Below are 86,349 nucleotides of genomic sequence, written 5' to 3'. Positions count from 1 at the left end.
TGCAAAGAGACCTACTACGACTTGCCCGGTAAAAAGCGTCATTTCAAGAAAGTGGATATGCACAATCCCAAAAGCCATTTGGGCCTATGGCTCGGTCAAGAGTTCATCGTCGTCAAATAACCCGTTTGTACTGGTACAGCCTGTACCACTCGGTCGAGTGGCGGTGTTGTCTTGCCGGAATCTGTAAACCATGGTGCTTGATATGTTGAAGAAAACCTGCCTGTTGCCGCTCTCCATGCTGATAGTTGTTTCTACCTCGGCCAACAGCGCGGCGCCACTCAAGATTGCCAATGTCATCATCCCGGCCAGCTTTGCAAAGGCACTGGAAGAGGGGCTGGCGGTTCCTGTTCGCCTGCAATATTCCGATGAAAACAACGGACTCGACACATTGACAGACAGTCCTATCGGTAATGCAACTCTGCTTCTACAGGGTGGACAGCTCCATTTGTTACGTATCGACTTCAGTGCTGGTGAACAACAGCAACTACTCAACGATACGCTTACCAACATGCTTGCCAATGAACAAAGGCGTACATTCTCTGCGGACGGGCGGTTGCAAATAGATAGCAACGCGAGCATGCAGCTTGACCTGGTGTCCATGTTGCTGACGATTCAAGTCTCACGCGAAGCATTTGGCCAAGCCAAACAGCAAGACAACCGGGTTGCATTGACACCAAGCGTTGACACCCTGACAGGAGTACATCGCTACAACATGGGTTACTCTTTCAACAATAACCAACAAAGTGGTCATAGCGACTCGAACTTCCTGCAACTGAACAGCACCGTCGGACTGGGTGCGCATCATATAGCCATGGATGCCTCTCTTTATAATCTCGGGGAACCGGAACAATCCGGAGACATCTATCGCGTCATGTACGAGCGAGATCTTGATGACCGTCGTATTGCTGCAGGGATGGTGTCGACATGGGACCTTCAGACGCTGAGCGGGGTAACCGCCCTAAGTGCCGGACGTATTTACGGTGCGTCGTATGGCAACCAGGCACAGTCACGCAAGCAGACAGTCAATGAGTCGACCACTCAGGTGCAAGTCTTCATGCCAGCCAATGGCGAGGCCAGGGTATACCGAGATGGACGACTGATTGCGTTGCAAAATTTGGCTATCGGCAACCAAAACATCGATACCTCGGCTTTTCCCAACGGGATTTATAACGTCACTGTTGAAGTGTATGTCGATGGGCGCCTTACCAGCACCACAAGCCAACGAGTGACCAAATTAGGTGGTACTCAGCACTTTACCCAAGAGTGGGGATGGCAATTGTGGGGAGGGATGATGGAAGGGACGCAGGAGAATGGCGATTCCCCATTGCTTGGTATGTCATTGGCTCGTTCGTTTAACACCATTGAGTTGGCCACGACATCGTATGCGTTCAAAGACGCCGCGGTAGGTGAAGCTCGCGCCAGCTGGCAAGTAAACGAACACCTCAATACCCAATTGCAAAGCATGGTGTCTTCCGATCAATCCTGGAGACTCGCATCCGGTCTATCCCTGCAGGCTTATGAAAATGCGTCCCTGTGGCTCAGCCAGGAAAAACTGAAAGTAGGTAATACCCTGACGGTAAGTGAAGCGGAACTTTACTCTGCCGGTATTACCTTGAATCTAGGTGGCTGGATTGATGGTCTTGGGCAACTGACATTTAATACCACGCATGACCGTGAAATAAACAGTGAACGTAGCTACGTTGATTACAGCCAGCACCTCTATTCTGGCCGCTATGGCAATCTGTCGATGCGAGCAAGCTTGCAAAGTGACGGCGGGACATTCAATAGTTTTGATAACAGAAGTATCACGCTCGACTACTCTATTCCATTCGACAATTTATTCAGCTTGGGTATGAGCAGCAACGAGCAAGGCCAGACAACTGCCAACTTGAATTATCAAAAACGTATGGATGGCGTCATTAACCTGGCCTCATTCAACGCTTCTCGAATGGTGCATGGTAGCGATGTTCATAATACAGCGCTCTCCGGAACCTTGGGTTTCGAGAACAAAGCGATTGGTGGTACGGTAACGATGGGACGTGGCCACAGCGGTGATATAAATGGCAATCTCATTGCTCGTGGTGCACTTGTCACAACTCTAGACTCAGTGATTACCTCAAGCCAAAATAGCTCCGGCTCCGGACTCATTATTAACACCGGGATAGATCGTGAAGGTCAGATGCTTGCCAAAATCAATGGTCAGGACTACCCCTTAAAAGGCGAGCAAACCTTTTTAGCTCTCTCACCTTATAGTGAATACGAAATCGAGCTGCTCAATAGCAAGCAAGGCAAAGACAGCTATGACATTAATACCGGAAAACAAAAGTACACTTTATTCCCCGGTAACGTAGCAACCCTGGATGCCAGCAATGCTATCAAAGAAATGGTCACTGTATTTGGCATACTAAGAGCCGAAGATGGCTCCCTGATAGTTAATGCACGAATTGATAACCATGTTGGCACCACTATCACCAATGATGTTGGAGAGTTTTCACTGGATGTGGATAAATCCAACCCAATATTGACATTCCGCAACGGCAGTGAGTTTTGTGAAGCGGAACTTGATCTTGAAAAACATTCAGGAGCAGCTTGGGTAGGAATGATAACCTGCCAAGGAATGCCGACCTATGCCATGTTGAGAGATTATTGATTATGAAATTTTCATATAAATTATTTTTTGTTATCGCGCTTGCAGCATGCTGGAATCAAAATGGCAATTCAGCTGTCACTAAGTATAATTTGGTGGATGCTGATCTTCGTCATTTTCTATTCATTGAAAATCAGGAGGACCACAACTTATTTATCACACCAACTGATTACCTTGACCCCCGTTTATCAGGGGGTAATGCTTGGACCTCTGATTCCAGACAGGTGAGTTTGGCATATGCGGATAATGGCCATAACTATAGTGTAACTAACGATAATATAGACATGTGGGAAAATGGGCCAATAAGACACCCATACATTAACCAGCGCTGCATAAAAAGCTGGTCTGGGTGTGATCCACAAACCGCAGAGGCCATTAATAAACCTGCTGAAGTTAACGAATCAGGTTTCTATGGGTTAATGAAAGCAGCTACTGGATATGCACATGCAAAGCTAAGTTCCAGCTTCTTTGACTACCTTAGAAGCATGCCTGTAGGTACGATATTAAATAGAGAAATGAACTTTTGCAGGACAACAAGAGTATATAACGCAGCAGCAGGAGAGCGCTGTATAAACCAAGATAGTGGATCTTGGTATGTAAAAAAAACACAGCACAAAAAAGCGGGGCACTTGCGTTTTATCCAAACCAATGCAATCAGCGAAGTTATTGTTGATAGCAATGGCATGCCATACATACTACCTGGCTCACAAGGTTGTGAAAATTATCGGCTAGGAACTAGAAATGGCGTTTTATGTCGTTTTCTTGACTATGAATTTAATCAAGATGGCAGCCAGTCATTTTCAGACCCCTATATTTACACCAACATAAAAAACTCAACGTTGAATAGTGCCATTGTCAGTGCAGATGTTCAAATGAGCACCAACTTGACCAACTGGGCTCTTAGGGGGGCAGACTACAATGTCAGCTATCTTAAAGGTCAATCATCTATCTATCTTTTTCTATCAAGCAATTTTTTCAAGCAAGTGGTTAGACTTGGATTGCAAGAACAGCTAACTAGAAACTTGATTAACTTTAATATGAGAAATATCAAAGCACCGGAGAGCGGTTTTTATGAGTTCAGTGGTACCACTGAAATAGTTATCAAGCCACGAGATTTTAGCGTCTCTATCCTGTCCTCTGAAGGGGTGAGCTCTCCATACCAGGAGGGTAGCGTAGGAAAAGACATTTTGAATTTCTCTTACAAAATATCGGATAGTGGCCCCATCAGTGCGGACATGTTGGAGATTGCTATTACCCAAGATATCGGGTCACCTTATCAGGGATTTTGCACCTTCTATCCTGCAGAGGACTCGGCCATCGAGCAGGCAGTGCCAATACCGACCAAGTTGGTATTTAATTCAACTACCAATGGGTTATTATCACAGCATAATATCCGTTGCGATGGCACCCCTTTAGACATTCGTGCATTAGGGATCCAGGATAGCACTACACCGCAAGAATGGAATGATCCCATCAGTGGGAAAGGGATTACCCGGTTTTATGAGCTGGCGCTAGAGTTTGATCTAACCGACCCCATGGTACAGCGTACCATTAATGATGAGTTATGGGAGGGAAGTGTACAACAAAGTGGTACTATAACTATAAAGGGAACTTGGCGCTAAATATGGAGAAAGTTATGTATCGTTTTTTTGGCTCCTTGCTAATATTTGCACTCTCTTCAAATGCCTTGGCGATTGACATTGGAGCCATGACAATCGCCATGGCTCCAAAGGAAGACTTTATAGTTCGAACTATCACCAACAATAGTAATGTAACAAAAGTGTATGAAGTCCAGATGGAAAAGATAAATAACCCAACAACTAAAGGTGTCACACTCCCAACCATACCAGGCGAACTGTTGTTTTCCCCCAAACGCTTCATGTTACATGCTAATAATGCACAAAATATTAAGCTATATTACAAAGGGCCCGCTGATAATAATGAGCGTTACTATCGAATCACCTTCACAGAGTCACCCGTAGCTCAAGTTGATAAAAACATGCGTAATAGTCTAAAGGGGGCATTAGAGATAAAACTGGCTGTGCAATCTATTTTGGTTGTTCGTCCGCGACAAATAGCCTTTGATTATCTATTTGATGAAAACCAACAGACAATCACTAATTCAGGAAACACTTATTTTGAATTCATGGTTAAGCAAGGCTGTGAACAGCCAGACAGTGAAGCCACAAGCAAGTATTTATTACCCGGTGAAAGATGGCACAACAATAATATTGGAAAAGCAGGAAATCAGCATGTGATCATATATAAAAATAAATTCATACCAGTCGGGAAAGAGTGCAAGTGATTGATTTTCATAAAGATGTTTGATGGTTGCTAAATAGTGTTAAATATAACTAAGCAATGTAGCAACACTATTTCATTATTATCCACCCATGAAACTACCTGGAACCATCACCAAAATCAACACCTATGTTTCATGAAGAAAATATTGGTATACCTGCATGCTATTTAGTTAAGATAAAATATCAAAAAAATCAGCTATAAAACGTTAGCAGCATTTTTTCTCGGCGCCTTAATTTTTATGTCTGCCGTATAAAACTTAACAGTCGCATTGATATACCTAGTCATATAAAATCCAACGGACAATATTTCCCGCTCGGTTCATAATGAAATAATAGATAATGTATTGTCGTTATTACATACGCCACTGCGATTGGTCGAGTATCGGGGCCAGATTGGAGAAATATTAATAAAAAAAACGCCCCAGGCTATCAAGCCCAGGACGTTGATGATGATGTGTCACTTTAGACGGCAATGCGGCTCAGCTTAGGTGAACAACATTACAGAACTGACATGGGTCGGGTCATGTTATTGCTTGGTGTAGCCAAGAGGCTATCAGGCCCGCTCCACCGCTATCGGAGCCGGCAGACGGATAGTGAGGGAGAGCACCAGCGCCACTACCAGCAATACCAGGATCAGGTGGAAGGTCGCCATAAAGCCGCCAAACAGGGAGGCCACGATGGAGCCGATGATGCTGCCCAGACCAAAGCCCAGATAGATGACGCCGTAGTTCTTGGTCAGGTTGTTGAGACCGAAGAAGTCGCTCACCAGCGAGGGGTAGACGGTGATGGTGCCGCCGAAGCTGAACGCCACACAGGCGACCGCCACGAAGAACAGGTTGGCATTGAGCGGCACGAAGAGCAGCAGCGCCATGCCCGCCAGGGTAATCAGCTGAGCGATGGTGATAACCCGGATGCGGGACATCTTGTCGGAGAGGATACCCAGCACCAGACGGCCACCCAGGTTGGCCATGGCGATGATGGCGACGGCATTGGCGGCGACTACAGCAGGCAGACCCACCATCTTCTCGCCGATATCCTTGGCCACGCCGATGACATAGAGGCCACTCATGCAGGCGGTGAGGAACATCAGCGCCAGCATCCAGTACTGCGGCTTGCGCATCGCCTCAGCCAGAGTGAAGTCACGGCTCTCGCTCTGCTGCACGGAAGCGGCCTGTTTGGGCGCATCCTTCATCAGCATGCCGCCCACCAGCACCATGGACATGGCGATCAGCCCCCACAGCTGGAAGGTGGTCTCAAGGCCGGAGCTGGAGAGCAGCAGCAGGTTGATGTATTTGAAACCGAGGCTACCGAGGCCATAGGCACCGATGGAACAGGCGGAGATGAGCCCCTTGCGCTCCGGGAACCACTTCACACAGTTGGAGAGAGTCATCAGGTAGCCGGTGCCGTCGGCAAAACCGACCAGAATGCCCGCGCAGAGGTAGAGCATCGCCAGATTGCTGGCATGGGCGGTGAGGAAGAAGCCGATGCCGAGCAGCACACCGGCGCCCAAGGTCACGTTGCGCACCCCGAATCGCTCCTGCAGCTTGCCCGCCATGGAGGAGGCGACTGCCAGCGAGAGGCTGAGCAGGCCGAAGGCGAAAGCGACCTGACTCACCGGCTCGTCCAGCTTGTCGGAGAGCTGGGCGTTGAACAGGCTCCAGGTGTAGACAGAACCCAGTGCGAACTGGGTGATGATGGTACCGATCAGTGTCAGGTACCGGGTGCGGTTCATCTCTTTGGTCATGATGCGTCTCGGTCGATGGCCTTAAGGAAATTGAGGCCACTATAGGCAAGACGCAGTTCGCGCCGATCGATTAAGGCATGAAATGCAGATCGGCGGGAATGAATGACAATCAGAGCCGCATCAGCTGACGGAACGCCTTGATGTTGCTGCGACTGACCGGCACCTCGAACGGCAGATCATGGAGCCGGATGAGATAGGTGCTGTTAAACCAGGGGACTATTTCGCGGATCTTGTTAATGTTGACGCAGTAGGAGCGGTGGCAACGGAAGAACCCCTCGGCAGGCAGCCGGCTGACAAACTCGCTGATGGTCATGGTCATCACGTAGCGGTCATCGCGGGTGTAGACATAGGTAAGCTTCTCGTCGGCTTCCGCGTAGTAGATCTGCTCGCAGGGGGTGACGATGATGCGCTCCCCCTTCACCAGATTGACGGTGCGATTCTGCGCAGCCCCCGGCTCGCTCCCCTGCCCCGCCTGCGACTTGCCTGCCTGCTCCAGCTTTTGCAGCAGGCTGATGAGGCGCGGCTCGTTGTAGGGCTTGAGGATGTAATCGAACGCCTCCAGCTCGAATGCCTCCACCGCGAACTCCTTGTAGGCGGTGACGAAGACGATGTGAGGCGGATGGCTCGACTTGTGCAGGTTCTTGGCCAGCAGCAAGCCGTCGATGGAGGGGATCTGGATATCCAGAAACACCACGTCCACCTCGTGATCCTGCAGGTATTTGAACGCCTCCAGCCCGTCCTCGAAACTCGCAACTATCTCGATCTGGCTGTGCTGATTCACCAGATAGATCAGCTCCTCGCGGGCCAGATACTCATCTTCGACAATAATGGCTTTCAGCATGACAACACCTCTCGCGGCACACACTTATCCTCAACCATGATGGCTCTCAGCATGGCATCGACTCCTGATCCGGCAGATAGAAACTCACTTCGGTACCCGGCTCCAGCCGCTTGAGGTGCAGGCCGTCGCCATAGAGCAGCTTGACCCGCTGATGCACGTTCATCAGGCCGATGCTGCGGCTCTCCACCCGACCGGCGGCCACCCCGTCGATTACAGCCTGACTGATGCCGTAACCTGTGTCTCGTACCGATACCCGGATGCCGCCCGCCAGCTGTTTCACCTCGATAGTGACCCGACCCGGCGCGCTGCGGGGCTGGATGCCGTGCAGGATGGCGTTTTCCACCAGCGGCTGCAACAACAGGCTCGGCACCTGGATGTGCACATCGTCCACCTCGAACACCACCTCCAGCTTGTCGCCAAAGCGGGCCTGCTCGATGGCCACGTAGTCGCGCACCTGCTGCAGCTCCTCCTGAATGTCGATAAGCTCATCCCCCTTGTTGAGGTTGTAGCGCAGGTAGTCCGCCAGATTGGCAATGAGCTGGCGCGCCTGCTGGGGCCGGATGCGGATCAGCGACGAGATGGCGTTGAGGGCATTGAACAGAAAGTGCGGGTTGATCTTGCTCTGCAGTGCGGTGAACTCCGCCTTGCGGGTCATCTCCTTGAGTTGCTCGATGCGCGACACCTCCATCTGGGTGGAGATGAGCTGGGAAAGGCCCACCGCCATCTCCCGCAGGGAGCTGGTGATGCTGTGGGTGCGGCGATAGTAGATCTTGAGGGTGCCGCTCACCGAGCCGTTTTCTCGCAGCGGAATAATGATGACCGAGTGGAAATCGGAGAGGTGATACTGGCGCAAATCGTTGTTGATGATGATCTGGTCGAGCAGCACCGCCTGCTGGGTCATGCCGCTGATGGCGTGGTGCTCATCCAGCTCGTAATAGTCCTTGCCCACCCCGACATAAGCCAGCACGTCATGGGTATCTGTGATGGCCACCGCATCGGCGCTGATGTCTCGCCGGATCACATCGCACACCTGACTGAGGGAGTGGCGATCGATGTTCTGGAAGAAAGGCAGCGTCTTGTTGGCGATATCGAGCGCCAACTTGGCCTGCTTGGCGGCAATCAGCTCCTTCTCGTCATCCAGATCCTGCACCAGCTTGATGATAAGGCCGATGCAGAGCGCCCCGGCGATCATCGGATAGGCGATGTGGTTGACGATCTCCACCCCCACTTCGTGGGGCTCAGTCAGCAGCCAGATCAGCAGCATGGTGAGCCCTTCACAGAGCATTCCCGCCAGAATGCCGTAGAGCCAGAGCCGCGACTTGCGGCAGCGCAGGTGCAGCCAGGTGGCGAGCAGACCGGCGATGATGCTGGCGATAAGGCAAGGGATGGAGGTGTGGCCATCCATGTCGATGAGATAGCGGTGCAGACCGGAGATGACCCCGGCCGGAATGCCGACCCAGGGGCCGAACAGGATGCCGCCGGAGATAATGGCAATGATCCGCACGTTGATCAGCGCCCCCTCTACCGGAATGCCGGTGTAGGTACTGAACACCGCAAACAGGCCGAAGATGGAGGCTACCAGCACCAGCTCCGCCGGGGTGTGATCCCGCTTCTGGAACAGCCGCTGGAACGGCCGGGTGCGGGTCAGGAAGAAGAGGGTCATCAGCATCAGCGCCGCCCGTTCGAACACCGCCAGCAGCATCATCTGATTTTCAAGCACAAATGTATTCCTGCATCAACCAAGAGTACTCCGGATCATATCCTATTTGCTGGCAATGTACTGATTTCGAAACAGGATGAAAGTGGCCTAACCGTACGAATAAAACGAAACCATGTCTATGGATAACGAGTCAGCACAAGTTACTGGCTACTAACTTGCCAGCTAAAAAAACAGCTCACGGTTAATGTAATGGCATCCGTCATCCAAGCTCCACGCACAACAAAATCCTCTATCAACCATACTTTTAGAGATAATCACCTGTACAGTGCAAAACTGAATATATTCAAAAGCCATCTCTGAATCCCAGCCTCAAAAACATCCTTTCAAAAATCATTGATGATTTATTTAACATAGGAAATAGTCTACTCAAGTAGACAATCTTAATTTCTCTACTCATCATTGAAAACTTGCCACTTTATTTTGCTATCTGTGAGATTGGTACCCTTGATACCAAGCTAACTTTTTGGAGCAAAAACATCATTTACCGCCTATAAAATGATAGGCGTGATGCACGCACCAGTAAAAATAAAACCCACTGAATTTTTAATCACCCTGATTGCTATACGCTTACTAAACACCACCAATTTAAATGAGTGACCGACTTCAGAAAGCAATTTAATATAAAAGATCTAAAAACAACATAAAATACATCAGTGCAAATAAGTTGTTATTTTCCTCGCTTTATCAAAAAAATCACAAGTTCAAACCAACATGCCAGTCACCATCATGAATCTCCAGGCACTTTGCATGCCAACCCTAAAGGGGTAGAAAGAATACAACAAAAAAACAAAATATATTAAATTACATAAAATACCATGACTTCCAACCCTCCTTTTCAACATCACAGGCAAAAGACAACACCATGTTTTTATTGATATTTTTTGTATTTTTAAATATTTTGAAAACCATCAACCCCGGTGATTAAATAACCACCAAAATCAGTCATCAACATGTCTCTGATGACGTGACACAACAATAAATCTTCTAATAAAAATTTATTTTTTTCTCAAAACTTGTTTCATTTCTGACAACCTTAGTCTTGTCAATAATGAAACTCTCAATTCAGATTAAAAAGGTAAAATATGAAAAAGGCAATTGTAGCTTCTGTATTGCTAGCTGTATTCTCTGGCGCCAGTTATGCTGAAAATAGTGCAACTCCAGCAGCAACTGATCAAGGCCATGGCGTGATCAAATTTATTGGTGCGATTGTAGATGCCCCCTGCTCTATCGCCCCGGAAAGCGTAGATCAAACAATTAATATGGGACAAATCTCCAACAGTGTACTCGAGCATCAAGGTGAGGGTCCTCTGCGTCCGTTCGATATTCATCTTGAAGGCTGCTCTCTTGATACCGCCAAAACTGCCGCGATTACCTTCAACGGCATTCCTGATGATACTGAGAAAAAACATTTAGCCATTAATGGTTTCGCAAAAGGTGCGGCTATCGCCATGATTAGCCAACTGGATGGCTCTGAAGTTGTTTTGGGCACCCCGACCAAGGCTGCCACTCTGGTTGAGGGTGACAACCACCTGAAATTTGGTGCCAAGTTGGTAAGCAATATCAAAGCGGGTGACGGCGGAAAAGCAATCCCGGGTGAATTTAGTGCAACCACTGACTTTATCATGACCTACCAGTAAATATTTAAATTTAATCAAACATTTATCCAGTAATTACGCGCAGGGAGGCGCGTTTCCTTTTGTTTACCTTATAAATTGAAATCTATGGAAAAATCTTTATTATCGTTGGCCATTTTTTTCATTTTTATGAGTGTGGCAAAAAGTTCTCACGCAGGTGATATTGAGTTCAATACTGACCTGTTGGATGTTAAAGATAAAGAAAGCATTGAATCAGGTGCTTTTAAACAGGCGGGTTATATTGTACCCGGTGAATACTCCATGCAAATGGTGGTAAACGATGCCTTTATTGGCGAGCGTAACGTCAAGTTTCAAGCAACCTCCAGCAACAGCTCACAGCTGTGTTTGACCGTTGCGCTGGCCAATGAATTGGGCCTTAAAAATCACGATCTGGAACGTCTGCTGACTAGTGGGAAGAGTGGCTCTTGCCTTAATCCTGACGTACTCGAAGGAATAGTGATCAAGGGCGATATCAGCAAAGACACGCTTCTCATTTCTGTCCCTCAAGCATATCGGGATTATGTGAGTGACTCCTGGGATCCCCCGTCACGTTGGGATGAAGGGGTCAATGGTGCCCTGCTCGATTATGGCATCAATCTGCAAGAGAACCATTCGACCCATGGTAATGGTGACACAACCAATGTCAGTGCCTATGGTGTGGCAGGTGTCAATATGGGGGCCTGGCGGCTGCGGGCTGACTGGCAGGGTCGTTATGAGCGTAACAAAGAGCAAGCAGGCTCCCAAAGTGAGCTGGATGTCAGTCGTGTGTATGCCTATCGCGCCTTACCCGAACTCAGCGCCAAGTTGACGATGGGCGAACTCGATCTGGGTAACTCCATGTTCGATAGCTTTCTGTATACAGGCGCCTCTGTAGTTAACGATGACAACATGTTGCCCCCCGACTTGCGTGGCTACGCCCCGGAAGTGGTAGGTATTGCCAAGACCAACGCCAAGGTGGTGATTAGTCAGCAAGGGCGCGTTATTTATGAAACGCAGGTGGCTTCCGGGCCATTTCGTATTCAGGATTTGAGCAGCGCAGTCAGCGGCACCCTGGATGTCAGAGTAGAGGAGCAGGATGGATCGGTGCAGACTTTTCAGGTCAACACCTCTCGCATCCCCTATCTCTCCCGACCAGGCTCGATACGCTACAAGTTCAATAGTGGCAAGATCAGCAGTCAACCCCATCGCTTGGATGGACCGGCCTTTGCCAGCAGTGAATTCTCTTGGGGCGTGAGCAATGGATGGTCACTGTTGGGAGGGGCTCTGCTCAGTGAGGGTTACGATGCACTCTCTGTCGGGGTTGGACGTGATTTGCTGCAATTAGGTGCTATCTCTTTCGATATCACTGAATCTCGTGCCCAGTTGGCAGAGGGCTCAAAAACTGGCAGCTCTTATCGAATCAACTATTCAAAGAACTTCGAAGAGTATGACAGCCAAGTGGCGTTTGCCGGTTACCGCTTCTCGGAGCGGGATTTTATGAACATGAATGACTTTATGGCCGCCCGCAAGATTGGCCAACCATACAGGGGCGGCTCCAGAGAACTTTATAACGTGAGGCTAAGCAAGCAATTCAAAGCAGCTCAGCTGGGAGCATATATCGATTACACCCATCAGTCTTACTGGTCCCAGACAGATAGTGAGCGTATCAGCCTCTCTCTGTCTCACTATTTTGATGTAATGGAGTGGCGTGGCCTGGCGACCTCGCTCACCACCTATCACAACGAGCAGGGCCGTCAGACTGATAATGGCATGTACTTCACACTGTCGATTCCCTTTGGGCTGAACAAACATGTGAGTTACAGCGCCTCAACCATGGGGGGCAAAACCACCAACAATATCAGCCTCTTCAACCGGGTGGATGACCGTAACAGTTACTCAGTCACGGCCTCAACCTCGCCAGCAGGTGAAAGCGCCAGCGGTTTCTATACCCACACTGGCGACAAAACCACCCTGATGGCCAACGTTAGTCACCAGGCAGGTAGTTCAACAGCCGCAGGACTCTCCATCAATGGCGGAATTACTGCGACCAAAGAGGGGATTGCCATGCACCGGGTAGGCATGATGGGGGGCAGTCGTATCATGGTAGATACTGACGGGGCCAGCGGTGTGCCTGTACACACCGGCGGGCCAGTCACTTTCACGAATCAAAATGGCAAGGCGGTTGTAGCCGATATATCCAGCTACTATCGTCAACGGACCAGCATCGACATCGATCAATTGAGTGATGACATTGAACCAATTGGAACACCTGTTGCCATGGGGACACTGACCGAAGGAGCTATAGGTTATCGTCACTTCGATATGTTGTCAGGCGGCAAGCGCATGTTTGAGCTGGTCAAAGCAGATGGCAGCCCAGTTCCATTCGCCGCAGAAGTCGTCAATGACAAGGGGCAACAATTGGGGATGGTCGGTGATGATGGCATGGCCTATCTCGCAGGCCTGCATGAAGGAAGTCCTGTGGAGGTTCGCTGGGGCAGCGAGCAGCATTGCCGCTTTTATTTGCCTTCACCGCTACCAGAAGTCAACACGACGGCGAGACTGACTTGTCAGTGATCGATTTTGTATAACCAGATTGAGATAAACCGATATGACCAAGAAACTGTTGTTCACTCTGCCGCTGCTGTTGGCCATGGTCGCCAGCCAGGTTCAGGCTGCCGTCTCATTGGATCGTACCCGGGTGATCTACCCGGCGGGAGCCAATTCAATGAGCCTGACGATCCACAATAACAACAAAACACTGCCTTACCTGGCCCAGGCCTGGCTGGAAGATGCCAATGGCAACAAGATAAATAGTCCGTTCACCCTGTTGCCACCGGTTCAGCGGCTGGAGCCGGGTATGGAGAGCCTGGTCAAGGTGCAAGCATTACCCGCTGTCGCTCTGCTGCCCCAGGATAAAGAGAGCTTGTTCTACTTCAACTTGCGGGAGATTCCCCCTCGCAGCGACAAGCCAAACACCCTGCAGCTTGCACTGCAAACCCGGATCAAGTTCTTCTACCGCCCCGCAACTCTGCTGGTTGAGCCGGGCAGCAACCAAGCGCCGTGGCAAGAAAAAGTTACCCTGCAAGCGGTAGGAGGAAAATACCAGTTGACCAATCCGACCCCTTACTACATCTCCATTGTGGATGGGGCCCGCACACTCAATGCGGGTAGTACTACGGGATTTGAGCCAGTCATGATTGCCCCCAATAGCAGTGCCATGGTCAATCTTGGTGTGGCCCAGCTTGGCCAGCAACCCACTTTTACCTATGTGGATGACTACGGCGGCCGTCGAACCCTGAGCTACCGCTGCACCGGGATCTGCCATTTGTTGCCCGCTCAAGATGCAAAATAGAGAGATAAATATGTCGCCAGGCTCTTCTCCGCGCGCGGCCCACTCAGGTGTTCGTTACCTGTGGTTCATATTGATCACATTGCAGGGCATGCTTCTCCCGTCTCAAGCTCAGGCGGGGAGTGATAACTTGATGATTAATGTTGTCGCAGAGGTAGTCAATCAAGCCTGTTCGCTGCGCCCCGGTGATGAAACCATCACCGTCAACTTTGGCAATATCGTGAACAAAGAGTTATTGAGGGACAAACGCACACCAAGTAGAGAGTTTCAGCTTCATCTTGAAGAGTGTGACCCCGATATCTCCAAGGGTGTGAAGGTGACATTCAGTGGTCAAGGAGTGCCAGACAATCCGGACTTGCTGGCGCTGATGGGGGACAGTACCGCCAAAGGGATTGCCATCGGACTGGAGCATCAGGGAAAGGCATTACCCCTCAACAAAGCAAGCCGTGCATTGATGTTAACTGCTGGTGACAACGTACTGACCTTTGCGACCTATGTGCAATTGCTACCATCGGGACAAACGGGCTTGGTATCAGGTACGTTTAGTACAAGTGCCAACTTCAAGCTAGAGTATGAGTAAAGATACTGAGTTAAAATTAGAATCCACAGTGTTCCTTCTCGAGATTTTCGACGATCCCCCGTGGCTTACTAAATTTCTACATGTGGTGGTGGATAAGTCTTAAACTTAAGTTAAGCATCATGCTCCATGCTCTCTTAATAGCAATTTTTAGCACCTTATTAATATTTATGTGATACTGAGGTTATATGGTCTTTTTTTTCGAAATAATACGAGGTGTATTTAGCACCAGTGATTTTAAAAAACACCTTGGTTACTTTTGGTGCTTCATAACAAATGTTATGTTTGTTTTTTTACTTGGCATAACAAATACCTATGCATCTAGCCTTTCCATTTCTTTAACCGAAGCTCCAGGACTTACAACGAAAGGCGATCCATATATGAAAGCGGTAATTATTGGGGGAGATAATAATGATCTCACGCCTAATTTATGTGCTGGTAAGAAATGGGGTGATTGTTCCATATTAGCTTGGTTAGTTGAAAGGTCATGGCCAAACAAACAACTTGATGGGTATAAATCATATGATGCCGGTGGCATTAACTCAGAGTCATGGCGAAGCTGTGTAAATTCCAATGAAAATAAAACGTTAGGAAAGGTTATTTCTTGCTGGCGAAATAATGGCGTACTTCAGAGACCCTTATATGATACTATCGGTAGTCGTAGACTTAAATCAGGCCCTGATTTATGTCTTTTTTATGGAAGAGATACAGTACAATCAGCCTCATATCCTGGACCAATATCAAATTGCGTATCAGGTTATAAACCAGCTGAGAGTTGTAAATTTGGCCCTAACATTTCCATAAATGAAAAAGGTACAGCAAGCGAATTTAAAAATATGTCTGCAAGTGCAGAAAGTTACTTAGAGTGTACGAATACAACCTCAGGCACAATTAAATTAACCGATGAAAAAGGTCAATTGGTTTTAGATGGTGGAGGTTATTGTAATCTTGATTTAGGTTCTGGTCCAAATAAACCTCATAAGTTAACAGTGCAATATGGAATGCGGAAAAAAGTGATCGCTAAATGCCTATTTTCAGGCGTGAATACTCTAGGTTTACATCGAGGTGCGGGAATAATTGTATTTACGGTAGATTAAATGCCCAGAAAATTTGGAAGTGCTGCTTCGGCTCGTTACATATAAAGTAAAGGTTAAGTTATAATTTGATATCACTTTGACGCTGATATCAGATTGTAACTTGACACATACGCTTTATATATTAGCTTTTACTTATAACTCCATATAAAAACAAGCATTCTTATTCTGACTTTATTAACATCTCATTACCGATAATTCTATTTACAAAACAATGTATCAGTCATTTCTCTATCTGGCGACAAGTAATCATCCATATTTATGAGACTCTCAACTTTCTTAAAGCACTAACTATTTTTACCATTGAATACTTTTGTATAAAATAAAACCCCACCAAAAAGACTGGTTACATGAACAATCTCATTTTTTATCTTAATTGTGCGCAAATAAGCATCATCCTGTGTAAATTGATCAAAAATGGTATAAATTTGAGGATCGACTTGCAAAATATCTTGCTGTATCGATTTGACCTTCAATGACTTATTCTCAAGATGTCTCAAACCATTCTCATAAAAATGCACGCGAGAAATCTTTTTTATTTCAAACACCATGTTTTGCTTTGCATCGTTAAACATCAAATCTTGAGCCCATGCGGCTTGTTCAACATTATCATTATCAATGCCGGTAGTTTTGATCAACATATAACCGATATAGTCTGCTTTAATCTGGCATGGGCGATAGAATCTCAAACGCACAAATCCCATCCCAGGAATATCGTGTACATTGATCGGTGAAACAGCTTCAAGATTAATATTCTGAGCAATGCATTCCAGCTGTTTCTTTATGTCCAGCCGCTTATCCATTAAAAATGTTTTTTGCCAAACTATATTATCTTTTATATTAAAGTCCAAATATGAGAATGCATCTTTTGATGCAAGAGCATAAAAGTTTCGGTCTTTTTTTATCAACTTTTCAATATATTTATACTCGTCAGGGGAACGAATATCCTCTGTATACATAACAATACGATTAACACTTGGTGTTGCTAATTCCTTTATCTTTTCAAGCTTTCTAAATTCTAATGAAATCTCATCTTTTTCTGTCAAAATATAATATGATGTAATAGCTGAAATGATAGTAACAATAAAAACAAAGAACATTAATATATATTTATCAAGTCGACCGCGATCAAAGAGTCTTTGTTCCTCGTTTGCATCAACATCATCGGATTCCTCAGTCTTTGTGATCACCTCCGTACGGTGTGACAATTCATCACCATGACCAAGTTCAACCTCCAACTTGAAAATGTAACCCACACGAGGAATTGTTTCTATGGAATTGAAAATCCCGATAGACTCAAACTTCCTACGTAGTAGAAGAATTGTTTTGTTGAGACTAATATCCCTGCTTTCTGTTTCACCCCAAATATCATCAAGTATTTTTTTTCTTTCAACAACTCGCAGACTATTATCACAAAGCACTTCCAGCAATACGGTTTCTTTTTGACTGAGCTTTATTTCTTTCTCGTCAAGAATAATTCTGTATGTCTCAGGTTCAAATGTGAACGTGTCGTTATACTTATATTGCTTTGTCATGATTTTATTTAATCTCAACGTTCTGTTGAACTACATTGTATATGATTTTATATACCTTACAGGAATTTTCTAGGGAATGCGGTAACACGTAATCATGAACAGATAACTGTAGGCACAGCCCCAGGCCGACATACTCGACCTCCAGTATGTCGGCAATGAAGAACCACACTTATACATAATGTTCTCTTGGGCTCTCCAACAGGGGATATGTCCGAATTAGCAGTACTGACCGGCCACCCAGCCGGAAGACCAGGCCCACTGGAAGTTGTAGCCACCGAGCCAGCCGGTCACATCCACCACTTCACCGATGAAGTAGAGGCCGGGCACCTTGCGCGCTTCCATGGTCTTGGAGGAGAGCTCGTTGGTATCGACGCCACCCAGGGTCACTTCTGCGGTGCGATACCCCTCGGTGCCGTTGGGCAGGATCTGCCAGTCACACAGCAGGTTGGCGAGCGCCTCAAGTTCCCGCTCGTTGTATTGGCGCATCGGCTTGCTGACCAGCTGGCCCAGCTCCACCAGCTTGTCGACGAAACGCTTGGGCAACTCGCGTCCCAGCACGGTTTTCAGCTCCTGCGCCGGGTGCGCCTGCGCCCATTCACGCAGGGCAGCCGGAATATCCAGCTCCGGCAGCAGGTTGATGTGGATCTTCTCGCCGGCATGCCAGTAGGAGGAGATCTGCAGGATGACGGGGCCGGAGAGGCCGCGATGGGTGAACAGCATCGCCTCCTTGAAGCGGGTGCCATCCTCGGCGGTCACCGCTACCGGCAGGCTGATGCCCGCCAGATCGGCAAAGGCCTCTTTCTCCGCCTGATGGAGGGTAAAGGGCACCAGACCGGCACGGGTCGGCAGCACCTTGAGACCGAACTGCTCCGCCAGCTTGAAGCCATACGGGGTCGCGCCCAGCTTGGGCATGGAGAGACCGCCGGTCGCCACCACCAGCGAGTGGCAGCCGATCTCACCCTTGCTGGTCGTCAACACAAAGCCTTCATCCTGTTTGCTGACGGTGAGGATCTCGGTCTGGAACTGCAGGGTCACCCCGGCCCAGTCGCACTCAGTGAGCAGCACATCGACGATATCCTTGGCACTCTCGAGGCAGAACAGCTGCCCCAGGGTGCGCTCGTGATAGTTGACCCCGTGGCGGTCCACCAGATCGATGAAATCCTGCTGGGTATAGCGAGCCAGCGCCGACTTGCTGAAGTGAGGATTCTCCGACAGGTAGGCGTGAGCGCCAGCCTGATGGTTGGTGAAGTTGCAGCGGCCACCGCCACTGATGAGGATCTTGCGGCCCGGTTTCTTGGCGTTATCGAGCACCAGCACGGAGCGGCCACGGTAGCCCGCCTGCGCCGCACACATCAATCCGGCCGCACCGGCCCCGATCACCACCACATCGACCTGCTTCATCATCACTCACTTATCAAAATAGAAACGGCACCTGGCCAGAACCGTGATTACCTCTGGCGGAACACAACCATAGTGGCTGCCCACCAGAATAAACAACGGCCCTTAAAAGGGCCGTTATTGTACTGGCTGAGCACTAAGTGTCCACGACTATCAGGCGTTGCTGTCCATGATGCTGGCAGGGGCGCCCTTGGCCAATTCGGCCAGCTCCTTGTCGATGAAGTAGAGGCCTTTGCCATCTTCACCCACCAGACCCAGACGGTCGACGATGCTCTTGAACAGCTTCTCCTCTTCATGCTGCTCGGCCACATACCACTGCAGGAAGTTGAAGGTGGAGTAGTCCTGGGTGGTGAAGGCCACGTGAGCCAGACCATTGATGCACTTGGTGATGTGGTACTCGTGCTCCAGGGTGGTACGGAACACGTCGCCCAGCGACTTGAACTCGTGGGGAGGGGCATCGATGGCACCCAGCTTGGGCATGGCGCCGGTCTCGCTCACATAGGTGAACAGACGCTCCATGTGCTGGCGCTCCTCGACCGCGTGCTGGCGCAGGAAGGTCGCCGCCCCTTCAAAGCCCTTGTCTTCGCACCAGGCGCTCATCTGCAGATAGAGATTGGAGGAGTAGAACTCCAGGTTAATCTGCTCGTTCAACTTCTCGATCATGGCTTGGGCCAGCATCTTGTTTCTCCTCAGTGATTTGGTATCGATTGTCGCCACACTCCCGCCGCGAATCAACCCGCCAACGAGAGGGAGATCCCGTTTCTTTCAGCTCAGGGGGTCAGCTCGCCAAGGGAGGCGACATCCACCGGCGCAGCATAATCGACGCCCGGCAGCTCGAAGCCGTTGAGCTGCATGAAATCCTGCCGCAGCCCGGCAAAGTCCCCCAGCACGTGGAAATTGTCCGGCGTCACCTTGGGCCAGAGCGCCGAGACAGCGGCCTGAATGGCCGGGTCGAGTTCGTGGTCATCCATCCGGATCAGACGGTTGCCATCGGCCACCACCCCATTGGGCCCGTACATCTTGGCGGCGAACAGTCGCTGCATCTGCTCGATGCAGCCTTCGTGCACACCGCGCTCCTTCATCACCCCCATCAACAAGCCGAGATAAACCGGCAGCACCGGGATATAGGCGCTCGCCTTGGTCACCAGCGCCTTGCAGACCGACACCCAGGCGTGACCACCAATCTCGGCCAGCTGCAGGTTGATGGTCTCGGCGGTGGCGTGCAGATGCTCCTTGGCATAACCGATGGTGCCGTCCCGATAGAGGGGATAGGTGGATTCGGGGCCGATATAGGAGTAGGCCACTGTTTGCGCGCCGGGGGCGAGACAATCGGCCTGCTGCAACGCCTGCATCCAGAGCTGCCAATCCTCGCCCCCCATCACGGTGACGGTGTCGCGGATCTCCTCTGGCGTGGCGGGCGCCAGCGACTGCTGCACCAGGGTATCGCGCTCCAGATCCAACCCCCAACCGCTGAACGGCTGGCCGGTGGTCTTGAGCACCGAGCGCACTTGCGTGCCGTCGGGCAGCACCCGGATGCCGCTCGCCAGCGAATAGATCACCAGATCCACCTGCCCCAGCTGCTGACGGATGGTATCGATGGCCTGCTGGCGCATCCCGTCGGAGAAGGCATCACCAATCAGGTTGATGGCGATACGTCCCTCCTGCTCTGCCGCGTTGCGAAACCAGATGTTGTTGTACCAACCGGCGCTGCCTAATCCCTTGTCGGAAGGGCCGCGCTCAAACGAGATGCCGATGGTGTCGGCACCGGCTCCGAAGGCGAGCGCAATGCGCGACGCCAGCCCGAACCCGGAGGAGGCCCCCAGCACCAGCACCCGCTTGGGGCCGTTGAACGGACCAGCGGCCTTGATGCGTTCGATCTGCAGCTGCACGGCGGCGCGGCAGCCGATGGGATGACAGTTGCGGGCAACACAACCTTGAATCTGGGGATGAATGATCATGTGAAGGCCTCCAAAGAAACTGGCTACAGCATAACCAAATCGAAGGAGATTAACTTGATGCCGGATCGCTATCAGTCAGAAAAGCAGCGGGAAATGAGGCGGATAAACAAAAGGGAGCACGTGGCTCCCCAAAGCGGTATTCAGATGCTTTTTGTTGTTTTGTGTTCATTGCGAAGCACGGGCCCATCCTATGCCTCTCCCCCCTGATCGGCAAGCCGAGGGGTGTGACCGGCGTCAAACTCTTGTTTAATTTATAGGCAAATAGTGGTTAATAACTGAGTGGCTGACCCTGTGTCACACGTCATTAAACTCATTTAAATCCCAAAACTGTGCCTGAGGCACCATTTTAGTTTCAGCAGAGATTGGTATAGTGGGCTGCAGGATCGGTAAGGAGAACCCCCATGAGTGGAACAACCTATTACAAGCATATTCTGGCCGCGATCGACCTCTCTGAAGACAACCGCAAGGTGATCGACAAGGCGGTGGACAGAGCCCGCTCCAACGGCGCCAAGCTGTCGGTTATCCATGTCGATGTGGACCTCAAGGATCTCTACACCGAGATGATCGATATCGACATCGACAACGTGCAGGATCAGGTGATCGCCGAAGCGAAAGAGAAGCTGGAAGCTTTCCTAGCCTCGGTGGACTACCCCATCGAGAAGAAGCTGGTGATCTGCGGCGATCTGAGCGAGCGGGTCAATCAGGCGGTCAAGGAGTACGAGATCGATCTGCTGGTGTGCGGCCATCGCCAGAGCTTCTGGAGCCTGCTCACCTCGAGTGCGCGCCAGCTGATGAATACGGTGCCCTGCGATCTGCTGGTCGTTCCCTTGCAGAAGTGATCAAACAGGCGTAGTGTGATTTGCTATGAACATAACCGCATTCAATCACAACTACTGGTGGTTCTGCTCCTAAACAGGCGGCACCGCGTTTCTATTGTAAATTACCCAAAGAAAACACCGTGACCGCCGAGAGGCGGTCAACTGTTTATATCCCTTTGTCGCCTCCCGGCTCACCCAACTGGAGAGAGTGACATGCACAACCCTGTAATCCTGACTGGCGATCGTCCCACTGGCAAACTGCACATCGGCCACTATGTCGGCTCCCTGCGCCAGCGCGTCGAAGCCCAGCACCACTACCGTCAATTCGTGATGATCGCCGACTTGCAGGCGCTGACCGACAACGGCCACAACCCGGCCAAGGTGACCGACAACGTGCTGGAGGTGATGGCCGACTATCTGGCGGTCGGTCTCGACCCGGCCAAGACCACCTTCTGTTTGCAGAGCGCCCTGCCCGCTCTCGCCGAACTCACCTGCTACTACCTCAATCTGGTCAGCGTCGCCCGGCTGGAGCGCAACCCCACCGTCAAGGCGGAGATCCAGCAGAAAGGGTTCGAACGCACGCTGCCGGCCGGTTTTCTGGTTTATCCGGTCAGTCAGGCCGCCGACATCACCGCCTTTCGCGCCAGCCATGTGCCGGTCGGGGAAGATCAGCTGCCAATGCTGGAGCAGACCAACGAGATCGTCCGCCGCTTCAACTCTCTGGTAGGCAAAGAGGTGCTGACCGAATGCCAACCGATCCTGAGTGACACCGGCCGCCTGCCCGGCATCGACGGCAAGGCCAAGATGTCCAAATCCCTCGGCAACACCATAGAGCTCGGCATGTCGGCGGAAGAGGTCAAACAGGCAGTGTTCGCCATGTATACCGACCCCAACCACCTCAAGGTGAGCGATCCGGGTCAGGTGGAGGGAAATACGGTGTTCGCCTATCTCGATGCCTTCCATCCCGACAAGGAGCTGGTCGCCGAGATGAAGGCGCACTACCGGTGCGGCGGACTGGGGGACATGCGATGCAAGCAGGTGCTCAACGACTGCCTGCAAACCCTGCTCGCCCCGATGCGGGAGCGCCGTGCCGCGGCCATTGCCGACAAGAAGATGCTGCTGGAGCTGCTCTATCAAGGCACCGAGCAGGCTCGCATCATCACAGATGAGGTATTGGCGGAGGTGAAAAGCGCCATGGGGCTCGACTACTTCGCCAGCATCCGCTGAGCGGGGGTCCCGAGCGCATCGTCGCCGTAGAAGTCGAACACCAGCTGATGCAGCAGGCTCTTGAACCAGCCGATCGCCTCGTCGTGGGCGGTGAGCGGGTGCCCCGCCATCAGGTAGACGATGGGGATGGCGGGGTCGAGCTGGTGCATCCGCAGCGGGTAGTAGCGGCAGAAGTGGCGCCCGATCATCTCGGGCACCACCACCAGATAACGGCCGGTCGCCATCAACGGCGGCACCGCCATAAAGCTCGGCAACCGCACGCCCAACTCCCGCTCCACCCCGAAGCGGGCCAGCCAGAGCTCCACCATCGCCTGACTGTGGCCCCAGCTGGAGGTGTGGATGTGGGGACGGCTCACCAGCTCGACCGGGGTCAGCACATCGGGCAACTCGCTGCCGAGCGGCGACAGGCAGACCAGCGGGTTGTTGAACCACTCCTCCCGCCACAAGCGCGGTGAGAGGTGATTCGCCCCGGCAAAACCGATCACCAGATCCAGCTCCCCCTTCTCCAGCTCCCGTTCGTAGTTGCTGTCCGCCAGCTCGCACACCTCAAGCCGACAGTGAGGGGCCTGCCGATGGAGCCTCTCCACCAGCACCGGCACCAACCCATGCTCCACCGAGCCTGGGGTGGCGATACGGAAAATCCGCCGCGCGGTGGCGGGATCAAACCCCTTGGCCTGCCGCAATCCCTGCTCCAGCATCGCCAGCGCCTGGCGAACCGGCCCGGCCAGCGCCTTGGCCCGCTCGGTCGGCATCATCTCGCGCCGACTCATCACGAACAGCGGGTCATCCAGCGCCACCCGCAGCCGCCCCAAGGCGTGACTGACGGTGGATTGGGAGAGATGCAGCCGTTCGGCGGCACGGGTGACGTTGCGCTCCTGCATCAGCATGTCGAATACGGCGAGCAGATTGAGGTCGAGACGGGCGAGCGAGCTATCCATCGATATTAGCCATAGTTAAATGCCAACAATTCATTTTTACCATAGTAACAGATTGCCTAGAATGCGCTGGCTTAATACATCGGAGATTCAAATGCGTAGCTATCTGTTATTGCTGGCCATTGGCCTGCTGTGGGGTTCCCAGTTCATTTTCATGCACCAGGCCGTCGCCGAGTTGCCCCCCATTCTGGTGGCTGCCGGTCGTGCCCTGTGCGGCAGCCTGACCCTGGGTCTGCTCTGCCTGTTAATGCGGCTCAAGAGTGAGCACACCCCGTGGCGCACCTATATGCTGATCGCCCTGCTGGATGCCACCATCCCCTTCATCATGGTCGCCTGGGGCCAACAGTATGTGGATAGCGCCATCGCTGCCGTGGTCATGGGTTGTATCCCGTTTGTGACCATTCTGGCTGCACCGCTGTTTATTTCTGGTGAAAGAATCACCAAAACCGGTCTGCTTTCCGTGATCATCGGCTTTGCCGGTGTACTCACCCTGTTCTGGCCGAAACTCTCCCAGGGCATGAACGCCGGCCTGCTCGGTGCCATCGCCATCCTGCTGGGTGCCAGCTGCTTCGCCATCGGCCTGCTGATGATCAAGCGCTTTGCCAAGGACCATCCGGTCGTGGTCGCCCGCAATATCCTGATCTCCTCGGCAATCCAGTTGCTACTGGTCGCCCCATTCATGGTTGATCTCGGCAGCCTGACCCTGCCGAGCACCCAGGCCCTGAGCGCGATCACTGTACTGGGTACCCTCTGTACCGGTCTGGTCTACTTCCTCTACATGGCGCTGATCCAGAAGGCTGGCCCGACGTTCGCCTCCTTCAGCAACTATCTGGTACCGCTGTTCGGCGTGGTGCTGGGTGCCCTGTTCCTCGGCGAGCAGATCCACCCCACTACAGGTGTTGCTCTGGCACTGATCCTCGGCTCGGTAGCCATGAACCAGTGGGCGCAACAGCGTCGCATGCAGCGCGAGGTCTCCCTATGTCAGGCATCCTGACCACACTGTGCGGTGGTCTGGTACTGATTGCCGGCTGGCAATATCGCCAGCGACTGGCCGGGATCCTGGGCCTGCTGATGGTACTGCTGCCCTGGTTCTTCGATAGCAAGCTGCAAGCCATGCTTAGCTATGCCCTGAATGCCTGAAGTCCATCTCTGAATGTGTGACGAGAGTCTATCTCTCCTGTTTTTGGGACTGTTTTAAAAAACCTCCGATTTGTCCCCCGCTACCGGTGCTCTGCGCCGGTTTTTTTATGCCTGCCAGCCGGCGTCAGATCAGATAGCGATAGCTGAGTCGCTCATTCTTGCGCGGCCCGGTGATCTGCCAGCTCAGCAGAAAACCGCCGTCGATCTCGGTCAACTCGGCGCTGTAGTGATCCTCCCCGCACAGATGGGGCTCGGCGGTCAGCCAGCGGCCATCCCCCTGCGGCAGCAGCTCGAACAGTTCGACCGGCGCCTCATAACGCAAATGGGAGAGACGGATCCCCCGCTCGCTACGCTGCCACCAGAAGCGGTTGTGCATGGCGAGTTCCCTTCCATGAGGCGTGATGTAACGGCCCTGCTCGTTAAACAGCCAGCCTCCCTGATGATCGGCCACCTGCACACGCCCCTCGCCCCGACCATTCCAGTCGGTCGCCGACCCCTCGCCATTGCTGGCGGTAAAGGAAAATGCTCCGACCTGTGGCAATCGCCCCCATAAACGCTGGATTGCCGCTTCCATCTCAGCCATCATAGCCCCCTTAAAATTGACAACTGACGATAAATCAAACATATGAACTACTTGATAGGGGTCACCCTGCTCTGGTCATTCTCCTTCAGCCTGATCGGGGTCTACCTCGCCGGTCAGGTGGATGCCTACTTCTCGGTGCTGACCCGCATTGCCCTCGCCAGTCTGGTGTTTCTCCCCTTCCTGCGCCGCCGCTGGCTGCGCCCCGATCTGGCGGCCAAGCTGATGGCGCTGGGCGCCATCCAGCTCGGCATCATGTATCTCTTCTACTACCACTCCTTCCTGCTGCTGACGGTGCCGGAAGTGCTGGTCTTTACCATCTTCACCCCCATCTACGTCACCCTGCTCCACGACCTGCTGGAAGGGCGCTTCAAGCCCACCTATCTGTGGGGCGCCCTGCTGGCGGTGCTCGGGGCTGCCGTCATCCGCTTCGACGGCCTGACCGAAAGCTATGTGCTGGGATTTATGGTGGTGCAGGGGGCCAACCTCTGTTTCGCCCTGGGTCAAGTGGGCTACAAGGTACTGCTGGCAAGGGAGGCGGAGCAACCGCCGCAACTGGCGGTGTTCGGCTGCTTCTATCTGGGGGCGCTGGTGATCGCCCTGCCCGCCTGGTGGTTGCTGGGCAAGCCGCAATATCCAACATCAGGGTTACAATGGGGTATTCTGCTCTGGCTGGGGGTGGGTGCCTCCGGCCTAGGCTACTTCCTCTGGAACAAGGGGGCGACACTGGTCACCAGCGGGGTGCTGGCCATCATGAACAATGCGCTCATTCCGGCCGGCTTGCTGGTCAACCTGCTGCTCTGGGGCAAGGATACCGACCTGACCCGGCTAACCATCGGCGGCCTGCTGATGCTGGCCTCGCTCTGGGTCTGCCAGCGTGACAAAAGCGGCCAACCCTGACCGCACTCAGCCGACGACGGTGTTGTGCTCCCGTCTGGCCTGACCGTGACAGGTGGCCAGCCGGGCCAGCAGATGATCGAGCTGCTCGCCGGTCTGGCTCTGCACCAGACCGATGCTGACGGTGACCGGCCGCTGTGACAACAGGCTGGCATCGGCAATCTCAAGGCGCAGCCGCTCGGCGATCTCCAGCGCACTCATCCGCTCGGTCTGGGAGAGCATCAGGATAAAACCATCCTGATCCCAGCGGGCGAAGGGATCTTCCCGCCGCAGCTCGTGGCGCACGATACGCGCCAACTTGGCCAGCATGGCATCGCAAGCTGCTTCGCCAAACAGTTGCTGGATTTTGGCCATGTGATCGACCGAGAACTGCAGCAGGCTGAAAGTCCCGCTCTCGGTCGCCAGCCGCTCCTCCAGCAGTTGCTCGAAACGGCCACGACTCTCCAGACCGGTCAGCGGATCGGTGCCGTGCCGCTCTTCCACCAGCACCACGGCGGGATCGAGATGGCGCACCACGCCAAATAGATGACCCCGCTCGTCACGACGCATCCGCTCTTCCAGCCGGATGTAGTGGCCGTGGTGGTGAAGAATGCGGTATTCGAGGCGCAGACCACTGCTGCGGCCACTCTGACAGGCGAGCAGGGCATCTTCCAGCCGGGCAACATCGTCGGGGTGAACCCGATCCAGCCAGCCGAGATCATCCGGCCAGCTCTCTCCCAATCCCAGCAATCGCAGGCAGGAGGGATCACGCTGTAGTCCATGTTGGGCTGACCAAGTCCAGATCCCCGCCTCCAGCAGCGCCATGGCATCAGACAGCAGACCCGGATCAAGCCGGGCAGTCACATCGACCAAAGGTGTCTTGAGCATTTCCATGGGGCGCCTCGAAACAGGATCTGAATACCTGCTCAATAAGTAACATTGGCGTTCACGCCGAGCAACAGGGTCAGAGCGCTTTTCCCTGATACCCGTTCATCAAGGTCTGCCAGTTCTCCGGTACGAAGTGGAAACTGGTATGCAGTTGAGACTCTTTATTGAATGAACGAAGCAAGCGTTCCAGATTGGCCTTCTGCCATTCGCCGGGGGAACGGATCGCACCCTTGTCAAAATCGATCACCCACACCTTGCCCTCTTTATCGAGCAGCAGGTTGTGGCTGTTGAGATCGGCGTGATAGACCCCGGCATCGTGCAGCTGGCGCACCGTCTGGCCTATCTTGTGCCACACCTCGGTCGCCACCGGCCCCTGCTTGAGCAGCGCCACCATATCCTTGGCACCGCGAATTCGCTCGATCAGGATATCGGCACGATAGAATGGGCCCTGTTTGACCATGCGGGCACCAAACGGACGTGGCACCGGCAGCCCCAGCTCGCACAGCTTGGCCAGCAGGGTGTATTCGGCCATGGCGCGGCTCGACTCGACCCCTTCAAACCAGAAACGATCCCGCACCACCTTGCCCACCATGCCGCCACGATAGTAGTGGCGCAGCACCAGATGGCGGGACTCATCCTTGACGAACCAGGTCACTCCCCGTCCGATGGAGGTCCCCACCACCTGACGGTTGTTCTGCCACCAGGCAGGATCGAATAACTGGGGAGAAGGGTCGCGAAAGGCCCCTTCGGCATACCAGCAGATCTGGTTGTGTTCGGTCTGTACTCGCATCGTGGAGATCCCGCTCGGTGGGTCATGGATCGCAATTTTTCAATTGGCGATGAGGCTGCCGCTCTGGCATGCCCGCAATAGTGGCCTTTAATCAACGACGTGCAGAAACAGGTCATGGCGCTGGGCCCGGCCTATCCTGGCTGACGATTGTGCGCAATTTTACAATCCAGAGGGGAGTTTGCATAATGCCATCCACCCTTTTTGCCAGCCGTGCGCCACAACATGCCGCTATTTCAAACGCCCCCCTCCTCCATCTGTATCCTGCGGCTCTCCGCCATCGGGGATTGCTGCCACGCACTGGCGCTGGTGCGCGTCATCCAGCGGGAGTGGCCACAGACCCGCATCACCTGGATCACCGGCAAAATCGAGGCAACCCTGTTTGCCGATCTGCCCGGCGTCGAGGTGATCCCCTTCGACAAGAGCAAGGGATGGCGCGGCTATCGCGATCTCTGGCAGACCCTCAAGGGGCGCAATTTCGATGCCCTGCTCCACCTGCAGGCAGCGATGCGAGCCAGCATCGCCACCCTCGGCATCAAGGCCAAGGTCAGACTCGGGTTTGATCGGGAACGGGCCAACGACGGCCAGTGGCTGTTCACCAACCACAAAGTGCCTTCGCCTGCCTCCCCCCACGTGCTGGACGGTTTCCTCGCTTTCGCCAAAGAGCTCGGCATCAAGGATCTGACCCCGGACTGGCAACTGCCCATCAGCGCCGAACATCAGGCGTGGGCAAAGGAGAAGATTGGCGGTAAACCGACTCTGCTTATCTGCGCAGCCGCCAGCAAGGCGTTCAAGAACTGGACTGCCGCAGGCTATGCCGCGCTGGCAGATCACGCCGCCAACAAGGGCTTTCAGGTCTATCTATGTGGCGGGCCTGCCAAACTGGAGCGGGATCTGGCCGCCGAGATCCGGCAACTCAGCCAGAGCAAGCCGGTCGATCTGGTGGGGCAGACCAACCTCAAGCAGCTGCTGGCGCTGATTGGCGAGGCGAGTCTGGTACTGGCCCCCGATACCGGCCCAACCCATATGGCCACCATTGTCGGCACGCCGGTGATCGGCCTCTATGCTCACCACAATCCGGCGCGTACAGGCCCATATCTCTGCCGCGACTACGTGGTCAGCGTCTATCAGGAGCTGGTCGAGCAGGAGACCGGCAAGCCGCTGGCCGAATTGAGCTGGCGCACCCGCCTCAAGGATCCGGAGGCCATGCGAAAAATCACCAGCGAGCAGGTGATCGCCGCCTTCGACCACCTCTGTGCAGATCGTCAGCTGCCGTAATGACAGGGCACCTCGGGAATTCCGAGCCATCAGGCAGGGATAACCTGATAGCCTCTGCCCTCAGCCAAAGGCACAATGCAGGCTGATGTGGGTTACGCTCCCGCAGCAAGCTACGAATACTTTGATCGGCTGGAATATGATTCCGGCCGTTTTTTTATTCGCCGCATTCTGGTAAAATTCGCCGCCTTTACATCCTCCTGACTCAAGAGTTTTCCGCGTTTTGCGTTTGGCTGTCTCCCTTTCGGGCACAAGACGGCGGTCTCTGCTACAACCAAAACAGCGGTTTCGATTAAAGGTAATAATATGGCGCAACAAGGCACTCTCTATATCATCTCCTCTCCGAGCGGCGCGGGTAAATCCAGTCTGCTCAATGCCTTGCTGACCAACCACAATCAAGCTGGCAAGATGCAGCTGTCGGTTTCCCACACCACTCGCGCCACCCGCCCGGGCGAAGAGCACGGCGTCCACTACCACTTCGTCCAGGTGGAAGAGTTCAAGGCGCTGATCGAACGCGGTGATTTTCTGGAGTGGGCCGAAGTGTTCGGCAACTACTACGGCACCTCACGCGCCGCCATCGAAGCCTGTCTGGCCAAGGGGATCGACGTATTCCTCGACATCGACTGGCAAGGTGCCCGCCAGATCCGCGAGCAGATGCCGACCAAATCCATTTTCATCCTGCCCCCCAGCCGCGAAGAGCTGGAACGCCGCCTGATTGGGCGCGGTCAGGACAGCGCCGAAGTGATTGCCGGCCGGATGGCGAAAGCCATTGCCGAAATGGTGCACTACGACGAGTATGACTATGTCATTATCAATGAAGACTTCGAGCAGGCGCTGTTCCAGCTCAGGTCCATTATTGAGTGCCAACGGCTGGAGATGCGTCACCAGCAACAGGCTCAAAAAAACTTGCTGCAACAGCTACTGGCAGAGTAAGCCAAAAACAAGTAAACTTTTGCGTCATTTTTAAACACTGCTTTTCTAAATACAGAAAGCCCAAACACTGGAGTCCTGCATGGCACGCGTTACTGTAGAAGATGCTGTAAAACAGGTAGGTAACCGTTTTGACCTGGTGCTGGTCGCCGCGCGCCGCGCTCGTCAAATCGCGGTACAAGGCAAAGATCCCCTGGTCGACGAAGAGAACGACAAGCCGACTGTGATCGCCCTGCGTGAGATCGAGCTGGGTCTGGTGAACAATCAAGTGATGGACACCCAGGACCGCTACGAACAGCAAGAGCAGGAAGCCGCCGAGCTGGCTGCCGTTGCTGCCATCGCCGAAGGCCGCGGTTAAGTTATTCCTCCGGTTGGCACCCGCCCGGGTGCCGACTGTTCATCCCCATTTACAACCGCTCGAAAACCTCGCAAACTCAGGGCTATACCCTCAATTCCACGAATTGCCGTTTCACCGCTGCGGGGACTGTCTTGTATTTATTTGAAAACCTTAAAGAAATAGCCAGTTCCTACCTGCCACCAGAGCAGGTTGAGAAGCTCAAGCAAGCCTATGTGGTGGCCCGTGATGCCCACCAGGGTCAGATGCGTTCCAGTGGCGAACCCTACATCACCCACCCTGTTGCCGTTGCCCGAATCCTGGGCGACATGCGCCTCGATCATGAAACCCTGATGGCCGCCGTGCTGCACGATGTCATCGAGGATACTCCGATCACCAAGGCCGATCTGGCCGAACAGTTTGGCGATGCGGTCGCCGAGCTGGTGGCCGGGGTCTCCAAGCTCGACAAGCTGAAGTTTCGCGATCGCAAAGAGGCTCAGGCCGAGAACTTCCGCAAGATGGTGATGGCGATGACCCAGGATATCCGGGTCATTCTGATCAAGCTGGCCGACCGCACCCACAATATGCGCACCTTGGGCTCGCTGCGGCCGGACAAGCGCCGCCGCATTGCCCGGGAAACCCTCGAAATCTTCGCCCCAATAGCCAACCGCCTCGGTATTCACACCATGAAGAACGAGCTGGAAGAGCTGGGCTTCGAGGCGCTCTATCCGATGCGATCGCGGGTATTGCGCGAATCGGTGCGCCGCGCCCGTGGCAATCGCCGCGAGATCATCGACTCCATCCAGAGCGAAATCAGCGGTCGCCTGAAAGAGGCGGGGATCGAACATCAGGTCAGTGGCCGCGAGAAGAATCTGTTCTCCATCTACAACAAAATGGAGAAAAAAGAGCTGCAATTTCATGAGGTAATGGATATCTACGCCTTTCGGGTCAAGGTGAAGGACATAGATACCTGTTACCGGGTGCTGGGGCAGATGCACAGCCTCTACAAACCGCGCCCCGGCCGCTTCAAGGATTACATCGCCATCCCAAAGACAAACGGCTACCAGTCGCTGCACACCTCGCTGGTGGGGCCGCACGGGGTACCGGTCGAGGTGCAAATTCGCACCGAGTTCATGGATCAGATGGCCGACAAAGGGGTTGCTGCCCACTGGGCCTACAAGCAGGATGGCGACAGCTCGGGCACCACGGCCCAGATCCGCGCCCAGCGCTGGATGCAGAGCCTGCTGGAATTGCAGCAGAGCGCCGGCAGCTCCTTTGAATTTATCGAAGGGGTCAAAACCGACCTCTTCCCCGACGAGATCTACGTGTTCACGCCGGAGGGACGCATCATGGAGCTGCCCGCTGGCGCCACGCCGGTGGACTTTGCCTATACGGTGCACACCGACATCGGCCACGCCTGCGTCGGTTCGCGGGTCGACCGCCACCCCTACCCGCTCAGCAGCCCGCTACACTCGGGCCAGACGGTGGAGATCATCACGGCGCCGGGGGCTCGCCCCAATGCAGCCTGGCTCAACTTCGTGGTGACCACCAAGGCTCGCTCCAAGATCCGCCAGTTCCTCAAGAACCTGCGCACCGAAGAGTCGGTGGTGCTGGGTCGCCGCCTGCTCAACCATGCGCTGGGCGCCAAGAATATCGAAGACATCCCCGAGCCGCGCATCAAGCAGGTGCTCGCCGATACCAAACATGAGAATCTGCAGGGACTGCTGGCCGATGTGGGCCTCGGCAACGCCATGAGTGTCATGGTGGCGCGCCGCATGCTGGGGGATGAACTGCCGCCGGAAGAGCAACCCAAGTCCAGCAGCAAGAAGATGCCGATCAAGGGTGCCGACGGCATGCTGGTCACCTTCGCCAACTGCTGCCGCCCCATCCCGGGAGATGCCATTATCGCCCATATCAGTCCGGGCAAGGGTCTGGTGATCCACCAGGAAGCCTGCCGCAACATCAAGGGCTACAGCAAGGAGCCGGACAAGTACCTGCCAGTGCAGTGGGAAGTGGACAAGGAGCAGGAGCAGGAGTTCCGCACCGGTATCAGCATCGAGATCATCAACCATCAGGGTGCGCTGGCCGAGCTGGCCAACGTGATTGCCGCCACCGGCGCCAACATTCACGCCATCAGCACCGAAGAGAAGGATGGCCGGGTCTATCAGGTCAGCCTGCTCATCACAACCAAGAGCCGCATCCACCTGGCCAACATCATGCGCAAGATCCGCGTGATGCCCAACGTGCTCAAGGTGAGCCGACAGAAGAACTGAACACAGGCGGCGCAAGCCGCCTGCTGCTTTTATAGAGACAAGCCATGACCCCCGAACGCTTCAAGCGCATCACCGACATGCTGGCCCAGCGTCAGCTCGATTTGACCGTCTGCATGGAAGAGGTCCATAAACCCCACAATCTGGCCGCCATCGTGCGTACCGCCGATGCCATCGGCATCCACCGGGTACACGCCGTCTGGCCCAAAACCTGGATCCACAAGCGCAAGGGCACCGCCCGCGGCAGCCAGAACTGGGTGGATGTAAAACTGCACCCGGACATCGGCAGCGCCGTTGCCGAGCTGAAAGCCTCCGGCATGCAGATCCTGGCGACTCACCTCTCCGACAGCTCCGTCGATTTTCGCGCTATCGACTACACCAAACCGACCGCCATTCTGGTGGGTCAGGAGAAACACGGCATCGGTGAAGAGGCGCTGGCGCTGGCCGACCACCATATCGTCATTCCCATGGTGGGCATGGTGCAGTCCCTCAACGTCTCGGTGGCTGCCGCCGCCATCCTCTACGAAGCGCAGCGTCAGCGCGAGCTGGCCGGTTGCTATCAGCGCGGCTGCCCGCTCACGCTGGAGGAGCAGAACAGCATCCTGTTCGAGGGGGGTTATCCTATCTATGCCCAGCTCTGCAAAGAGAAAGAAATGCCCTACCCCCAGCTCGGCCCGGCCGGTGAAATTCTGGCGGACGAAGAGTGGTGGCAGCGGATGCAGCTGACCCGCAAAGGGTGGGCGCAGCAGAGCGAGCAGGACGACCTACAGGAGGAGTGATGGAGAACCCTTTTGGCAGCTGGCTGGAATCGCAAATCATCCGGGATCACCTGACCAACCCGAACATAGAGGCCGGCGACTACAGCTACTACTCCGGCTACTACCACGGCAAGCCGTTCGAGGATCACTGCGTCCGTTACCTGCTCGGCGATGGCTCGACCCGCGACACCTGGGAGAGCGGCCTCTGGGGCGAGGTGGATCGGCTGATCATCGGCAAGTTCTGCTCCATCGGCTCGGGCGCCACCTTCATGCTGGCGGGCAATCAGGGCCACCGGCTGGATTGGGTTTCCACCTTCCCGTTCAACCCCGACACCTTTGGCGAAGGGGCCCGCAGCGGCTTTCTGCGCAAGGGAGACACCCGGATTGGCAACGATGTCTGGATCGGCTCGGAAGCGATGATCATGCCCGGCATCACCATAGGTGACGGCGCCGTCATCGCCACCCGCGCCGTGGTGACCAGGGATGTGGCCCCTTACACCATAGTCGGCGGCAACCCGGCCCAACCGATCCGCCGCCGTTTCAGCGATGAGCAGATCCTCATGCTGCAAGAGATGCAGTGGTGGGACTGGCCCCTGCCCCGCTTGCAAGCCAGCATGGCGCTACTCTGCTCGGGGGATATCGCCGCCCTTTATCACCATTGGCAACAGGAGTGTGCCTGATGAAACCCCTCTCTCTTTCCCTGTTGGCCCTGACCCTGTTTTCTGCCGGAGCCCTTGCCGTGACCAATACCTATCAGCTCACCAGCGAAGCCGATGTACCCAGCCTCTACCAGCAAACCCTGCCCGACTTCTGGCGCCAGCATGCGGTTGAAGGGGAGTTCAAGGGCAAGGATGGGGTGACCATCCGCTATGCTGCGCTACGGCAAGCCAAGGTCGATCGCGCCATCCTGATCGTCAATGGCAGGGTCGAGAGCTACCTCAAGTATCAGGAGCTAGCGTGGGATCTCTGGCGTCAGGGCTACAGCCTCTACCTTATCGACCATCGCGGTCAGGGGATGTCCGACCGGATGCTGGATGACCCGCAGAAGGGATATGTCGACCAGTTCGACGATTATGTTGTCGATCTGAAGCAGTTTCACGACCAGATAATCATGGCGGACCAGCCTGCCAAGCTGTTCCTGCTGGCCCACTCCATGGGCGGCGCCATCTCGGCCCGCTATCTGGAACGCTGGCCCGATGATATCAAGGCGGCCGTGCTCTCCTCCCCCATGCTGGGCATCAATCTCGGCGGTCTGCCCAAGTGGCTGGCCAAGGGACTGGCCACCACCATAGGCACGGTCGGCGGCTGGATTGGCGAACCTCCCTACGGCCCAGGTCAGGGCGCCTATCAGGATCACGGCTTTGCCGATAACGAGCTGACTCACAGCCAGTCCCGCTATCAGGCGTTCCGCCAAATCTACGAACAGCACCCGCAGATCAAGCTGGGTGGCGCGACCGCCCACTGGATTTATCAGGGGATCACTGGTGCCGATGCCGCCATCGCCGATGCGGGCGCCATCAAAACCCCTCTGCTGGTGCTGCAAGCTGGCAGCGACAGCGTGGTGGACAATGCCGCGCAGGATCGCTTCTGCACCATTGCCAAGTGCGAAGGGGGCAAACCGCTGCGCATCGAGGGAGCCTGGCACGAACTGTTTATCGAATCCGATGACAAACGCCAGCCCGCCCTGACCGCGATGGTCGACTTTTTCGCCCGCTTCTGAGCTGGCTATTTTTTGTAACCCTAAATAAATGGGGTGACAGTGCGGGCTAAGGTAAACTGCCCCTGTTTTCAATCGATGCCGAGGTAATGATGTTCAAGGTAGTTGTATCCGATCTCGATGGCACTCTGCTCAACAAGCAGCACCAGATCTCTCCCCGTACCCGGGATACCCTGCACCGCCTGGTAGAACAAGGTGTGAAATTCGTGGTCGCCACCGGCCGTCATCACGTTGACGTTCGCAGCTTCCGCGATGCGCTGGGGATGGACATCTACCTCATTACCTCCAATGGCGCCGTGGTCCATGACAAACAGGATCAGCTGATTTTCAACCAGCCGCTGCCGACCGAGATCGCCGCCGAACTGATTGCGCTGGAGCGCGACCCCTCTATCCACCTCAATGTCTATCAGGGTGATGACTGGGTGGTGGAAGAGGAGCTGCCCTGGTTGCTGCAGTTCCACGACGAGTCAGGGTTCACCTACCGTCTGGTCGATGACCTGAAGCAGGAACCGAAAGAGCAGATCAACAAGGTGTTCTACATCGGTGACCACGAAAAGCTGCTGAAGATCGAGGCGCACCTCAACCAACGCTATGGCGATCAGCTCAATGTCACCTTCTCCCTGCCGGACTGTCTCGAAGTGATGCACGCCGGGGTGCATAAGGGCAATGCGGTGCGTGCCGTGCTGGAGCAGAACGGGTTCGATATGTCGGAGGCGATCGCCTTCGGCGATGGCATGAACGACTTCGAGATGTTGACCATGGTGGGACGCGGTATCGTGATGGGCAACGCCCATGACCGCCTGAAAATGGCACTGCCGGAGTATGAGCAGACCCTCACCTCTGACGAAGATGGCGTCGCCGTCTATCTGGAGAAGCTGTTCAAGCTGGAGAACGTCAGCGCAGCCTGAGCCTCTTCAGCCCGACATCAGATTCAACAAAGCCTCACCATGTGAGGCTTTGTTTTTTCAGGGTTTCCAGCCAGGGATTGGGCCGCTGCCAGCTGAAGCTCTGGTTCGCCCCGCCGTAGCATTCGGCCAGCCGCAGCGGCGTGCCGGGGGTATGACGTCGCCCGGCCACATCGAGGCAGCGGGAGACCTTGCTATTGAACAGCCTGTCTTTCTGCCACTCCCACTGCGCCTGACCGTCACAGGATGCCAGCATCACTTCGCTGTCGTTTTTGGCTTGCAAACAGAGATCCTGCAGACGCAACTCACCCAGATCCCACTCGAACAGTTGATCGTCTTTTCCGCTGCAAGGTTGTGCCAACACCTTCTGTTGGGACACCGCAACGCAAAAATCACCGCTGGTCAGCAAGGGGGAAAGCACCCGGTCCTCCGACGGTATCGAAGCGATTGAGTCCATCATTTCATCGGTTGATGGCGGCTTGATGGTACATCCTCCCAGCAACAAGGCGACCAGCAGGGCGGGAGAGCAAGCAAGGGAAATTTTGTTATTCATGGAAAATGCCTGAAATGGGCCGATGACATCCGTTTGTCAGTGACTCGAGGCTGAAGCATAACCGAAAGGTGGGGCACTCTGCCCTGATAGAGTGTAAACAGACGTAACAGAGAAAGCGTGCAGGCGCAGTAAAGGCCGGAAAGCAAAAAACCTCGCCGAAGCGAGGTTTTTCTAAATGTGGTCGGTGATAAAGGATTCGAACCTTTGACCCTCTGGTCCCAAACCAGATGCGCTACCGGACTGCGCTAATCACCGAGGCTATTTCTTTCAAAATAGTTTACTTCAAAAAACAAAGACGACCTGATGGTCATCCTCGTCATACAGCAAGTATGGTGCGAAGAGAGGGACTCGAACCCTCACACCCGGGGGGCACTAACACCTGAAGCTAGCGCGTCTACCAATTCCGCCACCTTCGCGTACCTGACAAGCTGTAAAATGGGGTGGCTGATGGGGCTCGAACCCACGACAACCGGAATCACAATCCGGGACTCTACCAACTGAGCTACAGCCACCACAGCTGTTTTCGTTCCACAACAACGCCCGTTTAACCGACGCACTTTTGATGGTGCGCCCGACAGGATTCGAACCTGTGACCTCTGCCTCCGGAGGGCAGCGCTCTATCCAGCTGAGCTACGGGCGCTACGCTGTCGAACGGGGCGCATTATTAATGATGGTTGCTGGTTTGTCTACACTTTTCTGTCACCGAAACACCGTTCGTTGTTTTTTCAAGCACATTGCGCACTTTTCTTCCACTATTCCCCTGCTGACAGCCAAAAAGGGGCAGATCGCAGTCGCAAATCGCCTTGCTGCCTTGACTTGATTTGATGCCCATCTAGAATGAATGAACGTTCATTCAATCGAAAGTCACACTGATGATTCTGGATAAAAAAGAGAGCATCTTCAACGCGGCCCATGAGGTGCTGGGTGAACGGGGTTTTCATGGTCTGTCGATTGCAGAAGTCGCCAAGAAGGCCAATGTTGCCACCGGCACCATCTATCGTTACTTCGGCGACAAGGATGATCTGATCCGGCAACTGCACCAGCACACTATCTTGCAGTGTGTGCCCATGGTCATGGCCGATGTAGCAATCGATAAAGTTTCATTTCAACAATTTCGCCAATTATGGCTCAATATTCATGCCATTTTTGTTAACGAACCCAACGCTATCCGGTGCAAATTGCAGTACGAGAGCTCTCCGCTAGGGGCAGAATTGGAGACCAATCCTGTCATTCTGGCTGCCTGGGAGCCTCTTGACCGATTTTTTGAACAGGGCGTTGAACAAGGATTGTTTATTGATTTACCGATACGGGCACTCCAGGTGTTGAGTCTGGACAGTGTCATGCATCTGGCCCTGCAGTGCAGGGTTCACAACATCACGCTGACCGAATCGCAGTTGGAAACCGCGATCCGGGCCAGCTGGAATGCCATTTTATCCCCCAATCTTTCCACCTCAGGAGCCTGTTCATGAAAAAGTGGATGGCCATTATGTTGCTGATAGCGATCGCCTTGTTTGGCAGCGTCATCGGCTTCAATTTGTTCAAACAGAAGATGATTGCCCAGTACATGGCCAACCGGCCGGAACCCGAGTTCCCCGTCACCGCTATGGTGACCAAGGCGCAGGATTGGGTACCGACCATCGAAGCGATCGGCTTCATCGAGCCGAATCAGGGGGTGACCCTCTCCACCGAACTGGCAGGTACCATTGACGCCATCACCTTCGAGTCAGGCAAACCGGTCAAGGCAGACCAGCTGCTGCTGAGCCTGGACTCCACCGTGGAGCGTGCCAATCTGCGTGCCTCCCAGGCCAAGCTACCGGCGGCAAAAGCCAAGTTCGATCGTTTCCAGAACCTCTACAAGACCAGCTCCATCTCCAAAGAGCAGCTGGATGAAGCCGAAGCGGCCTATCGTTCGCTGGAAGCGGATATCGAGAGTCTGAAGGCGACCATTGCCCGTCGTGAAGTGCGCGCGCCCTTTAGCGGCGTGGTCGGCCTGCGCAATGTGTTCCTCGGTCAGTATCTGCAGCCAGGCACAGATATCGTGCGCCTGGAGGATACCAGCGTGATGCGCCTGCGCTTCACCGTGCCCCAGACCGATATCTCCAAAATCAAGCTGGGCCAGACCATCAAGATTAATGTAGATGCTTATCCGCAAACCCAGTTTGACGGTCACATCACCGCCATCGAGCCTGCGGTCAACTTCCAGAGCGGCCTGATCCAGGTACAAGCAGACATTCCGAACAACGACGGTCAGCTGCGTTCCGGTATGTTCGCCCGCGCCAGCATCATTCTGCCGACGGTGAAAGATCAGATTGTGATCCCGCAAACAGCCATCTCATTCACCCTTTACGGCCAGAATGTCTACGTGCTCAAAGAGGGCGAAGAGACAGACAAAGAGGGTAACAAGGTGAAAGTGCTGCGAGCCAAGCAGGTAGTCGTCAAGGCAGGTGAGCGCCGTGGCAACGATGTGCATGTGCTCTCTGGCATCCAGGCCGGTGACCAGATCGTACTGTCGGGTCAGGTTCGCCTGAGCAACGACACCAAGGTTCATGTGGTCGAGAACGATGCCCTGGCCGTTCCGGCACAAACCCCGATGCTGTAAGCGCGGAGATCTGCGATGCGATTTACTGACATATTTATAAAACGGCCTGTGCTGGCGATCTCGCTCAGCTTCCTGATCGCCTTGCTGGGCTTTCAGGCCATCTTCAAGATGCAGGTACGGGAATACCCCGAGGTGACCAACACGGTGATCACCGTCAGCACTGGCTACTATGGCGCCAGTTCTGATCTGATCCAGGGGTTCATCACCCAGCCGCTGGAACAGGCGGTCGCGCAAGCCGACAACATCGACTTCATGACCTCCTCCAGCCAGCTGGGTAGCTCCACCATCACTGCATACATGAAGCTCAATACCGACCCCAACGCCGCGCTGTCCGATATACTGGCGAAGGTGAACTCGGTGCGCTCTCAGTTGCCGAAAGAGGCGGAAGACCCCTCGGTCACCTCCTCCACTGGTTCAACCACGGCGGTGCTCTACCTCGGCTTTACCAGCCCGGAGCTCAACTCCAGCCAGATCACCGACTATCTGGAGCGGGTTATCAAGCCACAGCTCTTTACTGTCGGCGGGGTCTCCAAGGTTGACCTCTACGGCGGTGTCGAGTTTGCCCTGCGGGTATGGCTGGATCCGGCCAAGATGGCGGCCTTCAACCTGACTGCCAGCGATGTGATGACGGTGCTCAACAGCAACAACTATCAGTCCGCAACTGGTCAGGCGACTGGTTACTTCACGCTGTTCAACGGCAATGCCGAGACCCAGGTCAAGGATGTCGACGAGCTGAAGCGACTGGTGGTGGCCACCCGCGACGGCAAGGTGATCCGGCTGGCGGACATCGCCAAGGTAACCCTCGAGAAGAGCCATGATGTCTATCGTGCCAGCGCCAACGGTCGCGAAGCAGTAGTCATGGCGGTCAACGCCGCCCCGACAGCCAACCCCATCAACATCGCCCGCGATGTGCTGGCACTGCTGCCGAGCCTTGAGCGCAATATGCCGAGCACCATGCGTCTCAACGTGATGTATGACTCCACCGTGGCGATCAACGAGTCCATCCACGAGGTTATCAAGACCATCCTGGAGGCAGCCGCCATCGTTCTGGTGGTCATCACCCTGTTCCTCGGCTCGTTCCGCGCGGTCATCATCCCGATCATCACCATTCCGCTCAGTCTTATCGGCGTGGTGATGATGATGGATATGTTCGGCTTCTCGATAAACCTGATGACCCTGCTGGCGATGGTGCTGGCGATCGGTCTGGTGGTGGATGACGCCATCGTGGTGCTGGAGAACGTCGACCGCCATATCAAAGAAGGTGAAGAGCCGTTCCGGGCCGCCATTATCGGTACCCGTGAAATTGCGGTGCCGGTTATCGCCATGACGGTCACCCTGGCGGCGGTATACGCACCTATCGCCCTGATGGGGGGCATCACCGGCTCCCTGTTCAAGGAGTTTGCCCTGACCCTGGCAGGTGCCGTGTTCGTCTCGGGCATCATCGCCCTGACCCTGTCACCGATGATGTGTTCCAAGATGCTCAAGGCCAACGAGCAACCGGGCAAATTCGAGAGCACGGTCCACCACCTGCTGGAACGGATGACCGATCGCTACGACAGCATGCTGCACGCCGTGATGAAAAAGCGCCCCGTCATCGTGGTGTTCGCCGTCATCGTGTTCGCCAGCCTGCCGTTGCTGTTCAAGTTCATCCCGAGCGAACTGGCACCGTCAGAGGACAAGGGGGTAATGGCCGTGCTGGGTACCGCACCGTCCAACGCCAACCTGGACTACATCGAAAACACCATGGCGGATGTGAACAAGATCCTGGACGAGCAGCCCGAGATCGCCTTCTCCCAGGTCTTCTCAGGGGTGTTCAACGCCAACCAGGCGTTCGGTATCGCCTCCATGGTGCCCTGGAGCCAACGTGAAGCGAGCCAGAAAGAGGTGCTGGATCGGGTCGCCAATCTGGTGAAAGACATCCCGGGTATGGCCATCACCACCTTCCAGTTCCCGGAACTGCCGGGAGCATCGAGTGGTCTGCCGATCCAGTTCGTCATCACCACCCCGAACAGCTTCGAAAGCCTGTTCCTGGTGGCCGGTGAAATTCTGGCCGCGGCGCAGAGTAACGGTCAGTTCGTCTATTCGGATCTCGATCTGAACTACGACTCCGCCACCATGAAGATCCGCATCGACAAGGACAAGGCGGGTGCCTACGGCATCACCATGCAGGATATCGGTATCACCATGGGCACCATGATGGCGGACGGTTACGTCAACCGTATCGACCTGGATGGCCGCTCCTACGAGGTGATCCCGCAGGTCGAGCGCAAATACCGTCTCAATCCGGAGTCCATCAAGGGCTATTACGTGCGAGCCGCAGATGGCAAATCGATCCCCCTCGGCAGCCTGATCACCATTGAAGTGGTTGGCGAGCCCCGCGCCCTGCCCCACTTCAACCAGCTGAACTCGGCCACCATAGGTGCCGTTCCGGCTCCGGGCGTGGCCATGGGTGATGCGATCAACTGGTTCCAGACCACCGCCGACGAGAAGCTGCCGCAAGGCTATCGTTACGACTTCATGGGTGAAGCCCGTCAGTTCGTTACCGAAGGCAATGCGCTCTATGCCACCTTCGCACTGGCACTGGCGATCATCTTCCTGGTGCTGGCAATCCAGTTCGAGTCGGTGCGTGACCCGCTGGTCATCATGGTCTCTGTACCGCTCGCCATCAGCGGAGCGCTGATTGCCCTGGCATGGGGGCTGGCGACCATGAACATCTACTCCCAGGTGGGCCTGATCACGCTAGTGGGTCTGATTACCAAGCACGGTATCCTGATCTGTGAAGTGGCGAAGGAAGAGCAGCTACTGCGTGGCATGAACCGGATGGAAGCCGTGATGCAAGCCGCTAAGGTGCGTCTGCGTCCGATCCTGATGACCACGGCCGCCATGATCGCCGGTCTGATCCCGCTGCTCTACGCCACTGGCGCCGGTGCAGCACAACGGTTCAGCATCGGTATCGTCATCGTGGCAGGCCTTGCCATCGGTACTCTGTTTACCTTGTTCGTGCTGCCGGTGATCTACACCTATCTGGCCTCCGAGCACAAACCGTTGCCGATATTCGATGAAACCATTCCGCCCAAGGCAAACAGCGGACACTGATCATCAATGACTTACCAAGGCCTCGATAAGGGGCCTTTTTTATGGTTCGCAGGAAAGACGACATAAGTCCATGAAGCAGTTAAACTAAAAAACACAACATCCAGACCGCAAGGACGCCATGTCAGGACTCATCTCCAAGACCGCCGAGGCCGTAGGCCGCAACGGACTCTCATACCGCCTGCTCTCCTATATTCTGGTGTGTAGTACCGTATTGGCGATGATCATCACGGTGCTGCAACTCGCCTGGGATTACCGCAAGGATGTCGCTGTCATCGAAGACAGCATCGGCCAGATCGAAGCCTCCTTTTTGCAACCTATTGCCGCCAGCTTGTGGAACCTCGATGAGGAGCAGGTCAAAGTGCAGATCGAAGGGATCATGAACCTGCCCAACATGCAGTTTGTGATGGTCAAGGAGATGCTCGGCAACTCCGAAGTGCCACTGTTGACCCAGGGAGTGGAACGGGAAAGCTATGACATCTCCCAGGAGTTCAATCTCACCTATCAGGGGGAAATTGTCGGCAAGCTGTTTGTCGCCGCGTCGCTGGAGCAGATTTACCAGCGTCTGATTGAGAAGTCAGTGCTGATCATGGTCAGCCAGACCATCAAGACCCTGGTGGTCTCATTTTGTATCCTGATCATCATTTACTATCTGGTGGTCAGGCACATCAACCGCATCGCCAACTACGCCCAGAAGTTCAACCTCGATCGGCTCGACATGGCGCTGGAGCTGGAAGGCCGCCCGCAGCCGCGCAAGAAACCCGACGAACTGGATACCCTGGTATCCACCCTCAACCAGATGCGCACCCGGCTACGTGACGAGCTGGTCGCTCGTCATCAGGCGGTGGAACAGCTGCAACAGGAGCGGGATTTCTCCGCCACCCTGATCAACTCCGCCAACATGGTCATCTGCTGCATGGAACCAGACTTGACCATCGCCAGCATCAACCCGGCAGCCATACTGCTGACCGGCTACCACCAGCAGGAGCTGTTGCAACACAACTGGCTGGATCTCTTTGTCAGCCCGGCGCAACGGGAAGAGCTGAACGATATTCTGGCGGCGGAAGGTTCACTGGCGGACAAAGAGGTCATCATGCATGACCAGCAGGCCCACGAGCTGGTGCTGCAGTGGACCTTCGTACCCTTCTATGAAGGGCCGAACCTCAAGTACCAGATCGGCTTCGGCTACGACATCACCCAGCTGAAAAAGGTCGAGCGGGAGATAATCCAGCTCAACGAGCAGCTGGAAGGAAAAGTGGTGGAGCGTACCCGCAGCCTGAGCGAAGCCAACAACCAGCTGGGCAAGGCGTACGACGACCTGAAACAAGCCCAGCAAACCCTGGTGGAGTCGGAGAAGATGGCCTCCCTCGGCTCGCTGGTGGCCGGGGTGGCACACGAGATCAATACCCCAATCGGCATCAGTGTGACCGCCTCCTCCTACCTGCAGGAACGGGTTGCCGATTTCAAATCTCATATAGAGTCAAAACAGCTGTCGCGTTCCTATCTCAACGAGTTCACCGTCAACCTCGACGAGTCGATGCAGCTGCTGCAGAGCAACCTGCGGCGCGCCTCCGAGCTGATTGCCAGCTTCAAGCAGGTGGCGGTCGACCAGTCATCGGAAGCACGCTACAACTTCAGCCTCGCCGACAACCTCCATCAGGTGGTGGTCTCGCTTGGCCACAAACTGAAGAAGAGCCAGTGCGAAGTGGATATCCAGTGCGATCCCAAGCTGTCTATATTCTCCTTCCCGGGCAGTTTTACCCAGATCTACTCGAACCTGATCCTCAATTCCATCAACCACGGGTTCGACAACTGGGACAAACCGAAGAAGATCACCATCAAGGTGGAACAGCAGGGAGAGGAGCTGTTTATCGACTATTCGGACAATGGCCGCGGCATCCCGCCCGAAATCTTGCCGCGCATCTTCGATCCCTTCGTCACCTCCAAGCGGGGTCAGGGTGGCAGCGGTCTGGGCACCCACATCATCTACAACCTGGTGGTGCAACTGCTGAAAGGCCGTATCAGCTGTGCCAGCGAACCGGGCCAGGGCGCCCAGTTCCATATTCGCCTGCCGATCCAACATAACTGAGTGCTGGCTCTTGTGAGCCAGCCGCTTTATCCCCATCATGCTGTGATTGCATTCTTAATGAGCGGAGAACCTCGCAATGGCACAGCATTTTGACTATATCGCCATCGGCGGCGGCAGCGGCGGTATTGCTTCTGCCAACCGGGCTGCCATGTACGGTAAGAAAGTTGCCCTGATTGAAGCCAAAGAGTTGGGTGGAACCTGCGTCAACGTAGGCTGCGTACCGAAGAAGGCTATGTGGTATGCAGGCCAGATCGCCGATGCCCTGAAATATGGCGCCGACTACGGCTTTGACACCACCCTCAACCACTTCAACTGGGCCAAGCTGGTCGAGTCCCGCCAGGCCTACATAGGCCGCATTCACCAGTCCTATCAGAACGTGCTGGGCAAGAACCAGATCACCGTCATCAAGGGCTTCGCCCGCTTCGTCAGCAGCAACACCATCGAGGTTAATGGCGAGCACTACACGGCCGATCATATCCTGATCGCTACCGGTGGCCGCCCGGAAATTCCGGCCATCCCGGGTGCCGAGCTGGGTATCGACTCCGACGGTTTCTTTGACCTGCAAAGCCAGCCCAAGCGGGTTGCCGTGGTTGGAGCTGGCTACATCGCAGTCGAGATCGCCGGGGTGATGCAGGCACTCGGCTCAGAGACCCATCTGGTGGTGCGCAAGCACGCACCGCTGCGCAACTTCGACCCCATGATCCACGAGACACTGGTCGAAATCATGGCGCAGGAAGGGCCCAAGCTGCACACCCACGCCATTCCCAAAGCCGTGCTCAAGAACGCTGACAACAGCCTGACCCTGCAACTGGAAGATGGCCGCCATCTCACCGTCGACTGCCTGATCTGGGCCATCGGCCGGGTACCGGCTACCGACAACCTCAATCTGGCTGCCGCTGGCATCACGCTGGACGAGAAGGGCTTTATCCCGACCGACAAGTTCCAGAACACCGCCGTCGCCAACATCTATGCAGTGGGTGACAACACGGGTCGCATCCAGCTCACCCCGGTGGCCGTCGCTGCGGGCCGTCGCCTCTCCGAACGGCTGTTCAACAACAAGCCGAACGAGCACCTCAACTACGATCTGGTACCGACCGTGGTGTTCAGCCACCCGCCCATCGGCACCATCGGCATGACCGAACCTGAAGCTATCGCCGAATACGGCGAGGACCAGGTGAAGGTCTACCGCAGCCAGTTCACCGCCATGTACTCGGCACTGACCCAGCATCGCCAGCCCACCCGGATGAAGCTGGTCTGTGTCGGCCCGGAAGAGAAGGTGGTCGGTCTGCATGGTATCGGCTTTGCCATGGACGAGATCCTGCAAGGCTTTGGCGTCGCCATGAAGATGGGGGCCACCAAGGCGGACTTCGACAACTGCGTTGCTATCCATCCGACCAGCGCGGAAGAGTTCGTCACTATGCGCTAAGGGCAGATGAAGTTGGCCTGTCACGAGCAGCCGGCGTCTACAGCCATGTAACCCCTTCACCCAAACCCGGCTCAGGCCGGGTTTTTTGATCACTCCTCGCCATTTCTCTCGCAAATCCGTCGTTCTTTACGCCGATTTTACGCCTGCCACATGGCGCTTTATGGCGCCTTTACGCCTGTTTTACATACCCTTTTCAGCGTCAATGACACCAACAGAGTCGATATGATCTTACATCGGCTCTCGCAGCTAATTATCTCAATGGAGTCGATATGAATTGGCTATATCTGCTGCTCGTCCTCGCCTTGATGGCCTATCTGATGCGCGCACTCACGCGCAGTCACGAGTGAGGGACTACCTATATGCAGCAAGAAATTATCTATCCGGTGGCCTTCGTGCTGCTGGTTCTGCTGCCGGCACCGCTGCTGGGCAACTACATCTACCGGGTATTTGAAGGCAAAATCCGCTGGCTGGCACCGGTCGAGCGCGCCACGCTGGCTTGCTGTGGCACCGATGGACGGGAGCAGGACTGGAAGTCCTACGCCCTCAGCCTGCTGGCCTTCAACGGCGCCGGTTTCGGTCTGCTGTTCCTGATCCTGATGGCGCAGGGGTTGCTGCCCCTCAACCCGCAACAACTGCCGGGTCTGAGCTGGCAACTCGCCTTCAACACCGCAGTCAGCTTTATGACCAACACCAACTGGCAAGCCTATTCCGGTGAGGCCAGCCTCTCCTACTTCAGCCAGATGGTGGGGCTGACCACCCAGAACTTCGTCTCCGCAGGGACGGGCGCTGCCGTCGCCATTGCCCTGTTCCGCGGTATCGCCCGTCAGCAGACCATCAACCTTGGCAACTTCTGGCAGGATCTGGTTCGTTTCTGCCTCTATGTGCTGCTACCCATCGCGCTGATCATGGCGCTGGTGCTGGTATGGCAAGGTGTTCCGCAAAGCCTCTCCGCCTATCTGCCGTTCCACGGTGTGGAGGGTCAGGAGCAGCTGCTGCCCCTCGGCCCGGCGGCCTCGCAGATCGCCATCAAGCAGCTTGGCTCCAACGGCGGCGGCTTCTTCGGCATCAACTCGGCACATCCGTTCGAGAACCCGACAGCCCTCTCCAACTGGCTGGAGATGGTCGCCCTGCTCACCATCGCCGCCGCCATGGTCTTTACTCTGGGCCGCTATGTGAAGGACATGGCCCACAGCCGCGCCATTCTCGGTGCCATGACCCTCATGCTGATGCTGGGGCTCTTCGTCTCCCTCTCACAGGAGCTGAAACCGGATCACACCCTCGCCCAACTCATCACTGACGCCAGCAACATGACTGGCAACTGGGAAGGCAAGGAGAGCCGCTTCGGCCCTGTGCTCTCCAGCATCTGGGAAGTGGCGACTACTGCCGCCTCCAACGGTGCCGTCAACGCCATGCACGACAGCTTTACTCCGCTCGGCGGCATGGTGGGCATGATCAACATGCTGCTGGGTGAGGTCATCTTCGGCGGGGTCGGCTCCGGTATCTACGGCATGATGCTGTTCGTGCTGCTGACCGTGTTCCTGTGCGGCCTGATGGTGGGACGTACCCCGACCTATCTGGGCAAACGGCTCGGTATCACCGAGATGAAGTGGGTGGTCGCCAGCATGCTGGTCATGCCGGTCGGGGTATTGGTGATCGGTGGTGTCACCCTGCTGATGCCGGATGCCAGCACCATCATCGGCCATGATGGCCCGCACGGTCTGTCACGCCTCATCTATGCCTACGCCTCGGCTGCCGGCAACAACGGCTCCGCCTTCGCCGGTTTTGCCGCCGGTGACAACTGGCAGTGCATCGCCATCGGTCTGGCCATGCTGCTCGGTCGCTTCGGCTACATCATTCCGGTACTGGCCATCGCCGGTCAGCTGGCCCGTGCGCCCCGTCAGGAGACGAGCGAAGGGGACTTCCCCATCAGCGGCCCGCTGTTCGTTGCCCTGCTGATTATCACCGTCCTACTGATAGGTGGCCTCTCCTTCCTGCCGGTGCTGGCACTGGGCCCGGTGGCTGAACATCTGAGTCTGATCGGAGGTGCATTCTGATGAACCTGACCCTGTCGATCACCATCCGGATGCCAATGGCCAACTATCTGATGCTGGGAGCTTTCCAATGAGCAAGTCCACTGCAATGAGCACCGACACCATGTTGGTGAAGGGCAACAAACAGAAATCACAGATCATCCAGGCAATGGTTGAGGCCCTTTATCGCTTCAATCCCAAGGCGCTGTTTGGCAGTCCCATCCTGTTCACCCTCTGGCTGGCCGCAGTCATGGCGACCGTGGAGTCCCTGCTGGGGCAGCCCTTCTCGGGGGTTGCCCCCTCGCTGGCCTGGCAGCTGACCGCCTGGCTCTGGCTGACTCTCTGGTTTGCCAACTTCGCGGAAACCCTGGCCGAGGGGCGCGGCAAGGCCCGCGCCGACAGCCTGAAAGCTGGTATGAGCCAGCTCAAGGCCCGCCGGGTGGCGAATGCCAAAGATGGTCAGGGTGAATGGGTACCCGCCACCAGCCTGATGAAGGGTGATCTGGTGCTGGTACGCAGCGGCGAGATGATCCCTGCCGACGGTGAAGTAATCGCCGGCATCGCCTCGGTCAACGAAGCCGCCATCACTGGCGAATCCGCCCCCGTCATCCGCGAGTCGGGTACCGACCGCAGCGGCGTGACCGGCAACACGACGGTCGTCTCCGACGAGATCTGGGTGCGCGTCAGCAACAATCCGGGCGAGAGCACGCTGGATCGGATGATCGCACTGGTGGAAGGGGCCAAGCGCCAGAAGACCCCCAACGAGATGGCGCTCGACGCCCTGCTGGTGGGCCTGACCCTGATCTTCCTGCTGGTGGTCGCCACTCTGCCCTGGTTCCTCGACTACAACGGCACCCAGGTCCCGCGTCTCTACCTGATCGCTCTCTTTATCACCCTGATCCCGACCACCATCGGCGGCCTGCTCTCCGCCATCGGCATTGCCGGTATGGATCGACTGGTGAAGCTGAACGTCATCGCCAAGTCTGGCCGTGCCGTGGAAGCGGCCGGTGACGTGCGCACCCTGCTGTTGGACAAGACCGGCACCATCACCTTCGGCAACCGGATGGCCGACGAGTTGATCCCGGCACCGGGTGTCGACCCCGCCCTGCTGGCACAAGCCGCCATGCTGGCCTCGCTGGGTGACAACACCCCGGAGGGCAAATCTATCCTGACTCTGGCCAGCAAGAGCATGGCCAAGCCGAGTCAGCTGGAGAGCGACAAGGTGGTCCCCTTCAGCGCCGAAACCCGGCTGAGCGGACTGGATCGCAACGGTCATCAATATCGCAAGGGGGCGGTAGATGCCGTGCTGAACTACCTCAGCCTCGACCGCAAGGCGGTACCTGAGCTGGTGCTCAAGTCAGTCGACAGCATCGCCCGTCAGGGTGGGACTCCGCTGCTGGTCTGCACTCAGGAGAAACTGCTGGGGGTGGTCTACCTCAAGGACATCATCAAGCCCGGAATCAAAGCCCGCTTCCAGATCCTGCGCCATATGGGGATACGTACCGTGATGATCACCGGCGACAACCCGAAAACCGCCGCCGCCATCGCCGCCGAAGCCGGGGTGGATGACTTCATCGCCGAAGCGACGCCGGAGAAGAAGCTGGCCTATATCCGGCAGGAGCAGGCCGATGGTCGTCTGGTCGCCATGTGCGGTGACGGCGCCAACGATGCGCCCGCGCTGGCGCAAGCTGATGTGGGGCTGGCCATGAACGAGGGTACCCAGGCCGCCAAGGAGGCGGGCAATCTGGTGGATCTCGACTCCAACCCCACCAAGCTGCTGGATGTGGTGCTGGTCGGCAAACAGCTGCTGGTGACCCGTGGCGCCCTGACCACCTTCTCCATCGCCAACGACGTGGCCAAGTACTTTGCCATCCTGCCGGCCCTCTTTATCGCCGCCTACCCGCAACTGGGGGTACTGAACCTGATGCAGCTGGGTAGCCCGCAGAGCGCCATCCTGTCGGCCATCATCTTCAACGCCCTGATCATCGTAGCGCTGGTACCGCTGGCCCTGCGCGGTGTCGACCTGAAGGGGTCGGCCGCCAGCCTGCTGCGCCGCAACCTGCTGATCTACGGTGTCGGCGGCCTGCTGGTGCCTTTTATCGGCATCAAGCTGATCGACCTGGTCATTACCGGCCTTGGTCTGGTGTAACGGCATAACCGGGATGCGGGTCAGTCCGCATCCACACAACGAATTCGGAGCATATCCATCATGATCGCAATCAGAACCCTGCTGACCCTGACCCTGCTGCTGGGCGTGGGTTATCCGCTGGCCGTCACCGGACTGGCCCAGCTGCTCTTTCCCTGGCAGGCCAACGGCAGCCAGCTGACCGACAGCAAGCAGCAACTCATCGGTAGCGCCCTGCTGGCACAGAAATTCGAGCGGGCTGACTACTTCCACCCCCGCCCTTCAGCCAGTGATTTCAACACCATTGGCGGTAGTGCCAGCAATCTGGGGATGAGCTCACCGCTGCGAGCGGAGTTCGCCGAACAGGCCGCCAAGGCACAGCCTGAAACCAGCTCTCCTGCCATGCTGACCCGTTCCGCCTCTGGCCTCGATCCCCACCTGCCACTCGATGCGGTGCTGGCGCAGGTGGATCGCGTAGCCAGAGAACGTGGACTGGATCCCGCCCAACTGACGGAGCAGGTCAAGTCGGCCACACAAGCTGGTATCCTTGGCCCGCAGGTGGTCAACATTCTCCAGCTGAACCTGCAACTGGATCATCAAAAGGGCGCCTGAGGGCGCTCCTTGCCGATCTGGCGTTGACCTCCATTTTCGACGCGGGCAGTTGGCTCGATAGGGATAAGCATGCGTGATGAGGTAAGGGCTGACGCCCTGCTGGCAAGTCTGGAGCAAGAGCACAAGGGCAAGCTGAAAGTCTTTCTCGGGGCCGCCCCCGGCGTGGGCAAGACCTACGCCATGTTGCAGGCGGTGCGGGAACAGGCCAAAGAGGGGGTCGACATCCTGATCGGCGTGGTGGAGACCCACGGCCGGCAGGAGACGCTGGCCCTGCTCGACAAACTCGCCATCCAGCCACGCAAGATCCACATGCACCGTCAGCAGCGGCTGGAGGAGATGGACCTCGACGGCCTGTTGGCACGCAAACCGGCCATCGCAGTAGTAGACGAGCTGGCCCACAGCAACGCCCCCGGCAGCCGCCACGAGAAGCGCTGGCAGGATGTGGAGGAGCTGCTCAACGCCGGTATCGACGTCTACACCACCCTCAACGTCCAGCATCTGGAGAGCCTCAACGATCTGGTGTGGCAGCTCACCGGGGTCAGGGTCAAAGAGACCCTGCCCGATCAGGTTCTGCTCGATGCAGACAGCATTATCCTTATCGATCTCCCCCCCAAGGAGCTGCTCGGCCGCCTGCGCGAGGGGAAGGTTTATGTCCCTCATCAGGCCAAGGCTGCCCTGCAATCCTTCTTCTCCCTCAACAATCTCACCGCATTGCGGGAGCTGGCGATGCAGACCGCCGCCAGCCATGTGGAGGGCGATCTGCAACTGCAATGGCAGGCAGCGGGCAAGACCACATTGCCGCTGCGGGGCAAGCTGATGGTCTGCCTCGGCAATCAGCACGGGGCAGCGCTGGTGCGCTATGGTCACCGCTTTGCCCAGCGTCGCCAGCTGCCCTGGCTGGTGGTGCACGTGGACAGCAATGGCCGCCGCTCGGCCGACGTGGAGCAAGCGCTGGCGCTCGCCTCCCAGTTGGGCGCCAAGGTGCTGACCCTCTCCAGTCCGGCTGTCGCCAATACGCTGCTGGAAACTGCCGAGCAGCAGCAGGTCTCCCAGCTGCTGCTCGGCAAACCGCACAAGGCGCCGTGGCGTCGCTCGCTGGTGCAGCACCTGCTCAAGCAGGCGCAGGGGCTCGAAATCACGCTGGTCGATACCGAGAAGCAGAAACACAGAGTGGGGATGCGCTCCCCGACACCCAAGGATATTCACCACAGCCTGCTGGCGGTGGCCATCATGGGGATCACCTCGGCCATTGCATGGGGGCTCTCCTACTGGCTGCCCCCCGCAGCGTTGCCGCTCATCTTCGTACTGGGGGTGCTGGCGACTGCCCTCACCACCAGTCTGGTGCCCGCCACGCTGGCGGCTGTGCTGGGCTTTATCGCTCACAATCTGCTCTTCACCGCCCCCTACTTCTCCCTGAGCGTCGCCAACCACAGCGACCTGCTCACCCTGTTCGTGCTGCTTATCGTCGGCATGACGGCGGGGCGCCTCGCCTCCCGCCAGCGGCAACAGCTGATCGGCCTGCGCGAGACCCAGCAGCTGGGCAATGCCCTGCTCTCCCTCAGCCAAGGGCTGGCGACCGCCAACAGCCCGGAGGAGGTGCTCAGACAAGGGGCACAAGCTATCTCGCTGGCACTGGGCCAGCCGACCGTGGTGATCGACAAGGATTTTCACGACCGCCTCGGCAACGAGAAGCACAGGCCCGGGCAGACCGACAAGGCGGCCATCGACTGGTGCCTGGCCCAGAAGCAGAGCGCCGGAGCCCACACCGCAACTCTCAATGCCGCCGAGGCGCAGTATCACCACCTCAGCGATGATCTGGTGATCGGCATAACGCTGGCCAATCCGCTCTCCTCCTCTGCCGAGCATCAGCTACAGGCGCTGCTCACCGACATTCGCGCCGCGCTGGCGCGGATCGACCTCAACGAGCGGCTGGCCGACAGCCAGCTGCAGGCGGAAACAGACCGGATGCGGGCCGCCCTGCTCTCCTCGGTCTCCCACGACTTGAAGACGCCGCTGGCCACCATCATGGGTGCCGGCAGCACACTGCTGGAATATGGTGACCGGATCCCGCCGGATGATCGCAACGAACTGCTCCACTCGGTACAGGACGAGGCGCGCCGCCTGCACAGCTATGTGCAGAATCTGCTGGATATGACCCGCATCGGCTCCCCCGACTTCCAGCTGAAACGGGACTGGGTCGATCTGGCAGATCTGGTGGAGAGCGCCCGCAAGCGGCTCGACTCCTCCTGGCGCCAGCACAAGCTGCTGGTCCATTTCGATCAACATGTGCCCCAGCTCTATGTGCACGGCGTCCTGATCGAGCAGGTGCTGGTCAACATCCTCGACAACGCCTCCCGCTACTCGCCGGCAGGCACCCCCATCGAGTTCAAGGTGATGGTGGCCGAACCCGACCTTATCATCGACATCATCGATATCGGGGTCGGTATCGCCGAGTCGGATCGGGAGAAGATCTTCAATCTCTTCTACACCCAGCCGGTGGGCGATTGCGGCAGCCGTGGCACCGGGCTTGGCCTCGCCATTTCCCGCGCTATGATAGAGGCCCACGGCGGCAAGATTTGGGCCTTCTCCGGCCCCAATGGCAACGGAACCTGCATGCGCATATCCCTGCCGCTCGCCCTCAATTCACCGGAGGTTTGATGGCGCACATTCTGGTCATAGATGATGAAGCGGCGATCCGTCGCTTTCTGCGGATCAGCCTGATTGCCGAGGGGCATCAGGTGAGTGAGGCGGTGGGGGTCAATGAAGGGCTGGAGCAGTATCGCCACCTCAACCCCGATCTGGTGATCCTCGATCTCGGTCTGCCGGATGGCGATGGCATTCAGGTGTTGCAGGCCATTCGCGAACACCACCCCAATCCGGTGCTGGTGCTGTCGGCCCGCGATTCGGAGCTGGAGAAGGTGCGGCTGCTGGATGCCGGCGCCAACGACTACATGAGCAAGCCGTTCGGCATCGGCGAGATGATGGCCCGCATCCGTGTGCTCTTGCGCCAGCGGGCTGGCGTCAGCAGCGGCGAGCGGCGCCACTTCCCCCAATGCGGCCTGACGCTGGATGTCAGCAGCCACAAGGTGACCATGAAAGACGAGGAGATCCCTCTCTCCCGCAAGGAGTTCGCCCTGTTACAGGCGCTGGTGTGCCACCCTGGTAAGCTGGTGATGCAGACCCAGCTGCTCAACGACATCTGGGGGCCGAGCCACAAGGAGGACACCCACTACCTGCGCATCGTAATCGCCAGTCTGCGCAAAAAGCTGGGGGATAACCCCCAGCAACCGACGCTTATCGAGACCGAATCCGGTATTGGCTACCGCTTTATCGGCAACTGACGTTTCACGTGGAACGACGCCCGCAGCAAATCAGCGCCAACAGACCGCAGCCACTCAGCAACATGCCGAGATCCTGCAATCCGGCCGCTACCGCCAACCCCAGACTGAGCAGCAGGTAGTAGCCAAGCCCGAACAGGGCGCCAGCACTGCCAGCTACCTCACGATAGGCCAGCAGCGCCTGACTCAGCACATTGGGGATAGCCAGCCCGAAGGCCACCACCACACCCATCATGGGCAACAGGAACCAGAGGCTGGACTGACTCGCCCAGACCAGCAGCCCTGCGACCAGCGCCAGAGCGCAAGCTAGTCTACTCAGAGAAGACGGCAGCCACCCCCTCCCCAGCAGATGCTTGTTGAGCAGGCTGCCGAGCAGAGTCGCCAGCGCCAGCAAGATCCCCGAATAGCCAAACTCGCCGGTGCTCAATCCCAATCCGGCAAAGAGGAACGGCGCCAGACTGTAGTAGCCAAACAGCATGGTGTTGAACAGGGCCACCAGCATGGCACTGCGCCAGAGCCCGCCATCTTTCATCATCCGACACGCCAGCGGCCAGAGCGCGACTCGTTGGCTGGTGGCCGGACGGGTTTCCGGCAGCTGCCAGCAGGCAACCAGCAGCAAACCTACCGCCAGTACCAGCAGACCGCTGAACACCCCGAGATAGCCAAACCCGCTCGCCAGCTGACCACCACTGAGCAACCCCAGCACCGGACTGAGTGAGAGCGCAATGCCCATCACCGAGAAGACCCGCGCCAGATCGCTGCCCTGATAGCTGTCGCGCAGCATGGTCTGGGTCACCACGGAGCCCACGGCGGCGCCAAAGGCCGAGATGACCCGGGCCAGCAGTAGAGTTTCAAACTGGTTGGCCAGCAGCGCCAGCAGGGTGCCGACGCCATAGGTAAGCAGACCCGCCAGCATGGCGGGACGCCGCCCGATCAGATCGCATAGCCGCCCCCAGCAGACCACGCCCACCGCAAACGCCAGAAAATAGACCGACAGGGTCTGGGATGCCTGCCCTTCGCTCACCTGAAACTGGGTAGCGATGTGGGTCAGGACCGGGCTGTAGATGGTCTCCACAATTTGGGGAAACATCATCAATCCCACCACCAGCCAGAGCGGTGGCAACTTGTTGTTCATGACAAACCTCCTTCACAAGAGGTCGCCATTCTAGAGAGATGCCGCTTGTCTGATTACAATAAGCAGGACTATAAACATCAAAAATCGGACATATGGCCTTTATTCTTCCCGATCACCCTTTTGACCCCGACCAGCTGACGGGCAGCGTGATCGGCATCGCCTCCGCCCTCGGCTGGCACGACTCGGGCCTGCATCAACATCAACGCCATCAGCTGCTGTTCGCCCAATCCGGCTGCATGACCATGGAGCTGGAAGGTCGGGTCTGCCTGCTGCCACCCACCCGCGCCGCCTGGCTGCCTGCAGGCACCGCCCACCGGATCTTGATGCGTGGCGTGGTGGCCTACCGCTCTCTCTACTTCCAGCCGCACCCCGAGTTGCCCGGCACGATGGAGGTGCTGGCGGTCAATCCGCTGCTGCACGAACTGATCGAGCGGATGGCGCTCTGGCCGTGGGACAAACCGCAAGAGCAGCAGCAACGGACGGTGACACTGTTTATGGAGGAGTTGGGGCAGGCGCCGCGGGAGTCGTGGCAGTTGCCGCTGCCGACGGATCCCAGACTGGGCGACTGGCTACAGCAGTTGAAGCGGGAGGATGTCCTGCCCGATCGGCTCAACCGGCTGGCCGAACGGGTGGGTGCCAGTGACAAGACCATTGGCCGCATCTTCATGCGGGAGACCGGCATGAGCTATCAGGCGTGGCGTCAGCAGTGGCGGCTGTTGCGCGCCATGGAGCTGCTGGCAGAAAGCGAGTCCATCAGCCGGATTGCCGCTGCGCTGGAGTTCGCCAGTGACAGCGCCTTCATCAGCTTCTTCAGACAACACACGGGGCAGACCCCGCTGCGCTATCTCAACTCTCGGGGTGAGTCGCATCGGCCGAGCTCGCCTCCACCACCAGGGTCTCCAGTGCCAGCGGCTTGAGGTTGTGGATCGCCTCCTCTACCACCGCATGGGAGGCCTGCTGCAACTCGCTCTGCACATCCTGCTCCAGCTGGACACTCTCCAGCTCGGGCCGCGGGTTTTCGTTGGCCATCACGTTCAGGCTCAGGGCACTCACAATCAGGGTAGCGATCAGGCTTTTCATCTGGTTTGCTCCGGTATGGTTGAGATCACCAGATAGCTATTCCAATAGTTGTGCCAATCCTCACGCAATTCATAACATCATGATTTTGTTTAAATTAACTATATCTCGATACCAAATTGAGTCGCAAAATGCATCCCGCTCGGTCATTTTTAAACCAACAGTTGGTGCTTTTAACCACGCTTGATTTTTGCACCATGTTCCACGTGGAACGTCCCATCTTTTTGATCGACACCCGCTTTTAAACTGAGCTATGGTGCTACATCCCCGTAACTCAAATCTGGATCTGTCACCGAATGGAATTTTCCTTGTTCGGCGAGAAGTTCACTCGCCACGCCGGTATTACCCAACTCATGGATGACCTCAATCAGGGGCTGACCAATCCGGACGCCATCATGCTGGGTGGCGGCAATCCGGCCCCCATCCCCGCCATGCTGGAACGCTTTCAGGCCGAGGCCAAGAGCCTGCTCGACAACGGCGAGCTGGTCAAAGCGATGGCCAACTACGACGGCCCCCAGGGCAAAGACAGGTTCACCAAGGCGCTGGCCGCCCTGCTCAGCAAGGAGCTGGGATGGGATATCTCGTCCCGCAATATCGCCCTGACCAACGGCAGTCAGAATGCCTTCTTCTACCTGTTCAACCTGCTGGCCGGCGAATTTGCCGATGGCCGCAAGAAGAAGGTGCTGTTCCCGCTCGCCCCCGAATACATCGGCTATGCCGACTCGGCGCTGGCCGACGACTACTTCGTGGCCTACAAGCCTACCATCGAGAAGCTGCCCGACGGCCAGTTCAAGTACCATGTGGATTTCGAGAGCCTGCAGGTGGGTGACGATATCGGGGTGATCTGCGTCTCCCGCCCGACCAACCCGACCGGCAATGTGCTCACCGACGAAGAGATCGAACATCTCGATCAGATCGCCCGCGACAAGGGGATTCCGCTGCTGATCGACAACGCCTACGGTGTCCCCTTCCCAGGCATCATCTTCAGCGAAGCCAAGCCGTTCTGGAATACCAACACCATCCTCTGCATGAGCCTCTCCAAGCTCGGCCTGCCAGGCACCCGCTGCGGCATCGTCATTGCCGACGAGAAGATCATCCAGGCCATCACCAACCTGAGCGGCATCATCAATCTGGCACCGGGCAGTCTGGGGCCTGCCATCACCATCCCGATGATCGAGAGCGGCGATATCATTGCCCTCAGCGAACAGGTGGTGAAGCCCTTCTATCAGCAGAAGGCGGAGCTGGCGGTGCAGCTGCTGCGCGAAGCGATCCCCGACCCGCGCTTCCATATCCACAAGCCGGAAGGCGCCCTCTTCCTCTGGCTCTGGTTTGAAGGCTTGCCGATCCACTGTCAGGAGCTTTACGAGCGACTGAAGGCGAAGAATCTGCTGATCGTGCCGGGTCACTACTTCTTCCCCGGTATCGATGACCCCGAGTGGCGCCACAGCCAGGAGTGCATTCGCCTCAACTACTCCCAGAGCGAGGAGCTGGTGCGTCGCGGCATAGCCATTCTGGCCGACGAGATCAACGCCCTCTACGCTGGTTAATCCAATCCAGCGATACAAAAACAGAAAGGCCTGCAGATGCAGGCCTTTGTCGTTTATCGCTATCAGGTTTGCTTAGCCGGGCAACGCCAGCTGCTCGGGTTTGCCGATGGGGATGGCTCTGGGCTTGAGCGCCTCCGGCAACTCACGGGCCAGATCGATGGTCAACAGACCATGCTCCAGCTTGGCACCCTGCACTTCCACGTGCTGGCTCAGCTTGAAGGCGAGCTCGAAGTCACGCTCGGCAATCCCCTGATGGAGGAACTGACGCTCACCGGCCGCAGCCCCTTTGCGCCCCTTCACCTTGAGGGTGCCGTTTTCGGTCTCCAGCTCCAGCTCTTCGCGCTCGAAGCCAGCCACGGCGACCGTGATGCGATAGCCATCCTGATCGCGCTTTTCAATGTTGTACGGGGGGTAAGCAGCGGTCTTCTGCTCGAACAGACCTTCCAGCTCACGGGCCATCCGCTCGAAGCCGACGGCGTTGGAATAGAGATGAGAAAAATCGAGGTTACGCATAATCCTATCCTTCTAATAAGCAACAGGTTCAACTCTCCACAGGCCCGTCATCGGCACCCGGGAAATTTTAAAATTTCTGTGAATTCAGGCTATCAGCCGTTGATCTCTATCTTGCGCGGCTTCATCGCCTCGGGCACTTCACGCACCAGCTCGATGTGCAGCAAGCCGTTTTTCAGGTCGGCCCCTTTCACCCGCACATAGTCGGCCAGCTGGAAGCGACGCTCGAAACCACGTTCGGCAATCCCCTGATAGAGATAGTTGCGCCCGGTGTCGGCCTGCTTGTTGCCCTTCACCGTCAGCAGATTTTCCTGGAAGCTCAGCTCCAGCTCTTCCTGGGTAAAGCCCGCCACCGCCATGCTGATGCGGTAGTCGTTGTCACCCAGCTGCTCGATGTTGTACGGGGGATAACCGGCATTGCCATTGCTGGCCGCAGATTCGATGAGATTGGCCAGACGATCGAAACCGATGGCAGAACGATAGAGCGGAGAAAAGTCGATAGAACGCATAGTATTACCCTCTTGTGAGCGATAACGGATTGTTTGCCCTCCTTATGGACGGGCGCCTGGTCGAAACCTCTGTCGAGCGTTCCGGCCTTGTTACCTATATAGGGGCTCACTTTTTCCTTTCAAGGGGATTTTTCAAATTTTTTAAATGGCCTCGCCGACCTTTGGCACATCAACCAGTTGGCCCGATAGTGATGATAATCGACCCGTGGGCCACTGATGGCAATGCGCTCCGCACCCCATAATTGGTTGCATATCCACCAGCCAACATGGAGCCATCCCATGAAGATTACCCAGGTTCGCAACGCCACCTTGCTGCTCGACTATGCCGGCACCCGCTTTCTGATCGACCCCATGCTCTCGGCCAAGGGGGCCTTCCCCGGCTTTGAGGGCACCGCCAACAGCCAACTGCGCAATCCGCTGGTCGAGCTGCCGCTGCCGATCGATGAGCTGGTCGATGTGGACGCCGTGATCGTCACCCACGACCATCCCGACCACTTGGATGATGCCGCCAGAGCGCAAATCCCCAAACATCTGCCGCTCTTGGTGCAACATCAGAAGGATGCCGATGCCATTCGTGCCAGTGGCTTTGAGGATGTGCGCCTGCTGAGCGACCAGCCCGAGTTTGCCGGCATTCGCCTGCAGCAGACCGGTGGCCAACACGGCAGCGGCCAGTTGATGGCGGTACTGGGCGAGCGCATGGGAGAGGTATGCGGCGTGGTCTTCTCCCACCCCGATGAGCAGTGCCTCTATCTGGCCGGTGATACCATCTGGCATCCCACGGTCGAGCAAGCCCTGCAACAGCATCAGCCCGAGGTCATCATCCTCAACTGTGGCGATGCACAGGTGCCCGGGCTCGGTTCCATCATCATGGGCAAGGAGGATGTCGCCGCCGTTTATCAGGCCGCACCGCAAGCCACGCTGATCGCCAGCCATATGGAGGCGGTCAATCACGCCGTGCTGTCACGCCAGGAGCTGCGCGACTATCTGGCGGAACGGGGCATGACGGATCGGGTACGGGTGCCAGAAGATGGCGAGGCGATATCACTGTGACCCGCAGGAGGGCCATGCCAGAGATGGCCCTTCGGCTTTCACTGCCGAACGCTTATGATGAGTGGTCTGCGCGCAGAGAGGAGTCAACATAATGCCCACCCCGATCGTTGCCGTGGTGACCTTCGATCACTTCAGCCCTTTTCACTGCGCCGTCCCCTGTCTCATCTTCGGCGACATCCTGCCGGGCCAGCCGCTGTTCGAGCTCAAGATCTGCTGCGGCGATGGCAACCCTCATTCACACTCGGCGCAAGGCTTCACCATTCAGGCTCCCCATGGGCTGGAGATGCTGGCCGAGGCGGAGATCATTGTCATCCCCTTCTGGCACGACCCGGCAGCACGGCCACCCGCAGCGCTGCTCGATGCCCTGATTGCCGCCAGAGCCAGAGGTGCCCGACTGGTCGGGCTCTGTCTCGGCACCTATGTGCTCGCCTACGCCGGGCTGCTCAATGGTCGCAAGGCATCGACCCACTGGGAGTACGAACAGGATTTCTGCCACCGCTTTCCCTGCGTGCAACTCGATACCAACGCCCTCTATGTGGATGACGATGGGCTGGTCACCTCGGCAGGCACTGCCGCCGGGCTGGACTGCTGCCTCTATCTGGTACGCCAGTACCACGGCTCGGCCATCGCCAACAAGGTGGCACGGAGGCTGGTGATCCCGCCTCACCGGGAAGGGGGCCAAGCCCAGTTTATCGAACAGCCGGTGCCCGCCTCCACTCGCGATGTCAGGATGAACCAGTTGCTCGATCACCTGCGTGCCCATCTGGCCGAACCCCACACCCTGGATTCTCTGGCGGCCCACACCCTGATGAGCCGCCGCACCTTTACCCGCCGTTTTCATCAGGCTACCGGCCTCTCGGTGGGTGAATGGCTGCTGGCGGAGCGGCTCAGGCGCAGTCAGGAACTGCTGGAGGTAAGCGGCCATTCCATCGATCGCATCGCTGAGCTGGTCGGCTTCAAGAGTGCCACCTCCCTGCGCAATCACTTCCGTGCCCGCTTTGCCATCTCCCCCAGCGAGTGGCGACGCTCTTTTCGTGGTAGTCGGGCAACATAATCAGGCTCCACGTTTCACGTGGAACATGCTTTCAATTCCCCAAAAACAAAAAAGCCGCTCACAAGGAGCGGCTTTTTACTATCTGTCTGACTGCATCGATTAGACGTCGAGGTTGGCTACGCGCAGGGCGTTGGTCTCGATAAAGTCACGACGGGGCTCAACGGCATCACCCATCAGGGTGGAGAAGAGCTGGTCAGCACCGACGGCGTCGTCGATGGTGACGCGCAGCATGCGGCGGGCTTCCGGATCCATGGTGGTTTCCCACAACTGGTCCGGGTTCATCTCACCCAGCCCTTTATAGCGCTGGATGTAGATGCCGCGTTTGCCTTCGCCCATCAGCCACTCGACGGCTTCTACGAAGTTGGCAACCGGCTTCACCTTCTCGCCACGCTTGATGAAACCACCCTCCTCGATCAGGTTGGCGATCTCCTTGCCCAGCGAAACCAGCTGACGGTACTCACCGGACTGCAGGAAGTCGTAGCTGAGCGGATATTCGCGGTCGACACCGTGCTGACGTACCACGGCGTGCGGCACGTACAGGCTGCGCTCTTCATCACGACGAACCTGGATCTGGTACTGGATACCGTGGTTGCTCTCGTTGAGCACGGCTTCCATACCCTGACACCAGGCCAGCAGATCGCTCTCGCTGTTCAGCAGCGCTTCGTTCAGCTCCGGCTGATAGATCAGCTGGGTCAGCACGGCTTCGGGCGCACGACGAGACATGCGGGTGATCAGGTGAGTCACCGAGCGATGCTGGTTGACCAGACGCTCCAGCGCCTCGCCACCGATGGCCGGAGCAGACTCGTTGACGTGCAGGGTCGCACCATCCAACGCCATGGCGGTCTGGTACTGCAGCAGCGCGTCTTCGTCTTTCAGATACTGCTCCTGCTTGCCCTTCTTCACCTTGTAGAGCGGCGGCTGGGCAATGTAGACATAGCCACGTTCGATGATTTCCGGCATCTGACGATAGAAGAAGGTCAGCAGCAGGGTTCGGATGTGCGCACCATCGACGTCCGCATCGGTCATGATGATGATGTTGTGATAACGCAGCTTGTCCGGGTTGTACTCGTCGCGACCGATACCGCAACCCAGTGCAGTGATCAGGGTGCCCACCTCTTGCGAGGAGATCATCTTGTCGAAACGGGCCTTCTCAACGTTCAGGATTTTACCCTTGAGCGGCAGGATGGCCTGGTTCTTACGGTTGCGACCCTGCTTGGCGGAACCGCCAGCAGAGTCCCCTTCCACTATGTAGAGTTCGGAGAGAGCCGGGTCTTTTTCCTGACAGTCAGCCAGCTTGCCGGGCAGACCGGCGATATCCAGCGCGCCTTTGCGGCGGGTCAGTTCGCGGGCTTTGCGGGCCGCTTCACGGGCACGGGCCGCATCGATGATCTTGTTGACCACGATCTTGGCATCGCCCGGGTTTTCCAGCAGGAAGTCCGCCAGCTTCTCACCCATCGCCTGCTCAACTGCGGTCTTCACTTCGGAAGAGACCAGCTTGTCCTTGGTCTGGGAGGAGAACTTGGGATCCGGCACCTTGACGGAGATAACGGCAATCAGACCTTCACGCACGTCGTCGCCACTGGCGGCAGACTTGGCCTTCTTGCTGTAATCCTCTTTGTCCATATAGGAGTTCAGAGTACGGGTCAGCGCGGTACGGAAGCCAACGAGGTGAGTACCACCATCCCGCTGCGGGATGTTGTTGGTGAAGCAGTAGACCCCTTCCTGATAGGCGTCATTCCACTGCATCGCCACTTCAACGCCGATACCATCCTGCTCGGTGGTGAAATGGAACACCTTCGGGTGGATCGGGGTCTTGTTCTGGTTCAGGTATTCAACGAACGCCTTGATGCCACCCTCGTAGCAGAAATGCGCCTCACGGCCGTCACGCTCATCCATCAGACGGATGGAAACACCGGAGTTGAGGAAGGAGAGCTCGCGCAGGCGCTTGGCCAGAATCTCGTAGTGGAACAGGGTGTCGCTGAAGATGGTCGGGCTTGGCCAGAAGCGAACTTCAGTACCGGTGCCGGTGCTGTCGCCAATCTGCTTGAGCGGAGCTTGCGGCTCACCCAGATGATAGGTCTGTTCGTAGACGTGGCCGTTACGACGAATGGTCAGCAACAGCTTGTCAGAGAGGGCGTTAACGACGGAGACGCCGACGCCGTGCAGACCACCGGAAACCTTGTAGGAGTTGTCATCGAACTTACCGCCAGCGTGCAGCACGGTCATGATGACTTCGGCAGCGGAGCGGCCCTCTTCCGGGTGAATATCGACCGGAATACCACGGCCGTTATCACGCACGGAGACGGAGCCATCGGAATGGATCTTGACCTGAATATCGGAGCAGTAGCCAGCGAGCGCCTCGTCAATGGAGTTATCGACGACCTCGAACACCATGTGGTGCAGACCCGAGCCATCATCCGTATCGCCGATATACATCCCCGGGCGCTTGCGGACCGCATCCAGGCCCTTCAGCACCTTGATATTCGAGGAGTCGTAAGTATTTTCACTCATAGCTTACTCTCTGCCTTCTCTAACGTTTCGGAGATTTTACCCTGTTCCACGTGGAACAACTTGCAGTCATTCGCATCCATCATGTCTGCGAGCTGACCGGTGTCGATGGCGGTGATAAACACCTGGGACGCACACTGCTTCAGCCTTGCGGCCAGCAAGCGGCGCTTGTCGACATCCAGTTCAGAGGCAAAATCGTCAATTAAAAAAATACAGCCACGGCTGCTATGTTGATTCAAATAGAGCCCTTGGGCCAGTCGCATGGCGCAGACCAGCAACTTCAGCTGACCCCGGGACAAAATATCCTGAGCGGGTACCCCGTTAGCCTTGAGGCGAACATCGGCTTTCTGTGGACCGACACCGGTATAGCCCAGCGCCCGATCCCGCTCAAACCCCGCCTCCAGCAGATCGCCGAGGGGAGTATCTTTCTCCCAGCCCCGGTAAAAGCCGAGACTGATATCGAATTCCGGCAGAAAATCCGCCGTCATCTCCTTGATCAGGGGCGTAATGGCCTGACAATAACTGGCGCGAAACTCGGCCAGCTCACCACCCAGTCGCACCAGCTCCTGATCCCAGAACGCCAGCTGGCGGTACTGGGTGCTCTGGCGCAGTAGCGCATTGCGCTGTTTCAGCAGCCGCCGCACTCGTCCCCAGAGGGCAAAGAAGGTCGGCTCCTGATGGAAAACACCCCAATCGAGCCAGGCGCGGCGAGCCTGAGGCCCGCCCGTCAGCAGGTTGAAGCCATCGGGATGGATCAACTGCACCGGCAACAGCTCCGCCAAATCTGCCAGCCGCTGGGCCTGCGCCCCGGCAATCTTGAGCTGGGTCTCGCCACTCTTGTCTTTGGCAAGACCGATCGGTACCTGACGCCCTTCCAGTTCACACTGGGCAAACAGGGTAAAGGCCCTCTCCCCCTGGCGGATGACCCGCCCGGTCAAATGAGTGCGAAAGGAGCGCCCCAGACCAAGGTAGTGAATGGCTTCCAGCACGCTGGTCTTGCCGCTGCCATTGCACCCGACCAGAATGTTGAGGCCGGGCGACAGCTTGAGACTGGCTTGCTGGATATTGCGAAAGTCGCTGAGCTGGAGTTTGACCAGGGACACGACTAGATCCGCATCGGCATCACCACGTACTGAGCATCCTGATGTTCAAAATCCTCAATAATGGCACTGCTGATGGAATCGCTCAGGCTAATCCGAATTTGGTCACATTTTAACGTATTCAGCACGTCGAGCACATAAGAGACGTTAAAGCCGATCTCCATCTCGCCAGCGGCATATTGTACGTCAAGCAGCTCTTCGGCTTCTTCCTGTTCCGGGTTGTTGGCGGTGATGCGCAGCAGGTTTTCCTGCAGATTGAGACGCACTCCACGGAATTTCTCGTTGGAGAGGATGGCGGCGCGGGCAAACGCCTGACGCAGATCCTCACGGCCGGCGATGAGGGCCTTGTCGCTGTTGCGCGGAATGACGCGACGCCAGTCCGGGAAGCGGCCATCCACCAGCTTGGAGGTGAAGATGAAGCCATCGAGGGCGGCACGCAGGTTGCTGCGGCCGATCTGCAGCCGCACCGGCTTGTCTTCTGCTTCCAGCAGACGCACCAGCTCCAGTACCCCTTTGCGCGGCAGGATAACCTGATGATCGGGCAGCGATTCCCCGACCACCTCGCGGCGGCAGGTAGCCAGACGGTGACCGTCGGTCGCCACGGTGCGCAGACCGTGACCTTCGCTCTCGAACAGCATACCGTTCAGGTAGTAACGAACATCCTGGCTGGCCATGGAGAACTGGGTCGCATCGATCAGCTTCTTCAGCTCCAGCTGGCTGATATCGAACTCGAGCACGGATTCCCAATCCTCGATGTTCGGATACTCGGTCGCCGGCAGGGTCGATAGGTTGAAGCGGGAACGACCGGACCGGATGATCAGGCGCTCGCCTTCGGTATTGAGACGGATCTCGGCGCTTTCCGGCAGACCACGGCAGATATCCAGCAGCTTGCGCGCCGGTACTGTGGTGCGGCCATCTTCGCTGGCCCCGTTCAGATAGACCTGACCGATCATCTCTACTTCGAGATCGGTGCCGGTCAGTGACAGCAGACCGTTGCTGACATCAAGCAGCACGTTGCCGAGGATCGGCAGGGTCGGTCGGCCGCCGAGGGCGCCGGACACCAGTTGCAGAGGACGTAACAGGGCCTCACGGCTAATTTCGAGCTGCATCTGTGCTCTCCGTTGTGATTAGGAGGAAAAGATTCGGATCAGGTTGGAATATTCGCGCTGCATCTGTCCACTCGATTCCGTTATCAGGAAGAAAGGGTACGGATCAGGTTGGAATAGTCCTCCTTGATGTCGTGACTCTCCTCCTTCAGCTGCTCGATCTTGCGGCAGGCATGAAGAACGGTAGTGTGGTCACGGCCACCAAAGGCATCACCTATCTCCGGCAAACTGTGGTTGGTCAGCTCCTTGGCCAGTGCCATCGCCAGTTGGCGCGGACGAGCAACAGAGCGGGAACGACGCTTGGAGAGCAGATCCGCCAGCTTGATCTTGTAGTACTCCGCCACCGTCTTCTGGATATTGTCGATGGTGACCAGCTTCTCCTGCAGTGCCAACAGGTCGCGCAGCGCTTCGCGCACAAAATCGATGTTGATGGCACGGCCGGTGAAGTTGGCGTTGGCGATAACCCGGTTGAGGGCACCTTCCAGTTCACGGACGTTGGATCGCAGACGTTTGGCAATGAAGAAGGCCACTTCATCCGGCAGATGGATCTGGTTCTCGTCTGCCTTGCGCATCAGGATCGCGACGCGGGTCTCCAGCTCCGGCGGCTCGATCGCCACGGTCAGGCCCCAGCCGAAGCGGGACTTGAGGCGATCCTCGACACCGTTGATCTCCTTCGGATAGCGATCCGAGGTCAGGATGATCTGCTGGTTACCTTCCAGCAAGGCATTGAAGGTATGGAAGAACTCCTCCTGGGAGCGCTCCTTGTTGGCGAAAAACTGGATGTCATCGATGAGCAGGGCATCGACGCTGCGGTAGTAACGCTTGAACTCTTCAATGGCGTTGTTTTGCAGCGCTTTCACCATGTCCTGAACAAACCGCTCGGAGTGCATATAGATGACTTTGGCATCTTTTTTACTCTCCTTGATGGCATTGCCAACGGCGTGCAGCAGGTGGGTTTTACCCAGGCCGGTGCCGCCATAGAGGAACAGCGGGTTGTAAGCACCCCCCGGATTGTCCGCTACCTGACGGGCAGCCGCACGCGCCAACTGGTTGGACTTACCCTCGACGAAATTCTCGAAGGTATAGTTCACGTTGGTGTTGCTCTTGTGGTTCGGCTCGGGCTTGGCTTCAGCCTTGCTTTCCCAGCTCTTCTGCAAGTTATTCACAGGCGCGGCACCCTGTACCGGCGCTCTGGCGACAGCAACAGGATGGGGACGATTACCTATATCAAAACGCAGGGCGGGGCCGTCGACCCCGCAGAGTTCGTTGATGATGCCGTTAACCCGGATGAGATACTTGTCTCGTACCCAGTCCAGAACAAAGCGATTCGGTGCATACAGGGTCAGAGTATTGTCACTCAACTCCGCTTGAAGCGGCCGGATCCACATGCTGAATTCTGCCGAGGGCAACTCATCTTGCAGCCGGTTAAGGCACTGCTGCCATAGCGAAGCAGTCACTCTAAACTCCTGTCGATTGATTAACTAAAGACCGGCTATTCTACGTTTTTAGCCGCCGGATCTCCAGCCATCGCCCGGTGGATCCAGCAAATAAGATCCTTGACTTTCAAGGATCCAGCGCCTTTGGATCGGATTTCATCCCCAAAGTTACCCACAGCTTGATCCACCGTCCTGATTGATCGATCCCGTGCTTCTCTCCTGTTATTTCATATAACCAAATGTCATTTATTTTTTAAATTTTATTCCAATAACATCAGGGCCAAACCAGTTATTACAACTACAAATACAAGACATTGAGAGAGAGAAACACCATGAAAACATCCATCAAACTGATTTCCGGCGCAGCCATCCTGCTCGCCACCCTGTCCGGTCAGGCCATCGCCCAGGAGACCATCAAGGTCGGCATGTCTGGCAAATATTTCCCGTTCACCTTCGTCAAGCAGGACAAGCTGCAGGGCTTTGAAGTGGATATGTGGAACCAGATCGGCGAGCGCACCGGCTACAAGGTCGAATTCGTGACCGCCAGCTTCTCCGGCCTGTTCGGCATGCTGGAAACCGGCCGCATCGACACCATCTCCAACCAGATCACCATCACCGACGAGCGCAAGGCGAAGTACGACTTCTCCCAGCCTTACGTCTATGACGGCGCCCAGATCGTGGTCCGCAAGGGCAACAGCACCATCCACGGTATCAAGGATCTGGAAGGCAAGAAGGTGGCCGTGAACCTGGGTTCCAACTTCGAAGAGCTGCTGCGCAAGAACGACCCGAACAAGAAGATCGATATCCGCACCTATGACTCCGCCTTCGAGCAGGATGTCGCGCTGGGTCGCATCGATGCCTTCGTGATGGACCGCGTCTCCACCGCCCAGCTGATCAAAGAGTCCAAGCTGCCGCTGCAACAGGCTGGCGCACCGTTCGAGACAATCGAGAACGCACTGCCCTTCCTGAAGACCCCGGAGAAACAGGCGCTGCTGAAGAAGGTCGACGAGGCCCTGACCGCCATGCGCAAGGATGGCTCCCTGCGTCAGATCTCCGAGAAATGGTTCGCTTCCGACATCACCGACAAATAAATGATGGAATTTGACCTCGAATACACGCTGGGGCTGTTTCCCATCCTGCTCAAATACCTGGGCACCACGATGGAAATGGCCCTGTGGGGATTCGTGCTGGCACTCGTACTCTCGCTGGCCCTGGCGATAGTACGGGTGTTTCGCGTCCCCGCGATTCAGTGGCTGGCGATGCTCTATATCTCGTTCTTTCGGGGTACACCGCTACTCGTTCAGCTGTTTCTGCTCTACTACGGACTGCCGCAACTGTTCCCGATCTTCGTGGGGATGGATGCCTTTACCGCCGCCATCGTCGGTCTGACCCTGCACTTCGCCGCCTACATGGCCGAGTCGATCCGCGCAGCCATCCTCGGCATTCACAAAAGCCAGATGGAAGCGGCGCTCAGTATCGGCATGAGCCGTTATCAGGCGATGCAGCGGATCATCCTGCCGCAGGCGGCCCGTATCGCCACCCCGTCGCTGATGAACTACTTCATCGACATGATCAAGAGCACCTCGCTGGCTTTCACTCTGGGAGTGGCCGAGATCATGGGCAAGGCGCAGATGGAAGCCTCCTCCTCCTTCAAGTTCTTCGAGAGCTTTATGGCGGTGGCGCTGATCTACTGGGTGGTGGTGATCTTCTTTACCCGCTTGCAGCATCTGCTGGAAGTCCGTCTCAACCGTGCCTATTAAAGGAGGGCTCTCATGATCAAGCTAACCGGCCTCTCCAAGGCATATCACGGCAATCAGGTGCTCAACGGTATCGATCTGGAGGTCAAAAAGGGGGAAATTGTCGTCATCATCGGCCCCTCCGGCACCGGCAAGTCGACCCTGTTGCGCTGCCTGAACCTGCTGGAGACCCCGGATGCGGGCACCCTTGCCATCGACGATCTCAAGCTGAATCTGGCCAAGGCCAGCGAACAGCAGGCGATCGAGCTGCGCAAGCGGGCCTCCTTCGTGTTCCAGAACTACGCCCTGTTTGCCAACAAGACGGCGCTCGACAACATCGCCGAAGGGCTGATCACCGTCTGGAAGCAGCCAAAAGCGGAGGCCCGCGCCACAGCGCTCGGCATCCTCAAGGACATTGGCCTCGCCGACAAGCAGGATGCCTATCCGGCCTCCCTCTCCGGCGGCCAGCAGCAGCGGGTCGGCATTGGCCGCGCCATGGCGGCACACTCCAAGGTGATCCTGTTTGACGAGCCCACCTCGGCCCTCGATCCCGAGTGGGTCGACGAGGTTTTGGGACTGATGAAAGAGTTGGCCCGCCAGCACCAGACCATGGTGGTGGTGACTCATGAGATTGAATTTGCTCGTGATGTTGCCGATCGGGTGATCTTCATGGAAGGTGGGCGGATCGTCGAGCAGGGCCCGCCGGATCAGATATTGGTCGATCCCAAGGATCCCCGTACCCGGGAGTTCTTGCGGAAAGTCCTTAAATAGCTCTCTCTTTGGCGGCTTGGCCGCCTTTTTTATTGAGGGATCCCTTGTTTAACCCCGGGTTGCCAGTATAATCCGGAGCCCTTGATCCTCTGGATCCTCACGCTCGGCAGTGGCCTTTTCAAGACCATGGCAGGATGAGAGGGAACGGCGGATTGACTAAAAGCCGAACTCTGTTTAGAATTCGGCCTCTTTTGCTAGTCGTCACACGCTATAGCTGGCGCGTCGGCTAAGTGTGACAATCAAAACTGTACAGAAATACGGAATCGAATCATGAAACGTACTTTTCAACCGTCCAACCTGAAGCGCAAGCGCTCTCACGGTTTCCGCGCCCGCATGGCAACTGCCAACGGTCGTAAAGTTCTGGCCGCTCGTCGTGCCAAGGGTCGTGCCCGCCTGGTAGTCTAATGCCTACCCAGCACACCTTCTCTCGGGAGTTACGTCTGTTAACTCCCGAACACTTCAAACGCGTTTTCGCCGAGCCTGTCCGGGCCGCCTCTCCGCAGATAACCCTTCTCGCTTCTCCCAATTCGCTCGAACACCCTCGTCTTGGTCTCGCTGTGCCCAAAAAAGCACTCAAGCGTGCCGTTTGGCGTAATCGTGTCAAACGGGTGGTTCGGGAAAGTTTCCGCCTCAAACAACATCAGCTGCCCGCTATCGACATCGTGGTGATCGCCAAGGCCGGTGTGAAAGAGATGGATAACGAGGAACTGTTCAAGTTACTGGAAAAGCTATGGCGCACCCTGTCACGCCGTTGCAATGGGTAGCTATCAAACTGATACGCCTGTATCAGCTAATCATTAGCCCTCTGCTCGGGCCGCGCTGCCGTTTTACCCCGACTTGTTCCCAATTTGCGATAGAAGCCATCCGACTTCACGGTTTCATAAAAGGCGTTTGGTTAGCCAGCAAACGTCTATTAAAATGCCATCCCTTATCCGAGGGTGGTTATGACCCGGTTCCGCAACCAAAGCGAAGAAACTGAAAACTATGGAATCACAACGCAATCTACTCCTGATCGGTTTGCTGTTCGTGAGCTTTCTGCTCTGGCAACAGTGGGAGTCCGACAAGGCTCCGAAGCCGGCCCCGACTACCGTGGCCCAAACCGAACATTTCGTACCTGAAGCCGGTCAGACCGGTGATATTCCTCAGGTTTCCGAGCAAGCCAATGCGACTGCCGCACGCAAGCTGATCACCGTCTCCTCTGACGTGCTCAAGCTGACCCTGGATACCCAGGGTGGCGACATCGTGTCTGCCGAACTGCTGTCTCACAAACTGGAAGAGGGCAAGGACCAACCGTTCGTGCTGCTGACCAGCAAGCCTGAGCACCTCTATATCGCCCAGAGCGGTCTGGTGGGTCGCAACGGTCCGGACAGTCAGGCCGAAGGTCGTCCTACCTATGAAGCCGCCCAGACCAGCTATCAGCTGGCCGATGGTCAGGATCAAGTCGTCGTTCCGATGACCTGGACCGACAGCAAGGGCGTGGTCTTCACCAAGGAGTTCATCCTCAAGCGTGGCGACTATGCCGTTGGCGTTGATTACAAGATCGACAACAAATCTGCCGAGCCGGTTCAGGTGCAGTTCTATGGTCAGCTGAAGCAGACCGTAGCCACACCGAAGGATCAGGAAGGTCATGCCATGGTAGCCAGCGCTTACCGTGGTGGTGCCTTCTCCACTGAAGATACCCGCTACAAGAAGTACACCTTCGACGAGATGAAGGATACCGACCTGAACAAGACCACCAAGGGTGGTTGGGTCGCCATGCTTCAACACTACTTCGTCTCTGCCTGGGCTCCGAATGCCGACGATACCAACAGCTTCTACAGCCGCGTGATCCCGGGTCAAGGCCAGGCCATCATCGGTTACAAGGCGCCGATGGTTGACGTGGCTGCCGGTCAACAGGCCGAAGTGACCAGCAAACTGTGGGTTGGCCCCAAGCTGCAAGACCAGATGGCCAAGGTGGCTAACCATCTCGACCTGACCGTCGACTACGGCTGGCTGTGGTTCATCGCCCAACCGCTGCACTGGCTGCTGACCGTGTTCCACGGTTTCGTCCAGAACTGGGGTCTGGCCATTATCATGCTGACCCTGCTGGTACGCGGCATCATGTTCCCGCTGACCAAGGCCCAGTACACCTCCATGGCCAAGATGCGCATGCTGCAACCCAAGATTGCGGCACTGCGCGAGCGCTTCGGCGACGACCGCCAGAAGATGTCTCAGGGCATGATGGAGCTGTACAAGAAGGAGAAGGTCAACCCGCTGGGTGGCTGCCTGCCGATCCTGGTTCAGATGCCGATCTTCATCGCCCTCTACTGGGCACTGATGGAGTCCGTCGAACTGCGTCACGCGCCGTTTGCCCTGTGGATCACTGACCTGTCAGTGAAGGACCCCTTCTTCGTGCTGCCAATCCTCATGGGTGCCTCCATGTGGTATCTGCAGAAGATGAGCCCGACCACCGTAACCGACCCGATGCAGCAGAAAGTGATGCAGTTCATGCCGATCATCTTCACTTTCATGTTCCTCTGGTTCCCGGCTGGCCTGACTCTCTACTGGCTGGTGAGCAACGTCATCTCCATCATCCAGCAGACCATCATCTATCGTCAGCTGGAGAAGAAAGGACTGCATTCACGCAGCTAATCTTCCCGTGATGACAAAAGAGGCGGCCTTCGGGCCGCCTTTTTTATTACAATGTCTCCCACTACGTTTTCCTATCAGCGAACAAACGAGCCAAGCAAGATGACAACAGATACGATCGTGGCCCAGGCCACCGCGCCAGGCCGTGGTGGCGTCGGCATAGTCCGGGTCTCCGGCCCCGCCGCCGAACAGGTCGCCGGGATAGTGCTCGGCAAGCTCCCGCGGGTGCGCTACGCCGAATATCTGCCGTTCAAGGATGAGCAAGGCCAGATACTGGATCAGGGCATCGCCCTGCTGTTCAAAGCTCCCAACAGCTTCACCGGCGAGGATGTGCTGGAGCTGCAGGGCCACGGCGGCCCCGTCATCATGGACATGCTGATCCGCCGCATTCTGAAAATCGATGGCATCCGCCCTGCCCGCCCCGGCGAGTTCAGCGAGCGCGCCTTCATCAACGACAAGCTGGATCTGGCCCAGGCCGAAGCTATCGCTGACCTTATCGAAGCCTCCAGCGAACAGGCCGCCCGCAGCGCCATGCACTCCCTGCAGGGGCAGTTCTCCAGCAAAATCCAGCAACTGGTGGAGAGCCTGATCCGGCTGCGCATCTATGTGGAAGCGGCCATCGACTTCCCGGACGAGGAGATCGACTTCCTCTCCGACGGCAAGGTGGCGGGCGACCTCTACGCCATCATGTCCGAGCTGGACGACGTGCGCGGGGAAGCCAAACAGGGCGCCCTGCTGCGGGAAGGGATGAAGGTGGTGATCGCCGGTCGTCCCAACGCTGGCAAATCGAGCCTGCTAAATGCCCTGGCTGGGCGCGAGTCAGCCATCGTCACCGAGATTGCCGGTACCACCCGCGACGTGCTGCGCGAGCATATCCATCTCGATGGCATGCCTCTGCACATCATCGATACAGCCGGTCTGCGCGACACTCAGGACAAGGTGGAGCAGATCGGTATCGAGCGCGCCTGGGCCGAGATCGAACAGGCCGACCGGGTGCTGTTTATGGTGGATGGCACCACCACAGACGCTGTTGACCCGCGGGAGATCTGGCCGGAATTTGTTGATCGGTTGCCAAAAAACATCGGCCTCACCGTCATTCGCAACAAGGCCGACCTGACCGGCGAGGATCTGGCACCGAGTCAGGAGCTGGGCCACGCCGTCTACCGCATCTCCGCCAAGACCGAGCTGGGACTGCCTGCCCTGCGCGAGCACCTGAAAGCCTGCATGGGCTTCCAGGGCAACACCGAAGGGGGCTTTATGGCCCGCCGCCGCCATCTGGATGCGCTGGAGCGTGCCGCCGAGCGCCTGCTGGTGGCCAAAGAGCAACTGGAAGTGTTCGTGGCTGGCGAGCTGGTGGCCGAAGAGTTGCGCCTGGCGCAGGAGTCCCTCTCCGAGATCACCGGCGAATTCAGCTCCGACGATCTGCTGGGCCGCATCTTCTCCAGCTTCTGCATCGGGAAGTAATGTGGTGAAAAATCAGCAATAAAAAGCAGCCAGTGAGAACATAAGATATTGTAAATATTGGATTTTGTTTTTTACTGGCTATTCTTGCCTGATCTTGTTTCGTGAGAATTTACCCCGAAAGTACCCCGAAGTAACCTCTCGGGGTACTTTCGGGGGACACTCATGAAGATCAGCATCGAATTCTGCGCACCGGACGCCGAAGGCAAGCGCGCTCTGCGCTTAACCTACTACGCCGGCTCCTACCTTGAACCAACCACGGGCATCCGCAAGCACAAACGCAGCAGAGAGCCCCTAGATCTCTTCTTGTACGACAAGCCGCGTACACCAGCACAGCGACTCCACAACAAAGAAACCCAGCGAGCAGCCGAAGCCATCCGCGCCAAGCGACTCTTCGAGTACGAGACTGGTAAACACCATCTGGATTTCTCGAACGCCTACAAGGCCAGCTTCTTCGAGTACTTCCAAGAGGTTACAGACCAAAAAGCGGCAGGCAGCAAGAGCAACCACTCCATCTGGATATCAGCCCTCAAGCATTTACGCCAGTACCATAAGCTGCCGGAGCTGACTTTCGAGGAAGTAGATCAGCTGTTCCTGGAGGGTTTTCGGCATTACCTGATGCACAAAGCCCGAACCAAAAGCGGCACACCACTGAGCCGCAACACCCAGAGTGCCTATTTCAACAAGTTAAGGGCGGCCCTGAACCAGGCTGAGCAGGAACGGCTGCTACCGGATAATCCGGTACGACGAGTCAAAGCTATCCAGGGGGAGAAGAACAAACGGGTTTATCTGACCGAAGACGAGGTACGAGCCCTGGCCCAGGCCGAGTGCCGCTACGACGTTCTTAAGCGCGCCTTTCTGTTCTCTTGTTGCACTGGCTTGCGCTGGTCCGACATTCACAAGCTGACCTGGGCCGAGCTGGAGCCCTTCTATAGCCATTACCGTATCGTCTTCACCCAGAAAAAGACCAGCGGCCTGCAATACCTAGATTTGAATGACATGGCGATGCAGCTGATGGGGCGCCCAGGCAAGGCAACAGAGCGGATCTTCAAGGGCCTCAAGTACTCGGCTTGGCACAACATGGAGCTCACCCGGTGGGCGTTGCTGGCGGGTATAACCAAGAAGGTAACCTTCCACAGCGCGCGTCATACCTTCGCCGTCATCCAGCTTAACCGCGGCGTCGATATCTATGCCCTCTCCCGCTTGCTGGGGCACAGTGAGCTGAGAACTACCGAGATCTACGCCGACATTCTTGAATCGCGGCGCCGAGATGCCATGCTCGATTTCCCCAATGTCTTGGGGTGATAGAAGCACCCTCGACGAGATCATGGCCAGGAAGAGCCAACAAATAGGCCAGCGCAACTATGCGCTGGCCTAGATTATCTTAGATAATATAGATCGGATTTCAGGATCGCCCTGCAGCCCAAGCGGTAACTGGGTTTCACTGAATTGGCTTGTGACCGTTATCGTGATAGTGCAGGCCGGCCGATGGTAAAGCGCCCCTTGGCATGTTCGCAGATAGACCAGCCCAAAGCAGTCAGCTCATCCAATGCCTTACGAACTCGTGATTGCCGCTTGCGATGGGTGGCCGTGCTGACCTCATCGGGAAAGGCATAAGCGACCAAGGTGTCTAACTGCACTGCCCTTTTCTGACCACAATCCACCCAGGCACATAGCCGCTGATGCAACAACCGAGCGATGCTGCCATTCAAGTGCCGAACTTCTGTCATGTCGATACGAACATGGCGACCATTACCCATAATGGCGTAGGTCAGCAAGGGATTAAGCGCCAAAAAAAGTCCATCAGTCTGAGTGTCACTGACATAGTTCGCCAATAAGCGAAAGCCGCTACGCTGGCCAGCCACCTTTGCGATCACCGACACCTTCCACAATCGCTCGATACAGCAACGTACAGTATTGGTATCCCGAGGATTGGCGTATCCAACCTCCTTGGCCAGTTTGCGCAGGCTGCTTCTGACCACCAATACCCTTTGCTGGTTGGCAGCCCAACGAAGATCCAGAAGATCTCGCAATATCGCCCCAGTTTCGCTCACCGCAACTGGCTCAATCTCGTTACTTTGTGACTCAAGTCCAGCCAGGGCAACCAACCCCTGAAGCACACGGAGGTCATCTGCACCCAGCGGCTCAGGCCCGGAGAACTCGATCTGATTGCCACCACCGAAACGGTAAATCACCTCCAGCTTGTCACGGCGGCGTTGGCCATGCGAGATCGCCCTAAACAACCCGGGTGCAAGACAGTGCATATGGTCATGCCTAGCATGGGTCAATTCAAAGCAAGACACGTTTGCCTCCCGCTCGGCGTGTTACGCCCAACCTAGCGGGAGCGGGATACAGCACGCCACCGTCCCCCCGCACCAACCAGCACTCCGGTAGTGGCGGCCCATAATTACTTTTGCTTACCCCAAACCGCACGTGAAGCTTGCTCTTCTCTGCCGATACACCCAGCTGCTGCGCCTCTTTCTTGGTCATAGTGGCGAGGTAGCCCTGCCAGCGCACATTGTCTACCAGCACCGACGAACCACGGCTTGCCTGCTGCAGATCGCCAACTTCTTGGAATACTGCGGATTTGCTGGTGTGGTGTACAAACAACACAGCGCATCCCAGCCTCATGGCCAGCCGCTCCAACTGACCCAGTACCTGCGTCATGGCACAGGCCGCGTTCTCGTCGGCATCGTGGAAGCGCCTCAAAGTATCGATGACAATCAACCTCACCCCTTCAGCCCATATAGCAATCGCTTCCCACCAATGGCTATCCAGCACATTCGGACTGGAGCCCTGCAGCGGTATAAGACGAAGGTTTCGTTCGACGTTGGCACGAAGTTCAGCATCAAGACCTCCGCCCAAGGCAAACAAGCGCTGGTGCAGTACAGGCCAAGGGTCCTCAGCAGGCAGGTAGAGCAAGGTTCCCCTGCCCAGCTTGCCAAGTCCAATCCAATCCGGCCCACCGGCGATCTGCATTGCCAGTTGCAATGCCAACATCGATTTGCCCACCCCTCCCGGTGACACCAACGCACCAACGCAGCCAACAGGCAGCCCCGGGAGGACAAAATCGAGGGGTTTCGGAGGTTCAATAAAAGCCGACCGGAGATCCTGGGGGCAGAGAGATGTAATCAGATCCTGTGTCATACCCACCTCACAACCGCCCATGGCTAGCTTGCCGCACACGCTTGGTTACATGCTCAGTGAGTTCGGCGTCTGGTGAAATGCGGTGGGAGAGCAGCCAGTCCAGCAGCTCAACGCGCTTGAAGTAGATCTTTTTGCCTTGTGGCTTGTAATGCGGCAGACGCTTTTCACTGGTCAGCCGGTACACATAGCAGACAGAAACCCCCAGCAACTCAGCGCACTCCTCGGCAGAAAGCACCTCTTTTTGCGCCTGTCCTTGCTGGATTACCAACTGCTTAAGCTCATAAAGCTCTTTCAGGATTGCCCCATTCGGATCACTGAAAACTGACGAATTTTGTTCGCGCATGCAGATTGTCTCCTAGTTACAAACATCAGCATGCAAGAGCGTACCGGGGACCTAACGAAATCCAGACCGCTGTAAGTGCCCGTTTTGGGCACTTACAGCGTTTTCTGGAAAATTTTCGGATGTGAAATTTAAGATGGAAACAGGAAGGGGGGTTGGTAGAGCCAAATGACATTTTGGCGAGAGACCGCCAGTAAAGTCATCAGGCTCCACTAGGTTGGCGATCCCAAGCCAACCACAGGCTCAGCGATGGTTCATTTCTTTGATCCAATCAGCCACGCTATCAGGGTCGGCAAGCAGCTGGGCGAGCGGCAGATGATTGGAGCACAAGGCGAGCTGGCCGCACTCCTCACTTTGCTTCCAATCCGGTTGATGAAGGGGCCAAGGCACCGGGCGCCACAGCTCATCGAAATGCTTGTCGCTATCTTCCAGACAACGGAACAGACTCACTTCAACAATGGCTTGGCCATCAAGTTGCAGAGGGTCTGGCTGGCCTTTTACCCCTGCCCGCAGCACTGAGGTATGGCGAAAATCGCTATCAATGTAAAGGCGGAAAGCCAGAGTGATATCGTTCTTTTCGGCCGTATCGCCACCCCAATCACGGTAACAATGGGTAGAAGCAAACAGTGGCAGATAGTCCCATGCCCAACTGCTGGATGGGCGGGTTCCCGAGCGGCAGGGGCGGCTATTTTCGCTGGGCTCCCAATACCAGAACTCGGCGTCCAGCGCCTGACTGGCGATCTGATCGAATAGCGGCAGGATACGCTGGTAGAAACCGGCGGCGAGTCGGTGGGCTTTTTGCAGTTGGGTAACCAGCTGGGTGGTCTGTTCAAGATCGTGTTGCATGACGGCATCCTTAGCCAAAGTCAGTGATTCAAAAAAGAGAAATCGGGGCGAGAGAGGTGCAATGTCCCGGCATAGTCGAGCAGAGCAGCCCAACCAGTAGGTTCAGCCGGTAGGGGAGTTTCCCGCTCAGACATCACCCCGCAATCCAGGTCCAGCAGCCCTGCGTAGGCAAACAGCGGCGCCCATTCAGGCACCACCGGGGCCATGCCAAACAGCTCAAACGCCTGCAGCCACTCATCGCGAATGGCGCGATCCTGACGGCAGGATTCAAACTCGGAGGCAGTTTGCAGATAGCGGCGCAGTGGCTCCCATTCACGCAAGGTCATCTGGACAAAGCGTGCGGGCAGCTCTGGGCGAATCAGCGGGGCGACAGGGATATTACCAAGCGCAACGTAATATAGCCGGTCTTCATAGTCATCAAACTCGGCTTCGCTGACCACAGCATTGACCTGTGCCAGCCACTGCTCCCGATACTGGTCACCACCGAACGGGGGCTTCACCTCGATAACCACCAGTGCGTCGTCAAAGTGGAGCAACACATCGGGCTCGACATAACGGCGATCCTGCAGCGATGCCAGTTTTGGCCACAGCTCCAGCCGGTGAAAGGTGGCCGGGTCTAGCGGATTGTCACCGAGTAGAAAGTGCAGCAAGGCACGCAGAGCACCGTCAGAGAGGTGGGGCAGACGGCCAAAGAAAGTGGCAGTTAGCAGATCTTCGCTGCCTTTAAACAGGTCGCGCCAGCGCAGGGATTCCCCTTCCCGCTCGATACGCCCAGCCTTGCCATGCAGGATTGCATGTAGCATCGCAACTCCTTGTAATATTGATATTTCAAGCAGGCTCTCACGTAGCTGAAGAGCCTTTGAGATCCTGCTTTAATACCCACTCGACTAACACCCTATCCGTCACAAAATGGGGCAAAAATGTTTGACTGAAAGAGGGCGTATCTTTAAGGTTGCCAGCAACATGACCCCGGCCGCTTGGTTGCTATGCAACTTACGCTGGGGTTGTTGTTTGACGGTTTTTGGCCTGCCAGCGTGGTTTGCTTATCGGTGATATCACGGCCAGCCCATCATCGGATGGATGGCCCGTCAAACCTCAATATCCCCTTGTATTGCTAGACCTTTTCAATCTGGTAGCCCAACTGTGTCATACCCTGCAGCAACAGTTCGGTATCGGTTCCCCACTGGTTGGAGATGGCGATCTGCTCGATGGCAGCTCAATCAGGTTACCCTCGCCTAAATGCCAGCGATTAAGGTTTTTTCCGGGATCTGGTCAACCGGCGTTACCTTTCTGGCCAAATCAAGTTGCGCCTGATAGGCAATGATCTCGGCCATGAGCACTCTTCCGGTCGGGGGACAATATTGCTCAAAATTCTCTCATAAAATCAGCCGGGTGTTATTGATTTCAGACTCATAAAACAACATGGGGAGCAGCTCTTGATGGCATGCCTTCGGGTCAAGGAAACGTCTGGCAATGGCATAACTAGGCCGTAGTGAATGATTGTTGAAGGGCATCGCTTGAGTTAGTCCCATAGCAAGTCAGCCGGTTTGGCTCTCGCTGAATGCAGAGGCTAAGATTCCAGATAGATAGGAATCTGCCCCCATCAATTCCAGCACACCGGGTTTTCCCACTCACCTCAGACAGAGTGGCCAACATTCCAGAGCGAAAAACAGCACGAACATTCCAGATAGATGGGAAGGCCCCTATCAATGTTCCAAGTGCTCGTTCTGAAGCGGCATTCCACTATCTGGAATATCCGCACCAAGATTCCAGATAGATAGTTATGTGGAAAGGAATTGGACAGAGATTGGCCGGGGATAAGGGCGCTGATTCCACTGGTCAATAAGCCACTGGATTCCAGTATTCCAACTTTGTCACGAGCGAACAAAATCAACATTTTCAATAAGTTGATTGAAAACCAATGCCTTCGGTGCCATGCTGAAATTATGTTCAGTGGTGGAGTAACACGATGGATGCGTTCAGCTGGGGGATGTTAGGCTTGCTGGCCTTCTTCACGCTTGTCTTCGTGTGGAGTCTGTATAGCTACAAAATGCACAAAAAAGAGCGACACCATGAAACCGATCGCTGATATCGCCCTCATGGCGGTGGTTGCGCTGGGCTTGATGGCACTTGGCGACACGGTGTTTGCATGGCTGCTGATCTGCCTGCCACCGGTTTACTGGTGCTGGCCAATACTGGCCTGGGCCACCAGGCGCCCCATCACGGCCTGGTTGCAGTTAATGGCTCTTGCAGCCCTCACCTGCTGGCACTGGCCCGCCGGGCTGTTCACAGCGCTGAGCATCGCCCTTATCTGGACAGCGAAAACCCTCAAGACAACCCCACGTCCACAGCGCAAGGGTGGGCCGGTCATCAAAAATTACTACTTCTGGAGCTAACTGCGTGTCTCCTTGGCCACACTGGCGATAAGGTACCTTGAGCAGCCAAGCATCTCCTGGATCGCGGAATAACTATGGCCTGTCACCAACAGCCTGGCGATGTGCTGACGCTTCTTTTCATCTTTCTGGCGACCGCGATATTTCCCCTCATCCCTGGCCTTGGCAATACCCTGCTTCTGCCTGCGTCGGCGATCTTCGTAGTCTTTGCGAGCGACGGCTGCCAGCATATCCAGCAGCATGCCATTTACAGCCAGCAAGATGGCGCTGGTGAACTCGGAACGACTGTCCCCCTGTAATGCCACCCAGGAAGTCGGAAGTTCAGGAGAAACGATGGAGAGCTGTTTCTGGGCCAACAACTGCTTCAGTGTTTGCCAATCTGTCTGATTGAGACGGGCCAGACGATCAATCTGCTCTACCAGCACAATGTCACGATCTGCAGCGTCGCGGATCAGCCTCATAAGCTCAGGCCTGTCCAGCGTCGCCCCCGACTCATTCTCTACATAGAAACTGGCAATCTGATGGCCATGCTCAGCAGCAAAACCAATCAGCAGCTCTCGTGCCCGCTCAGCATCCTGTTCCACAGTCGATGCACGTAAATACGCCCGTATGAACACTGAACCCCCATCAGTCTGTTTAAAGTGGTTCCGAACTATTGGTTCAATATAAGTGGTTTCAATATGATTTTCGAGAGGGTATTAAGTGGTTTATATGGGGTATACCTTTTTGAAACCACAGCATGATGCTCAAAACACGACCTTTCGATAGTCTTTTGATCTGACAGCACAAACTTTAAGTGTGATTCGTCATCACAAAATCGCTTTTCAGTTTTCTTTGCGTATTTAAGCTGCGTTGTTAACGATTTCAGGTTTGCTGGATAGGATGCCCAAGCACCTCATACAACATGTAATTAGGACATGGCCATTTTCAAGTGCCCGGTTGCAAGCGACTAGTCAGGCCAGCAATCCTTGCCGACCGGGATGAAGCGGGACTGATAAACGATCAGCTTCTGGTTCCCTGCTTGGCCGATTCTCGGGTTCTTGTAGGTCTCGCCAGGCAACAGGTATTTGCTGTCTGCCTCGCTGTCCGGCTGCTCACAGCCTTGCTTGACCATGAATTCGAAGTAGGTGTTGCCGGTATTGGTGATGCTCGCCTCGACCAAGTTTAGCTGATATTCAAAACGTACCCGCCGTGGGCGAACCACCAGAATCGATTGCAGTGCCACTTTCATCTCTTGAGTCCCTGTCACGTCACTAACTTCTTGCGTTGCCAGCTGAGCGGTGGGAGATTCAATGAAGGTCAGCCAATAATATCGCTCCTGATGGTCCTCCAAGCCCTTGTAGAAGACTTTGACATTCTGCTGTTGTCCGGCAGATAGAACAAAGCGTTTTGGTGAATATAGAAGTTCCCCCGCAGGCATATCTATCGCTTGGCCGCTGGTCGTGGGATTCGTGATTTTTTTAACCTTAACCTCATATACCTTAGTGGTCGTATTGTTATTGGTGACTGTTTTAGCCAAAAAGTCATCCGAGGAAGCCATTACGGTTGTGGCCGTTCCGATGTCTATGGCAAATGTTGGCCAAGAAAAGGCTACGAACGTCAGCACTTTGAATCGCATCCATACCATCTGTTTACTTCCACACGCTTTTTATACTGATAGTACCACTTTGATACACTTCTCCTTCCCATGCTTCCCCTTCAATGGTCTCGAATACCTGATTGGATCTGAGGTCAAATAGCAAGCTGATATCATAGAAGCGAATCGCCCCTGTAACATTATCAGACTCTTGCCAAGGGATGGAGGAACGACTTTCGATAATGTTATACGGCCTAAGATCTAATGGAGTGCCATCACAGCTAACTTGGATAGATATGTTCTTTGATGAGCCAATACGGTTAGTGAAGAGTATTCTGGCTGGAATTGGAACTGCCAACGTCTGATTAACATTGTTAGGGGGATAGAATGTGCAGTTTTTTTCGTATGGTGACCCTAAGTCCTGTCTGACAGATACTTCCAATGACTCCGATGGTACGCTGGCTGATTCAGTAATAAAATATTCAAATTCGAGTTTATCACGGCCCACTGTACCGATTTTGACTGGTTGGCTTAACCCATCTTTTTCTCTGATAGCCACGGACATCTGCCTGCTGGTAAAGTTAACATCAGCAGATCCTTTTATTTCATAAAATCCGCTACCAGGATGAAGGTCATTACTCACAATCAATCTAAACATGTCGACAAGGCTTCTCGGAGGAGGAATTTTAGAAATTTGCCCTATCATATTATTTGACAAGAAGACATAAACAGAATCTGATTTCATTAACTGGCTAAATGGCATCTTGGAACCCTGTTTATACCAAACTCCCTTATCCGTGCTTATTTGAAAGTCACTCTGTGAGAGGTATGTCAATCTACTATCTTTAATGCTTGGAGTGAGTGATAACATATCGATATCTATGGATGATGCAAGAGTGAACTCATGCGTCAGGAAGCGACATGCTACACCATAATTTCCTTCAACTATTAGTGCTTCACACTCTCGAGAGCTAGGTGAAACATAAAACTCTCCACTACTTGAGATCATTACATCAATAGAGAGAGGAATATTGTATAGACGAAGATGCCCCTCTTTAATGAAGGTGACGCTTTTTTTATGCCAACGGTTGTTATCCGCGACAGCATTACTGTGGGTAGTGCAGTCAACCCCATAGAATAAACTGACTGTCCAACAGTAGTTTATATTAGTAGTGAATTGATTTCCTACAGACATTCCTTTTAGATAATTCATATACCCTTGGCTTATTCTAGGGTTTATCAAGCGAGCACTGCTATCATGAGTGACTAGACGAAAACCATTATTTTTAATTGAAGTGTTGTTTGCTTCAAAGATAGATGACTGGCAGCCACTCTGATATTTCCAACAGTGTAATCCTAGGTAAGGGGAGTTAACGATAGGATTATCCTCCCATATTTCTATATTGTAAATATAACCCCAAGGCATACCGGGAACTGTTCTATCTTCACCATCAGAAACATAAGACAGTCCACCGTGATCAGGATGAGTGGTAAAGTTACTTGAACCTGTGACTCTAGCTCCACTTGACAGAGCACCAATATAAATATTATCTCTGTCCTCTATACTGATAAACTTACTTTGTGTTGGTGGAAGAATAGTCACATTGATAGCATTTACTATTGGCGATATAAGTAATGTTAAAAGAAAAAATAGACTTAGTTGCTTTATTCTCATTTTGATACCTGTGTAATGTAATCATCTCATCGCGTAACTTTCTAGGCCTCTACATAGAACATCACCTACCCAGGCAGCCCCTGTATGACTTGAAAGGTCCATATTCGCTTCGCAATATTTATCGCCATGTTTAAATGTTAATGTAGGATGATTTTTATCCACATCCAAGGAAAATTCACCGGCGGTATTTGTCATGGCTGTACCGATATGGTTGTCGATACGGGCGTTGACCAGCGGGCTACCGTCCTCGGCTCGTATCACACCAAAGACGGTGACCATCTCTTTGATTGAGCTGCTTGCATCCAAGGTGGCCACGTTGCCGGGAAACAGGGTGTAGTGCTGCTTGCCGGTATTGATATCGTAGCTGTCCTTGCCCGTCTTGCTGTTGAGCAGTTCCACCTCGTACTCCTGATAGGGTGGGAGTGCTAGGAATGTCTGTTCCCCTTGCAGGGGGTAGTCCTGACCGTTGACCTTGGCGAGCATCTGGCCTTCGCGATCGATCCCGGTATTGATAATCACGCCGGCCCCTGAGGCGCTGCGGCTCGAGGCGACCAGTGACTCTTCCGTGTTAACTAGAGCGCCGCGCGCAATCAGGTTGCCATTTATGTCGCCACCGTGGCCGCGGCCCAGCGTCATGGTGCCGCCGATGACCCTGTTCTCGAACCCTAGTGTGCCTGAGAGCGCCATATTGTGTTCATCACTGCCGTGCACCATACGCGAGACATTGAACGAGGCCAGATTGATGACACCGTCCATGCGTTTCTGGTAGTTGACGTTGGCCGTGGTCTCGCCCTGCTCGTTGCTGCTCATGCCAAAGCTGAACAGGTTGTCGAACGGGATCGAGTAATCCAGCGTGATGCTCTTGTTATTGAATCCGTTGAGCGTACCGCTGTCATTCTGCAGGCTGGCGCGCATCGATAGGTTTCCGTATCTGCCGGCATAAAGGTGTTGGTAGTAATCGGCATAGTTGCGATCGCTATTCATATGGCGGTCGCGCAGGGTGTTGAAGGTGAGCTGGCCGAGACCGCTGACCCAGCCCCCCAGATTGAGCGTGATGCCGGCAGAGTAGAGCTCGGTTTCACTCCCACCCAGGGCATCACCTGCGTTCAATTTTTCCTGGCTGACCCAGAGGGAGGCATTGTCATGGGCCTGCAGGGTGAGGCTGGATACGAATCGCCACGATTGGTCGGAGGCCAGCATGCTTTGCAACTGGGCACTGATACGATCGGTTGCCTGCCACTTTGCACGCGCTTCGCCTACCGCTGCATCCTTGAAGGTATAGGTTGTGGTGGCCAGCTCCAGAGTATCCAGCGAACGCGCTAGCGATACCCCCAACAGCGGCGAATCACCGTTGTTCTGGGCGTCTTCCATCATGCCTCCCCACCATTGCCATCCCCACTCCTGAGTAAAGCCCAGACTGCCGCCCAACTTGGTAACACGCTGGGTCGTGGTGCTGGCCAGCTGTCCATCTACATAGACTTCGACTGTGACATTGTAGATGCCACTGGGGAAAGCCGAGGTGTCGATATTTTGGTTGCCGATAGCCAGGTTCTGGAGGCTGATCAGGCGATCCTCACGGTACACCCTGACCTCGCCATTAGCAGGCATGAAGACTTGTACCGGGGTCGTCGACGCGTCGACGTTCTGTTTACGTGACATGGCCTGGTTGCCATACGATGCCCCATAAATGCGGCCAGCACTCAAGCCGGTCACCACCCCCAGAGTCTGCAGATCCCAGGCCGAGACCATGCCGGCTGCAATGCGGCGATCGTCCAGATCTCGTTCGTACATGACACGATAGATATCACCGCTCTGTTCAGGTTCGCCAAGATTGTAGAGGGATGCGTCCAGCGCCACGTGATGAGCCCCCAGCCCGATGGTGCTGTCCAGTTGCAGGAAGCTGGAGTCACTATGACCGCTTTGCCGATTGTTGTTGAAGGAGTAGCCGAGATTGTAGCGATGCACCCCGGTCAAGGTGTCGACAGTCGGAGTCAAGGTCACCCGGTTGTCCGGTTGCCTGGCTTGACCGAATGCTTCGCGTGAGACTTGAATCGTCAGCAACATGGACACCAGGTCAAGCTGCATACTGGCATTGGCATCTATCTGTAAGCGACCCTCGGCAGAAAACGTGCGTTTCTGTTCACTGGCGAGCATGGCGGTAAGCTGATCGTTGAGCAGACCTTGTTGCTGGCCAACACCGAAATCGATGTGCAGCAGGTGCAGCTTGCCGTCCTGCAGCAGTAGGGTGGCATTGCCGATCGGGTTATCGGTCAGGGTGTCTAGCCGGTTTTTTTTATCCGAGTACTGGAGACGAACTGGAACGACCAGCCCTTCTGCCAGTGCCTGAGCAAAACTGGCCGGAATAATGACGTTGGCGATCTTGAGTGGTGCCGCGTTGTTGGCCGAGGCAGAGATCGCCATCAGCAATGAGAGTGGCAACAAGCAGGTTTTCTTCAAGATATCACGCATATGGTTTCAGATTTCGGCAACACAACACCGCCACGCAACCGAGTGGTGAAGGCAGTACCAGCACAAATGGGTTATTTGACGACGATGAACTCTTGACCGAGCCATAGGCCCAAGTGGCTTTTGGGATTGTGCATATCCACTTTCTTGAAATGACGCTTTTTACCGGGCAAGTCGTAGTAGGTCTCTTTGCA

Annotated in this window: 74 protein-coding genes, 4 tRNA genes and 2 pseudogenes; 46 read left to right on the top strand and 34 right to left on the bottom strand. The window is 55.9% G+C overall.

All coding sequences use genetic code 11. From position 1 onward, the window contains the following. The 4 genes and pseudogenes from G5154_RS18775 to G5154_RS18760 form a co-directional block, all read left to right on the top strand. Nucleotides 1-120, top strand: a pseudogene (locus G5154_RS18775) (hypothetical protein); the annotation flags it as partial. Nucleotides 121-202: 82 nt separating this feature from the next. Beyond that, nucleotides 203-2,650: a TcfC E-set like domain-containing protein gene (locus G5154_RS18770; RefSeq protein ID WP_421251510.1), complete on the top strand. Its 2,448-nt coding sequence runs from the start codon at nt 203-205 to the stop codon at nt 2,648-2,650. Nucleotides 2,651-2,652: 2 nt separating this feature from the next. Beyond that, entirely contained in the window at nt 2,653-4,269 is a 1,617-nt protein-coding gene (locus tag G5154_RS18765; protein ID WP_254204533.1) for a hypothetical protein, read from the top strand. Between the two features lie 14 nt (nt 4,270-4,283). Continuing rightward, nucleotides 4,284-4,952: a fimbria/pilus periplasmic chaperone gene (locus G5154_RS18760; protein ID WP_421251509.1), complete on the top strand. Its 669-nt coding sequence runs from the start codon at nt 4,284-4,286 to the stop codon at nt 4,950-4,952. Between the two features lie 551 nt (nt 4,953-5,503). Here the strand turns inward: G5154_RS18760 and G5154_RS18755 are convergent. The 3 genes from G5154_RS18755 to G5154_RS18745 all read right to left on the bottom strand — a co-directional run bounded on the left by G5154_RS18755 (nt 5,504) and on the right by G5154_RS18745 (nt 9,255). Next, the gene (locus G5154_RS18755; protein ID WP_216979773.1) at nt 5,504-6,694 is read right to left on the bottom strand and encodes an L-lactate MFS transporter; all 1,191 of its coding nucleotides are present in this window, start codon (nt 6,692-6,694) and stop codon (nt 5,504-5,506) included. A gap of 109 nt (nt 6,695-6,803) precedes the next feature. Next, nucleotides 6,804-7,535, bottom strand: a complete 732-nt coding sequence (locus tag G5154_RS18750; RefSeq protein ID WP_033115292.1) for a LytR/AlgR family response regulator transcription factor — start codon at nt 7,533-7,535, stop codon at nt 6,804-6,806. A 46-nt stretch (nt 7,536-7,581) separates the two neighbouring features. Continuing rightward, nucleotides 7,582-9,255 (bottom strand): sensor histidine kinase, encoded by a 1,674-nt coding sequence (locus G5154_RS18745; RefSeq protein ID WP_005339222.1) that lies wholly within the window; start codon nt 9,253-9,255, stop codon nt 7,582-7,584. Nucleotides 9,256-10,337: 1,082 nt separating this feature from the next. On the opposite strand from G5154_RS18745, the gene G5154_RS18740 reads away from it, so the two are divergent. The 5 genes from G5154_RS18740 (at nt 10,338) to G5154_RS18720 (ending at nt 15,891) form a co-directional block, all read left to right on the top strand. Further along, on the top strand, nt 10,338-10,892 hold the full coding sequence (locus G5154_RS18740) for a fimbrial protein (RefSeq protein ID WP_005342239.1): 555 nt from the start codon (nt 10,338-10,340) through the stop codon (nt 10,890-10,892). Nucleotides 10,893-10,976: 84 nt separating this feature from the next. Beyond that, nucleotides 10,977-13,442 carry a fimbria/pilus outer membrane usher protein gene (locus tag G5154_RS18735; protein WP_421251508.1) on the top strand — a complete coding sequence of 822 codons (2,466 nt, stop codon included), beginning with the start codon at nt 10,977-10,979 and terminating at the stop codon, nt 13,440-13,442. 34 nt (nt 13,443-13,476) lie between these two features. Next, nucleotides 13,477-14,220 carry a fimbria/pilus periplasmic chaperone gene (locus tag G5154_RS18730; protein ID WP_421244779.1) on the top strand — a complete coding sequence of 248 codons (744 nt, stop codon included), beginning with the start codon at nt 13,477-13,479 and terminating at the stop codon, nt 14,218-14,220. Nucleotides 14,221-14,350: 130 nt separating this feature from the next. Continuing rightward, nucleotides 14,351-14,797, top strand: a complete 447-nt coding sequence (locus G5154_RS18725) for a fimbrial protein (RefSeq protein ID WP_421251512.1) — start codon at nt 14,351-14,353, stop codon at nt 14,795-14,797. A 185-nt stretch (nt 14,798-14,982) separates the two neighbouring features. Then, complete coding sequence (locus G5154_RS18720; protein WP_421263978.1) at nt 14,983-15,891, top strand: hypothetical protein; 909 nt, start codon at nt 14,983-14,985, stop codon at nt 15,889-15,891. A 284-nt stretch (nt 15,892-16,175) separates the two neighbouring features. On the opposite strand, the gene G5154_RS18715 is transcribed toward G5154_RS18720, so the two are convergent. From G5154_RS18715 to fabV, 4 genes are all read right to left on the bottom strand, one after another. Beyond that, a complete protein-coding gene (locus G5154_RS18715; protein WP_216979779.1) occupies nt 16,176-17,423 on the bottom strand; it encodes a winged helix-turn-helix domain-containing protein in 1,248 nt (415 codons plus the stop codon). A gap of 216 nt (nt 17,424-17,639) precedes the next feature. Then, a complete protein-coding gene (locus G5154_RS18710; protein WP_421251506.1) occupies nt 17,640-18,824 on the bottom strand; it encodes an NAD(P)/FAD-dependent oxidoreductase in 1,185 nt (394 codons plus the stop codon). A 150-nt stretch (nt 18,825-18,974) separates the two neighbouring features. Further along, the gene (ftnA, locus tag G5154_RS18705; RefSeq protein WP_005339225.1) at nt 18,975-19,499 is read right to left on the bottom strand and encodes a non-heme ferritin; all 525 of its coding nucleotides are present in this window, start codon (nt 19,497-19,499) and stop codon (nt 18,975-18,977) included. Between the two features lie 92 nt (nt 19,500-19,591). Continuing rightward, on the bottom strand, nt 19,592-20,779 hold the full coding sequence (gene fabV, locus G5154_RS18700) for an enoyl-ACP reductase FabV (protein ID WP_421251505.1): 1,188 nt from the start codon (nt 20,777-20,779) through the stop codon (nt 19,592-19,594). 401 nt (nt 20,780-21,180) lie between these two features. Between fabV and G5154_RS18695 the strand changes: the two genes are divergently transcribed. Next, nucleotides 21,181-21,618 (top strand): universal stress protein, encoded by a 438-nt coding sequence (locus G5154_RS18695; protein ID WP_005339229.1) that lies wholly within the window; start codon nt 21,181-21,183, stop codon nt 21,616-21,618. A gap of 192 nt (nt 21,619-21,810) precedes the next feature. Further along, a complete protein-coding gene (gene trpS / locus G5154_RS18690; protein ID WP_421251504.1) occupies nt 21,811-22,824 on the top strand; it encodes a tryptophan--tRNA ligase in 1,014 nt (337 codons plus the stop codon). On the opposite strand, the gene G5154_RS18685 is transcribed toward trpS, so the two are convergent. Then, nucleotides 22,803-23,762, bottom strand: coding sequence for a LysR substrate-binding domain-containing protein (locus G5154_RS18685; RefSeq protein ID WP_421263977.1), 960 nt, complete (start codon nt 23,760-23,762; stop codon nt 22,803-22,805). The two genes, trpS and G5154_RS18685, sit on opposite strands and share 22 nt — an antisense overlap. A 91-nt stretch (nt 23,763-23,853) precedes the next feature. Here G5154_RS18685 and G5154_RS18680 point away from each other — a divergent pair, with 91 nt between their 5' ends. After that, nucleotides 23,854-24,753, top strand: a complete 900-nt coding sequence (locus G5154_RS18680; protein ID WP_421251502.1) for a DMT family transporter — start codon at nt 23,854-23,856, stop codon at nt 24,751-24,753. Beyond that, on the top strand, nt 24,738-24,899 hold the full coding sequence (locus G5154_RS18675; RefSeq protein ID WP_005339236.1) for a hypothetical protein: 162 nt from the start codon (nt 24,738-24,740) through the stop codon (nt 24,897-24,899). Before G5154_RS18680 ends, G5154_RS18675 begins: the two co-directional genes overlap by 16 nt. Nucleotides 24,900-25,023: 124 nt before the next feature. Here G5154_RS18675 and G5154_RS18670 read toward each other — a convergent pair whose 3' ends face one another. Next, on the bottom strand, nt 25,024-25,485 hold the full coding sequence (locus G5154_RS18670; protein WP_421251501.1) for a DUF6314 family protein: 462 nt from the start codon (nt 25,483-25,485) through the stop codon (nt 25,024-25,026). A 39-nt stretch (nt 25,486-25,524) separates the two neighbouring features. On the opposite strand from G5154_RS18670, the gene G5154_RS18665 reads away from it, so the two are divergent. Next, nucleotides 25,525-26,379 carry a carboxylate/amino acid/amine transporter gene (locus G5154_RS18665; RefSeq protein ID WP_151286414.1) on the top strand — a complete coding sequence of 285 codons (855 nt, stop codon included), beginning with the start codon at nt 25,525-25,527 and terminating at the stop codon, nt 26,377-26,379. Between the two features lie 6 nt (nt 26,380-26,385). On the opposite strand, the gene G5154_RS18660 is transcribed toward G5154_RS18665, so the two are convergent. Then, nucleotides 26,386-27,249, bottom strand: a complete 864-nt coding sequence (locus G5154_RS18660) for a GGDEF domain-containing protein (RefSeq protein WP_421251500.1) — start codon at nt 27,247-27,249, stop codon at nt 26,386-26,388. Between the two features lie 70 nt (nt 27,250-27,319). Then, nucleotides 27,320-28,033, bottom strand: coding sequence for a 3-deoxy-D-manno-octulosonic acid kinase (locus G5154_RS18655; protein WP_005339249.1), 714 nt, complete (start codon nt 28,031-28,033; stop codon nt 27,320-27,322). A gap of 222 nt (nt 28,034-28,255) precedes the next feature. On the opposite strand from G5154_RS18655, the gene G5154_RS18650 reads away from it, so the two are divergent. The 8 genes from G5154_RS18650 to G5154_RS18615 all read left to right on the top strand — a co-directional run bounded on the left by G5154_RS18650 (nt 28,256) and on the right by G5154_RS18615 (nt 36,222). Next, on the top strand, nt 28,256-29,308 hold the full coding sequence (locus G5154_RS18650) for a glycosyltransferase family 9 protein (protein ID WP_421251499.1): 1,053 nt from the start codon (nt 28,256-28,258) through the stop codon (nt 29,306-29,308). Between the two features lie 303 nt (nt 29,309-29,611). Further along, nucleotides 29,612-30,238: a guanylate kinase gene (gene gmk, locus G5154_RS18645; protein WP_005339253.1), complete on the top strand. Its 627-nt coding sequence runs from the start codon at nt 29,612-29,614 to the stop codon at nt 30,236-30,238. Between the two features lie 79 nt (nt 30,239-30,317). Next, nucleotides 30,318-30,593 (top strand): DNA-directed RNA polymerase subunit omega, encoded by a 276-nt coding sequence (gene rpoZ / locus G5154_RS18640; protein ID WP_005307060.1) that lies wholly within the window; start codon nt 30,318-30,320, stop codon nt 30,591-30,593. A 131-nt stretch (nt 30,594-30,724) separates the two neighbouring features. Beyond that, nucleotides 30,725-32,842 carry a bifunctional GTP diphosphokinase/guanosine-3',5'-bis pyrophosphate 3'-pyrophosphohydrolase gene (gene spoT / locus G5154_RS18635; protein ID WP_421251498.1) on the top strand — a complete coding sequence of 706 codons (2,118 nt, stop codon included), beginning with the start codon at nt 30,725-30,727 and terminating at the stop codon, nt 32,840-32,842. A gap of 44 nt (nt 32,843-32,886) precedes the next feature. Further along, nucleotides 32,887-33,618 (top strand): tRNA (guanosine(18)-2'-O)-methyltransferase TrmH, encoded by a 732-nt coding sequence (gene trmH / locus G5154_RS18630; RefSeq protein WP_216979784.1) that lies wholly within the window; start codon nt 32,887-32,889, stop codon nt 33,616-33,618. Then, nucleotides 33,618-34,277, top strand: coding sequence for a CatB-related O-acetyltransferase (locus tag G5154_RS18625; protein WP_216979785.1), 660 nt, complete (start codon nt 33,618-33,620; stop codon nt 34,275-34,277). Before trmH ends, G5154_RS18625 begins: the two co-directional genes overlap by 1 nt. Next, entirely contained in the window at nt 34,277-35,317 is a 1,041-nt protein-coding gene (locus G5154_RS18620; RefSeq protein ID WP_421251497.1) for an alpha/beta fold hydrolase, read from the top strand. Before G5154_RS18625 ends, G5154_RS18620 begins: the two co-directional genes overlap by 1 nt. Before the next feature lie 89 nt (nt 35,318-35,406). After that, complete coding sequence (locus G5154_RS18615; protein ID WP_421251511.1) at nt 35,407-36,222, top strand: Cof-type HAD-IIB family hydrolase; 816 nt, start codon at nt 35,407-35,409, stop codon at nt 36,220-36,222. Between the two features lie 34 nt (nt 36,223-36,256). Here the strand turns inward: G5154_RS18615 and G5154_RS18610 are convergent, their stop codons facing one another. From G5154_RS18610 to G5154_RS18590, 5 genes are all read right to left on the bottom strand, one after another. Next, on the bottom strand, nt 36,257-36,772 hold the full coding sequence (locus G5154_RS18610) for a ricin-type beta-trefoil lectin domain protein (RefSeq protein ID WP_421251496.1): 516 nt from the start codon (nt 36,770-36,772) through the stop codon (nt 36,257-36,259). 178 nt (nt 36,773-36,950) lie between these two features. Beyond that, nucleotides 36,951-37,027: transfer RNA gene (locus G5154_RS18605), tRNA-Pro, on the bottom strand. Nucleotides 37,028-37,102: 75 nt separating this feature from the next. Beyond that, nucleotides 37,103-37,188, bottom strand: a tRNA-Leu gene (locus tag G5154_RS18600). 20 nt (nt 37,189-37,208) lie between these two features. Beyond that, a tRNA-His gene (locus tag G5154_RS18595) sits at nt 37,209-37,284 on the bottom strand. 51 nt (nt 37,285-37,335) lie between these two features. After that, a tRNA-Arg gene (locus G5154_RS18590) sits at nt 37,336-37,412 on the bottom strand. Between the two features lie 232 nt (nt 37,413-37,644). Here G5154_RS18590 and G5154_RS18585 point away from each other — a divergent pair. From G5154_RS18585 to G5154_RS18540, 10 genes are all read left to right on the top strand, one after another. Beyond that, on the top strand, nt 37,645-38,241 hold the full coding sequence (locus tag G5154_RS18585; RefSeq protein ID WP_005339267.1) for a TetR/AcrR family transcriptional regulator: 597 nt from the start codon (nt 37,645-37,647) through the stop codon (nt 38,239-38,241). Continuing rightward, on the top strand, nt 38,238-39,371 hold the full coding sequence (locus G5154_RS18580; RefSeq protein WP_005355753.1) for an efflux RND transporter periplasmic adaptor subunit: 1,134 nt from the start codon (nt 38,238-38,240) through the stop codon (nt 39,369-39,371). The genes G5154_RS18585 and G5154_RS18580 overlap by 4 nt, the downstream gene beginning before the upstream one ends. Nucleotides 39,372-39,386: 15 nt before the next feature. Beyond that, nucleotides 39,387-42,467 carry a multidrug efflux RND transporter permease subunit gene (locus G5154_RS18575; protein ID WP_337073431.1) on the top strand — a complete coding sequence of 1,027 codons (3,081 nt, stop codon included), beginning with the start codon at nt 39,387-39,389 and terminating at the stop codon, nt 42,465-42,467. 118 nt (nt 42,468-42,585) lie between these two features. Next, nucleotides 42,586-44,553 (top strand): ATP-binding protein, encoded by a 1,968-nt coding sequence (locus G5154_RS18570; protein WP_245148451.1) that lies wholly within the window; start codon nt 42,586-42,588, stop codon nt 44,551-44,553. 76 nt (nt 44,554-44,629) lie between these two features. Next, entirely contained in the window at nt 44,630-45,979 is a 1,350-nt protein-coding gene (gene gorA, locus G5154_RS18565) for a glutathione-disulfide reductase (RefSeq protein WP_100652171.1), read from the top strand. Nucleotides 45,980-46,338: 359 nt separating this feature from the next. Further along, nucleotides 46,339-48,033: a potassium-transporting ATPase subunit KdpA gene (gene kdpA, locus G5154_RS18560; RefSeq protein WP_421236170.1), complete on the top strand. Its 1,695-nt coding sequence runs from the start codon at nt 46,339-46,341 to the stop codon at nt 48,031-48,033. Nucleotides 48,034-48,100: 67 nt separating this feature from the next. Beyond that, nucleotides 48,101-50,158, top strand: coding sequence for a potassium-transporting ATPase subunit KdpB (gene kdpB / locus G5154_RS18555; RefSeq protein WP_421251495.1), 2,058 nt, complete (start codon nt 48,101-48,103; stop codon nt 50,156-50,158). 60 nt (nt 50,159-50,218) lie between these two features. Continuing rightward, on the top strand, nt 50,219-50,746 hold the full coding sequence (locus tag G5154_RS18550) for a potassium-transporting ATPase subunit C (RefSeq protein ID WP_071914552.1): 528 nt from the start codon (nt 50,219-50,221) through the stop codon (nt 50,744-50,746). Between the two features lie 69 nt (nt 50,747-50,815). Beyond that, a complete protein-coding gene (locus tag G5154_RS18545; RefSeq protein WP_421251494.1) occupies nt 50,816-53,404 on the top strand; it encodes a DUF4118 domain-containing protein in 2,589 nt (862 codons plus the stop codon). Then, nucleotides 53,404-54,087 (top strand): response regulator, encoded by a 684-nt coding sequence (locus G5154_RS18540; protein ID WP_319889842.1) that lies wholly within the window; start codon nt 53,404-53,406, stop codon nt 54,085-54,087. Before G5154_RS18545 ends, G5154_RS18540 begins: the two co-directional genes overlap by 1 nt. 4 nt (nt 54,088-54,091) lie before the next feature. Here G5154_RS18540 and G5154_RS18535 read toward each other — a convergent pair whose 3' ends face one another. Continuing rightward, nucleotides 54,092-55,219 carry a multidrug effflux MFS transporter gene (locus G5154_RS18535; protein ID WP_421251493.1) on the bottom strand — a complete coding sequence of 376 codons (1,128 nt, stop codon included), beginning with the start codon at nt 55,217-55,219 and terminating at the stop codon, nt 54,092-54,094. 92 nt (nt 55,220-55,311) lie between these two features. Here G5154_RS18535 and G5154_RS18530 point away from each other — a divergent pair, with 92 nt between their 5' ends. Next, nucleotides 55,312-56,136: an AraC family transcriptional regulator gene (locus G5154_RS18530; protein ID WP_421251492.1), complete on the top strand. Its 825-nt coding sequence runs from the start codon at nt 55,312-55,314 to the stop codon at nt 56,134-56,136. Here G5154_RS18530 and G5154_RS18525 read toward each other — a convergent pair. Next, nucleotides 56,066-56,299, bottom strand: a complete 234-nt coding sequence (locus G5154_RS18525; RefSeq protein ID WP_421251491.1) for a hypothetical protein — start codon at nt 56,297-56,299, stop codon at nt 56,066-56,068. The two genes, G5154_RS18530 and G5154_RS18525, sit on opposite strands and share 71 nt — an antisense overlap. 293 nt (nt 56,300-56,592) lie before the next feature. Here G5154_RS18525 and G5154_RS18520 point away from each other — a divergent pair, with 293 nt between their 5' ends. Continuing rightward, entirely contained in the window at nt 56,593-57,843 is a 1,251-nt protein-coding gene (locus G5154_RS18520; protein ID WP_421251490.1) for a valine--pyruvate transaminase, read from the top strand. 72 nt (nt 57,844-57,915) lie between these two features. Here G5154_RS18520 and G5154_RS18515 read toward each other — a convergent pair whose 3' ends face one another. Together G5154_RS18515 and G5154_RS18510 are read right to left on the bottom strand one after the other, a co-directional pair. After that, complete coding sequence (locus G5154_RS18515) at nt 57,916-58,356, bottom strand: Hsp20 family protein (RefSeq protein ID WP_005339297.1); 441 nt, start codon at nt 58,354-58,356, stop codon at nt 57,916-57,918. A gap of 92 nt (nt 58,357-58,448) precedes the next feature. Next, nucleotides 58,449-58,862 (bottom strand): Hsp20 family protein, encoded by a 414-nt coding sequence (locus tag G5154_RS18510; protein WP_005339298.1) that lies wholly within the window; start codon nt 58,860-58,862, stop codon nt 58,449-58,451. A gap of 279 nt (nt 58,863-59,141) precedes the next feature. Between G5154_RS18510 and G5154_RS18505 the strand changes: the two genes are divergently transcribed. Then, nucleotides 59,142-59,912, top strand: a complete 771-nt coding sequence (locus tag G5154_RS18505) for an MBL fold metallo-hydrolase (protein ID WP_421251489.1) — start codon at nt 59,142-59,144, stop codon at nt 59,910-59,912. A gap of 91 nt (nt 59,913-60,003) precedes the next feature. Next, complete coding sequence (locus G5154_RS18500) at nt 60,004-60,966, top strand: helix-turn-helix domain-containing protein (RefSeq protein WP_421251488.1); 963 nt, start codon at nt 60,004-60,006, stop codon at nt 60,964-60,966. A gap of 99 nt (nt 60,967-61,065) precedes the next feature. Here the strand turns inward: G5154_RS18500 and gyrB are convergent, their stop codons facing one another. The 4 genes from gyrB to dnaA all read right to left on the bottom strand — a co-directional run bounded on the left by gyrB (nt 61,066) and on the right by dnaA (nt 67,137). After that, nucleotides 61,066-63,477: a DNA topoisomerase (ATP-hydrolyzing) subunit B gene (gene gyrB, locus G5154_RS18495; RefSeq protein WP_076494165.1), complete on the bottom strand. Its 2,412-nt coding sequence runs from the start codon at nt 63,475-63,477 to the stop codon at nt 61,066-61,068. Beyond that, complete coding sequence (gene recF, locus G5154_RS18490) at nt 63,474-64,577, bottom strand: DNA replication/repair protein RecF (RefSeq protein ID WP_005339305.1); 1,104 nt, start codon at nt 64,575-64,577, stop codon at nt 63,474-63,476. The genes gyrB and recF overlap by 4 nt, the downstream gene beginning before the upstream one ends. 2 nt (nt 64,578-64,579) lie before the next feature. Further along, the gene (gene dnaN / locus G5154_RS18485) at nt 64,580-65,683 is read right to left on the bottom strand and encodes a DNA polymerase III subunit beta (RefSeq protein WP_421236167.1); all 1,104 of its coding nucleotides are present in this window, start codon (nt 65,681-65,683) and stop codon (nt 64,580-64,582) included. An 83-nt stretch (nt 65,684-65,766) separates the two neighbouring features. Beyond that, nucleotides 65,767-67,137, bottom strand: coding sequence for a chromosomal replication initiator protein DnaA (gene dnaA, locus G5154_RS18480; protein WP_005339307.1), 1,371 nt, complete (start codon nt 67,135-67,137; stop codon nt 65,767-65,769). A gap of 311 nt (nt 67,138-67,448) precedes the next feature. Between dnaA and G5154_RS18475 the strand changes: the two genes are divergently transcribed. The 9 genes from G5154_RS18475 (at nt 67,449) to G5154_RS18435 (ending at nt 75,017) form a co-directional block, all read left to right on the top strand. Beyond that, nucleotides 67,449-68,207 (top strand): amino acid ABC transporter substrate-binding protein, encoded by a 759-nt coding sequence (locus G5154_RS18475; protein WP_005339308.1) that lies wholly within the window; start codon nt 67,449-67,451, stop codon nt 68,205-68,207. After that, nucleotides 68,208-68,876 carry an amino acid ABC transporter permease gene (locus G5154_RS18470; protein ID WP_421251487.1) on the top strand — a complete coding sequence of 223 codons (669 nt, stop codon included), beginning with the start codon at nt 68,208-68,210 and terminating at the stop codon, nt 68,874-68,876. Between the two features lie 12 nt (nt 68,877-68,888). Beyond that, on the top strand, nt 68,889-69,623 hold the full coding sequence (locus tag G5154_RS18465) for an amino acid ABC transporter ATP-binding protein (protein ID WP_040068428.1): 735 nt from the start codon (nt 68,889-68,891) through the stop codon (nt 69,621-69,623). A 270-nt stretch (nt 69,624-69,893) separates the two neighbouring features. After that, the gene (gene rpmH, locus G5154_RS18460) at nt 69,894-70,028 is read left to right on the top strand and encodes a 50S ribosomal protein L34 (protein WP_005307156.1); all 135 of its coding nucleotides are present in this window, start codon (nt 69,894-69,896) and stop codon (nt 70,026-70,028) included. Beyond that, nucleotides 70,028-70,387, top strand: coding sequence for a ribonuclease P protein component (gene rnpA / locus G5154_RS18455; protein ID WP_005342318.1), 360 nt, complete (start codon nt 70,028-70,030; stop codon nt 70,385-70,387). The genes rpmH and rnpA overlap by 1 nt, the downstream gene beginning before the upstream one ends. Continuing rightward, nucleotides 70,354-70,602, top strand: a complete 249-nt coding sequence (gene yidD / locus G5154_RS18450) for a membrane protein insertion efficiency factor YidD (RefSeq protein WP_075116235.1) — start codon at nt 70,354-70,356, stop codon at nt 70,600-70,602. The genes rnpA and yidD overlap by 34 nt, the downstream gene beginning before the upstream one ends. A gap of 5 nt (nt 70,603-70,607) precedes the next feature. Continuing rightward, nucleotides 70,608-72,254, top strand: coding sequence for a membrane protein insertase YidC (yidC, locus tag G5154_RS18445; RefSeq protein WP_421251486.1), 1,647 nt, complete (start codon nt 70,608-70,610; stop codon nt 72,252-72,254). A gap of 99 nt (nt 72,255-72,353) precedes the next feature. Beyond that, a complete protein-coding gene (mnmE, locus tag G5154_RS18440; protein WP_421251485.1) occupies nt 72,354-73,715 on the top strand; it encodes a tRNA uridine-5-carboxymethylaminomethyl(34) synthesis GTPase MnmE in 1,362 nt (453 codons plus the stop codon). Between the two features lie 162 nt (nt 73,716-73,877). Then, nucleotides 73,878-75,017, top strand: coding sequence for a site-specific integrase (locus tag G5154_RS18435; RefSeq protein WP_421263976.1), 1,140 nt, complete (start codon nt 73,878-73,880; stop codon nt 75,015-75,017). Nucleotides 75,018-75,175: 158 nt separating this feature from the next. Here the strand turns inward: G5154_RS18435 and repC are convergent, their stop codons facing one another. The 5 genes from repC to G5154_RS18410 all read right to left on the bottom strand — a co-directional run bounded on the left by repC (nt 75,176) and on the right by G5154_RS18410 (nt 78,848). Further along, nucleotides 75,176-76,015, bottom strand: coding sequence for a replication protein C, IncQ-type (gene repC, locus G5154_RS18430; RefSeq protein WP_047439884.1), 840 nt, complete (start codon nt 76,013-76,015; stop codon nt 75,176-75,178). Next, nucleotides 76,002-76,859, bottom strand: a complete 858-nt coding sequence (locus G5154_RS18425) for a helicase RepA family protein (protein WP_421251483.1) — start codon at nt 76,857-76,859, stop codon at nt 76,002-76,004. Before G5154_RS18425 ends, repC begins: the two co-directional genes overlap by 14 nt. A gap of 7 nt (nt 76,860-76,866) precedes the next feature. Continuing rightward, the gene (locus tag G5154_RS18420; RefSeq protein WP_015848536.1) at nt 76,867-77,202 is read right to left on the bottom strand and encodes a helix-turn-helix domain-containing protein; all 336 of its coding nucleotides are present in this window, start codon (nt 77,200-77,202) and stop codon (nt 76,867-76,869) included. A gap of 240 nt (nt 77,203-77,442) precedes the next feature. Beyond that, nucleotides 77,443-78,045, bottom strand: a complete 603-nt coding sequence (locus G5154_RS18415; RefSeq protein WP_421251482.1) for a hypothetical protein — start codon at nt 78,043-78,045, stop codon at nt 77,443-77,445. 20 nt (nt 78,046-78,065) lie between these two features. Continuing rightward, complete coding sequence (locus G5154_RS18410; RefSeq protein ID WP_421251481.1) at nt 78,066-78,848, bottom strand: hypothetical protein; 783 nt, start codon at nt 78,846-78,848, stop codon at nt 78,066-78,068. Between the two features lie 1,269 nt (nt 78,849-80,117). Between G5154_RS18410 and G5154_RS18405 the strand changes: the two genes are divergently transcribed. After that, nucleotides 80,118-80,441, top strand: a complete 324-nt coding sequence (locus G5154_RS18405; protein WP_421251480.1) for a hypothetical protein — start codon at nt 80,118-80,120, stop codon at nt 80,439-80,441. On the opposite strand, the gene G5154_RS18400 is transcribed toward G5154_RS18405, so the two are convergent. The 5 genes and pseudogenes from G5154_RS18400 to G5154_RS18380 form a co-directional block, all read right to left on the bottom strand. Beyond that, a complete protein-coding gene (locus G5154_RS18400; protein WP_421251479.1) occupies nt 80,438-81,055 on the bottom strand; it encodes a recombinase family protein in 618 nt (205 codons plus the stop codon). The genes G5154_RS18405 and G5154_RS18400 overlap by 4 nt on opposite strands. Nucleotides 81,056-81,387: 332 nt before the next feature. Continuing rightward, nucleotides 81,388-82,056: a fimbria/pilus periplasmic chaperone gene (locus G5154_RS18395; protein ID WP_421251478.1), complete on the bottom strand. Its 669-nt coding sequence runs from the start codon at nt 82,054-82,056 to the stop codon at nt 81,388-81,390. 13 nt (nt 82,057-82,069) lie between these two features. Further along, a complete protein-coding gene (locus G5154_RS18390; RefSeq protein ID WP_421251477.1) occupies nt 82,070-83,689 on the bottom strand; it encodes a hypothetical protein in 1,620 nt (539 codons plus the stop codon). Between the two features lie 21 nt (nt 83,690-83,710). After that, nucleotides 83,711-86,158, bottom strand: coding sequence for a TcfC E-set like domain-containing protein (locus G5154_RS18385; RefSeq protein ID WP_421251476.1), 2,448 nt, complete (start codon nt 86,156-86,158; stop codon nt 83,711-83,713). Nucleotides 86,159-86,229: 71 nt separating this feature from the next. After that, nucleotides 86,230-86,349: pseudogene (locus G5154_RS18380) on the bottom strand (hypothetical protein); the annotation flags it as partial.

Origin of the sequence: Aeromonas sp. 600527, from assembly GCF_049175415.1 — a bacterium.
In the GTDB taxonomy this organism is placed as follows: Bacteria; Pseudomonadota; Gammaproteobacteria; order Enterobacterales; family Aeromonadaceae; genus Aeromonas; species Aeromonas veronii_A.
The sequence above is the reverse complement of the archived record's forward strand: the minus strand, read 5'-3'. Positions and strand labels throughout refer to the sequence as shown.

Excerpts from the sequence above, each read along its gene's own strand:
- G5154_RS18510 (WP_005339298.1), bottom strand. The coding sequence starts at position 58,862 with ATGCGTTCTATCGACTTTTCTCCGCTCTATCGTTCTGCCATCGGTTTC.
- G5154_RS18410 (WP_421251481.1), bottom strand. The coding sequence starts at position 78,848 with ATGCTACATGCAATCCTGCATGGCAAGGCTGGGCGTATCGAGCGGGAA.
- G5154_RS18425 (WP_421251483.1), bottom strand. The coding sequence starts at position 76,859 with ATGACACAGGATCTGATTACATCTCTCTGCCCCCAGGATCTCCGGTCG.
- G5154_RS18750 (WP_033115292.1), bottom strand. The coding sequence starts at position 7,535 with ATGCTGAAAGCCATTATTGTCGAAGATGAGTATCTGGCCCGCGAGGAG.
- G5154_RS18435 (WP_421263976.1), top strand. The coding sequence starts at position 73,878 with ATGAAGATCAGCATCGAATTCTGCGCACCGGACGCCGAAGGCAAGCGC.
- G5154_RS18670 (WP_421251501.1), bottom strand. The coding sequence starts at position 25,485 with ATGATGGCTGAGATGGAAGCGGCAATCCAGCGTTTATGGGGGCGATTG.
- G5154_RS18610 (WP_421251496.1), bottom strand. The coding sequence starts at position 36,772 with ATGAATAACAAAATTTCCCTTGCTTGCTCTCCCGCCCTGCTGGTCGCC.
- G5154_RS18765 (WP_254204533.1), top strand. The coding sequence starts at position 2,653 with ATGAAATTTTCATATAAATTATTTTTTGTTATCGCGCTTGCAGCATGC.
- G5154_RS18520 (WP_421251490.1), top strand. The coding sequence starts at position 56,593 with ATGGAATTTTCCTTGTTCGGCGAGAAGTTCACTCGCCACGCCGGTATT.
- G5154_RS18540 (WP_319889842.1), top strand. The coding sequence starts at position 53,404 with ATGGCGCACATTCTGGTCATAGATGATGAAGCGGCGATCCGTCGCTTT.
- G5154_RS18660 (WP_421251500.1), bottom strand. The coding sequence starts at position 27,249 with ATGGAAATGCTCAAGACACCTTTGGTCGATGTGACTGCCCGGCTTGAT.
- G5154_RS18655 (WP_005339249.1), bottom strand. The coding sequence starts at position 28,033 with ATGCGAGTACAGACCGAACACAACCAGATCTGCTGGTATGCCGAAGGG.
- gyrB (WP_076494165.1), bottom strand. The coding sequence starts at position 63,477 with ATGAGTGAAAATACTTACGACTCCTCGAATATCAAGGTGCTGAAGGGC.
- gmk (WP_005339253.1), top strand. The coding sequence starts at position 29,612 with ATGGCGCAACAAGGCACTCTCTATATCATCTCCTCTCCGAGCGGCGCG.
- G5154_RS18395 (WP_421251478.1), bottom strand. The coding sequence starts at position 82,056 with ATGCGATTCAAAGTGCTGACGTTCGTAGCCTTTTCTTGGCCAACATTT.
- G5154_RS18735 (WP_421251508.1), top strand. The coding sequence starts at position 10,977 with ATGGAAAAATCTTTATTATCGTTGGCCATTTTTTTCATTTTTATGAGT.
- G5154_RS18405 (WP_421251480.1), top strand. The coding sequence starts at position 80,118 with ATGAAACCGATCGCTGATATCGCCCTCATGGCGGTGGTTGCGCTGGGC.
- G5154_RS18675 (WP_005339236.1), top strand. The coding sequence starts at position 24,738 with ATGTCAGGCATCCTGACCACACTGTGCGGTGGTCTGGTACTGATTGCC.
- trmH (WP_216979784.1), top strand. The coding sequence starts at position 32,887 with ATGACCCCCGAACGCTTCAAGCGCATCACCGACATGCTGGCCCAGCGT.
- G5154_RS18545 (WP_421251494.1), top strand. The coding sequence starts at position 50,816 with ATGCGTGATGAGGTAAGGGCTGACGCCCTGCTGGCAAGTCTGGAGCAA.
- G5154_RS18420 (WP_015848536.1), bottom strand. The coding sequence starts at position 77,202 with ATGCGCGAACAAAATTCGTCAGTTTTCAGTGATCCGAATGGGGCAATC.
- G5154_RS18625 (WP_216979785.1), top strand. The coding sequence starts at position 33,618 with ATGGAGAACCCTTTTGGCAGCTGGCTGGAATCGCAAATCATCCGGGAT.
- G5154_RS18715 (WP_216979779.1), bottom strand. The coding sequence starts at position 17,423 with ATGACAAAGCAATATAAGTATAACGACACGTTCACATTTGAACCTGAG.
- G5154_RS18390 (WP_421251477.1), bottom strand. The coding sequence starts at position 83,689 with ATGAGAATAAAGCAACTAAGTCTATTTTTTCTTTTAACATTACTTATA.
- rnpA (WP_005342318.1), top strand. The coding sequence starts at position 70,028 with ATGCCTACCCAGCACACCTTCTCTCGGGAGTTACGTCTGTTAACTCCC.
- kdpB (WP_421251495.1), top strand. The coding sequence starts at position 48,101 with ATGAGCAAGTCCACTGCAATGAGCACCGACACCATGTTGGTGAAGGGC.
- G5154_RS18740 (WP_005342239.1), top strand. The coding sequence starts at position 10,338 with ATGAAAAAGGCAATTGTAGCTTCTGTATTGCTAGCTGTATTCTCTGGC.
- G5154_RS18725 (WP_421251512.1), top strand. The coding sequence starts at position 14,351 with ATGATTAATGTTGTCGCAGAGGTAGTCAATCAAGCCTGTTCGCTGCGC.
- G5154_RS18730 (WP_421244779.1), top strand. The coding sequence starts at position 13,477 with ATGACCAAGAAACTGTTGTTCACTCTGCCGCTGCTGTTGGCCATGGTC.
- G5154_RS18575 (WP_337073431.1), top strand. The coding sequence starts at position 39,387 with ATGCGATTTACTGACATATTTATAAAACGGCCTGTGCTGGCGATCTCG.
- G5154_RS18500 (WP_421251488.1), top strand. The coding sequence starts at position 60,004 with ATGCCCACCCCGATCGTTGCCGTGGTGACCTTCGATCACTTCAGCCCT.
- G5154_RS18685 (WP_421263977.1), bottom strand. The coding sequence starts at position 23,762 with ATGGATAGCTCGCTCGCCCGTCTCGACCTCAATCTGCTCGCCGTATTC.
- G5154_RS18570 (WP_245148451.1), top strand. The coding sequence starts at position 42,586 with ATGTCAGGACTCATCTCCAAGACCGCCGAGGCCGTAGGCCGCAACGGA.
- G5154_RS18650 (WP_421251499.1), top strand. The coding sequence starts at position 28,256 with ATGCCGCTATTTCAAACGCCCCCCTCCTCCATCTGTATCCTGCGGCTC.
- mnmE (WP_421251485.1), top strand. The coding sequence starts at position 72,354 with ATGACAACAGATACGATCGTGGCCCAGGCCACCGCGCCAGGCCGTGGT.
- G5154_RS18615 (WP_421251511.1), top strand. The coding sequence starts at position 35,407 with ATGTTCAAGGTAGTTGTATCCGATCTCGATGGCACTCTGCTCAACAAG.
- G5154_RS18770 (WP_421251510.1), top strand. The coding sequence starts at position 203 with ATGTTGAAGAAAACCTGCCTGTTGCCGCTCTCCATGCTGATAGTTGTT.
- G5154_RS18475 (WP_005339308.1), top strand. The coding sequence starts at position 67,449 with ATGAAAACATCCATCAAACTGATTTCCGGCGCAGCCATCCTGCTCGCC.
- G5154_RS18465 (WP_040068428.1), top strand. The coding sequence starts at position 68,889 with ATGATCAAGCTAACCGGCCTCTCCAAGGCATATCACGGCAATCAGGTG.
- G5154_RS18530 (WP_421251492.1), top strand. The coding sequence starts at position 55,312 with ATGGCCTTTATTCTTCCCGATCACCCTTTTGACCCCGACCAGCTGACG.
- kdpA (WP_421236170.1), top strand. The coding sequence starts at position 46,339 with ATGCAGCAAGAAATTATCTATCCGGTGGCCTTCGTGCTGCTGGTTCTG.
- G5154_RS18665 (WP_151286414.1), top strand. The coding sequence starts at position 25,525 with ATGAACTACTTGATAGGGGTCACCCTGCTCTGGTCATTCTCCTTCAGC.
- G5154_RS18525 (WP_421251491.1), bottom strand. The coding sequence starts at position 56,299 with ATGAAAAGCCTGATCGCTACCCTGATTGTGAGTGCCCTGAGCCTGAAC.
- G5154_RS18535 (WP_421251493.1), bottom strand. The coding sequence starts at position 55,219 with ATGAACAACAAGTTGCCACCGCTCTGGCTGGTGGTGGGATTGATGATG.
- yidD (WP_075116235.1), top strand. The coding sequence starts at position 70,354 with ATGGCGCACCCTGTCACGCCGTTGCAATGGGTAGCTATCAAACTGATA.
- G5154_RS18680 (WP_421251502.1), top strand. The coding sequence starts at position 23,854 with ATGCGTAGCTATCTGTTATTGCTGGCCATTGGCCTGCTGTGGGGTTCC.
- G5154_RS18385 (WP_421251476.1), bottom strand. The coding sequence starts at position 86,158 with ATGCGTGATATCTTGAAGAAAACCTGCTTGTTGCCACTCTCATTGCTG.
- G5154_RS18580 (WP_005355753.1), top strand. The coding sequence starts at position 38,238 with ATGAAAAAGTGGATGGCCATTATGTTGCTGATAGCGATCGCCTTGTTT.
- G5154_RS18550 (WP_071914552.1), top strand. The coding sequence starts at position 50,219 with ATGATCGCAATCAGAACCCTGCTGACCCTGACCCTGCTGCTGGGCGTG.
- gorA (WP_100652171.1), top strand. The coding sequence starts at position 44,630 with ATGGCACAGCATTTTGACTATATCGCCATCGGCGGCGGCAGCGGCGGT.
- G5154_RS18720 (WP_421263978.1), top strand. The coding sequence starts at position 14,983 with ATGGTCTTTTTTTTCGAAATAATACGAGGTGTATTTAGCACCAGTGAT.
- G5154_RS18585 (WP_005339267.1), top strand. The coding sequence starts at position 37,645 with ATGATTCTGGATAAAAAAGAGAGCATCTTCAACGCGGCCCATGAGGTG.
- G5154_RS18505 (WP_421251489.1), top strand. The coding sequence starts at position 59,142 with ATGAAGATTACCCAGGTTCGCAACGCCACCTTGCTGCTCGACTATGCC.
- G5154_RS18755 (WP_216979773.1), bottom strand. The coding sequence starts at position 6,694 with ATGACCAAAGAGATGAACCGCACCCGGTACCTGACACTGATCGGTACC.
- rpmH (WP_005307156.1), top strand. The coding sequence starts at position 69,894 with ATGAAACGTACTTTTCAACCGTCCAACCTGAAGCGCAAGCGCTCTCAC.
- G5154_RS18620 (WP_421251497.1), top strand. The coding sequence starts at position 34,277 with ATGAAACCCCTCTCTCTTTCCCTGTTGGCCCTGACCCTGTTTTCTGCC.
- fabV (WP_421251505.1), bottom strand. The coding sequence starts at position 20,779 with ATGATCATTCATCCCCAGATTCAAGGTTGTGTTGCCCGCAACTGTCAT.
- G5154_RS18710 (WP_421251506.1), bottom strand. The coding sequence starts at position 18,824 with ATGAAGCAGGTCGATGTGGTGGTGATCGGGGCCGGTGCGGCCGGATTG.
- rpoZ (WP_005307060.1), top strand. The coding sequence starts at position 30,318 with ATGGCACGCGTTACTGTAGAAGATGCTGTAAAACAGGTAGGTAACCGT.
- dnaN (WP_421236167.1), bottom strand. The coding sequence starts at position 65,683 with ATGCAGCTCGAAATTAGCCGTGAGGCCCTGTTACGTCCTCTGCAACTG.
- G5154_RS18415 (WP_421251482.1), bottom strand. The coding sequence starts at position 78,045 with ATGCAACACGATCTTGAACAGACCACCCAGCTGGTTACCCAACTGCAA.
- yidC (WP_421251486.1), top strand. The coding sequence starts at position 70,608 with ATGGAATCACAACGCAATCTACTCCTGATCGGTTTGCTGTTCGTGAGC.
- G5154_RS18695 (WP_005339229.1), top strand. The coding sequence starts at position 21,181 with ATGAGTGGAACAACCTATTACAAGCATATTCTGGCCGCGATCGACCTC.
- trpS (WP_421251504.1), top strand. The coding sequence starts at position 21,811 with ATGCACAACCCTGTAATCCTGACTGGCGATCGTCCCACTGGCAAACTG.
- ftnA (WP_005339225.1), bottom strand. The coding sequence starts at position 19,499 with ATGCTGGCCCAAGCCATGATCGAGAAGTTGAACGAGCAGATTAACCTG.
- G5154_RS18515 (WP_005339297.1), bottom strand. The coding sequence starts at position 58,356 with ATGCGTAACCTCGATTTTTCTCATCTCTATTCCAACGCCGTCGGCTTC.
- G5154_RS18470 (WP_421251487.1), top strand. The coding sequence starts at position 68,208 with ATGATGGAATTTGACCTCGAATACACGCTGGGGCTGTTTCCCATCCTG.
- G5154_RS18760 (WP_421251509.1), top strand. The coding sequence starts at position 4,284 with ATGTATCGTTTTTTTGGCTCCTTGCTAATATTTGCACTCTCTTCAAAT.